Annotated in this window: 101 protein-coding genes, 2 pseudogenes and 1 riboswitch (2 of these 104 running past the window's edge); of the genes and pseudogenes, 69 read left to right on the top strand and 34 right to left on the bottom strand. The window is 72.1% G+C overall.

The window, feature by feature from the left end; genetic code table 11:
* Together HUT19_RS11840 and thiD are read left to right on the top strand one after the other, a co-directional pair.
* On the top strand, positions 1–621 hold the 3' portion of the coding sequence (locus HUT19_RS11840; RefSeq protein WP_176180437.1) for a thiamine-phosphate kinase. The gene continues 348 nt to the left of window position 1, outside the view; 621 of the gene's 969 nt are visible here — the last part of the coding sequence; its start codon lies off the left edge, out of view; the stop codon is at positions 619–621.
* A gap of 10 nt (positions 622–631) precedes the next feature.
* Positions 632–1,483 (top strand): bifunctional hydroxymethylpyrimidine kinase/phosphomethylpyrimidine kinase, encoded by an 852-nt coding sequence (gene thiD / locus HUT19_RS11835; protein WP_176180436.1) that lies wholly within the window; start codon positions 632–634, stop codon positions 1,481–1,483.
* A 157-nt stretch (positions 1,484–1,640) separates the two neighbouring features.
* Here thiD and rpmB read toward each other — a convergent pair whose 3' ends face one another.
* Positions 1,641–1,826, bottom strand: coding sequence for a 50S ribosomal protein L28 (rpmB, locus tag HUT19_RS11830; RefSeq protein WP_009714771.1), 186 nt, complete (start codon positions 1,824–1,826; stop codon positions 1,641–1,643).
* A gap of 221 nt (positions 1,827–2,047) precedes the next feature.
* On the opposite strand from rpmB, the gene HUT19_RS11825 reads away from it, so the two are divergent.
* The 9 genes from HUT19_RS11825 to mutM all read left to right on the top strand — a co-directional run bounded on the left by HUT19_RS11825 (position 2,048) and on the right by mutM (position 11,525).
* Positions 2,048–3,886, top strand: a complete 1,839-nt coding sequence (locus HUT19_RS11825) for a DAK2 domain-containing protein (protein ID WP_176180435.1) — start codon at positions 2,048–2,050, stop codon at positions 3,884–3,886.
* 40 nt (positions 3,887–3,926) lie between these two features.
* Positions 3,927–6,140 carry an ATP-dependent DNA helicase RecG gene (recG, locus tag HUT19_RS11820; RefSeq protein WP_176180434.1) on the top strand — a complete coding sequence of 738 codons (2,214 nt, stop codon included), beginning with the start codon at positions 3,927–3,929 and terminating at the stop codon, positions 6,138–6,140.
* Positions 6,141–6,277: 137 nt separating this feature from the next.
* The gene (gene rsmD, locus HUT19_RS11815) at positions 6,278–6,865 is read left to right on the top strand and encodes a 16S rRNA (guanine(966)-N(2))-methyltransferase RsmD (protein WP_176180433.1); all 588 of its coding nucleotides are present in this window, start codon (positions 6,278–6,280) and stop codon (positions 6,863–6,865) included.
* Complete coding sequence (coaD, locus tag HUT19_RS11810) at positions 6,862–7,371, top strand: pantetheine-phosphate adenylyltransferase (protein WP_176180432.1); 510 nt, start codon at positions 6,862–6,864, stop codon at positions 7,369–7,371. The genes rsmD and coaD overlap by 4 nt, the downstream gene beginning before the upstream one ends.
* A gap of 101 nt (positions 7,372–7,472) precedes the next feature.
* The gene (locus HUT19_RS11805; protein ID WP_176180431.1) at positions 7,473–8,654 is read left to right on the top strand and encodes a cell division initiation protein; all 1,182 of its coding nucleotides are present in this window, start codon (positions 7,473–7,475) and stop codon (positions 8,652–8,654) included.
* A gap of 173 nt (positions 8,655–8,827) precedes the next feature.
* Positions 8,828–9,418 (top strand): DUF177 domain-containing protein, encoded by a 591-nt coding sequence (locus HUT19_RS11800; protein WP_176180430.1) that lies wholly within the window; start codon positions 8,828–8,830, stop codon positions 9,416–9,418.
* 2 nt (positions 9,419–9,420) lie between these two features.
* Positions 9,421–9,594 carry a 50S ribosomal protein L32 gene (rpmF, locus tag HUT19_RS11795; protein WP_009714764.1) on the top strand — a complete coding sequence of 58 codons (174 nt, stop codon included), beginning with the start codon at positions 9,421–9,423 and terminating at the stop codon, positions 9,592–9,594.
* 19 nt (positions 9,595–9,613) lie between these two features.
* Positions 9,614–10,501 (top strand): ribonuclease III, encoded by an 888-nt coding sequence (gene rnc / locus HUT19_RS11790; protein WP_176180429.1) that lies wholly within the window; start codon positions 9,614–9,616, stop codon positions 10,499–10,501.
* Positions 10,502–10,610: 109 nt separating this feature from the next.
* On the top strand, positions 10,611–11,525 hold the full coding sequence (gene mutM / locus HUT19_RS11785; RefSeq protein WP_176180428.1) for a bifunctional DNA-formamidopyrimidine glycosylase/DNA-(apurinic or apyrimidinic site) lyase: 915 nt from the start codon (positions 10,611–10,613) through the stop codon (positions 11,523–11,525).
* Here the strand turns inward: mutM and HUT19_RS11780 are convergent.
* A complete protein-coding gene (locus HUT19_RS11780; RefSeq protein ID WP_176180427.1) occupies positions 11,459–11,914 on the bottom strand; it encodes a helix-turn-helix domain-containing protein in 456 nt (151 codons plus the stop codon). The genes mutM and HUT19_RS11780 overlap by 67 nt on opposite strands.
* 111 nt (positions 11,915–12,025) lie before the next feature.
* Here HUT19_RS11780 and HUT19_RS11775 point away from each other — a divergent pair, with 111 nt between their 5' ends.
* A complete protein-coding gene (locus HUT19_RS11775) occupies positions 12,026–12,613 on the top strand; it encodes a flavodoxin family protein (RefSeq protein WP_176180426.1) in 588 nt (195 codons plus the stop codon).
* A 110-nt stretch (positions 12,614–12,723) separates the two neighbouring features.
* Here the strand turns inward: HUT19_RS11775 and HUT19_RS11770 are convergent, their stop codons facing one another.
* Entirely contained in the window at positions 12,724–13,671 is a 948-nt protein-coding gene (locus HUT19_RS11770) for a CAP domain-containing protein (protein ID WP_176180425.1), read from the bottom strand.
* 155 nt (positions 13,672–13,826) lie between these two features.
* Between HUT19_RS11770 and HUT19_RS11765 the strand changes: the two genes are divergently transcribed.
* The 4 genes from HUT19_RS11765 to HUT19_RS11750 all read left to right on the top strand — a co-directional run bounded on the left by HUT19_RS11765 (position 13,827) and on the right by HUT19_RS11750 (position 20,675).
* Positions 13,827–14,108, top strand: a complete 282-nt coding sequence (locus tag HUT19_RS11765) for an acylphosphatase (RefSeq protein WP_176180424.1) — start codon at positions 13,827–13,829, stop codon at positions 14,106–14,108.
* A 369-nt stretch (positions 14,109–14,477) separates the two neighbouring features.
* Complete coding sequence (locus tag HUT19_RS11760; protein WP_176180423.1) at positions 14,478–14,684, top strand: hypothetical protein; 207 nt, start codon at positions 14,478–14,480, stop codon at positions 14,682–14,684.
* Between the two features lie 240 nt (positions 14,685–14,924).
* Complete coding sequence (locus HUT19_RS11755) at positions 14,925–19,037, top strand: AAA family ATPase (protein WP_176180422.1); 4,113 nt, start codon at positions 14,925–14,927, stop codon at positions 19,035–19,037.
* Positions 19,038–19,253: 216 nt separating this feature from the next.
* The gene (locus tag HUT19_RS11750; protein WP_176180421.1) at positions 19,254–20,675 is read left to right on the top strand and encodes a sugar porter family MFS transporter; all 1,422 of its coding nucleotides are present in this window, start codon (positions 19,254–19,256) and stop codon (positions 20,673–20,675) included.
* A 42-nt stretch (positions 20,676–20,717) separates the two neighbouring features.
* Here HUT19_RS11750 and HUT19_RS11745 read toward each other — a convergent pair whose 3' ends face one another.
* Positions 20,718–21,704, bottom strand: coding sequence for an LLM class flavin-dependent oxidoreductase (locus HUT19_RS11745; RefSeq protein WP_176180420.1), 987 nt, complete (start codon positions 21,702–21,704; stop codon positions 20,718–20,720).
* 232 nt (positions 21,705–21,936) lie between these two features.
* Between HUT19_RS11745 and HUT19_RS11740 the strand changes: the two genes are divergently transcribed.
* The 5 genes from HUT19_RS11740 (at position 21,937) to ftsY (ending at position 26,928) form a co-directional block, all read left to right on the top strand.
* Positions 21,937–22,362: a hypothetical protein gene (locus HUT19_RS11740; protein WP_176180419.1), complete on the top strand. Its 426-nt coding sequence runs from the start codon at positions 21,937–21,939 to the stop codon at positions 22,360–22,362.
* Between the two features lie 141 nt (positions 22,363–22,503).
* Positions 22,504–22,791, top strand: a complete 288-nt coding sequence (locus HUT19_RS11735; protein ID WP_176180418.1) for a hypothetical protein — start codon at positions 22,504–22,506, stop codon at positions 22,789–22,791.
* A 1-nt stretch (position 22,792) separates the two neighbouring features.
* Positions 22,793–25,003, top strand: a complete 2,211-nt coding sequence (locus tag HUT19_RS11730; protein WP_176180417.1) for a sensor histidine kinase — start codon at positions 22,793–22,795, stop codon at positions 25,001–25,003.
* Entirely contained in the window at positions 25,000–25,668 is a 669-nt protein-coding gene (locus tag HUT19_RS11725; RefSeq protein ID WP_254885538.1) for a response regulator transcription factor, read from the top strand. Before HUT19_RS11730 ends, HUT19_RS11725 begins: the two co-directional genes overlap by 4 nt.
* 33 nt (positions 25,669–25,701) lie before the next feature.
* On the top strand, positions 25,702–26,928 hold the full coding sequence (ftsY, locus tag HUT19_RS11720; RefSeq protein ID WP_176180416.1) for a signal recognition particle-docking protein FtsY: 1,227 nt from the start codon (positions 25,702–25,704) through the stop codon (positions 26,926–26,928).
* Positions 26,929–27,047: 119 nt separating this feature from the next.
* Here the strand turns inward: ftsY and HUT19_RS11715 are convergent, their stop codons facing one another.
* Positions 27,048–27,719: a bifunctional DNA primase/polymerase gene (locus HUT19_RS11715; protein ID WP_176180415.1), complete on the bottom strand. Its 672-nt coding sequence runs from the start codon at positions 27,717–27,719 to the stop codon at positions 27,048–27,050.
* A 446-nt stretch (positions 27,720–28,165) separates the two neighbouring features.
* Here HUT19_RS11715 and HUT19_RS11710 point away from each other — a divergent pair, with 446 nt between their 5' ends.
* From HUT19_RS11710 to ffh, 5 genes are all read left to right on the top strand, one after another.
* Positions 28,166–29,692 (top strand): hypothetical protein, encoded by a 1,527-nt coding sequence (locus HUT19_RS11710; RefSeq protein WP_176186772.1) that lies wholly within the window; start codon positions 28,166–28,168, stop codon positions 29,690–29,692.
* 208 nt (positions 29,693–29,900) lie between these two features.
* The gene (locus HUT19_RS11705) at positions 29,901–31,205 is read left to right on the top strand and encodes an ammonium transporter (protein WP_176180414.1); all 1,305 of its coding nucleotides are present in this window, start codon (positions 29,901–29,903) and stop codon (positions 31,203–31,205) included.
* On the top strand, positions 31,202–31,540 hold the full coding sequence (locus HUT19_RS11700) for a P-II family nitrogen regulator (RefSeq protein WP_176180413.1): 339 nt from the start codon (positions 31,202–31,204) through the stop codon (positions 31,538–31,540). Before HUT19_RS11705 ends, HUT19_RS11700 begins: the two co-directional genes overlap by 4 nt.
* Before the next feature lie 142 nt (positions 31,541–31,682).
* Positions 31,683–34,217, top strand: a complete 2,535-nt coding sequence (locus tag HUT19_RS11695; protein ID WP_254886152.1) for a [protein-PII] uridylyltransferase — start codon at positions 31,683–31,685, stop codon at positions 34,215–34,217.
* Between the two features lie 117 nt (positions 34,218–34,334).
* Positions 34,335–35,891, top strand: a complete 1,557-nt coding sequence (ffh, locus tag HUT19_RS11690; RefSeq protein WP_176180411.1) for a signal recognition particle protein — start codon at positions 34,335–34,337, stop codon at positions 35,889–35,891.
* Between the two features lie 102 nt (positions 35,892–35,993).
* Here ffh and HUT19_RS11685 read toward each other — a convergent pair whose 3' ends face one another.
* Positions 35,994–36,890, bottom strand: coding sequence for an SAM-dependent methyltransferase (locus HUT19_RS11685; RefSeq protein WP_176180410.1), 897 nt, complete (start codon positions 36,888–36,890; stop codon positions 35,994–35,996).
* A 301-nt stretch (positions 36,891–37,191) separates the two neighbouring features.
* On the opposite strand from HUT19_RS11685, the gene proS reads away from it, so the two are divergent.
* The 18 genes and pseudogenes from proS to HUT19_RS11595 all read left to right on the top strand — a co-directional run bounded on the left by proS (position 37,192) and on the right by HUT19_RS11595 (position 51,912).
* Positions 37,192–38,607 (top strand): proline--tRNA ligase, encoded by a 1,416-nt coding sequence (gene proS / locus HUT19_RS11680; protein WP_176180409.1) that lies wholly within the window; start codon positions 37,192–37,194, stop codon positions 38,605–38,607.
* A 177-nt stretch (positions 38,608–38,784) separates the two neighbouring features.
* On the top strand, positions 38,785–39,378 hold the full coding sequence (locus tag HUT19_RS11675; protein WP_176180408.1) for a hypothetical protein: 594 nt from the start codon (positions 38,785–38,787) through the stop codon (positions 39,376–39,378).
* Between the two features lie 154 nt (positions 39,379–39,532).
* Positions 39,533–39,976: a 30S ribosomal protein S16 gene (gene rpsP, locus HUT19_RS11670; RefSeq protein WP_176180407.1), complete on the top strand. Its 444-nt coding sequence runs from the start codon at positions 39,533–39,535 to the stop codon at positions 39,974–39,976.
* 2 nt (positions 39,977–39,978) lie between these two features.
* Entirely contained in the window at positions 39,979–40,218 is a 240-nt protein-coding gene (locus HUT19_RS11665; protein ID WP_176180406.1) for an RNA-binding protein, read from the top strand.
* Positions 40,219–40,300: 82 nt separating this feature from the next.
* Entirely contained in the window at positions 40,301–40,879 is a 579-nt protein-coding gene (rimM, locus tag HUT19_RS11660; protein ID WP_176180405.1) for a ribosome maturation factor RimM, read from the top strand.
* Positions 40,876–41,697, top strand: coding sequence for a tRNA (guanosine(37)-N1)-methyltransferase TrmD (gene trmD / locus HUT19_RS11655; RefSeq protein ID WP_176180404.1), 822 nt, complete (start codon positions 40,876–40,878; stop codon positions 41,695–41,697). Before rimM ends, trmD begins: the two co-directional genes overlap by 4 nt.
* Positions 41,698–41,830: 133 nt before the next feature.
* The gene (gene rplS / locus HUT19_RS11650; protein WP_176180403.1) at positions 41,831–42,181 is read left to right on the top strand and encodes a 50S ribosomal protein L19; all 351 of its coding nucleotides are present in this window, start codon (positions 41,831–41,833) and stop codon (positions 42,179–42,181) included.
* A 62-nt stretch (positions 42,182–42,243) separates the two neighbouring features.
* On the top strand, positions 42,244–43,080 hold the full coding sequence (gene lepB / locus HUT19_RS11645) for a signal peptidase I (protein WP_176180402.1): 837 nt from the start codon (positions 42,244–42,246) through the stop codon (positions 43,078–43,080).
* Positions 43,073–44,092 (top strand): annotated as a pseudogene (lepB, locus tag HUT19_RS11640) (signal peptidase I); the annotation flags it as partial. The gene lepB (HUT19_RS11645) and the pseudogene lepB (HUT19_RS11640), both read left to right, overlap by 8 nt.
* Entirely contained in the window at positions 44,046–45,134 is a 1,089-nt protein-coding gene (gene lepB / locus HUT19_RS42955) for a signal peptidase I (protein ID WP_254885537.1), read from the top strand. The pseudogene lepB (HUT19_RS11640) and the gene lepB (HUT19_RS42955), both read left to right, overlap by 47 nt.
* A gap of 147 nt (positions 45,135–45,281) precedes the next feature.
* Positions 45,282–46,037: a signal peptidase I gene (gene lepB, locus HUT19_RS11630; RefSeq protein WP_176180400.1), complete on the top strand. Its 756-nt coding sequence runs from the start codon at positions 45,282–45,284 to the stop codon at positions 46,035–46,037.
* On the top strand, positions 46,030–46,563 hold the full coding sequence (locus tag HUT19_RS11625) for an NUDIX hydrolase (RefSeq protein WP_176180399.1): 534 nt from the start codon (positions 46,030–46,032) through the stop codon (positions 46,561–46,563). The genes lepB (HUT19_RS11630) and HUT19_RS11625 overlap by 8 nt, the downstream gene beginning before the upstream one ends.
* A gap of 39 nt (positions 46,564–46,602) precedes the next feature.
* Positions 46,603–46,911, top strand: coding sequence for a DUF2469 domain-containing protein (locus HUT19_RS11620; RefSeq protein WP_176180398.1), 309 nt, complete (start codon positions 46,603–46,605; stop codon positions 46,909–46,911).
* Positions 46,912–47,003: 92 nt separating this feature from the next.
* On the top strand, positions 47,004–47,363 hold the full coding sequence (locus HUT19_RS11615; RefSeq protein WP_176180397.1) for a YraN family protein: 360 nt from the start codon (positions 47,004–47,006) through the stop codon (positions 47,361–47,363).
* Positions 47,363–48,988 (top strand): YifB family Mg chelatase-like AAA ATPase, encoded by a 1,626-nt coding sequence (locus HUT19_RS11610; RefSeq protein WP_176180396.1) that lies wholly within the window; start codon positions 47,363–47,365, stop codon positions 48,986–48,988. The genes HUT19_RS11615 and HUT19_RS11610 overlap by 1 nt, the downstream gene beginning before the upstream one ends.
* Entirely contained in the window at positions 48,988–50,313 is a 1,326-nt protein-coding gene (gene dprA / locus HUT19_RS11605; protein ID WP_176180395.1) for a DNA-processing protein DprA, read from the top strand. Before HUT19_RS11610 ends, dprA begins: the two co-directional genes overlap by 1 nt.
* A gap of 129 nt (positions 50,314–50,442) precedes the next feature.
* Entirely contained in the window at positions 50,443–51,276 is an 834-nt protein-coding gene (whiG, locus tag HUT19_RS11600; RefSeq protein WP_176180394.1) for an RNA polymerase sigma factor WhiG, read from the top strand.
* 93 nt (positions 51,277–51,369) lie between these two features.
* Positions 51,370–51,912, top strand: a complete 543-nt coding sequence (locus HUT19_RS11595) for a TetR/AcrR family transcriptional regulator (protein WP_176186770.1) — start codon at positions 51,370–51,372, stop codon at positions 51,910–51,912.
* 499 nt (positions 51,913–52,411) lie between these two features.
* On the opposite strand, the pseudogene HUT19_RS42950 reads toward HUT19_RS11595, so the two are convergent.
* Positions 52,412–53,053, bottom strand: a pseudogene (locus HUT19_RS42950) (murein hydrolase activator EnvC); the annotation flags it as partial.
* A gap of 610 nt (positions 53,054–53,663) precedes the next feature.
* Here HUT19_RS42950 and rpsB point away from each other — a divergent pair.
* From rpsB to HUT19_RS11565, 5 genes are all read left to right on the top strand, one after another.
* Positions 53,664–54,578 (top strand): 30S ribosomal protein S2, encoded by a 915-nt coding sequence (gene rpsB, locus HUT19_RS11585; protein WP_176180393.1) that lies wholly within the window; start codon positions 53,664–53,666, stop codon positions 54,576–54,578.
* 99 nt (positions 54,579–54,677) lie between these two features.
* Complete coding sequence (gene tsf, locus HUT19_RS11580; RefSeq protein WP_176180392.1) at positions 54,678–55,514, top strand: translation elongation factor Ts; 837 nt, start codon at positions 54,678–54,680, stop codon at positions 55,512–55,514.
* 155 nt (positions 55,515–55,669) lie between these two features.
* A complete protein-coding gene (gene pyrH / locus HUT19_RS11575) occupies positions 55,670–56,452 on the top strand; it encodes a UMP kinase (protein WP_217712255.1) in 783 nt (260 codons plus the stop codon).
* A gap of 104 nt (positions 56,453–56,556) precedes the next feature.
* Positions 56,557–57,114 carry a ribosome recycling factor gene (frr, locus tag HUT19_RS11570; RefSeq protein WP_176180391.1) on the top strand — a complete coding sequence of 186 codons (558 nt, stop codon included), beginning with the start codon at positions 56,557–56,559 and terminating at the stop codon, positions 57,112–57,114.
* A complete protein-coding gene (locus tag HUT19_RS11565) occupies positions 57,114–58,292 on the top strand; it encodes a phosphatidate cytidylyltransferase (protein WP_176180390.1) in 1,179 nt (392 codons plus the stop codon). The genes frr and HUT19_RS11565 overlap by 1 nt, the downstream gene beginning before the upstream one ends.
* Positions 58,293–58,451: 159 nt before the next feature.
* On the opposite strand, the gene HUT19_RS11560 is transcribed toward HUT19_RS11565, so the two are convergent.
* From HUT19_RS11560 to HUT19_RS11490, 14 genes are all read right to left on the bottom strand, one after another.
* Positions 58,452–59,714: a site-specific integrase gene (locus HUT19_RS11560; protein WP_176180389.1), complete on the bottom strand. Its 1,263-nt coding sequence runs from the start codon at positions 59,712–59,714 to the stop codon at positions 58,452–58,454.
* A gap of 94 nt (positions 59,715–59,808) precedes the next feature.
* Positions 59,809–60,063 carry a helix-turn-helix domain-containing protein gene (locus HUT19_RS11555; protein ID WP_176180388.1) on the bottom strand — a complete coding sequence of 85 codons (255 nt, stop codon included), beginning with the start codon at positions 60,061–60,063 and terminating at the stop codon, positions 59,809–59,811.
* 219 nt (positions 60,064–60,282) lie between these two features.
* Positions 60,283–62,088, bottom strand: a complete 1,806-nt coding sequence (locus tag HUT19_RS11550; RefSeq protein WP_176180387.1) for a DnaB-like helicase N-terminal domain-containing protein — start codon at positions 62,086–62,088, stop codon at positions 60,283–60,285.
* Positions 62,089–62,176: 88 nt separating this feature from the next.
* Entirely contained in the window at positions 62,177–62,539 is a 363-nt protein-coding gene (locus tag HUT19_RS11545; RefSeq protein ID WP_176180386.1) for a hypothetical protein, read from the bottom strand.
* 21 nt (positions 62,540–62,560) lie between these two features.
* On the bottom strand, positions 62,561–62,818 hold the full coding sequence (locus HUT19_RS11540; RefSeq protein ID WP_176180385.1) for a hypothetical protein: 258 nt from the start codon (positions 62,816–62,818) through the stop codon (positions 62,561–62,563).
* The gene (locus HUT19_RS11535) at positions 62,815–63,015 is read right to left on the bottom strand and encodes a hypothetical protein (protein ID WP_044572822.1); all 201 of its coding nucleotides are present in this window, start codon (positions 63,013–63,015) and stop codon (positions 62,815–62,817) included. Before HUT19_RS11535 ends, HUT19_RS11540 begins: the two co-directional genes overlap by 4 nt.
* 20 nt (positions 63,016–63,035) lie before the next feature.
* Positions 63,036–63,230, bottom strand: a complete 195-nt coding sequence (locus HUT19_RS11530) for a hypothetical protein (RefSeq protein WP_176180384.1) — start codon at positions 63,228–63,230, stop codon at positions 63,036–63,038.
* A gap of 27 nt (positions 63,231–63,257) precedes the next feature.
* Positions 63,258–63,509 (bottom strand): hypothetical protein, encoded by a 252-nt coding sequence (locus HUT19_RS11525; protein WP_176180383.1) that lies wholly within the window; start codon positions 63,507–63,509, stop codon positions 63,258–63,260.
* 141 nt (positions 63,510–63,650) lie between these two features.
* Positions 63,651–65,897, bottom strand: coding sequence for a cell division protein FtsK (locus tag HUT19_RS11520; protein ID WP_176180382.1), 2,247 nt, complete (start codon positions 65,895–65,897; stop codon positions 63,651–63,653).
* A gap of 97 nt (positions 65,898–65,994) precedes the next feature.
* A complete protein-coding gene (locus HUT19_RS11515) occupies positions 65,995–66,285 on the bottom strand; it encodes a hypothetical protein (protein WP_176180381.1) in 291 nt (96 codons plus the stop codon).
* Positions 66,282–67,337: a DUF2637 domain-containing protein gene (locus tag HUT19_RS11510; protein WP_176180380.1), complete on the bottom strand. Its 1,056-nt coding sequence runs from the start codon at positions 67,335–67,337 to the stop codon at positions 66,282–66,284. The genes HUT19_RS11515 and HUT19_RS11510 overlap by 4 nt, the downstream gene beginning before the upstream one ends.
* A complete protein-coding gene (locus HUT19_RS11500) occupies positions 67,337–68,236 on the bottom strand; it encodes a GGDEF domain-containing protein (protein WP_217712254.1) in 900 nt (299 codons plus the stop codon). The genes HUT19_RS11510 and HUT19_RS11500 overlap by 1 nt, the downstream gene beginning before the upstream one ends.
* Entirely contained in the window at positions 68,233–68,979 is a 747-nt protein-coding gene (locus HUT19_RS11495) for a DUF2786 domain-containing protein (RefSeq protein ID WP_176180379.1), read from the bottom strand. The genes HUT19_RS11500 and HUT19_RS11495 overlap by 4 nt, the downstream gene beginning before the upstream one ends.
* Positions 68,976–69,293: a hypothetical protein gene (locus HUT19_RS11490; RefSeq protein WP_176180378.1), complete on the bottom strand. Its 318-nt coding sequence runs from the start codon at positions 69,291–69,293 to the stop codon at positions 68,976–68,978. Before HUT19_RS11490 ends, HUT19_RS11495 begins: the two co-directional genes overlap by 4 nt.
* Positions 69,294–70,193: 900 nt before the next feature.
* Between HUT19_RS11490 and HUT19_RS11485 the strand changes: the two genes are divergently transcribed.
* The 6 genes from HUT19_RS11485 to HUT19_RS11460 all read left to right on the top strand — a co-directional run bounded on the left by HUT19_RS11485 (position 70,194) and on the right by HUT19_RS11460 (position 77,151).
* On the top strand, positions 70,194–70,547 hold the full coding sequence (locus tag HUT19_RS11485; protein ID WP_254885536.1) for a winged helix-turn-helix domain-containing protein: 354 nt from the start codon (positions 70,194–70,196) through the stop codon (positions 70,545–70,547).
* Positions 70,548–70,705: 158 nt separating this feature from the next.
* Positions 70,706–71,953, top strand: a complete 1,248-nt coding sequence (locus HUT19_RS11480) for an XRE family transcriptional regulator (protein WP_176180377.1) — start codon at positions 70,706–70,708, stop codon at positions 71,951–71,953.
* A 127-nt stretch (positions 71,954–72,080) separates the two neighbouring features.
* Positions 72,081–73,187: a 23S rRNA (adenine(2503)-C(2))-methyltransferase RlmN gene (gene rlmN / locus HUT19_RS11475; protein WP_176180376.1), complete on the top strand. Its 1,107-nt coding sequence runs from the start codon at positions 72,081–72,083 to the stop codon at positions 73,185–73,187.
* A gap of 49 nt (positions 73,188–73,236) precedes the next feature.
* Positions 73,237–73,341: riboswitch (TPP riboswitch) on the top strand.
* The gene (locus HUT19_RS11470) at positions 73,337–74,407 is read left to right on the top strand and encodes a thiamine ABC transporter substrate binding subunit (RefSeq protein WP_176180375.1); all 1,071 of its coding nucleotides are present in this window, start codon (positions 73,337–73,339) and stop codon (positions 74,405–74,407) included. It overlaps the preceding riboswitch by 5 nt.
* Positions 74,408–74,499: 92 nt before the next feature.
* Positions 74,500–76,113: an iron ABC transporter permease gene (locus HUT19_RS11465; RefSeq protein WP_176186760.1), complete on the top strand. Its 1,614-nt coding sequence runs from the start codon at positions 74,500–74,502 to the stop codon at positions 76,111–76,113.
* Positions 76,114–77,151 (top strand): ABC transporter ATP-binding protein, encoded by a 1,038-nt coding sequence (locus tag HUT19_RS11460; protein WP_176180374.1) that lies wholly within the window; start codon positions 76,114–76,116, stop codon positions 77,149–77,151. It begins immediately after the preceding gene.
* Between the two features lie 38 nt (positions 77,152–77,189).
* Here HUT19_RS11460 and HUT19_RS11455 read toward each other — a convergent pair whose 3' ends face one another.
* The 5 genes from HUT19_RS11455 to HUT19_RS11435 form a co-directional block, all read right to left on the bottom strand.
* The gene (locus HUT19_RS11455) at positions 77,190–78,308 is read right to left on the bottom strand and encodes an LOG family protein (RefSeq protein ID WP_176180373.1); all 1,119 of its coding nucleotides are present in this window, start codon (positions 78,306–78,308) and stop codon (positions 77,190–77,192) included.
* A 97-nt stretch (positions 78,309–78,405) separates the two neighbouring features.
* Positions 78,406–79,641: a hypothetical protein gene (locus HUT19_RS11450; RefSeq protein ID WP_176180372.1), complete on the bottom strand. Its 1,236-nt coding sequence runs from the start codon at positions 79,639–79,641 to the stop codon at positions 78,406–78,408.
* A complete protein-coding gene (locus HUT19_RS11445) occupies positions 79,623–80,354 on the bottom strand; it encodes an ABC transporter ATP-binding protein (RefSeq protein ID WP_176180371.1) in 732 nt (243 codons plus the stop codon). Before HUT19_RS11445 ends, HUT19_RS11450 begins: the two co-directional genes overlap by 19 nt.
* Positions 80,355–80,497: 143 nt before the next feature.
* Complete coding sequence (locus HUT19_RS11440; RefSeq protein WP_176180370.1) at positions 80,498–82,153, bottom strand: thiamine pyrophosphate-binding protein; 1,656 nt, start codon at positions 82,151–82,153, stop codon at positions 80,498–80,500.
* A gap of 87 nt (positions 82,154–82,240) precedes the next feature.
* Positions 82,241–83,722: a sodium:solute symporter gene (locus HUT19_RS11435; protein WP_176180369.1), complete on the bottom strand. Its 1,482-nt coding sequence runs from the start codon at positions 83,720–83,722 to the stop codon at positions 82,241–82,243.
* A 213-nt stretch (positions 83,723–83,935) separates the two neighbouring features.
* On the opposite strand from HUT19_RS11435, the gene HUT19_RS11430 reads away from it, so the two are divergent.
* Positions 83,936–85,483, top strand: a complete 1,548-nt coding sequence (locus HUT19_RS11430; RefSeq protein WP_176180368.1) for a PucR family transcriptional regulator — start codon at positions 83,936–83,938, stop codon at positions 85,481–85,483.
* Between the two features lie 39 nt (positions 85,484–85,522).
* Here HUT19_RS11430 and HUT19_RS11425 read toward each other — a convergent pair whose 3' ends face one another.
* Both HUT19_RS11425 and HUT19_RS11420 read right to left on the bottom strand, forming a co-directional pair.
* Entirely contained in the window at positions 85,523–86,884 is a 1,362-nt protein-coding gene (locus HUT19_RS11425) for an aspartate aminotransferase family protein (protein WP_176180367.1), read from the bottom strand.
* 2 nt (positions 86,885–86,886) lie between these two features.
* Complete coding sequence (locus HUT19_RS11420; RefSeq protein WP_176180366.1) at positions 86,887–87,360, bottom strand: Lrp/AsnC family transcriptional regulator; 474 nt, start codon at positions 87,358–87,360, stop codon at positions 86,887–86,889.
* 179 nt (positions 87,361–87,539) lie between these two features.
* Between HUT19_RS11420 and HUT19_RS11415 the strand changes: the two genes are divergently transcribed.
* The gene (locus HUT19_RS11415) at positions 87,540–88,994 is read left to right on the top strand and encodes a gamma-aminobutyraldehyde dehydrogenase (RefSeq protein WP_176180365.1); all 1,455 of its coding nucleotides are present in this window, start codon (positions 87,540–87,542) and stop codon (positions 88,992–88,994) included.
* A 149-nt stretch (positions 88,995–89,143) separates the two neighbouring features.
* Positions 89,144–90,421 (top strand): hypothetical protein, encoded by a 1,278-nt coding sequence (locus HUT19_RS11410; protein WP_176180364.1) that lies wholly within the window; start codon positions 89,144–89,146, stop codon positions 90,419–90,421.
* Positions 90,422–90,434: 13 nt separating this feature from the next.
* Here HUT19_RS11410 and HUT19_RS11405 read toward each other — a convergent pair whose 3' ends face one another.
* Positions 90,435–91,142 (bottom strand): glycerophosphodiester phosphodiesterase, encoded by a 708-nt coding sequence (locus HUT19_RS11405; RefSeq protein WP_176180363.1) that lies wholly within the window; start codon positions 91,140–91,142, stop codon positions 90,435–90,437.
* Complete coding sequence (locus tag HUT19_RS11400; RefSeq protein ID WP_176180362.1) at positions 91,139–92,161, bottom strand: adenosine deaminase; 1,023 nt, start codon at positions 92,159–92,161, stop codon at positions 91,139–91,141. Before HUT19_RS11400 ends, HUT19_RS11405 begins: the two co-directional genes overlap by 4 nt.
* 111 nt (positions 92,162–92,272) lie before the next feature.
* Between HUT19_RS11400 and HUT19_RS11395 the strand changes: the two genes are divergently transcribed.
* The gene (locus HUT19_RS11395) at positions 92,273–93,088 is read left to right on the top strand and encodes a DUF4190 domain-containing protein (protein WP_254885535.1); all 816 of its coding nucleotides are present in this window, start codon (positions 92,273–92,275) and stop codon (positions 93,086–93,088) included.
* Here HUT19_RS11395 and HUT19_RS11390 read toward each other — a convergent pair.
* A complete protein-coding gene (locus HUT19_RS11390) occupies positions 93,013–93,660 on the bottom strand; it encodes an NADAR family protein (RefSeq protein WP_176180361.1) in 648 nt (215 codons plus the stop codon). The genes HUT19_RS11395 and HUT19_RS11390 overlap by 76 nt on opposite strands.
* 108 nt (positions 93,661–93,768) lie before the next feature.
* Here HUT19_RS11390 and HUT19_RS11385 point away from each other — a divergent pair, with 108 nt between their 5' ends.
* The 7 genes from HUT19_RS11385 (at position 93,769) to HUT19_RS11355 (ending at position 101,581) form a co-directional block, all read left to right on the top strand.
* Positions 93,769–94,206 carry a DUF4190 domain-containing protein gene (locus HUT19_RS11385; RefSeq protein ID WP_176180360.1) on the top strand — a complete coding sequence of 146 codons (438 nt, stop codon included), beginning with the start codon at positions 93,769–93,771 and terminating at the stop codon, positions 94,204–94,206.
* A gap of 168 nt (positions 94,207–94,374) precedes the next feature.
* Complete coding sequence (locus tag HUT19_RS11380) at positions 94,375–95,895, top strand: gamma-aminobutyraldehyde dehydrogenase (protein WP_176180359.1); 1,521 nt, start codon at positions 94,375–94,377, stop codon at positions 95,893–95,895.
* 69 nt (positions 95,896–95,964) lie between these two features.
* Complete coding sequence (locus HUT19_RS11375) at positions 95,965–97,215, top strand: spermidine/putrescine ABC transporter substrate-binding protein (protein ID WP_176180358.1); 1,251 nt, start codon at positions 95,965–95,967, stop codon at positions 97,213–97,215.
* Between the two features lie 19 nt (positions 97,216–97,234).
* Positions 97,235–98,398: an ABC transporter ATP-binding protein gene (locus HUT19_RS11370; RefSeq protein ID WP_176180357.1), complete on the top strand. Its 1,164-nt coding sequence runs from the start codon at positions 97,235–97,237 to the stop codon at positions 98,396–98,398.
* Positions 98,395–99,336 (top strand): ABC transporter permease, encoded by a 942-nt coding sequence (locus HUT19_RS11365; RefSeq protein WP_176180356.1) that lies wholly within the window; start codon positions 98,395–98,397, stop codon positions 99,334–99,336. The genes HUT19_RS11370 and HUT19_RS11365 overlap by 4 nt, the downstream gene beginning before the upstream one ends.
* Positions 99,336–100,130 (top strand): ABC transporter permease, encoded by a 795-nt coding sequence (locus tag HUT19_RS11360; protein ID WP_176180355.1) that lies wholly within the window; start codon positions 99,336–99,338, stop codon positions 100,128–100,130. Before HUT19_RS11365 ends, HUT19_RS11360 begins: the two co-directional genes overlap by 1 nt.
* 20 nt (positions 100,131–100,150) lie before the next feature.
* Complete coding sequence (locus HUT19_RS11355) at positions 100,151–101,581, top strand: FAD-binding oxidoreductase (protein ID WP_176186756.1); 1,431 nt, start codon at positions 100,151–100,153, stop codon at positions 101,579–101,581.
* 115 nt (positions 101,582–101,696) lie between these two features.
* Here the strand turns inward: HUT19_RS11355 and HUT19_RS44240 are convergent, their stop codons facing one another.
* On the bottom strand, positions 101,697–102,203 hold the full coding sequence (locus HUT19_RS44240) for a phosphatase PAP2 family protein (protein ID WP_368661688.1): 507 nt from the start codon (positions 102,201–102,203) through the stop codon (positions 101,697–101,699).
* Between the two features lie 576 nt (positions 102,204–102,779).
* On the bottom strand, positions 102,780–104,129 hold the full coding sequence (gene gabT, locus HUT19_RS11345) for a 4-aminobutyrate--2-oxoglutarate transaminase (RefSeq protein WP_176180353.1): 1,350 nt from the start codon (positions 104,127–104,129) through the stop codon (positions 102,780–102,782).
* A gap of 404 nt (positions 104,130–104,533) precedes the next feature.
* Here gabT and HUT19_RS11340 point away from each other — a divergent pair, with 404 nt between their 5' ends.
* From HUT19_RS11340 to HUT19_RS11330, 3 genes are all read left to right on the top strand, one after another.
* Positions 104,534–106,801 carry an ATP-binding protein gene (locus HUT19_RS11340; RefSeq protein ID WP_176180352.1) on the top strand — a complete coding sequence of 756 codons (2,268 nt, stop codon included), beginning with the start codon at positions 104,534–104,536 and terminating at the stop codon, positions 106,799–106,801.
* Between the two features lie 243 nt (positions 106,802–107,044).
* Positions 107,045–108,841 carry a PucR family transcriptional regulator gene (locus HUT19_RS11335; protein ID WP_176180351.1) on the top strand — a complete coding sequence of 599 codons (1,797 nt, stop codon included), beginning with the start codon at positions 107,045–107,047 and terminating at the stop codon, positions 108,839–108,841.
* Positions 108,842–109,028: 187 nt separating this feature from the next.
* A complete protein-coding gene (locus HUT19_RS11330; protein WP_176180350.1) occupies positions 109,029–110,489 on the top strand; it encodes an aldehyde dehydrogenase family protein in 1,461 nt (486 codons plus the stop codon).
* Between the two features lie 81 nt (positions 110,490–110,570).
* Here the strand turns inward: HUT19_RS11330 and HUT19_RS43940 are convergent, their stop codons facing one another.
* Positions 110,571–113,925: the 3' portion of a CHAT domain-containing protein gene (locus HUT19_RS43940; protein WP_176180349.1), read on the bottom strand. 1,034 nt of this gene lie beyond the right edge of the window; 3,355 of the gene's 4,389 nt are visible here — the last part of the coding sequence; the start codon falls outside the window, past its right edge; it ends in the stop codon at positions 110,571–110,573.

The following is a 113,925-nucleotide window of genomic DNA, read 5'->3' as shown; positions in this document are numbered from 1 at the left end:
CAGGTGGCGGGTGCGGCGGTGGCCGGTGGTGATGTGGTGCGCGGTGACACCATCACCGTCGCGATCACCGCCCTGGGGGATCTGCGCAACCACGAGCCGGTCACCCGATCCGGTGCCCAGCCGGGCGATGTTGTCGCGGTCACCGGCTGGCTGGGCTGGTCCGCGGCCGGACACGCGGTGCTCTCGCGCGGCTTCCGCTCGCCGCGCGCCTTCGTCGAGGCGCATCGGCGCCCGGAGCCGCCGTACCACGCGGGCCCCGCGGCCGCCGGGCTCGGCGCGACCGCCATGACCGATGTGAGCGACGGCCTGGTCGCCGACCTCGGCCACATCGCCGAGGCCAGCGGGGTCCGGATCGATCTGCACTCGGGGGACATCGACATCCCCTCGCAGATGTCGGACATCGGACAGGCGGTGGGCGTCGATCCGTTGCAGTGGGTGCTCAGCGGGGGAGAGGACCACGCGATCGTGGCCACCTTCCCGCCGGATGTGAAGCTGCCCGCCCGCTGGAAGGTGATCGGCGAGGTGCTCAACCCCTCGGCGCTGCCCCAGGTGACGGTGGACGGCGCCCCGTGGCTGCACGCGGGGTGGGACCACTTCGGGGACGACACGGGCGCCGAGTAGATTCGGCCGTATGTCGCTCTCCTCTCGTCCCCAGCGTCCTCAGCGCGTACCCCGCACCGCCGCGGCGCCCGCCCGTGTGCTCACCGTCGCCGGCTCGGACTCCGGCGGCGGTGCGGGCATTCAGGCCGATCTGAAGACGATGCTGGCCCTGGGCGCCCACGGGATGAGTGTGATCACCGCGGTGACCGCGCAGAACTCGCTGGGCGTGCAGGGCGCCTGGGAACTGCCCGCCGACGCCGTCCGGACCCAGTTCCGCAGCGTCGTCGACGACATCGGCGTCCAGGCGGTCAAGACCGGCATGCTGGCCACGGCCGGGCTGGTCGAGACCGTTGCCGCCCTGCTGGCGGAGCTCACCGTTCCGGTGGTGGTCGACCCGGTCGGGGTCTCCAAGCACGGTGACGCGCTGCTGGCGACCGACGCGCTCGACGCGGTGCGCACCACGCTGCTGCCGACCGCCACGGTGGCCACGCCCAACCTGGACGAGGTCGCCCAGCTCACCGGCGTATCCGTGGAGTCGGAGGACGATCTGCGGCGCGCGGCCGGGGCGGTGCTGGCCCTCGGCCCCCGCTGGGCGCTGATCAAGGGCGGTCATCTGACGGGCGACGCGGTGGATCTGCTCACCGACGGCACCGAGGAGCACTGGCTGCAGGCGCCGCGGTACGACAACCGCCATACGCACGGCACGGGCTGCACCCTCGCCTCGGCCGTCGCCACCTATCTGGCGGGCGGGTACGACGTCCCGCGGGCCGCCACGGCCGCCAAGCAGTACGTCACCGGCGCCATCGCGGAGGGCTTCCCGCTCGGCGGGGGCATCGGCCCGGTCGACCACGGCTGGCTGTCCGCGCCCGCCTCAGGTCACTAGGGCGTGTCCTGGGACCGTTCCGGCCGGGGGCACCTCCCGGCCGGGGCGCGCAGCGGGGCGCGGCAGGGCATGCGAGCAGGGCATGCGAAAAGGCCGGTCCACATCGGTGGACCGGCCCTGAGCACCGGATCCCGCGTGAGCGGGGAGGGCCGTGCGCCTAGCGCGAGACCTTGCCGGCCTTGATGCACGAGGTGCAGACGTTGAGCCGCTTCGGGGTACGACCGACCACAGCGCGCACCGTCTGGATGTTGGGGTTCCAACGACGGCGGGTGCGGCGGTGCGAGTGCGAGATGTTGTTGCCGAAGCCCGGCCCCTTGCCGCAGACGTCGCAGTTGGCAGCCACGGGTTACTCCAAAGACGGGTCAGCCTCGCTTCTCGCGAGGAGACAGACACTTACGGGAACCCCGGACGTTGCCAAGATCCTGGAAGACCGGCGGCGCCTGGGGGAATGGCCCGATTCTCATCGGGCAACCGGAGCAGCATACAACGGCCACTCCCGTACAACGAAACTATCATGGCTGCCCCGGCACCCGCCGAGGGCGGCGACTACCCTGCGATGACCTGATGACCGACCCCGCCCCAGCCCTCCCGAGGAGGACGTACGTGCCGCACACGCTCGACGCCGATGCGGTACGGACCTGGTGCGGGCTGGCGCTGGACGCGCTGGGCCGGGCCCGCGAGGAGATCGACGCGATCAACGTCTACCCGGTCGCGGACGGGGACACCGGCACCAATCTGTACCTCACCGTCGAATCCGCCGCCCGGGCCGTCGACGCCGCCTTCAACGGCCACGCCGCCTCGGCCGCCGTCTCCCGCCCCACCCTGGCCGATGTGGTGCGCGCCATGGCCCACGGCGCCCTGATCGGCGCACGGGGCAACTCCGGCACCATCCTGGCGCAGCTGCTGCGCGGGATGGCCGACGTCCTGGCCGACGGCGGCCCGGGCCGCCCGGGGGGCGCCACGGGCCCGGCAGCTCCGCACGACGAGGCCGATAAGGCCGATAAGGCCGATAAGGCCGACGAGGCCGACGAGGCCGACGGGCTGCGGCGGGCCCTGCGGCGCGCGGTCGACCTGGCCTACCTGGCCGTCGCGCACCCGGTCGAGGGCACCGTCCTGACCGTCGCCGTCGCGGCCGCCGAAGGCGCGGAGCGGACCACCGGCGATATCGGCACGGTGGCGCGGGCGGCGTACGAGGGGGCGCGCGCGGCGCTCCAGGCCACCACCGGACAACTCGACGCGCTCGCCCGCGCGGGCGTCGTCGACGCGGGCGGCTACGGTCTGGTGACCGTTCTCGGCGGACTGGCCGAGGCCCTGTCGGGCGAGGCCCCGGCGGCCCCCGCTTCCCCGGGACGTCCCCGCGTGGGCGTCACCGCGCCCGCCGCGGTCCCGGAGCCCCCGGCCTCCGGGGACTGCGCCGCCGGGCCGGACCCGTCCGGCGGGCCCGGCTACGAGGTGATCTATCTGCTGGAGGCGGACGACAGCGCCGTGGCCCGGCTGCGCGAGCGGCTGGACACGCTCGGTGACTCCCTCGTGGTCGTCGGCGGCGATGGGCTGTGGAACGTCCACGTCCATGTGGACGACGCGGGCGCGGCCGTGGAGGCGGGCATCCAGGCCGGACGGCCGTACCGGATCCGCATCACCCACTTCGCCGCCGCCGGACACCCGGACCACCCGGTTCCGGACACCGGCGGGCGGCGGCCGGAAGAGCCCGGCGGCCACGAGCCGTCCGGCGCCCCCCTCGCACCCCGCGCCGTGGTGGCCGTCGTCCCCGGCGACGGGCTGGCCACCCTGTGCGCCGCGGCCGGTGCCACCGTGGTCACCACCCGGCCCGGGGAGCCGCCCGCCAGCGGTGAGCTGGCCGAGGCCGTCCGGCGGGCCCACGCCCACGAGGTCGTGCTGCTGCCCAACGACGCCGAGCTGCGCCACCCCGCGGCGGCCGCCGCCGCACAGGCCCGCGCCGAGGGCGTACGGGTCGCCGTCATCCCCACCCGCTCCGCGGTCCAGGGCATCGCCGCGCTCGCCGTCCACGAGCCCGGCCGCAGCTTCGACGAGGACGTCGTCGCCATGACCTCCGCCGCGGGCGCCACCCGCTACGCCGAACTGGCCGTCGCCGAGCGCCGGTCCTGGACCATGGCCGGGGTGTGCCAGGCCGGGGACGTCCTGGGGCTGATCGACGGTGATGTGGCGGTGATCGGCTCCGAGCTGGCGGCCATCGCCGAGACCGTGCTGGACCGGATGCTGGCCGCGGGCGGCGAGATGGTCACCCTGGTACTGGGCGAGGACCTGCCCGAGGACCTCGCCGAACGGCTGGAACGGCATGTGCGGGAAGGGCACTTCGCCGTCGACACGGTCGTCTACCGCGGCGGCCAGCCCTCCGTGCCGCTGATCATAGGCATCGAATGACCCCGCCGCCTGATCCCGTCTGTCGGTGCCGTGGTGTGCAATGGACTGCGTGCCCGTGCTCGAAGAACCCCTGAAGAAGGTCCTCGGCGGCAACACCGCGAAGGTGATGGCCGACCACCTCGGCCTGCACACCGTCGGCGATCTGCTCCACCACTACCCGCGGCGGTACGCCGAGCGCGGCGAGCTGACCCGGCTGTCCGATCTGCCCCTGGACGAGCATGTGACCGTCGTCGCGCAGGTCGCGGACGCCCGGGTGCTGAAGTTCAACGGAGGGCGCGGACAGCGCCTCGAGGTCACCATCACCGACGGCAGCGGCCGCCTCCAGCTCGTCTTCTTCGGCAAGGGCGTCCACAAACCCCGCACCCAGCTGGTCCCCGGGACCCGCGCCATGTTCGCGGGCAAGGTCACGGTCTTCAACCACAAGCGCCAGCTGGCCCATCCGGAGTTCAAGACCCTGGGTGCGAACAGCGGCGCGGACGCCGTCGAGGCGTTCGCCAACCAGCTGCTGCCGCTGTATCCGGCGTGCAAGCAGATGGAGTCCTGGCAGATCCAGCAGGCCGTGGACACCGTCCTGGGGCCCGCGGGCGCCGAGGACGCCGTCCTGGCCGATCTGGTGGACCCGCTGCCCGAGGCCCTGCGGGCGGGCCGGGGCCTGGCCACGCTGCCCGAGGCGCTGCGCGGCATCCACCGGCCGCGCACCAAGGCGGACATCGCCGCGGCCAGGGACCGCCTCAAGTGGGACGAGGCGTTCGTCCTCCAGGTCGCCCTCGCCCGCCGCCGCCGGGCCGACGCCCAACTGCCCGCCGCCCCGCGCCGCCCCGTCCAGGACGGCCTGCTCGACGCCTTCGACGCCCGGCTGCCGTTCACCCTCACCGACGGCCAGCGCCGGGTCAGCGAGCAGATCTTCGCCGACCTGGCCACCGAACACCCCATGCACCGGCTGCTCCAGGGCGAGGTCGGCTCCGGAAAGACCATGGTCGCGCTGCGGGCGATGCTCGGTGTCGTCGACGCCGGGGGCCAGGCGGCCATGCTCGCGCCGACCGAGGTGCTCGCCCAGCAGCACCATCGCTCGATCACCGAGATGATGGGCGAGCTGGCCGAGGGCGGCATGCTGGGCGGCGCCGAGCAGGGGACCAAGGTGGTGCTGCTCACCGGTTCCATGGGCGCCGCTGCCCGCCGTCAGGCCTTGCTGGACCTGGTCACCGGCGAGGCCGGGATCGTGATCGGTACCCATGCGCTGATCGAGGACAAGGTCCAATTCCACGATCTGGGGCTGGTGGTCGTCGACGAGCAGCACCGCTTCGGCGTCGAGCAGCGGGACGCCCTGCGCTCCAAGGGCAAGCAGCCCCCGCATCTGCTGGTGATGACGGCCACCCCCATCCCGCGCACCGTGGCCATGACCGTCTTCGGCGACCTGGAGACCTCGGTCCTGGACCAGCTGCCCGCCGGGCGTTCCCCGATCGCCTCCCATGTGGTGCCCGCCAAGGACAAGCCGCACTTCCTGGCCCGCGCCTGGGAGCGGGTGCGCGAGGAGGTGGCGGGCGGACACCAGGCGTATGTGGTCTGCCCGCGCATCGGGGACGAGGAGGACCAGGCCAAGGCGGCGAAGGAGAAGACCGCCGAGGACGAGGCGGAGAAGCGCCCGCCGCTCGCGGTCCTCGATGTCGCCGAGCAGCTCGCCAAGGGCCCGCTGCGCGATCTGCGGGTGGAGGTGCTGCACGGCCGGATGCAGCCGGAGGCCAAGGACGAGGTGATGCGCCGCTTCGCCGCGGGTGCGGTCGACGTCCTGGTCGCCACCACCGTCATCGAGGTCGGCGTCAACGTCCCCAACGCCACCGCCATGGTGATCATGGACGCCGACCGGTTCGGCGTCTCCCAGCTGCACCAGCTGCGCGGCCGGGTCGGCCGTGGCTCCGCCCCCGGGCTGTGTCTGCTGGTCACCGAGATGCCCGAGGCCGCCCCCGCGCGGACGCGGCTGGGCGCGGTCGCCGCCACCCTGGACGGCTTCGAGCTGTCCCGGATCGACCTGGAGCAGCGCCGCGAGGGCGATGTGCTCGGCCAGGCCCAGTCCGGGGTCCGCTCCTCGCTGCGGGTGCTCGCGGTCATCGACGACGAGGAGGTGATCGCCGCGGCCCGGGAGGAGGCCACCGCCGTCGTCGCGGCCGATCCGGAGCTGAACGGCTATCCGGAGTTGCGCACCGCGCTGGACGCCCTGCTGGACGAGGAGCGCGAGGAATTCCTCGACAAGGGCTGATACGGACCGGAGCGCGGCGGACACCGGCGGCGCCGGACGCCATATCGTGGAGGGGCGGCGGCATATCGTGGAGGGGCGGCGGCCCGTGACCGCACGGTCCGCCGCTGCCCCGACCACCGCGAAGGACTGCCTCACCCATGACCCGCGTGATCGCCGGAGCGGCCGGCGGCCGAAGGCTGGCCGTGCCCCCCGGAAACGGCACCCGACCCACCTCGGACCGGGCGCGCGAGGGCCTGTTCTCCACCTGGGAGTCGCTGCTCGGCTCCCTCGACGGCGCCCGGGTCCTGGATCTCTACGGCGGTTCGGGCGCGGTCGGCCTGGAGGCGCTGTCCCGGGGCGCGGCCCATGTGCTGCTGGTGGAGTCCGACCCGCGCGCGGCCCGCACCATCCGGGAGAACATCCGCGCACTCGCCCTGCCCGGGGCCGAGCTGCGCACCGCGAGGGCCGAACAGGCGCTGGCCGGACCGGCGCCCGCCACCGGCCCCTACGACGTGGTCTTCCTGGACCCGCCGTACGCCGTGACCGACGACGATCTCCGCGAGATCCTGCTCACACTCCTCCGCAAGGGCTGGCTCGCGCCCGACGCGCTGGCCACCGTGGAGCGGAGCACACGAGGCGGGGAGTTCGGGTGGCCGGACGGTTTCGAGGGGCTGCGGGCCCGTCGTTACGGCGAGGGCACGCTTTGGTACGGTCGCGCCGCCTCGACGTGCGACAACGCGTCATGACCGGACCCGAGAGCGAGGAACCACTGTTGCGCCGCGCAGTCTGTCCGGGGTCCTTCGACCCCGTCACCAACGGTCACCTCGACATCATCGGCCGTGCCTCGAGGCTCTACGACGAGGTGTACGTCGCCGTGATGATCAACAAGTCCAAGCAGGGTCTGTTCACGGTGGAGGAGCGCATGGACCTCCTCCGCCAGACCACGGCCGAGTACGGAAACGTCTCGGTGGAGGCGTTCCACGGGCTGCTGGTCGACTTCTGCAAGCAGCGTGAGATCCCCGCGATCGTCAAGGGGCTGCGAGCCGTCAGCGACTTCGACTACGAGTTGCAGATGGCGCAGATGAACAACGGCCTGTCCGGGGTGGAGACGCTGTTCGTCCCCACCAACCCCACCTACAGCTTCCTCTCCTCCAGCCTGGTCAAGGAGGTCGCGGCCTGGGGCGGCGACGTCTCCCACCTGGTGCCCCCGCTGGTCCTGGAGGCACTCGCCGACCGGCTCGGACGGAAGTAGCCGCTGACGGTGCGTCAGTGGGTGTCCGGCAGGGGCCCGCTGGCCGTACAGTCGTCCCCGTTCGTGCCCATCCGCATCCGATCAGTCTGCGAGCACTCACAGTGGACGTGCAGAAGAAGCTCGACGAGATCGTCGAAGCCGTCGGCAGCGCCCGTTCCATGCCCATGTCGGCCTCGTGCGTGGTCAACCGCGCCGAGTTGCTCGCCATGCTCGACGAGGTGCGGGCGGCGCTCCCGGACTCCCTCGCCCACGCGCAGCAGCTGATCGGCGGCCGCGACCAGATGGTCGAGGAGGCCCGCCGGGAGGCCGAGCAGATCATCGAGGCCGCGCACGCCCAGCGCACCTCGCTGATCTCCGGCACCGAGGTGGCCCGGCAGTCCCAGGAGGAGGCCGACCGGATCCTGGAGGAGGCCCGCCGGGAGGCCGAGGAGATCCGCGCCGAGGCCGACGACTACGTCGACAGCAAGCTGGCCAACTTCGAGGTCGTGCTCACCAAGACGATCGGTTCGGTGGACCGCGGCCGGGAGAAGCTGCTCGGCCGCGCCCCCGCGGACCCCTACGGCGACGGTATGACCGACGCCATGGGGCAGCCGGAGGAGGGGCCCGAGCGCAGCGCCGACCCGCACACCCTGCGGCAGCGCGCCGACGCATACGTGGACACCAAGCTGGGCGCCGTCTCGGCCGTGCTCGGCAAGACGCTGGAGGCGGTCGGCCGCGGCCGTCAGAAGCTGCTGGGGGCCCGGCCGGCCGATGAGCTGGGCGCCCATATGGCGGCCCAGGACGCGGCCGCCGCCGGTCCGCACACCAGCGACGACGACTACCTCGCGGATCTGGCCCAGTCCCAGACGGGACTGGCCCCGGCCGCCCCGGCCGCCCCGTCCGTGCTGGCCGAGGTACCCGTCGCACGGCCCGAGCACGCCGCGGCCGACGCCGGGTACTACGCCGCCACCGCGGGCTATCCGCAGCAGACGCCGGCGGACGCGTACGGCTACCAGCAGCAGTACGTCCCGCCCATGCCCCAGCAGGACCCCTACGCCGCGGCCGCGCAGACCGGCTATCCGCACGCGGATGCCTACGGCTGGCCGCAGCAGGCCCAGCAGGCGGCTCAGGGCTACGACCCGGGCGCCGGGTACGCCGCCCCGGAGCACCAGCAGCACCAGCAGCACCAGATTCCCCAGCAGCATCCGCAGGCACAGCCGGGCGCCGCGCTCGACGAGACCAGCCTGTTCGACACCAGCATGATCGACCTCGATCAGCTCCGTCAGTACGAGCAGGGGCGCTAGGGCGCCCTCACCGGGCGGATTGGGTCTACGGCGAGCCGTCCAGTATCCTGGCTCTTCGGTCGCGCGTACGTCCGCGATCTCGGCTGCCCACCTTGTACCAGCTCCGGGCGGCCCGCCGCAGCCGTAGAAAGCAGGAAGCCCTGAACGCCCGCCTCGACCACCGTGCCCCTCTCGTGTTCGACACACGTGAGCTGGGCCGCCGTCCGGGTGCGCTGAAAAGGATCTCCCGCTCCGTGGCGGCACCCAAGGACCTCGGTATCGAGGTCATCGGGGTGCCGGAGGGCGCGACCGTGGAGCTCGACCTCCGCCTTGAGTCGGTCATGGAAGGGGTGCTTGTCACAGGCACCGCCCGTGCGCCGCTCACGGGGGAGTGCGTAAGGTGTCTGGAGCCGCTGGAGCGTGAGCTCGACGCGGACTTCCAGGAGATGTACTCCTACCCCGACGCCGACGACCGGAGCCGCGACGCGGACACCGGCGACGACGCCGAGGAAGAGGAGACGCTCTTCCTCGAGGCCGATCTGTTCGACCTCGAGCCCGTGCTGCGGGACGCGGTGGTGCTCTCACTGCCGTTGCAGCCGGTGTGCCGGGAGGACTGCCCGGGGCTGTGCGCCGATTGCGGTGCGCGGCTCGCGGACGACCCGGACCACCATCACGACGCCGTCGACATCCGTTGGGCGGCACTGCAGGGACTCGCCGATTCCATTCAGGACGGCGAGAAGGACAACGCACCCCGCGAGCGCGGGGATGACCCACAGGAGAAGTAGCCGTGGCTGTTCCGAAGCGGAAGATGTCGCGCAGCAACACGCGCCACCGCCGGTCGCAGTGGAAGGCTGCGGTCCCCACCCTGGTGGCGTGCGAGCGCTGCCACGAGCCGAAGCAGCAGCACATCGCGTGCCCGAGCTGCGGCACCTACAACCGCCGCCAGGTCCTCGAGGTCTGATCGGCGGGTGACAGGCTCTATGTCGGACGCCACTACGCCTCCCCGCAAGCGCGCGGGCGAACCTCGCGGAGGTCATCCGCGCGGCGGTGAAGCGGTCCAGGCGGACACGGCCTCGTCCCACACGATCCTGGAAGGGCGGCTCGGGTACCAGCTCGAGTCCGCCCTTCTGGTGCGTGCGCTCACCCACCGCTCCTTCGCCTACGAGAACGGCGGGCTGCCCACCAACGAGCGGCTGGAGTTCCTCGGGGACTCCGTGCTCGGCCTGGTGGTCACCGACACGCTGTACCGCATCCACCCGGACCTGCCCGAAGGCCAACTGGCCAAGCTGCGGGCCGCGGTGGTCAACTCGCGTGCGCTGGCCGAGGTGGGCCGTGGCCTGGACCTCGGCGCCTTCATCCGGCTCGGCCGGGGCGAAGAGGGCACCGGGGGCAGGGACAAGGCATCCATCCTCGCCGACACCCTCGAAGCGGTGATCGGCGCTGTCTATCTCGACCAGGGGCTCGACGCCGCCGCCGAACTGGTGCACCGGCTCTTCGACCCGCTGATCGAGAAGTCCTCGAATCTCGGTGCCGGCCTGGACTGGAAGACCAGCCTCCAGGAGCTGACCGCCACCGAGGGTCTCGGGGTTCCCGAGTACCTGGTCTCCGAGACCGGGCCCGACCACGAGAAGACCTTCACGGCTGCCGCCCGCGTCGGTGGTGTCGCGTACGGCACCGGCACCGGCCGCAGCAAGAAGGAAGCCGAGCAGCAGGCGGCCGAGGCCGCCTGGCGCGCCATTCGCGCCGCTGCCGACGAGGCCCAGGCGAAGGCCGAAGCCACGGCCGAGGCCGAGGCCGAGGCGGACGCCGCAGCCGCTGCCGCGGCGGACGGCGGAGCCGCCGCCGACGCGGCCTCCACGGCACGCTGATCTCCTTCCGCACTGTCCGTAACTGTCTGAACGGTTTTCTCCCGCCCCGCGGTGGACGGCCCCGGCCGTTCCCCGCGGGGCGGGAGGGTTCCCGGCCAAGGAGGCCCCCTTGCCCGAGCTGCCCGAGGTCGAGGTGGTCCGGCGCGGGCTGGAGCGCTGGATCAGCGGCCGTACGGTCGCAGAGGTCCAGGTGCTGCACCCCCGTGCGGTCCGCCGTCACCTCGGCGGCGCGGAGGACTTCGCGGCCCGGCTGACCGGCCGCACCACCGGTGTGGCCCGCCGCCGCGGCAAGTACCTGTGGCTGCCGTTCGACGATGACGCCGCCGCCGAATCGGTCCTCGCCCACCTCGGGATGAGCGGCCAGCTGCTGGTCCAGCCGCACGATGCCCCGGACGAGAAGCATCTGCGCATCCGGGTCCGGTTCGCCGACGCGGCGGGCACCGAGCTGCGCTTCGTCGACCAGCGCACCTTCGGCGGCCTCTCGCTGCACGACACCGTGCCCGGCGCCCCGGACGGGCTGCCCGACGCCATCGCGCACATCGCCCTCGACCCGCTGGACCCCGCCTTCGACGAGGCGGCCTTCCACACCGCGCTGCGCCGCCGCCGGACCACCGTCAAACGCGCCCTGCTCGACCAGTCGCTGATCAGCGGCGTCGGCAACATCTACGCCGACGAGGCGCTGTGGCGTTCCCGGCTGCACTACGACCGGCCGACCGCGACCCTCACCCGCCCGCGCAGCACCGAACTCCTCGGCCATGTGCGCGAGGTGATGGGCGCGGCGCTGGCGGTCGGCGGCACCAGCTTCGACAGCCTCTACGTCAATGTGAACGGTGAGTCCGGGTACTTCGAGCGCTCCCTGGACGCCTACGGCCGGGAGAACGAGCCGTGCCGCCGCTGCGGCACCGCGATGCGCCGCCGTCCCTGGATGAACCGCTCCAGCTACTTCTGCCCGCGCTGTCAGCGCCCGCCGCGCCCGCCGCGCCCGGCCGCCGTGCCGCCGCTGTCCGTGCGCGTCCCGTCGTAGACCGCCTGGGCCTCCATCACCTCCGGCATCCGCTCCTCGACCAGGTTGATCAGGGCGAGCAGCCGGGTCGCGATCTCACTGCCCAGCGGGGTGAGCCGGTAGTCCACACGCGGCGGGTTGGTCGGCTGCGCGGCACGGTGCACCAGTCCGTCGCGCTCCAGCGCGTGCAGCGTCTGGGACAGCATCTTCTCGCTGACACCGTCGATCCGGCGGCGCAGTTCGTTGAAGCGCAGCGTGCTCTCGTACAGCGCGCCCAGGGTGAGACTGCCCCACTTCCCGGTGACGTGCTCCAGCGTGCCGCGTGACGGGCAGGCGCGGGCGAACACATCGAAGGCCAGGTCCTCGGTCCCCGGAGCGGAACATGCCGTACCGGTGCGTTCACTGTCCATGCACTCACCATACTCGTGTGCAGCGCTAACTCATGGGTTGCGCTTTCTAAAAGTTAGTGCTTCTCTTGTCGTGTCAGCCACCGTGTTACGACGCCTGAGGAGCGCATCACCGTGACCACCCCCGTTGTCTCCATCGCCTATCACTCCGGCTTCGGCCACACCGCCGTGCTGGCCGAGGCCGTTCGTGAGGGCGCGGCCGCCGCCGGGGCCACCGTCCATCTGATCAAGGTCGACACCATCACCGACCAGGAGTGGGAACTGCTGGACGGCTCGGACGCGATCGTCTTCGGTTCGCCCACCTACATGGGCACCGCGTCCGGCGCCTTCCATGTCTTCGCCGAGTCGACCTCGCAGCGCTTCTTCAGCAAGGCGTGGCAGGGCAAGCTCGCCGCGGGATTCACCAACTCCGCCTCCAAGGGCGGGGACAAGCTGCACACCCTTCAGTTCTTCACCGTGCTCGCGGCCCAGCTGGGCATGCACTGGGTGAACCTGGGGCTGGAGCCCGGCTGGAACGCCACCACCGCGTCCGAGAACGACCTCAACCGGCTCGGCTTCTTCCTCGGCGCCGCCGCCCAGTCCAACGCCGACCAGGGCGCGGAAGGCGTGCACAAGGCGGATGTCGAGACCGCCGCACACCTGGGGCGCCGGGTCGCCGAGACCGCGCGCACCTTCGCGGCGGGCCGGTCCGCCGTGGCCTGAGCCGCGGACGGGGCAGGGCATACGGCGGCCCGGGGCGCAGTGGACGCGCCCCGGGCCGCCGGGTCGTGAGGCCGGACCCCGGTGAAGGTCCGCGGCTGAGGTCTACGGCCTCAGTAGCCGAAGTCCTGGGTCCACCAGGGGCCGTCACCGTCGAAGTGCGCGCCGACGCCCATGGTCGTGTACCTGCAGTTGAGGATGTTGGCCCGGTGGCTGGAGCTGTCCATCCACGTGTCCATCACCTCCTCCGCGGTCGACTGGCCGCGGGCGATGTTCTCGCCGCCCAGGTCGAGGATGCCCGCCCGCTCGGCGCGGTCCCAGGGGCTCTCTCCGTCGGGGTTGATGTGGTCGAAGAAGCCGCGCAGCGCCATGTCGTCGCTGAAGTCGTCGGCCAGCTGGGAGAGTTTCGGATCGGCGGTCACCGGTGAGCAGCCGACCTTCGCGCGCTCCTTGTTGACGCGCGCGAGGACCTGCTTCTCGGCCGCCGCCTCTCGGCCGCCGCGCTCGTCCGGAACGCCGGTGTCCACCGGCGGATCGGCGGGCTTGCTGGGAGGCCGGGTGTCCCGGTCCCGGTCGCGGTCCGAGGAGCCCTTGCCGCCGCCGTTGCCGCGGTCACTGTCCCCGCGGTGGTCCGAGGAACCGGGCGAGCCCGGCCGGTGCGACGGAGATGTGGACGGTGTGGAGGGCTTGGACGGCTTGGACGGCTTGGAGGGTTTCGAGGGGGTGGTGGACGGTGCCTGGGGGTGGCCGCCACCCTGGCCCGCCGGGACCTGACCGGGCAGCGAGGGGGACGGCGACTGGGTGCCCTGGGGTCCCAGACCGGAGTCGGTCGGGCCTCCCGCCTGCACCTGACCGGCCGGGTCATTGCCCCCGCCGATCTGATGACCGCCTCCGGGAAGCAGCCCGGAGGCCATTGCCACCGCGCCCACCGCGACGGCGGCGGACATGCCCAGCAGCCCGGTCCGCACCGGCGCGAAGGCGCTGCGGTGCGGTCCCCGGTGGCGGCCGGCGCGCGGGGGAACTGCCGCGGGGCCGGGGGCAGATCGTCGATGGCGGCCCATCTCCTGCCTTCCTTATGTGCTCGGCTGTCATTGTGTCACTCGTGTGGGCGACTCATGAACCACTCGTGTGGGTGAGTGTTGTTGACGCCGGACTGTACGCCATGAGGCCCCTATCTGGCGTGCTGACCGGCTAATTGGCCCGTTAGCGTGCACCCATGAACGAAAGAGTCCGTCTCACCGTGTGGGTCCGCGGCCAGGTCCAGGGAGTGGGGTTCCGCTGGTACACCCGGGCCAACGCGCTGCGCATCGGGGGCCTCGTCGGCTTCGCCTCCAACCTCTCCGACGGGCGGGTGCAGATCGTCGCGGAGGGCCCGCGGCCGGAGTGCGAACAGTTGCTCGACTGGCTGCGGGATGGCGACACGCCCGGCCGGGTCGACGGTGTGACCGAGATCTGGGACACACCGCGAGGCGGCTACGACACCTTCGAGATCCGCTGACGGACCCACCGGAATGATCCTCTCGGGGGCCCGTCGACCGCACCTTCCACGCCAGCTGTGAGCAGAAATCGGCTGATGGTTGCCAACGGCGCCGCTCCGTGGAAGGCTGCGGAGACACGGAAGATCTTCGTCACCGCGGGGCCCTTCTGGAGAGGGCGGCATTCTGAGCCGTCGGTGAGCTCTCGTCCCCCGCGGCTTGGGCAGCGTGTGATCGTGTTGACCCTCAAACCAATTGGTGAGACGCTGGAAGTCCCCGCGCACCTTAACTTGTCCGCCAGGCAGCACGGTAGTACGGGCAGACATCGCGGGTGCGATCCCTCACGACCCACACCGCTTCGGTCGGTCACTCATTGTGGAGGACCATCCATCATGGCAAAGGCGCTTCTCGGTTACGTCGGCGGCTCCGACCCCCGAGTCCTCGCCGAGATGCGACGGCTTCAGCAGCGCGTTCAGGATCTTGAATCCGAGCTCATTCGGATCCAGGCCGAAAACGATGCGCTGTCCGCCGCCGCTCATCAGAGCGACTCGCTGCTCGAAGGCATCGACGTACCCCAGGCGGAGCCTGCGCTCGCCTGACCCAGCCCCAGGGCCGGTCGGGCTGCATCGTCAGCCGCTTGAGAATCTTCAAGGGACGCCCTCGGCGTCCCTTCGTCGTGTCCCCGCGCTTCTTCCGGGTTTTCCTTACCGACTGATGTGCCCCTCCCTCTCGTCGGTGAAACCGATCTTTCCTGAAACCCGGAAAAAGCCCGGACGCGTCCGCGCCGCCCCGTGCCGGGGACGATGCCGGGCGTCAGGCGGCAGGTAGAGTCCAACGGCGTGCACCTGAAGAGCCTGACCCTCCGAGGCTTCAAATCGTTCGCCTCCGCCACGACGCTCCGCTTCGAGCCGGGTATCACCTGCGTCGTCGGCCCCAACGGCTCGGGTAAGTCCAATGTCGTGGACGCCCTTTCCTGGGTCATGGGTGAACAGGGTGCCAAGTCGCTGCGCGGCGGGAAGATGGAGGACGTCATCTTCGCCGGGACCACCGGCCGCCCGCCGCTGGGCCGCGCCGAGGTCTCCCTCACCATCGACAACGCCGACGGCGCGCTCCCCATCGACTACGCCGAAGTGACGATCACGCGGATCATGTTCCGCAACGGCGGCAGCGAATACCAGATCAACGGCGACACCTGCCGACTGCTGGACATCCAGGAGCTGCTGTCCGACTCCGGCATCGGCCGCGAGATGCACGTCATCGTCGGGCAGGGCCAGCTCGACGGCGTCCTGCACGCCGACCCCACCGGCCGCCGCGCCTTCATCGAGGAGGCCGCGGGCGTCCTCAAGCACCGCAAGCGCAAGGAGAAGGCGCTGCGGAAGCTGGACGCGATGCAGGCCAACCTCGCCCGTGTCCAGGACCTCACCGACGAGCTGCGGCGCCAGCTCAAACCGCTCGGCCGGCAGGCCGCCGTCGCCCGGCGGGCCGCCGTGATCCAGGCCGATCTGCGCGACGCCCGGCTGCGGCTGCTCGCCGACGACCTGGTGACCCTGCGCGAGGCGCTGAGCGCCGAGGTCGCCGACGAGGCCGCCCTCAAACAGCGCAAGGAGGCCGCCGAGGCGGAGCTGCGGGCCGCGCAGGCGCGCGAGGCGGCGCTCGAGGAGCAGGTCCGGCAGCTCGCGCCCCGGCTGCGGGACGCGCAGGCGACCTGGTACGAGCTCTCCCAGCTCGCCGAGCGGGTGCGCGGCACGATCAGCCTCGCGGACGCCCGTGTCACCAGCGCGACCTCCGCCCCGGCCGAGGAGCGGCGCGGCCGCGACCCGGAGGACATGGAGCGGGAGGCGGCCCGCATCCGGGAGCAGGAGGCGGAGCTCGAAGCCGCGCTGGAGGCGGCGAGCCGGGCCCTGGAGGACACCGTCGCCCACCGGGCCGAACTGGAGCGCGCCCTGTCCCAGGAGGAGCGCCGGCTCAAGGACGTGGCCCGCGCCATCGCCGACCGCCGCGAAGGGCTCGCCCGGCTCCAGGGCCAGGTGAACGCGGCCCGCGGCCGGGCCGGTTCCGCCCGGGCCGAGATCGAACGGCTGGCCGCCTCCCGGGACGAGGCCCAGGCCCGGGCCGTCGCCGCGCAGGAGGAGTACGAGCAGCTCCGGGCCGAGGTGGACGGACTCGACGCGGGCGACGCGGAACTGGCGGAGCGCCACGAGGCGGCGAAGCGGGAGCTGGCCGAGGCGGAGACGGTCCTGAGCACGGCCCGCGAGGCCGCCACGGCCGCCGAGCGAGAGCGCGCGGCGACCTCGGCCCGGCATGACGCGCTGGCGCTCGGACTGCGCAGGAAGGACGGCACCGGCGCGCTGCTCGCCGCCTCCGACCGGCTCACCGGCCTGCTCGGCCCCGCCGCCGAACTGCTCACGGTCGCCCCGGGCTTCGAGATCCCGGTCGCCGCGGCCCTGGGCGCCGCCGCCGACGCGCTCGCCGTCACCGACCCCGCCGCCGCGGCGGACGCGCTGCGGCTGCTGCGCACCCAGGACGCGGGGCGCGCGGCCCTCCTCCTGGGCGCCGCCGCGCCCCCGGCCGACCGGGCGACACTCGCCGCCGCCCGCGACACCCCCACCGCGTCCGCCTCCCCGGCCCAGGATCCTGCCCCCGCCCGGGACGGCTTCCGCCCCGGGCCCACCACACCTGCCGCCGACCCCGCCGGCGGCCCCCGCGAACACGGGCCGTCCACCGCGGACCCCACCCTTCCCGGCGCCGGTCCGGCGGCCCCGGGTGCGGCGTTCTCCCCTTCGGCCGGCCCTGGCCACCCGACGGTCCCGGGCCCGCAAGGGCACTGCGCACCGGGTTCCGCGGCGCCCGGCCGGGGAGCGGATGCCCCCGGCGACGGCCGCGACGCCCCCGGCGACGGCCGCGACGCCCCCGGCGACGGACCGGCCGCGCCGGGCGGGGCGAGCATCCCTCCGGCGGTTCCGGCCCCGCAGGGGCCGTCCGCGCCGGGGTGGGCCGGGTCCGGCGGGCCCGTTGTGCCCGGGACGCGGTCCGGGGCGGACGGGGCACAGGACGAGGTCGTACGGGTGCCGCAGCCCGCGGAGCACGGCGGCGGTTCCGGTGCCGAGGTCAGCGTGCCCGGGGCACGGACCGGGCCGGGGGATGCCGACGGTCCGCCGCGGGTGGTGGATCTGGTGGGCGGGCCCGAGGCGCTGCTGCCCGCCCTGCGGCGGCTGCTGGACGGCATGGTCGTGGTGCCCACCCTGGAGGACGCCGAGGAACTGGTCGGGCGGAAGCCCGAGTTGACGGCGGTGACCGCCGAGGGCGATCTGCTCGGGGCGCACTTCGCGCAGGGCGGGGCCGCCGGGGCACCGAGTCTGCTGGAGGTGCAGGCGTCCGTCGACGAGGCCGCGGCGGAGCTGGAGGAACTGGCCGTACGGTGCGAGGAGCTGGCCGGGGCGCAGCGCGCGGCGGGGGAGCGGCGCACCGCATGCGTGGCCCTGGTCGAGGAGCTGGCGGCGCGGCGCAGCGCGGCCGACCGGGAGAAGTCGCAGGTCGCGCAGTCCCTCGGACGGCTGGGCGGACAGGCGCGCGGGGCTGCCGGGGAGGCCGAGCGGATGACCGCGGCCGCCGCCCGGGCCGAAGAGGCGCTGGAGCGGGCGGTCGAGGAGGCCGAGGAGCTCGCCGAGCGGCTGGCGGTGGCCGAGGAGGAGCCGGGCGAGGAGGAGCCGGACACCTCGGTGCGGGACCGTCTCGCGGCGGACGGGGCCAACGCCCGGCAGACCGAGATGGAGGCGCGGCTCCAGGTCCGTACCCATGAGGAGCGCGTCAAGGGGCTTGCGGGGCGGGCGGACGCGCTCGACCGGGGCGCGCGCGCCGAGCGCGAGGCACGGGCGCGCGCCGAGCAGCGGCGTGCCCGGCTGCGCCATGAGGCGGAGGTGGCCTCGGCCGTGGCGGCCGGTGCCCGTCAGCTGCTGGCGCATGTCGAGGTGTCGCTGGTGCGGGCCGGGGAGGAGCGGGACGCGGCGGAGCGTGCCAAGGCGGAACGCGAACGTGAGCTGGTCGCCGAGCGCAACCAGGGCCGCGATCTGAAGAGCGAGCTGGACAAGCTGACCGACTCGGTGCACCGGGGCGAGGTGCTGGGTGCGGAGAAGCGGCTGCGGATCGAGCAGCTGGAGTCCAGGGCGCTGGAGGAACTGGGCGTCGAACCGGCCGGACTGATCGCCGAGTACGGCCCGGACCAGCTGGTGCCGCCGTCCCCGCCCGCCGAGGGCGAGGAGCTGCCGGAGGCCCCCGAACACCCCCGCAACCAGCCGGTGCGGTACGTCCGGGCGCAGCAGGAGAAGCGGCTCAAGGCCGCCGAGCGCGCGTACCAGCAGCTGGGCAAGGTCAATCCGCTGGCGCTGGAGGAGTTCGCGGCGCTGGAGGAGCGGCACCAGTTCCTCAGCGAGCAGCTGGAGGACCTGAAGAAGACCCGGGCCGATCTGTTGCAGGTGGTGAAGGAGGTCGACGAGCGGGTCGAGCAGGTCTTCACCGAGGCGTACCGGGACACCGCCCGCGAGTTCGAGGGCGTCTTCTCCCGGCTGTTCCCGGGCGGGGACGGGCGGCTGATCCTCACCGACCCCGAGAACATGCTGACCACGGGTGTGGACGTGGAGGCCAGACCGCCGGGCAAGAAGGTCAAGCGGCTGTCCCTGCTGTCCGGCGGTGAGCGGTCGCTGACCGCCGTGGCGCTGCTGGTGTCGATCTTCAAGGCGCGGCCGAGCCCGTTCTATGTGATGGACGAGGTGGAGGCGGCGCTCGACGACACCAACCTCCAGCGGCTGATCCGGATCATGGAGGAACTCCAGGAGTCCTCCCAGCTGATCGTGATCACGCACCAGAAGCGGACGATGGAGGTCGCCGACGCCCTTTACGGCGTTTCGATGCAGGGCGACGGTGTGTCGAAGGTCATCAGCCAGCGCCTGCGGTGACCGCTTCAATACTTGAAGTCAAGTGCTCAGAGGGTGTGTCGCCGCGCGGGTTGGTTTTCTTTGTCTCACCCTATTGACTTCGAAACTTGAAGGCATAGTCTCTGCAACGTTGCTTTTACCTTCAAGTGGTGGCCGACCTCTCGGCTCGCCTCCGCTGGAAGGGCCAGCCAGCCCCAACGTCCGGCAGTGTTGCCGGGCGGGCCACAGGAGTTCACGTTGACCACCACCGTGCAGGCACAGCAGAGGTCCGAGGGCCGCAAGGCCCATCCGGATCACCTCGGCCACGTCATCTTCATCACCGCCGCCGCCGCGATGGGCGGCTTTCTCTTCGGCTACGACAGCTCGGTGATCAACGGAGCTGTCGAAGCCATCCGCGGCAAGTACGACATCGGTTCCGCGGCCCTCGCCCAGGTCGTCGCCATCGCCCTGATCGGCTCGGCGATCGGCGCGGCCACCGCCGGCCGGATAGCCGACCGCATCGGCCGGATCCGCGTCATGCAGATCGCCGCCGTCCTGTTCACCGTCAGCGCTGTCGGCTCGGCGCTGCCGTTCTCGCTGTGGGACCTCGCCATGTGGCGGGTGCTCGGCGGTATCGGCATCGGCATGGCCTCCGTGATCGGCCCGGCCTACATCGCCGAGGTCGCCCCGCCCGCGTACCGCGGCCGGCTCGCCTCGTTCCAGCAGGCGGCGATCGTCGTCGGCATCGCCCTGTCCCAGCTCGTCAACTGGGGCATCCTCAACCTCGCCGACGGTGACCAGCGCGGCACCATCGCCGGCCTCGAGGCGTGGCAGTGGATGCTCGGCGTCATGGTCATCCCGGCCGTCCTCTACGGGCTGCTGTCCTTCGCCATCCCCGAGTCGCCCCGCTTCCTGATCTCCGTCGGCCGCAACGACCGCGCCAAGGAGGTCCTGCGGGAGGTCGAGGGCAAGACGGTCGACCTGGACGTGCGGGTCGACGAGATCGAGCAGGCGATGCGCAGCGAGCACAAGTCGACCTTCAAGGACCTGCTGGGCGGCCGCTTCGGTCTGCTCCCGGTGGTCTGGATCGGTGTCGGGCTGTCGGTGTTCCAGCAGCTCGTCGGCATCAACGTGGCGTTCTACTACTCCTCGACGCTGTGGCAGTCCGTCGGCGTCGACCCGAGCAGCTCGTTCTTCTACTCCTTCACCACGTCGATCATCAACATCCTCGGCACCGTGATCGCGATGATCTTCGTCGACCGGATCGGCCGCAAGCCGCTCGCGCTCATCGGTTCGGTCGGTATGGCGGTCTCGCTGGGCCTGGTCGCCTGGGCCTTCTCCGCCAGCCTCGTGGACGGCAAGCTGCCGCACGCCCAGGGTGTGGTGGCCCTGATCGCCGCCCACGCGTTCGTGCTCTTCTTCGCCCTCTCGTGGGGTGTGGTGGTGTGGGTCCTGCTCGGCGAGATGTTCCCGAACAAGATCCGCGCCGCGGCGCTCGGTGTCGCCGCCTCCGCCCAGTGGATCGCCAACTGGGCCATCACCGCCAGCTTCCCGAGCCTGTCGGACTGGAACCTCTCCGGGACGTACATGATGTACACGGCCTTCGCCCTGCTCTCGATCCCGTTCATCCTCAAGTGGGTGCCGGAGACCAAGGGCAAGGCGTTGGAGGAGATGGGCTAACCCCCCCGCCGCCCGCTCCTCGCACAGGAGAGCTGCCCCGCCTCATTCCCCGAGGCGGGGCAGTACTCGTTCCGCGAACAGCCGCAGCGAACGGCGGCCCACCGCCACCGGCATCCCGCCGCACAGCGGATGCAGCACCAGACTCGCCCGGCCGCCGTCCTCCGCCGCGTACGCCACGCACTCCTCGGGCGTGAGGACGCGGTAGACGCCTTCCGCGCGCAGCGCCGCGGTGTCCCGGGCCCGGGAGCGCACCGCCGAGCGCATCCCGTCCGGCTGCCAGGACGCGTAGGTTCTCGCCTCGTGCAGCAGATGGTGGCCGTACTCCGCCCAGACCCGGTCCGGATCCTCCGCCACGTGCAGCAGCGGTGTGCGCTCCGGCGGCATCAGACACCAGCCCTCGGTGCCGTACTCCGCCCGCCGGGCGTGGTAGTACGCCTCCAGCTCCGGCAGATGGGCGCTGGGGAAGAACGGCAGACCCAGCCGGGCCGCCCGGCGCGCCGCGGCCCGGGAGCTGCCGCCCACCAGCAGCGGCGGATGCGGCCGGGTGGACGGGCGCGGGGTCACCCGCACCGTACGGCCGCGGTGGGTGAAAGGCTCGCCCGTCCACGCCGCGAGCAGCGTCTCCAGCGCCTCGTCCTGGAGCGCACCGCGCCCCGCCCAGTCCCGGCCGTGTGCCGCGTACTCCTCGGGGCGGTAGCCGATCCCCGCCACCGTCACCAGCCGCCCGCCGCTCACCAGGTCCAGCACGGCGATGTCCTCGGCCAGCCGCAGCGGGTCGTACAGCGGGGTGATCAGCGCGGAGACCGTCACCGTGATCCGCCGGGTCGCGCCCAGCACGGCGCCCGCGAACACCAGGGGCGCGGGCAGCCAGCCGTCCGCGGACCCGTGGTGCTCCTCGGTCTGGACGGTGGTGACGCCCCGTTCATCGGCGTAGGCCGCCATCTCCACGGCGGCGCGGTAACGGCCGGACAGGGAACCGGGGGTGGCGGCGGGATCGACGAGATTGAGCCGTACGACCGTGACGGGCATGGCGGATCTCCCCTTCGTCCTGGGCGGTCCCCCGGGGAGTGCGACCGTAGCTGACGATCCGTCAAATAGCCATCGGTGTGCGGCGGCCGGGCGAGCCACCTGCGCCCGCCCCCCGCACGCGGGCAGACCGGGGCGGATGACTCATGCGCCTGGGACGCGGGGCGGCCCATCGTGGGACTCGGCCCGCTCCGCGGGCCGAGTCCCACACACCCAGGAACCCAAGGAGCGGCGCGTGAAGATCAGCACGGGGGAACCACATCTCATCACCGGATCCGACATCGACGATCTGGTCGTCCGGGTCCGGCTCAACGGCAGCGGAACCCCGGAGGGCGACGCGGCACTCGAGACCGAACTCGAAGCGGCCCGGGCGTTCCTCTGCTCCCCCGGGGAGCCCGACCCCGCCGTCGCCCGGCTGGTCCGGCAGCGGCTGGTGGTGATCGCCCTGCGCCACGGCGGCGCACTGCTGGCCAAACTGCTCACCCGGCTCAGCTCCCGGGAGACGGCGATGGTCCGCCGGTACGCCCACCGGCTCGCGGGCTTCCTCGACTCGCTGGAGATCTGGACGGCCCAGCCGATCAGGCTCGCGCTGATGCGGATCGGCCTGTGCTACGCGGAGGCGGAGGACATCGCCGCCGCCGTCCTGGTGTTCGTGCGGTGAGCCCCGCTCGTCCCCAACTCCCGCCGCCCCGAACGGAACGCGGGTGCTAGGAGGTCACCGGTTCGGGTGGGCCGGGGTTTCCCCGCACTTCAGCGCCGTGGCGGCGGGTAGTGCTCGGGGGCGAGAACAAGGAGACTGACCATGCGCCCTTCCCCGACCCGCGCGACCATCGCGCTCGGCCTGTTCGCAGGAGCCCTCCTGTGGAACGCCGCCGCCTCCCCGGCCACCGCGTCCGGGAGCGCCTCCTGGCGCGAGGCGGGGCACTTCGACACCGGCGGGGCCTGCCAGCGCGCGGGCAGGGAGGGGATCCGCAGACACAAGTGGGACGAGTACAAGTGCCGCCCCGGCCGCGGCGACGCGTACGTCACGCTGTGGGTCAGGGGCGGCCGGTCCCGCGCGGGTGCGCCGCACCCAGCGCTCGCCCGCTGACATGAGGCGGGCCGCACTGCCCAAGGACCGGGCCGTCCAGGCCGCGGGCGGGGTGTCGGCGCTGTTCGTGGTGGTGCTGGCGGGCTGGCTCGCCGGGCTGCTGCGCGTCAACGACCAATGGCTCGCCCTGACCTACCCGCGCCCGCGCGGTGCCGCCGTACTGACCCGGGTCGCCGTCGGCATCCCCGTCCTCGGCGTCGGGGTGCTGCTGCTCGCCGAGCGGTCCGCCCGGCGCTACGGCAGTGTGCTGCTGGTGGCCGGGGCCCTGTGGCTGCTGCCCTCCGCCGTGGCCCAGCTGCTGGGCATCGCCGACCTCGGCACCACCGGAGCCGTGCTGTCGCTGCTGCTGGCCGCGGCCAAGATGGCCTGCCGCCCGCTGACCGTCCTGCTGCTGCCGCTGTGGCTGTTCCCGCGCGGGGCCCGGCGGCGATGGCGGTGGTGGGCCATGAGCGGGGGCGCCTCCGCCTACTGGCTGGGCTACGCGGTGCTGTGGCTCATCAGCGAACCCCTGGTGGGCGCCGTCCCCAACCCCGCCTTCGGCACCGTCTGCGGACAGTGGGCCTTCGACCACCTGGGCACCTACGCCGAGGCCGAACCCTGGGTGCTGCGCACCGTGGCCGTCGCCGTGACCGCCGCCCTGTGCTGGCGCGCCGCCGGCTCCCGCGGCGCCGAACGCCGCGACTGGGCCCTGCTGGCCGCCGCCTACCCCGCCTGTGTCTCGCTCCTGCTCACCGAGTGGGGCGAGGGCATGCCCACCATCGTCGCCCGCACCGTGGGCAGCGCGGTCTGGGCCGCCGCCATCTGCCTCGGCGTCGCCCGCACCGGCATATGGCGGCTGGACCGCTCCACCAGCCACCGCCTCGCCCGCGCCTTCGTCCTCACCTCCCTGGCCGCCGTGGTCGTCTGCGCCGTCGTCGCCGTCCAGGCCGGCATCCCCTCCGTCCGCGGCGGCGCCACCACCCTCACCGCGGGCTGCGCCCTGGTACTGGGCTGGGCCCTGCGGCCCAGCGCCCGTTGGCTCACCCTCCGCGTCGAGCGCGCCTTCTACGGTCCGCGTGCCCGCCCGCACGAAGCCGTCAGCGCCCTGGCCGTACGCCTCCAACAGGCTCCGCACCCGGGCGAGGTGCCCCAGCAGATCTGCCGCAGCGCGGTGGAGGACCTCGGCGTCTCCGGCGCCGCCGTCAGCGTCGACACCCGCGCCGGGCCACGGCGGCTGGCCGCCGCCGGAGCGCCGCTCACCGGCCCGGTCCAGACGTTCGTGCTGCGCCACCACGGCCGCCCCGTCGGCCGCCTCGAAGTCTCCCGCGACGCCTCGGGCACCCCCGCCGAACGCGACAGCGGGCTGCTCTCCCTCCTCGCCGACCAGGCCGCCCCCGCGCTCGCCGCGCTGCGCCTGGCCGAGGAGGCCCAGGCGGCCCGGGAACGGCTGGTGCTCGCCCGCGAACAGGAGCGCCGACGGCTGCGCCGTGAGATCCACGACGGCCTCGGCCCCCAACTGGCCGCCGTACGGCTGCGCCTGGACATCGCCCATACCTCCTGCGCCCCCGGCCACCCCGCCCGCGCCCAGCTGTGCGAGGCCGCCGAGACGCTCGCCGAGGCCCTGGTCGAGGTACGCCGGATCACCTCCGGACTGGCCCCCGCCGCGCTGGCCGACCGCGGACTGGCCGGTGCGGTACGGGACCTGGGCCACCGGCTGGGCATCGACGGACTGCGGGTCAGCGTGGCCAGCCGCCCGCTCGCCCTGCCGCCGCTGGCGCCCGGCGTCGAGACCGCCGCCTACCGCATCGCCGCGGAATCGCTCACCAACGCGGTACGGCACGCGCGGGCGCGCCAGGTGCACATCGAACTGACCGCGGGCCCGGACACCCTCCAGGTCAAGGTCACCGACGACGGCAGCGGTCTGCGCGAGACCGCGGTCCCCGGCGTCGGGCTCGCCTCGGTGGCCGAACGAGCCGAGGAGATCGGCGGCTCCTGCACGGTCACCGGCTCGGCCACGGGCACGGTGGTGCACGCGGTGCTCCCGCTGGCCGGTCCGGGGGAACACGGCAACCCCGAGGCCCACCGCAAGAAGACGACGGGCCACGAAACCTGCGGCAGCCCGGCCACGCCCCCGCCCAAGCCACCCGCTCCGCCCGGAGCGGCACCACCGGGGCGGGGGCCCGGGGCGGCCCATGAGTCCGTACCACGCGGAGAGAGGACGCCGGGACGGTGACACCTGATGCGGAGCGGGCGCAGTGGCGGGTTCTGCTGGTGGATGATCATCCGCTGTTCCGGGAGGGGCTGGCCGCGGCCGTGAATCTCGACCACGCGTTCAGCGTCGTCGGGCAGGCGGACTGCGCCGACGAGGCCGTCGCCGAGGCGGTGCGGACCGGGCCCGATCTGGTGGTCATGGATCTCGGGCTGCCCGGGCGGTCCGGGTTGGAGGCGACGCGGCGGATCCTGTGCGGCCGTCCCGAGATGCGGGTCATGGTCATGACGATGTCCGAGGACGACGACAGCCTGCTGGCCGCTGTGCGCGCCGGGGCGCGGGGGTATCTCCTCAAGGGCGCGGGGCGTGACGAGATCCTCAGGGCGCTGCATATCGTCGCGCGCGGCGGCGCGGTGTTCAGCCCGCGGATGGCAGAGCGGCTCGGGGTGCTGCTCGGCGCCTCCGCCTCGGCGTCCGCGAAGGAGGCGTTCCCCACCCTCACCGCCCGCGAGCGCGAGGTCCTGGATCTGCTGGCGCGCGGCCTCGGCTACCGCCAGATCGCCCAGCGGCTGGTGGTCACGGACAAGACCGTGCGCAATCACGTCGGGTCCATTTTCGCCAAGCTCCAGGTGCGTGATCGCGCGCAGGCGATCGTACGCGCCCGGGAAGCCGGGCTCGGCGGCGAATGACTTCTCGGGCTCGTGGCTGATACTGGGTGCGTTATGGAATTCGTCATCCTTGCCGTAGTCATCGCTGTGGTCGCGGTCGTCGCGATCAGCGGGTTCGTGGTCACCAGCCGCAAGAAGAAGCGGCTGCCCACGGCCCCGCCGAGCAGCCCGTCCGTCACCGCGCCGCCCGCCGAACCACATGTCGGCGAGGAGGCCGAAACCCCGCGCGAGGAACCGCGCAGGACCATCGAGGAGGTGGACCTGCCGGGGTCCGGCGCCCCGGCCGCGACGGCGGAGGCGCCCGCGCCCGCCGTGCCCGAGGTCCCGCCGGTCGAGGTTCCGGAGCCGACCGCCGGACGGCTGGTCCGGCTGCGCGCCCGGCTGTCCCGCTCCCAGAACACGCTGGGCAAGGGGCTGCTGACGCTGCTGTCCCGGGAGCACCTCGACGACGAGACCTGGGAGGAGATCGAGGACACCCTGCTGACCGCCGACGTCGGTGTCGCCCCGACGCAGGAGCTGGTCGAGCGGCTGCGTGAGCGCGTCAAGGTGCTCGGCACCCGTACCCCCGAGGAGCTGCGCGGTCTGCTGCGCGAGGAGCTGCTCCACCTCATCGGAACCGAGGCCGACCGCAGTGTGCACACCGAGAGCGGTGTGGGGGCGAACGGCGAGGAGAAGCCGGGCGTCGTCATGGTCGTCGGCGTCAACGGCACCGGCAAGACCACCACCACCGGCAAGCTGGCGCGGGTGCTGGTCGCCGACGGCAAGTCGGTCGTGCTGGGCGCCGCCGACACCTTCCGCGCGGCCGCCGCCGATCAGCTCCAGACCTGGGGCGAGCGGGTCGGCGCCCGGACCGTCCGGGGGCCCGAGGCCGGCGACCCGGCGTCGGTCGCCTTCGACGCCGTGAAGGAAGGCATCGCCGAGACCGCGGACGTCGTCCTGATCGACACCGCGGGCCGGCTGCACACCAAGACCGGTCTCATGGACGAGCTGGGCAAGGTCAAGCGGGTCGTGGAGAAGCACGGCGCGGTGGACGAGGTGCTGCTCGTGCTCGACGCCACCACCGGGCAGAACGGCCTGGTGCAGGCGCGGGTGTTCGCTGAGGTCGTGGACATCACCGGCATCGTGCTGACCAAGCTGGACGGCACCGCCAAGGGCGGCATCGTGGTCGCGGTCCAGCGCGAGCTGGGCGTACCGGTCAAGCTGGTGGGCCTGGGCGAGGGCGCGGACGATCTCGCGCCGTTCGAGCCGGAGGCGTTCGTCGACGCGCTGATCGGCGACTGAGCGGTGGGCCGACGGCCGGGTGACACCGCCGAGAGGTTCCCCTGAGCGCGGGGCGGACCGGAGAGATCCGGCCCGCCCCGCGCTCATGGGGCCCGGGTGCCGGAGCCGGGAGGGACGGCTCAGGCACCCGCGCGATGGCTCAGATAGGCGAGCGTGCCCAGCACCAGCCGGGCGTGCGGCGGGCAGCCCGCGGTGTCCAGGGCCGGCGGCCGCAGCCAGCGGACCGGCCCGAGGCCGCCGAAGTCGGAGGGGGGTGCGGTGATGTGGTCGCCCGGCCCCAGACAGCGCAGATCCAGATCGGCGTCGTCCCAGCCCATCCGGTAGAGCAGCTCGGGGAGTTCACCGGCGGCGCCGGGGGCCACGAAGAACTGGGCGCGGCCGTGCGGGGTGACGGCCACCGGGCCCAGCGGCAGCCCCATCCGCTCCAGCCGCACCAGGGCGTGGCGCCCCGCGTACTCCGACACCTCCAGCACGTCGAACGCGCGGCCCACCGGCAGCAGTACGGCGGCCCCGGGAACCTCCTCCCACGCCGCCGCGGCGGCGTCGAGCGGCGCGCCCGCCGGGACGGGGGAGGCGAAGGAGAGCGGATGGGTGCCGGGGGAGGCACAGTCGTCCGCCCCGCATGAACATTCGTTTCTGCTGCCACTCGTACCCCGCGCCGCGCGTGCGCCCGGCACCACGTCCCAGCCCCACAGGCCGGTGTACTCCGCCACCGTCGTGGACTCGGACGTACGGCCGCGGCGCCGTGAGCCGGACCGCATGTCCCGGATGCCGCCGATCGTGAAGCCCATGCCCCCTCCAACGGGTCGCGCTCTCGATGGTTACGAGCCGGAGCGCGGTGATGACGCTCCGTCGCCGACAGTGGCGCGACGACAGTGCGCTCCGATGTGACGGGGGTGGTGTGGTGCGACTCATGCGCCCCGGTGCACACCCCTTCACCGTCTCCGGCCGTCCCGGTGTCAAGTGAATCGTGCGAATCGGCAAAGGGGTTCATTCGAAGGGGTGGCGAATGGTGGCGTTTTCGGGAACCGCCTCGCCGGAGGCGTGATCGTAGGATTACTTTGAGTGCATGAACCCTGGGCCCCGGTGCTCGGTGGAGCACCGCCCGAGCATGGGCTGAGTGCGGATCGGTACATGCCAGAGGCATGAAGCGTTTTGCGTCCCCGACGGTTGATGCGCCGTATCGAGGGGACAACTGACCGTGACAGAAGGCATTCTGGTGGCGGTTCGGGAAGACATGTGGGATGGGGGCCTTCCAGTGGGCGACAGCGGCGGCGGTGCTGAGAAGCGCTCCAACGCGCAGTTGGGGTCGTGGTTCGTACGCAGCGGCTGGTCGAAGGGGGAGCTGGCGCGCCAAGTCAACCGCAGAGCACGCCAGTTAGGTGCTCATCACATCAGCACCGACACCTCGCGGGTGCGCCGCTGGCTCGACGGCGAGCAGCCGCGCGAGCCGATTCCGCAGATCCTCTCCGAGTTGTTCTCCGAGCGCTTCGGCTGTGTCGTGGGCATCGAGGACCTCGGTCTGCGCGCCGCCCACCGGTCACCGTCCGTGTCCGGGGTGGACCTTCCCTGGGCCGGGCCCGAGACGGTCGCGCTGATCGGTGAGTTCTCCCGCAGCGATCTGATGCTCGCCCGGCGCGGTTTCCTCGGCACCTCGCTCGCGCTCTCGGCGGGCCCCTCCCTCATCGAGCCGATGCAGCGCTGGCTGGTGCCCTCGCCCGCCGGATCGGCCGGTGGGGCGCACCTGGCGGACAAGGGGCGCTCACGGCGCGTCTCCCGGCTCTCCGAGCCGGAGCTCGAGCTGCTGGAGGCCACGATCAAGATGTTCCGTGCCTGGGACGCCCAGTGCGGTGGCGGGCTGCGGCGCAAGGCGGTGGTCGGCCAGCTGCACGAGGTCACTGATCTGTTGCAGGAGTCGCATCCGGAAGCGGTGTCCAAGCGGCTGTTCAAGGTCGCCGGGGAGCTGGCCGAGCTGGCCGGGTGGATGAGCTACGACATCGGGCTCCAGCCCACCGCCCAGAAGTACTTCGTGCTCGCGCTGCACGCCGCCAAGGAGTCCGGGGACCGCCCGCTCGGCTCGTACATCCTCTCCAGCATGAGCCGCCAGATGATCCACGTCGGACGGCCCGACGACGCCCTGGAGCTGATCCACCTCGCGCAGTACGGCAGCCGGGAGAGCGCCACCCCGCGCACCCAGGCCATGCTGTATGCGATGGAGGCCCGCGCGTACGCCAATATGGGCCAGCCCAGCAAATGCCACCGCGCCGTGAAGATGGCCGAGGACACCTTCGCCGACAGCGCCTCGGGCGACGGCGACCCGGACTGGATCGGCTTCTTCTCCGAGGCCGAGCTCAACGCGGAGAACGCCCACTCCTACCGCGATCTCGCCTATGTGGCCGGGCGCAGCCCCACCTACGCACAGCTCGCCGACCCGGTGATGCGCAAGGCCGTACAGCTCTTCGGCCAGGAGACCGACCACGGCGAGGGCGGCGGTCACCAGCGTTCGTATGCGCTCAATCTGATCGGTATGGCCACCGTCCACCTCCTCCAGAAGGAGCCCGAGGCATGCGCGGCGATCGCCGACAAGGCGCTGCCGCTGGCCAAGCGGGTCCGCTCGGAGCGGGTGAACAACCGGTTGCGCAAGACCGTGGACACCGCGGTGCGCCAGTTCGGCGAGGTGCCGGAGATCGCCGCGCTCAGTGACCGGCTGGTGACCCTGCTGCCGGACACCCCCGAGGGAGCGGGCGCCACCCAGGCCGTCTGAGCCGCCCACCGGGGCGGCCGGACGGTAACGGAGCGATCGGACCCGACGACGGCAGTTCACCGGTGCGTAACACGCCCGCGCCGTTCGTCACTGCCGTGAAACATCGAGTGGCATCGACTGAAACGGTGCTGCGCCAATCTCGTGGCGCATAACCGGCCCACTCAGATGTTCTGCCCGCACGGGCCGTAGCTTCGAGGAGACGTCCACATTGAATGGCGCAAATACCGCATTCGTATTGATCAGCGCCGCGCTCGTGATGCTGATGACCCCTGGCCTGGCCTTTTTCTACGGTGGCATGGTGCGGGTGAAAAGCACCCTCAACATGCTCATGATGTCCTTCATCGCGTTGGGCGTCGTCTCCCTGCTGTGGGTGCTGTTCGGCTACTCGCTCACGTTCGGCGATGACATCGGCGGCGGCCTGCTGGGCAATCTCGACCACATCGGATTCAAGGGCATCGACCCGACGTCGCTGTGGGGCGAGAAGCCCGACGCGGTGCCGGTCCTGGCCTTCGCGCTCTTCCAGCTGATGTTCGCGGTGATCACCCCCGCGCTGATCAGCGGCGCCGTGGCCGACCGGGTCAAGTTCGGCGCCTGGACGCTGTTCATCACCGTGTGGGTCACCGTGGTCTACTTCCCGGTCGCCCACTGGGTGTGGCAGGCCGACGGCTGGCTGTTCAAGAAGGAGGTCATCGACTTCGCGGGCGGCACGGCGGTCCACATCAACGCGGGCGCCGCCGGACTCGCCCTCGCCCTGGTGCTCGGCAAGCGCATCGGCTTCAAGAAGGACCCGATGCGTCCGCACAGCCTGCCCCTGGTGATGCTGGGTTCCGGTCTGCTGTGGTTCGGCTGGTTCGGCTTCAACGCCGGTTCGGCCCTCGCCGCCAACGGGACCGCCGCCAACATGGCCTTCAACACCCAGATCGCCACCGGCGTCGCGATGCTCGGCTGGCTCGCCTACGAGCGCATCCGGCACGGCGCGTTCACCACGCTGGGCGCCGCCTCCGGAGCCGTCGCGGGCCTCGTCGCCATCACCCCCTCGGGTGCGGCGGTCGACCCCTGGGGCGCGATCGTGATCGGCCTCGTCGCGGGTGTCGTCTGCTCCTGGGCCGTCAGCCTCAAGTACAAGCTGGGCTTCGACGACTCGCTGGACGTGGTGGGCGTCCACCTGGTCGGCGGCCTGGTCGGCACCCTCCTGGTCGGCGTCCTCGCCACCGACGGCGTCGGCGGGATGGAGCAGCTGGGCAAGCAGGCCCTGGGTGCCTTCACCGTGCTCGGCTACTCGTTCGTCGCCTCGTACATCATCGCCAAGCTCATCCACGCGACCATGGGATTCCGGGCTGACGAGGACGACGAGGTCAGCGGCATCGACCAGGCGTTCCACGCCGAGACCGCCTACGACTTCAGCGGAGTCGGCGGCTCGCCCCGCAGTACGGTGCCCGCCGCCAGCCACTCCACAACCGGCGCCGGCACGGCGCAGGACACGAAGCCGCAGGACAAGAAGGTGGACGCGTGAAGCTCATCACCGCAGTGGTCAAGCCGCACCGGCTCGACGAGATCAAGGAAGCGCTCCAGGCGTTCGGCGTCCAGGGCCTGACCGTCACCGAGGCCAGCGGCTACGGACGCCAGCGCGGCCACACCGAGGTCTACCGGGGCGCGGAGTACACCGTCGACCTGGTGCCCAAGGTCCGCATCGAGGTGCTGGCCGAGGACGAGGACGCCGACGACCTCATCGAGGTCGTGGTCAAGGCCGCCCGCACCGGAAAGATCGGGGACGGAAAGGTGTGGAGCGTCCCCGTCGAGACCGCGATCCGGGTCCGCACCGGAGAACGCGGCCCGGACGCCCTCTGAGGGCCCCGGACCCTCTCAGGGCCCACACCGACCGGACGCCAGCGCACAGGGAGCCGAGTTGACGGACAGCGTCGAGACCACGACGGACCGGGCCGGGAACACCACCGGCACCGTCGAGAACACGACCGGGACGGGCGGCTCGGTGCCAGGCGGCTACGCGGCGGCCCGGCTGCGACTCCTCCAGGAGGAGTCGCGGTCCGGGCCGCCGCGCCGTAGCGCCCTGGCCGAACTCACCGACCAGTGGCTGGCCGCGCTGCTCACCTCGGGAGCCCGGACCGCCGGGGTCGGAGCGGGCGTCTCACTGGTCGCCGTCGGCGGCTACGGACGCGGTGAACTGTCCCCGCGCAGCGATCTCGATGTGCTGCTGCTCCACGACGGCTCCGCGGACCGCGGCGCCCTCGCCGCCCTCGCCGACCAGGTCTGGTACCCGGTCTGGGACATGGGGCTGGCCCTCGACCACTCCGTCCGCACCCCCGACGAGGCCCGGCGGACCTCCGGCGAGGACCTCAAGGTCCAGCTCGGACTGCTCGACGCCCGGCACATCGCGGGCGACCCGGCACTCACCTCGGGACTGCGTACCGCCGTCCTGGCCGACTGGCGGGCCCAGGCCCCGAAGCGGCTGCCCGAACTGCACGAGCTGTGCCAGGAGCGCGCCCAGCGCCACGGCGAGCTGCAATTCCTGCTCGAGCCCGATCTGAAGGAGGCGCGCGGCGGACTGCGCGACGCCACCGCGCTGCGCGCCATCGCCGCCTCCTGGCTCGCCGACGCCCCCCGGGAGGGCCTCGCCGACGCCCGGCGGCGGCTGCTGGACGCTCGTGACGCCCTCCATCTGTCCACCGGCCGTGCCACCGACCGGCTCGCCCTCCAGGAACAGGACCAGGTCGCGGCCGCCCTCGGACTGCTCGACGCCGACACGCTGCTGCGCCAGGTCTACGAGTCGGCACGGACCGTCTCCTACGCCGGTGATGTCACCTGGCGCGAGGTCGAGCGGGTGCTGCGCGCCCGGTCCGCGCCCCGGCCCCGGCTGCGCGGACTCCTCGGCGGACGCGGCGGCCGGGCCGCCGGTACGGCCGCGGACACGGGGGAGCGCAGCCCGCTCGCCGAAGGCGTCGTCGAACAGGACGGCGAGGTAGTGCTCGCCCTCACCGCGCGCCCCGAGCGCGACCCCGTGCTCCCCCTGCGGGCCGCCGCGGCCGCCGCCCAGGCCGGGCTGCCGCTCTCGCTGCACGCCGTACGGCGGCTGGCCGCCGCCGCGCGTCCGCTGCCGGTGCCGTGGCCGCCCGAGGCCCGGGAGCAGCTGGTCACACTGCTGGGCGCGGGCGAGTCCACGGTCGCGGTCTGGGAGGCGCTGGAGGCCGAGGGCCTGATCACCCGGCTGCTGCCGGACTGGGAGCGGGTGCGCTGCCGCCCGCAGCGCAACCCCGTGCACCGCTGGACCGTCGACCGTCATCTCGTCGAGACGGCCGTCCGGGCCAGCGCGCTCAGCCGCCGGGTCGGCCGCCCCGATCTGCTGCTGGTCGCCGCGCTGCTGCACGACATCGGCAAGGGCTGGCCCGGCGACCACTCGGTGGCCGGGGAGACCATCGCGCGGGACGTGGCCGCCCGCATCGGCTTCGACCGCGCCGATGTCATCGTCCTGGCCACCCTGGTCCGCCACCATCTGCTGCTCGTCGAGACCGCCACCCGCCGTGACCTGGACGACCCGGCCACGGTGCGTTCGGTCGCCGACGCCGTCGGCGGCCCCGTCACCCTGGAGCTGCTGCACGCCCTGACCGAGGCGGACGCGCTGGCCACCGGCCCCGCGGCGTGGAGCGCCTGGCGCGGCTCGCTCGTCGCCGACCTGGTCAAACGGGTCGCGGCGGTCCTCGCGGGTGAGCCGGCGGCGGACCAGTCCGCACCGCAGGAGACCACGGCCGAGCAGGAGCGGCTGGCGATCGAGGCATGGCGCACCGGAGGCCCGGTGCTCGCCCTGCACGCCCGGTCCGAGGCACTGCCGCCGGACGGGGCGGGCGCCGCGGAGCCGGCCGACACCGCCGGCGCGGGTGATCAGCCGGAACCGGAGCCGATCGGTGTCGAGCTGCTGATCGCCGTACCTGACCAGCCCGGGGTGCTGGCCACGGCGGCCGGGGTGCTGGCCCTGCACCGGCTCACCGTGCGTGCGGCGGATCTGCGGGCCGTGGAGCTGCCGCCGGAGCTGGACGGCACGGGCGGGCCCGTGGCGGACGGCCCGCACCGGGGCGGTGACGTGCTGCTGCTGAGCTGGCGGGTGGCGGCCGAGTACGGTTCGCTGCCACAGGCCGCCCGGCTGCGCAACGACCTGATGCGGGCCCTGGACGGTTCGCTGGACATCGTCGCCCGGCTCGCCGAGCGCGAGGCCGCGTACCGCAAGTACCCACGCCGCCGCGGTGTGCACGCCCCGCCACCGCGCGTGACGATCGCGCCCGGCAGCTCCCAGCTCGCCACGGTGATCGAGGTCCGCGCCCAGGACGCGCCCGGCCTGCTGCACCGGATCGGCCGCGCCCTGGAGGCGGCCGGGGTGACGGTGCGCAGTGCCCATGTCAGCACGCTGGGTGCCAATGCGGTGGACGCGTTCTACGTCACCGATACGGCCGGAGCGCCGTTGCAGCCCATGCGCGCGGCGGAGGTGGCCCGGGAGGTCCAGCGGGCGCTGGCGTAGCGGTCCCGAGGGCGCCGCTGACGGCCACGGCCCGGGGGCAGACCGTTCGCGCGCCGGGCGGATACCCTTGGAGGCCGACCGCCGACCCGACAGCCGACCGAAGGATTCGCGACCACCGTGTTCGATACCCTCTCCGATCGCCTCGCAGCGACTTTCAAGAACCTCCGGGGCAAGGGCCGCCTCTCCGAGGCGGACATCGACGCCACGGCGCGCGAGATCCGTATCGCCCTGCTCGAGGCGGACGTCGCGCTTCCCGTTGTCCGGGCCTTCATCAAGCAGATCAAGGAAAGGGCGCTGGGCGCCGAGGTCTCCCAGGCGCTGAACCCCGCCCAGCAGGTCATCAAGATCGTCAACGAGGAGCTGATCGGCATCCTCGGTGGCGAGACCCGCCGCCTCCGCTTCGCCAAGCAGCCGCCGACCGTGATCATGCTGGCGGGTCTCCAGGGCGCCGGTAAGACCACGCTCGCCGGCAAGCTCGGCCGCTGGCTGAAGGGGCAGGGCCACGCCCCGCTGCTGGTCGCCTGTGACCTCCAGCGCCCCAACGCCGTCAACCAGCTCGCGGTCGTCGCCGAGCGTGCCGAGGTCGCGGTCTTCGCCCCGGAACCGGGCAACGGTGTGGGTGACCCGGTCAAGGTGGCCAAGGACTCGGTCGAGTTCGCGCGCACCAAGCAGCACGACGTCGTGATCGTCGACACCGCCGGCCGTCTCGGTATCGACCAGGAGCTGATGCAGCAGGCGGCGGACATCCGCGACGCGGTCCGCCCGGACGAGGTCCTGTTCGTCGTCGACGCGATGATCGGTCAGGACGCGGTCAACACCGCCGAGGCGTTCCGCGACGGCGTCGGCTTCGACGGTGTCGTCCTCTCCAAGCTGGACGGCGACGCGCGCGGCGGTGCCGCGCTGTCCATCGCGCATGTCACCGGCCGCCAGATCATGTTCGCCTCCAACGGCGAGAAGCTGGACGACTTCGACGCGTTCCACCCGGACCGTATGGCGTCCCGCATCCTCGGCATGGGCGACATGCTCAGCCTGATCGAGAAGGCCGAGCAGACCTTCAGCCAGCAAGAGGCCGAGAAGATGGCGGCCAAGCTGGCGAAGGGGCCGAAGGAGTTCACGCTCGACGACTTCCTGGCCCAGATGGAGCAGGTCCGCAAGATGGGCTCCATCTCCAAGCTGCTCGGGATGCTGCCGGGCATGGGCCAGATGAAGGAGCAGATCAACAACCTGGACGAGCGGGACGTGGACCGCACCGCGGCCATCATCAAGTCGATGACGCCCGGCGAGCGCCAGGACCCGAACATCATCAACGGCTCGCGCCGCGCCCGTATCGCGCGCGGTTCGGGTGTTGAGGTGAGCGCGGTGAAGAACCTGGTGGAGCGGTTCTTCGAGGCCCGCAAGATGATGTCCAAGATGGCCCAGGGCGGCATGCCGGGGATGCCCGGGATGCCGGGCATGCCGGGCATGGGCGGCAATCAGAAGCGCAAGGGCAAGCAGCAGAAGAAGGCCAAGGGGAAGCAGCGCAGCGGCAACCCCATGAAGCGCAAGGCCGATGAGCAGGCGGCCGCGGCGCGCCGCGAACAGGCGGGCCAGCAGGGCGGCGCCTTCGGCATGCCGGGCGGCCAGGGCGGCCAGGACTTCGAACTCCCCGACGAGTTCAAGAAGTTCATGGGCTGAATCCCCCGGGGCGGCGAGCCGCCGCGGCACCGGGCCCCCGCGTGGACATCAGGGGCCCGGCGCACCCCGTCGGCCGGCTGCGCGTGATCAGACGCGAGCGATTCAGACGCGAGCGATCAGATAGCGGAAGACATTCGGCATCCACACCGTGCCGTCCGCCCGCTGATGCGGATGCAGCGCCTCGGCGATCTCCTTGGCGACCTGTGTCGGGTCCGTGGCCCGCTCCGCCGCGTCGAACAGCCCGGTCGACAGCAGCCCGCGCACCGCGCTGTCCATGTCCGCGTATCCGAACGGGCAGGCCACCCGGCCCGAGCCGTCGGGCCGCAGTCCGGCGCGCTCCGCCAGCCGCTCCAGGTCGTCCCGGCCGCACGGCCGCCAGCGGGCCGGGGCGCACATCGGGTCGGCGAGCCGTGCGCCCACCCGTAGTACGGACGAGGTGGCGCACCGCTCCGGCGGGCCCCAGCCGGCCAGCACCACGGCGCCGCCGCGTTCGGTGAGCGCCGTCGCCGCGCGGAGCGCGGACACCGCGGCGGCCATCGCGTCCCCGGCGGCCGTCCCCAGGGCGGGCAGTGGCTCGAAGGCGGTCACGACGGTGAACCCCGCCGTCGCCCGCGCGTCCGGCGCCGCCTCCGCCGCCTCCCGCACCCAGGCGCTCTCCGGGCCGCGGAGTCCCAGCCGTGCCGGGGGCGCGTCCTGGCCGCTCGGTCCGCCCGCGGCTGTCAGCCGCTCCCGGGCCAGGTCCAGCCGGCTCCGGTCGCCGTCGGTCCCGCAGACCGCGGCGCCGCGCGCGGCCGCCATGAGCAGGGCGAGGCCGGAACCGCAGCCCAGGCCCAGCAGCCGGGTCCCGGCGCCGACGTCCAGCCGTGCGTACACGGCCTCGTACAACGGCACCAGCATCCGCTCCTGGATCTCCGCCCAGTCGCGGGTGCGGGTGCCGGGATCCGCGGTGTGCGACGAGGAGGGGTGCGGGCGGTGCCGCCGGACGAGCGTAGATGTCATCGAAAGGGCCCCAATCAGCGAAGAGCACATGCCGTCGTCAGATCCGGTTTCCATCCGCCGTCGTGCGCTGTGGCGTCCCACCCCTGTATGCCAGGTAACTCCCCATCCGTGCCCGCGTCCAGAGGTTTCACGGCCGTGCTTGCGTGCCCCCTTTGTGCGCCCCCGCACCCCTGTGCGTCCGCCCTGCTCCCGGGGCCGCCCCCGGAAACGCCGTTCGCTCCGGCCCGGCCCTTTTTTGCTTGAGCCGGATCCCTCCGGCGCGATTCACGGTTCTGTGCGCCGCCGCCGTACGATCGGCGCCATGGCGAAAGCTCCCGTGCTCACCCCGCGGGCGGAGGACTTCCCCCGCTGGTACCAGGACGTGATCAACAAGGCCGAGCTGGCCGACAACGGCCCGGTGCGCGGCACCATGGTCATCCGACCGTACGGGTACGGGCTGTGGGAGCGGATGCAGGCGGACATGGGCGCCCGGATCAAGGCCACCGGCACGCAGAACGCGTACTTCCCGCTCTTCATCCCGCAGTCGTACCTGACGAAGGAAGCCGATCACGTCGAGGGGTTCGCGCCCGAGCTCGCGGTCGTCACCCACGGCGGCGGCAAGGAGCTGGAGGAGCCGGTCGTCGTCCGGCCCACCTCCGAGACGATCGTCAACGAGTACTTCTCCAAGTGGGTGCAGAGCTACCGCGATCTGCCGCTGCTGATCAACCAGTGGGCCAATGTGGTGCGTTGGGAGCTGCGGCCGCGGCTGTTCCTGCGGACGACCGAGTTCCTCTGGCAGGAGGGCCACACCGCCCACGCCACCTACGAGGACGCCCGGGACTTCGCGGCCCGTATCCACCGCCATGTCTACGCCGACTTCATGGAGAACGTGCTCGCCATGGATGTCGTGCTGGGCCGGAAGACCGCCGCGGAGCGGTTCGCCGGGGCGCTCAACACCCTCACCCTGGAAGGGATGATGGGCGACGGCAAGGCGCTGCAACTGGGCACCAGCCATGAGCTCGGCCAGAACTTCTCCCGCGCCTTCAACACCAGCTATCTGTCCCGGGACGGCGAGCAGGAGCTGGTGTGGCAGACCTCCTGGGGCAGCACCACCCGCATGATCGGCGCGCTGGTGATGATGCACGGCGACGACCACGGACTGCGGATCCCGCCCCGGCTGGCCCCGGTGCAGGCCGTCGTGATGGCCGTCAAGGGCGATGACACGGTGGTCGCCCGGGTCCGGGAGATCGGCGACCGGCTGACGGCGGCCGGGGTGCGGGTACGGGTCGACGACCGCACGGACACCCCGTTCGGCCGCCGCGCGGTGGACTGGGAGCTCAAGGGGGTGCCGGTCCGGGTCGAGATCGGCCCGCGGGACCTGGAGAGCGGCACCGCGACGCTCGCGCGCCGGATCCCGGGCGGCAAGGAGCCGGTGCCCGTCGATCGGCTGCCCGAGCTGGTGCCGGGCATGCTCGAGGAGGACCAGGCGCTGCTGCTGCGCCAGGCGCGGGACCGCCGTACGGCACGGACCACGGACGTGGCGACGGTCGCCGAGGCGGCGGAGGCCGCGGTCTCGGGCGGCTGGGCCCGGATCCGGTGGGCCGACCTGGGGCCGGAGGGCGAGGCGGCGCTCGCCGCGCAGGCGGTGTCCGTACGCTGTCTGGTCGCCGGGGACGGGTCGGTGCCGGACGCGGACGACGCGCCGGGTAACGTCGCCTACGTCGCGCGGGCCTACTGAGACCGGGCGGGACCGCTGAACCGGTACGTACCGGGTTGATGCGCGGTGGGCGGCTCCTCCGTACATCGGCGCACCCGCCCTCGTCGCGGCACATCAGTGTGAACTGACTGGTACGTGCAAATTATTTGGGATGCCCCGGAATCGGAACACCGGGCCGCTCCTGCTCGTTAGCACGACGTGAGCACGACACCACCTGTTCTCGCCGCAGAACTGGCGCAGGCGTGGGCCGACATTCAACGGCACCACCCCGAGCTGCCGGATCTCGCCGCGCCCGAATCGCTGATCGGAGAGTCGTCGTCCGCATGTGGCGCCGAGCTCTCCTTCGAACGGCTGCTGCACGAGGCCGTCCATGGCATCGCCGCTGCCCGCGGTGTCCGTGACACCTCGCGCGCCGGCCGCTACCACAACCGCCGGTTCCTGGCGATCGCCGAGGAGCTCGGGCTGGACCATCCCGAGGAGCCGCATCCCAGCAGTGGCTTCTCACTGGTCACCCTCAGCCCCGAGGCGAGAAAGCGCTACCGGACCACCATCGAGAGACTTCAGCGCGCCCTCAAGGCGCACAGCGTCGCGACCACCGCCGACACCTCCCGGACCTTCCGCGGGCCCGCCGCGCGGCACGGCTCCTCCGGCGGCGGCGTCCGGGTCAAGGCCGTCTGCGACTGCGGGCGGAACGTCCGCGTCGTTCCGTCGGTGCTGGCGCAGGCGCCGATCATGTGCGGTGGCTGCGGCAAGCCGTTCCGTATCCCCGAGGCGGTGGCCGCGGTCGGCTGACCGGCGGCGGTGTGGCACAATGGTCCGCTGTACTCGACAGTCGACCAGGAACCCTCTCTCCTCCGGCTGGCGCGTCCATCGGGCACTCGGGTACCACCACCCCACGTGGCACTTCGCGTGCTCAACCACGTCAAGACCAGGAGACACCACTCCCGTGGCAGTCAAGATCAAGCTGAAGCGTCTGGGCAAGATCCGTTCGCCTCACTACCGCATCGTTGTCGCCGACTCCCGTACCCGCCGTGACGGCCGGGCCATCGAGGAGATCGGTCTGTACCACCCGGTGCAGAACCCGTCGCGCATCGAGGTCGACTCGGAGCGTGCGCAGTACTGGCTGAAGGTCGGCGCGCAGCCGACCGAGCCGGTGCTGGCCATCCTGAAGGTCACCGGCGACTGGCAGAAGTTCAAGGGTCTGCCCGCCCCGGCTCCGATGAAGGTCGCCGAGCCGAAGGCCGACAAGCGCGCCCTGTTCGAGGCCGCCGCCAAGGACGCCGGTGACGAGCCGAAGGGTGAGGCCATCACCCAGAAGGCGAAGAAGTCGGAGAAGAAGTCGGACGAGGCGGCCGAGGCCGCTGAGTCCACCGCGTCGACCGAGGCCTGAGGATGCTCGAGGAAGCCCTCGAGCACCTGGTGAAGGGCATCGTCGACAACCCCGACGACGTGCAGGTCGCCTCGCGCAACCTGCGTCGCGGGCGCGTGCTGGAGGTCCGGGTGCACCCCGATGACCTCGGCAAGGTGATCGGCCGCAACGGCCGGACCGCGCGTGCCCTGCGGACCGTCGTGGGCGCCATCGGCGGCCGTGGGATCCGCGTCGACCTCGTCGACGTGGACCAGATCCGCTGAGGCGATCAAAGAGAGCACCGGCACGGGCCGGGGAGGGCCATGGGCCGTCCCCGGCCCGTGTGTGTGAAGGGACATCGGACACGTGCAGTTGGTTGTGGCGAGGATCGGCCGGGCCCATGGCATCAAGGGTGAGGTCACCGTGGAGGTACGGACGGACGAGCCGGAGCTGAGGCTCGCCCCCGGCGCCGTGCTGGCCACCGAACCCGCCTCGGCCGGGCCGCTGACCATCGAGACCGGCCGGGTCCACAGCGGCCGGCTGCTGCTGCGCTTCGAGGGTATCCGGGACCGTACGGGCGCGGAGGGGCTGCGCAACATCCTGCTGATCGCGGAGATCGACCCCGAGGAAGTCCCCGAGGATCCCGAGGAGTTCTACGACCACCAGCTGATCGACCTCGATGTGGTCACCGTGGACGGGACCGAGGTCGGCCGGATCTCCGAGATCTCCCATCTTCCGTACCACGACCTGCTGATCGTCCGGCGCCCGGACGGCGGCGAGGTGATGATCCCGTTCGTCTCCGAGGTGGTGCCGGAGATCGACCTCGAGGCACAGCGCGCGGTGATCGACCCGCCGCGGGGGCTGCTGAACGACGCCGAGGCCGAGGTCGCGAGCAGCCGTGCGGACACCGCGTCGGACGCGCCGGGTGAGGACGCGTCGTCATGAGGCTCGACGTCGTCACGATCTTCCCGGAGTACCTGGAGCCGCTGAACGTCTCGCTGGTCGGCAAGGCCCGCGCCCGGGGGCAGCTCGACGTCCGCGTCCACGATCTGCGCTCCTGGACGCACGACCGGCACAACACGGTGGACGACACCCCCTACGGCGGCGGTCCGGGCATGGTGATGAAGCCCGAGCCATGGGGCGAGGCACTGGACTCCGTCCTCGCGTCGGGGGAGGCCGCCGGGCTTGCCAGGCCCGTGCTGGTGGTGCCGACGCCGAGCGGCCGCCCGTTCACCCAGACGCTGGCCGTGGAGCTGTCCGAACGCCCCTGGCTGATCTTCGCGCCCGCCCGCTACGAGGGCATCGACCGCCGGGTGATCGAGGAGTACGGCGAGCACCTGGAGATCCACGAGGTCTCCATCGGCGACTACGTCCTGGCCGGTGGCGAGGCCGCGGTCCTGGTGATCACCGAAGCGGTCGCCCGGCTGCTGCCCGGAGTGCTGGGCAACGCCGAGTCGCACCGCGACGACTCCTTCGCACCCGGCGCGATGGCCGATCTGCTGGAGGGGCCGGTCTACACCAAGCCCCCCGAGTGGCGCGGCCGCGGTATCCCGGAGGTGCTGGTCAGCGGGCACCACGGCAAGATCGCGCGATGGCGGCGGGACGAGGCGTTCCGCCGCACCAGCGAGAATCGCCCCGATCTGATCGAGCGCTGCGACCCCGCGGCGCTGGACAAGCACGACCGGAAGACCCTGGCCGAGCTGGGCTGGGAGGAACGGCCCGAGGGCGGATTTGGGCGCTCGGACCGGGCCGTGGAAGAATAGGCCGCTGCCGTACGTCCGGGCGCGGCGCCCCTGCCACAGGGGGATCGACGCCCACCCGATGAGGGCGGCACTCCGAATCAACATCCGATATGCCGCTGATGACCTGTGGCATCAGCGAGGAAAGCAGACGATCATGTCTCACCTGCTCGACACCGTCGACACCGCGTCGCTGCGCAGCGACCTCCCCACCTTCCGCCCCGGTGACACGGTCAACGTGCACGTGCGCGTCATCGAGGGCAACCGCTCCCGTGTGCAGCAGTTCAAGGGCGTGGTCATCCGCCGCCAGGGTTCCGGCGTGCGCGAGACCTTCACCGTCCGCAAGGTGAGCTTCAGCGTCGGCGTCGAGCGCACCTTCCCGGTGCACACCCCGATCGTGGAGAAGATCGAGGTCGTCACCCGCGGTGATGTGCGCCGTGCGAAGCTGTACTACCTCCGCGACCTCCGCGGCAAGGCCGCCAAGATCAAGGAAAAGCGCGAGAACTGAGTTTTGCGCGACTACTGAGCTACCGCCGGATCCTCCGGCCGGGGCGGATAGGCTCTGGCCCGATGGACACCCAAGGACAGCTCGCGGAGCGCGACCGCTCCTCCTGCTCCTCGACGGAGCACGAGGAGCGGTCGCGCTCTTCGCATGCGCCGGGCGACGCCGCGGAAGAGACCGCCGCCGCGCCCCGGCCCGGCCGGCGTGCGCTCGGGTGGCTGACCGGAGGCGGGCCATGGCGGCGGGCGGGAGTGGTCACGGCCTTCAGCGCCGTGCTGGTCCTGCTGGTGAGCGGGTGGGTGGTCCAGCCGTTCCTGATCCCCAGCGGCTCGATGGAGAACACCCTGCGGCCCGGGGACCGGGTCCTGGTGAACAAGCTCGCATACCGTTTCGGGGACGATCCGCGCCGCGGCGACGTTGTGGTGTTCGACGGAACGGGTTCCTTTCTCGGCGAGAAGCCCTCGGGGAACCCTGTGACCGGAGTGCTCCGCAAGGCGGCCGCGGCGGCCGGACTGGCCGCCCCGGCCGAGTCCGACTACATCAAGCGTGTGGTGGGCGTCGGCGGTGACCGGGTCACCTGCTGCGACAAGCGGGGGAGGATCGAGGTGAACGGTCAACCGGTGGACGAGCACTATCTGCACCCGGGGGACAGCCCCTCGCGTGCGCCGTTCGACATCGTGGTGCCGGAAGGGCGGCTGTGGGTGATGGGGGATCACCGCTCCGCCTCCCGCGACTCGCGGGACCATCTCGGCGCGCCCGGCGGGGGCACCGTCCCCGTCGGCCAGGTGATCGGCCGTGCCGACTGGATCGCCTGGCCGGTCGGCCGCTGGTCCCGGATGGAGCGGCCGGAGACCTACGCCAGAGTGCCCGAGCCCGGTGCGGACCCCGGCGGCGGCCATGGGTAGCCGCGGACGACCCCGGTACGGAAAGCGCCGCGCGGGCGCGCCGCCGCCGGAGGTGGAGACGTCGCGTCCGGGGGAGCGCCCGCCGGGCGGGCGTGCCGAGCGGCGCAAGATCCAGCGCCGTATCAAGCGCAGGCGCCAGCGCTCCAAGGTCAAGGAGATACCGATCCTGGTGGGCGTGGCGCTGGTGATCGCGCTGGTGCTGAAGACCTTCCTGGTACAGGCGTTTGTCATTCCGTCCGGATCGATGGAACAGACGATCCGCATCGGCGACCGGGTGCTGGTGGACAAGTTCACCCCGTGGTTCGGCTCGAAGCCGGAGCGCGGCGATGTGGTGGTGTTCAAGGACCCCGGTGGCTGGCTCGAGGACGAGCGCAAGCCGCCCAAGGACGATCCGCCGGTCATCAAGCAGGGCAAGGAGTTCCTGACCTTCATCGGTCTGCTGCCGTCGGACAACGAACAGGACCTCATCAAGCGGGTGGTCGGCGTCGGCGGTGACACGGTGGCGTGCTGTGACTCCAACGGCAAGGTCACCGTCAACGGAACGCCGCTGAACGAACCGTATCTGCACCCGGGGAACCAGCCCTCGCAGCGCGAGTTCAAGGTGACCGTCCCCCAAGGGCGGATCTTTGTGATGGGTGATCACCGCTCCAACTCCGCGGACTCCCGCGTCCATCTGGACGAACCGGGGCAGGGCACCGTCTCGGACAAGATGGTGGTCGGCCGCGCCGTGGTGATCGCCTGGCCGTTCGGCCATATGCGGAAGCTGGAGGAGCCCGGAACGTACGCCTCGGTGAAGGACGCGCCGAGTGGGGAGACACGGGCACAGGGCTCGCCGCATAGGCTGTCCCCCATGGATCAGCAAGGAATGGTCCAGCTCCCGACCCCTGCGGAACTCCCGCTCGTTATGGGAGTGGTGGTCCTGCGCCGTTCGTGGAGCAGGCGGCAGTCAGGTGTGAGGAGTGGATGTGGGGGATTTGGCGGTCGGCGCACGATCCGGTCACGAAGAGCCCGAGCGACGACCCGGGACACAGGGAGAGACTCCCGTGACCGGGGACGGCACGGACCCGGCGCCGCGGACCGGTGCGCCCACGGACCGGACCTCCGGCGCCTCGGCCGGGCCCGGCGCCGCGGACCGTGCGACCGCGGCGGATCCCTCGGACCGCGCGGGGTCCGGCGATCCCCAGGACTCGGCGGAGACTGCGGAGCGCGGGGATTCCTCCGGACCGTCCGGCCGTTCCGGCGGCGGGGCCGCGCCGGGGGTGAAGCGGAGCACCGGTAAGCCGAAGAAGGTGCGCTCCTTCTGGAAGGAGCTGCCGATCCTGGTCGGCATCGCGCTGCTGCTCGCCCTGCTGATCAAGACCTTCCTGGTGCAGGCGTTCTCCATCCCGTCCGACTCGATGCAGAACACCTTGCAGCGGGGCGACCGGGTACTGGTGGACAAGCTCACCCCGTGGTTCGGCTCGGAGCCCGAGCGCGGTGAGGTGGTGGTCTTCCACGACCCGGGCGGCTGGCTCGGTGAGACCGAGAAGAAGGACGCCGGGCCGGTCGCCGAGGGCATCCAGAAGGGGCTGAGCTTTATCGGCCTGATGCCCTCGGCCGAGGAGAAGGACCTGATCAAGCGGGTCATCGCGGTCGGCGGGGACACCGTCTCGTGCAAGCGCGGCGGCAAGGTCATGGTGAACGGCAAGCCGCTGGACGAGCCGTATATCTTCCCTGGGAACACGCCCTGCGACGAGAAGCCGTTCGGCCCGATCACGGTGCCCGAGGGGCGGATCTGGGTGATGGGCGACCACCGTCAGGACTCGCTGGACTCGCGCTACCACCAGAACCTGCACAACGGCACGGTCTCGGTCGACGATGTCGTCGGGCGCGCGATCGTCGTCGCCTGGCCTATCGACCGCTGGGGCACCCTGTCGGTGCCCGGCACCTTCGACCAGCCGGGACTGGGCGCGGCGGCCTCGCTGGCGCCGACGGCGGGTGGGTTCGCGGGCGCGCTGCCGATCGTGCTGTGGCGGCGGCGCAGGCTGATCGCCAGGGTGCGGCGGAACGGCTGACCTGGCGCTCTGCCGCTTCTCCACCGTCGCTCCGCCGTATACCGCTGCTGACGCCGGGCATCTACCGCGGGTAAGGTGCGGTCCCGTGCCTTCGGGCACGCGGAACCTGATCTTCTGACGTCGGTGGCGCAAGGCGGGAGCACGGGAATGAGCAGAGCCCGACCGGTGGGGGAGGGCAGGCTCGGCAGCCTGCTTTCCGGTGTGGCGGTGGCCCTCGGCTGTGTGCTGTTCCTGGGCGGATTCGCCTGGGGTGCGGTGGTCTACAAGCCGTACACCGTTCCGACCGACTCCATGGCGCCCACCATCGGCAAGGACGACCGGGTGCTGGCGCAGCGGATCGACGGCGACGAGGTGCGCCGCGGTGACGTGGTGGTCTTCCAGGACGCCGTGTGGGGCGCGATGCCCATGGTGAAGCGGGTCGTCGGCGTCGGCGGCGACAAGGTCGTGTGCTGCGACGAGCAGGGGCGGCTGAGTGTGGACGGCAAGGCGCTCGACGAGCCGTACCTGGAGAAGAAGGACCAGGCGTCGCTGACCGGCTTCTCCACCACGGTGCCCGAGGGGCGGCTGTTCCTGATGGGTGACCACCGCAGCGATTCGCTGGACTCACGGGTGCACCTCACCGACGGCGGCCACGGGGCCGTGCCGCGGAGCGCGGTCAGTGCCCGGGTGGACGCCACCGCCTGGCCGATGAGCAGCTTCGGCATGCTCGAGCGGCCGCGGACGTTCCAGGCGCTGCCGGGCGGAGTCTCACAGCCGGGGCCGCTGCGGCTGATGGTGATCGCGGTGGTCAGCGGCGCCGTGCTCATCCTGGCGGGGGCGGCGTACGGGCCGATCGCCCGCCGCAGGCGCACCGGTGCCGCGCGGCGCGAGGAGGCGCGGGGGACGGTGACGGCCAGTGGCTGAGCGGGCGGCCGGACGGTCTCCGGAGGCCGGCGCGGACGAGCGGCCGCTGCGGCAGGTGGCCCGGGTGGTGCTGCTGGACCCGCGGGACCGGATTCTGCTGCTGCACGGCTATGAACCGGACGATCCGTCGAGGACCTGGTGGTTCACGCCAGGCGGCGGTCTGGAGGGCGAGGAGAGCCGGGAGGAGGCCGCCCGGCGGGAGCTGGCCGAGGAGACCGGGATCACCGAGGTACGGCTCGGCCCGCTGCTGTGGCGGCGGATCTGCTCGTTCCCCTTCGCGGGACAGCGCTGGGACCAGGACGAGTGGTACTTCCTGGGGCGTACCGAGCAGACCGCGACGGTCGCGGGCGGGGGACTGACGGAGCTGGAGCGGCGGAGTGTGGCCGGACTGCGGTGGTGGACCGCGGAGGAGCTGGCGGCGGTCGACGAACCGGTGTACCCGACCCGCCTGCCGGAACTGTTGCGTACGCTGCTCGTCGAGGGACCCCCGAGTGAACCGGTGATCCTGGAGACTGAGCGCGTCTGACGCACAATGGGGGGACGCACGGCTGAAGGGGAACATGCCATGAGCGCCGAGGACCTCGAGAAGTACGAGACCGAGATGGAGCTGAAGCTCTACCGGGAGTACCGCGATGTCGTCGGTCTGTTCAAATACGTGATCGAGACCGAGCGTCGCTTCTATCTCACCAACCAATACGAGATGCAGGTGCACTCGGTCCAGGGTGAGGTCTTCTTCGAGGTGTCGATGGCCGACGCCTGGGTCTGGGACATGTACCGCCCGGCCCGCTTCGTGAAGCAGGTACGTGTCCTGACGTTCAAGGACGTGAATATCGAGGAGCTGAACAAGAGCGACCTCGACCTTCCGAGTGGCTGAGTTGTCCACAGGCGGTCGTCGGTCCACAGAAATCCTCCATGATCCCATAGCGCGTGACCGGGGCGTCACAGTCGGTACCGGAGGTGGTGCCGATGAACGCCCGAGGGGCACTGGGCCGCTACGGCGAGGATGTGGCGGTGCGACGGCTGGCCGAGGCCGGGATGACCGTCCTGGAGCGCAACTGGCGGTGCCGGGACGGCGAGATCGACATCGTCGCGCTCGATGGCGGAGCGCTGGTGGTGTGCGAGGTCAAGACGCGCCGGGCGGGCTCCTATGAGCACCCGATGGCCGCTGTCAGATCGGGCAAGGCCGAGCGGCTGAGGCTGCTGGCGGAGCGCTGGCTGGAGCGGCACGGCGGTCCGCCGCCGGGCGGGGTGCGGATCGATCTGGTCGGTGTCGTGCTGCCGCACCGGGGCGCGCCCGTCGTCGAGCATGTGCGGGGGGTGGCCTGATGGCGTTCGCCCGCACCTGTTCGGTCGCGCTGGTCGGGGTCGAGGGGGTGGTGGTCGAGGTCCAGGCCGATCTGGAGCCCGGGGTGGCCGCGTTCACCCTGGTCGGGCTGCCGGACAAAAGCCTGGTGGAGAGCCGGGACCGGGTCCGGGCGGCCGTGGTGAACTCCGGATCCGCCTGGCCGCAGAAGAAGCTCACGGTGGGGCTGAGCCCGGCGTCCGTCCCCAAGGGCGGCAGCGGCTTCGACCTGGCGGTGGCCTGTGCGGTGCTGGGCGCGGCCGAGCGCATCGACCCGCGGCAGATCGCCGATCTGATGATGATCGGGGAGCTGGGTCTCGACGGCCGGGTCCGCCCGGTGCGCGGGGTGCTCCCCGCGGTGCTCGCGGCTGCCGAGGCGGGCTATCCGCAGGTCGTCGTCCCGGAGCAGACGGCGGCCGAGGCATCGCTCGTCCCCGGGGTCTCCGTGCTCGGGGTGCGGAGTCTGCGCCAGCTGATCGCGGTGCTGACGGATGAGCCGGTGCCCGAGGAGGAACACGAGCCACCGGAGCCGGGGCGGCCCGATCCGCTGCTGGCGGGGCTCACCGTGCCGGGCGCGGGCATGGGCAGCGGGGTGCCCGCGGGGCCCGGGAGCGGGGCGGGAAGCCCCGATCTGGCCGATGTCGCCGGGCAGCGGGCCGCGCGCGGCGCCCTGGAGGTCGCGGCCGCGGGAGGTCACCATCTGTTCCTGATCGGCCCGCCTGGCGCGGGCAAGACCATGCTCGCCGAGCGGCTCCCCGGTCTGCTGCCACCACTCACCCGGCAGGAGGCCCTGGAGGTCACCGCGGTCCACTCGGTGGCCGGGGTACTGCCGCCCGGCCAGCCCCTGGTGGACACACCGCCGTACTGCGCCCCGCACCACTCGGCGACCATGGCCGCCCTCGTCGGCGGAGGCAATGGCCTGCCCCGGCCCGGCGCGGTCTCGCTGGCCCACCGCGGGGTGCTCTTCCTGGACGAGGCCCCGGAGTTCAGCGGGCGGGCGCTGGACGCGCTGCGGCAGCCCCTGGAATCGGGCCATGTGGTAGTGGCCCGCTCCGGAGGCATGATGCGGATGCCCGCTCGCTTCCTGCTGACGCTGGCGGCCAACCCCTGCCCCTGCGGACGCCACGCGCTGATGGGCGAGGGCTGCGAATGCACACCGGTGATGGTCCGCCGCTATCAGGGGCGGTTGTCCGGGCCGCTGCTGGACCGGGTGGACCTTCGGGTCCATGTCGAGGCGGTCACCCGGGCCGAGCTGACCGGGGCGCGCTGCCTGGCCGAGAGCACCGCGACCCTCGCGGCCCGGGTGCGGGAGGCCCGGGAGCGTGCGGCGGCCCGGCTCGCGGACACCCCCTGGCGGCTCAACAGCGAGGTTCCGGGGCATGAGCTCCGCACCCGGTGGCAGCCCTGCTCCGGGGCGCTCCGCGAGGCCGAGCGGGACATGGAGCGCGGACTCCTCACCGCCCGCGGCCTGGACCGGGTGCTGCGGGTCGCCTGGACCGTCGCCGATCTGGCCGGGCACGACCGGCCCCAGGCGCCGGATGTCGCCCGGGCCCTTCAGCTGCGCACCGGCGTCAGCCGCGGGGTGCCGGTCGGGGCGGGGGAGCACTGATGGGCGGGCGCCCGGCCACCGGCCGCCCACCCGGCCCGGGTGCGGGGGACGGACCCGACCCGGGAGCCCTGGACGATCTCGGTTCGGGGGAGGGACATCGCCTTGGGGGGAGGGCCGGGCAGGAGCCGGAGGGCCGCCGGGGGGTGAGCGAGGAAGAGCGGCTGGCGCGCGCGGCGCTCACGCGGCTGGTCGAGCCCGGCGACGAGACGGTGGGGCGCTGGCTGCGCCGGATGGGACCGGTGGCGCTGCGCCGGGCGCTCAGCGGGCAGGGCGCGCCGCCGCCCGGAGCGAGCCGGCAGCGGCTGGCCGGATGCGCGCTGCGGGCCGCCGGTCTGGACCCGGCCGCGGACCTCGCCACGGCCGCCGGGCGCGGCGGACGGTTCCTGTGCCCGGGGGACCCGGAGTGGCCCGGTCAGCTCGATGACCTCGGGGACGCTCGCCCGGTCGGGTTATGGGTGCGCGGCCGGGCGTCCCTGCGGATGTGGGCGCTGCGCTCGGTCGCCGTGGTGGGCGCGCGGGCCTGTAGCGACTACGGCGCCCATGTCGCAGCGATACTCGCCGCCGGGCTCATCGATCGCGGCTGGGTGGTGGTGTCCGGGGCGGCCCACGGGGTGGACGGCGCCGCGCACCGAGGGGCGCTCGCGGCGGGAGGGGCCACCGTCGCCGTGCTGGCCTCCGGGGTGGACGTCCCCTATCCGCGTGGCCACACCGAGTTGATCGAGCGCATCGCGGAACAGGGTCTGGTGGTGGCCGAGTTGCCGCCCGGAGCGCATCCGACCCGCAGCCGCTTTGTGCTCCGCAACCGGGTCATCGCCGCCTTGACCCGCGGCACGGTGGTCGTCGAGGCCCAGTACCGCAGCGGCTCGCTGGTCACCGCGCGCCGGGCCCAGGAGCTCGGCCGCTCCACCATGGGCGTGCCAGGACCGGTCACCAGCGGGCTCTCCGCCGGGGTGCATGAACTGCTGCGTGGCGAGGCCGTGGTGGTCACCGACGCCGATGAAGTGGCGGAGCTGATCGGAAGCATCGGTGAGCTCGCCCCGGAGCGTCGGGGGCCGCTCGTCGAGCGGGACCTGCTCGATCCCGTGACGGCACGGGTGCTGGAAGCGTTGTCGGCACAGGGTGGCAACGACCTGCGGGAGGTGGCCCGGGAATCCGGGGCCGGCTGCGACGAGACCCTGAGCCGGCTCTATGAGCTGCTCGCCCTGGGATTCGTCGAACGCCATGGCGACCGATGGGAGTTGGTCCCTCCGGCGCGCCGGAACGGCGGCGCACGGCGAGGCGGTCCCCCGAATCGGGGCAATCGGGTGAAAGGGTTGAGGCGATGACCGTATCCGCACACCGCCGAGCCGACGCCCTTCGCATACCGCGATGGTCCGATCACGCTACGCTCACAGGGTTTCCGGCGGAAGCGCACGTCCTCACCCATGTCATGGCAGAACGGCTCAAGGCGACGAATGCCCCAGCACATCTCCGGGTCTGACCGCGCGGCGCCGCCCGCTGCCCACGGCGCGGTGCGGCCGGCCGCACCGTCATCGCTCGACGAGCTGTGGCGGTCGTACAAGACCACGGGCGACGGCCGGCTGCGGGAGCAGCTGATCCTGCACTACTCGCCCCTGGTGAAATACGTGGCCGGGCGGGTCAGCGTGGGACTGCCCTCCAATGTCGAGCAGGCGGACTTCGTATCGTCCGGCGTCTTCGGACTCATCGACGCCATCGAGAAGTTCGACCCCGAGCGCGCCATCAAGTTCGAGACCTACGCGATCACCCGGATCCGGGGCGCGATGATCGACGAGCTGAGGGCGCTGGACTGGATCCCGCGCTCGGTCCGCCAGAAGGCCAGGGCCGTCGAGCGGGCCTACGCCACGCTGGAGGCGGCGCTGCGGCGCACTCCCTCGGAGGCCGAGGTGGCCGCCGAGATGAACATCGGCCTGGATGAACTGCACGGGGTCTTCAGCCAGTTGTCCCTGGCCAATGTGGTGGCCCTGGAAGAGCTGCTGCACGTCGGCGGCGAAGGCGGCGACCGGCTCAGCCTCATGGACACCCTCGAGGACACCGCCGCGGACAACCCGGTCGAGGTGGCCGAGGACCGCGAGCTGCGCAGGCTGCTCGCCCGCGCCATCAACACCCTTCCCGAGCGGGAGAAGACCGTGGTCACCCTCTACTACTACGAAGGGCTCACCCTCGCCGAGATCGGCCAGGTCCTCGGGGTCACCGAGAGCCGGGTCAGCCAGATCCACACCAAGTCGGTGCTCCAGCTGCGGGCGAAACTCGCCGACGTCGGACGCTGAATCGTCCCTCCACCATCGCCCGCGAGGCGCCCTCTTTCGTACAGTGGTCGCGTGCCCAGGATTCGAGCGGCCTCAGTGGCCGAGCACCGGACGATGCAGCGCGGCGCCCTGCTGGAGGCCGCCCGCTCCCTGCTGTCCGAGGGCGGTACGGAGGCGCTGACCTTCCCCGCCCTCGCCGAGCGCACGGGCCTCGCGCGGTCCTCCGTCTACGAGTACTTCCGCTCCCGCGCGGCCGTGGTCGAGGAGCTGTGCGCCGTCGACTTCCCGGTCTGGGCCGCTGAGGTCGAAGCCGCCATGGAGCGGGCCGACACACCCGACGCGAAGATCGAGGCGTATGTGCGCCGACAGCTGGCGCTCGTCGGTGACCGCCGCCACCGGGCCGTCGTGGCGATCTCGGCCGGTGAGCTGGACGCGGGGGCCCGGGAGAAGATCCGGGCCGCGCACGGCGGGCTGATCGCCATGGTGGTCGAGGCCCTCAGCACCCTGGGCCATGAGCAGCCCCGGCTGACGGCCGTGCTCCTCCAGGGCGTCGTGGACGCGGCGGTCCGCCGTATCGAGCTCGGTGCGGCCGAGGACCCCGAGCGGATCACCGAGGCCGCGGTGACCATGGCCCTGAACGGCGTCACCCACCGCTGATCTCTGCGAGCCCTGCTGGCTCGCCCCCGGCGGCGCGCACGACTCCGGTCGGTCGTGCCGCCGCTTGTGCGTGCCACGTCTGTCGCGTCCTGGCTCTGCGCGCCGTGCCGGCCGCGCCCGGCCTTGCGTGCCACGGCGGTTGTTCCCGGCCGTCGGCTCGGCGTCTGTTCGTGCCGCCGTGCCGGGCGCGCTCGGGCTCTGTGCGCCGCGACGGTCGCGACCCGGCAGTTGGTTCTGCTTGCGGTTCCGTATGCCGGGCCGGTCGCGGACTGCCGTGGCCCCGGCTGGTCCGGGCGTACCGGTCCTCCTTGAGCGGTGCGCCCGCCCGCGCCTTCCGGAGCCGTCCGGCTGGATCCGACGCGCCTGACCCGCCCCGCCGTACAGCGCCGGATCGCAGACGGGCATGGGCCCAGGCGGAGGCGGCTGCCAGGGCAGCAGCCGGGGCGAGGCCGGTCCATCCGGCAGGGGAGATCGCCGCGGCGGGAGCCGGGCTGTCGGCGACGCCGAACACCGGGAGGAGCCGGGAGGGGCCGCCGCGGAGCATCCAGGGCGGCAGCAGCGAGAGCGGGTCGAGATAGCGGTCCCCGCGCCGCAGCCCCCAGTGCAGACAGCCCGCCGGACAGTGGAAGGGGCCCGGCCGCATCACCCCGACCACCTGCCCGGCCGAGACCCGGTCCCCCTTGTCCACCAGCGCGCGCACCGGCTCGTAGGTCGTGCGCAGCGGAGGGGTACCGGTCCCGGACAGCTCGATGGTGAGCACCTCGCGGCCCGCGACCGGACCGGAGAAGGTCACCCGCCCCGCGGCCGCCGCCCGCACTCGCTGCCCGGCACGTGCCGCAAGGTCGACCCCGCGATGACCGGCGGCCCAGGGTGCGGGAGGCGGCCGCCAGCCCCTCAGCACGGCGGGCCGTGCCGCCCCCGGACCACCGTCCACGGGCCACGACCGCTCGCCCGGCCTCGTCTCACCACCACCGGCCGGGCCGCCGCCCCGGCCCGCTCGGTGGTCCCCCGGTCCCGCACGACCGCCGCCGCCCGGGACCGGCCGAGGGTCCGCGGCCGACACCGGACCACGGTCGGCCCGGCCCACCCTGGAGCCCGTGACCGGCTCCGGCCCGCGGTGCGCCGGAACCGCACCGCGGATGCCCGGAACCGACCCCGGAACAAACCTCCAAACCGATCCCGGACCCGGTCCCCGGGCCGCCGCGGCAGGTGCCGGCCCGTCCCCGGCCCGGCCCGGACCGGACGCCCCCGCGCGCCGCAGCCCCGGCCACGCGCCCGCCCCCGAGGCCGTCGGACCCGGGCCTGACACCGCCCTCGCGGCGGCCGCCACCGACCCCGGCTCCGGGGACCTCCCGGGTCCCGGTCCGACGGGCGCGGCCGTCGGCCATAACGTCAGGGCGCACAGGACAAGCGCCCACCACATCAGAAGCCTTCGCATGGAACCCACCGTGGCCCGGAGCGCCGCATCGGGTGGATCATGGAGCGAATCTGGGTACTACTCGCCGGTTGTGGATATCGCCGTCACCCGGCACCGCACCGGTCCCGTACACTTCTTATGGCGATCCGGGTCACCGGGTCGACTTCGCACGCCCCGCCACCGGTGCCCCGATCTCGCATCGGACAGTACGGCGGCCGCGCCCCTCGGTCCTCGGACGAGCCCCTCAAGGCCCCGTCCGTGGCAGGCGCGCCGGGGCGTCAGGCGCGGCGGCCACCCGGCCACCGCGGAACCGAGTACCTCAAGGAGTACGGCCATGGCCGTCGTCACGATGCGGGAGCTGCTGGAGAGCGGCGTCCACTTCGGGCACCAGACCCGCCGCTGGAACCCGAAGATGAAGCGCTTCATCTTCACCGAGCGCAACGGCATCTACATCATCGACCTGCTCCAGTCGCTGTCGTACATCGACCGCGCCTACGAGTTCGTCAAGGAGACCGTCGCCCACGGCGGCTCCATCATGTTCGTCGGCACGAAGAAGCAGGCGCAGGAGGCCATCGCCGAGCAGGCGACCCGCGTCGGCATGCCCTACGTCAACCAGCGCTGGCTGGGCGGCATGCTCACCAACTTCTCGACCGTCTACAAGCGTCTGCAGCGCCTGAAGGAGCTCGAGCAGATCGACTTCGAGGATGTGGCCGCCTCCGGCCTCACCAAGAAGGAGCTCCTGGTCCTCTCCCGCGAGAAGGCCAAGCTGGAGAAGACCCTCGGCGGTATCCGCGAGATGCAGAAGGTGCCGAGCGCCGTCTGGATCGTGGACACCAAGAAGGAGCACATCGCCGTCGGTGAGGCGCGCAAGCTCCGGATCCCGGTCGTCGCGATCCTCGACACCAACTGCGACCCCGACGAGGTCGACTACAAGATCCCGGGCAACGACGACGCGATCCGCTCCGTCACCCTGCTCACCCGCGTGATCGCCGACGCGGTCGCCGAGGGCCTGATCGCCCGCTCCGGCGTCGCCACCGGTGACGAGAAGGCCGACAAGGCCGCGGGCGAGCCGCTGGCCGAGTGGGAGCGCGACCTGCTCGAGGGCGAGAAGAAGGCCGACGAGCCCGAGGCCGCCAAGCCGGCCGAGGCTGCCGCTGACAAGCCCGCCGAGGCCGCCGCTGACAAGCCGGCCGAGGCCGCTGCCGAGAAGCCCGCCGAGGCCCCGTCCGCGGGCGCCGAGCAGGGCTGACCACTCAGACGGTGTACGACGGCGGGGGACGGTGCGAAAGGCGCCGCCCCCGCCGTTCACCCGTAGAGCTTTCGACTTTCGAGAAGAGATTCACAGATCATGGCGAACTTCACCGCCGCTGACGTCAAGAAGCTCCGTGAGCTCACCGGCGCCGGCATGATGGACTGCAAGAAGGCGCTGGACGAGGCCGAGGGCAACGTCGACAAGGCCGTCGAGATCCTCCGCGTCAAGGGCCAGAAGGGCGTGGCCAAGCGCGAGAGCCGCAGCGCCGAGAACGGTGCCGTCGTCTCCCTGATCGCCGACGACAAGTCCTCCGGCGTGCTGGTCGAGCTGAAGTGCGAGACCGACTTCGTGGCCAAGGGCGACAAGTTCGTCGCCGTCGCCGACGCCATCGCCGCGCACGTCGCCAAGACCGCCCCGGCCGACCTGGAGACGCTGCTCGCCTCCGAGATCGAGTCCGGCAAGACCGTCCAGGCGTTCGTGGACGAAGCCAACGCCACCCTCGGTGAGAAGATCGTCCTGGACCGCTTCGCGCAGTTCTCCGGCGGCTACGTCGCCGCGTACATGCACCGCACCAGCCCGGACCTGCCGCCGCAGGTCGGCGTCCTGGTCGAGCTGGACAAGGAGAACGCCGAGGTAGCCAAGGACGTCGCGCAGCACATCGCCGCGTTCGCGCCGAAGTTCCTCAGCCGCGACGACATCTCGGCCGAGACGGTCGAGAACGAGCGCCGGGTCGCCGAGGCCACCGCGCGCGAGGAGGGCAAGCCCGAGGCCGCCCTGCCGAAGATCGTCGAGGGTCGCGTCACCGGCTTCTTCAAGGAGAACGTGCTGGTGGACCAGCCGTTCGCCAAGGACAACAAGAAGACCGTCCAGAAGGTTCTGGACGAGGCCGGTGTTTCGCTCAAGCGCTTCGCCCGTTTCCGCGTCGGTGTCTGAGCCGAGCAGCGAATGACCGGCGACCCCGATAGGGTCGAAGGCAGCCAACCGTCATCCGGTCGGCCGCAGATGTGACGAGGAGGCCATTGCCGCAGAGGTCGTACCAGGACCCACCCGGCAATGGCCTTCTTCGTATGCGCACGAGGAGATCTCCAATGAATCACGGCGTGGACGCCAAACAGGCCGCCGACGACAAGCACGCGCGCGGCACAGCCCCACACGGCCGGTTCCTGCTGAAGCTGTCCGGCGAGGCGTTCGCCGGAGGCGGGGGCCTCGGTGTCGACCCCGACGTCGTGCACGCCATCGCCCGCGAGGTCGCCGCCGTGGTCCGGGACGGCGCGCAGATCGCCATCGTCATCGGCGGCGGCAACTTCTTCCGCGGGGCGGAGCTCCAGCAGCGCGGAATGGACCGGGCGCGCTCGGACTACATGGGCATGCTCGGCACGGTCATGAACTGCCTGGCGCTCCAGGACTTCCTGGAGAAGGAGGGCATCGACTCCCGCGTCCAGACCGCCATCACCATGGGCCAGGTCGCGGAGCCGTACATTCCGCTGCGTGCGGTGCGCCACCTGGAGAAGGGGCGCGTGGTCATCTTCGGCGCGGGCATGGGCATGCCGTACTTCTCCACGGACACCACCGCCGCCCAGCGCGCCCTGGAGATTGATGCCGAGGCCCTGCTCATGGGTAAGAACGGGGTGGACGGGGTCTACGACTCCGACCCCGCTCGCAATCCGGACGCGGTGAAGTTCGACGCCCTGGAGTACGGCGAGGTGATCACCCGCGACCTCAAGGTCGCCGACGCCACCGCGATCACCCTGTGCCGGGACAACAAGCTGCCGATCCTCGTGTTCGAGCTCCTCGCCGAAGGAAACATCGCGCGTGCGGTGAAGGGTGAGAAGATCGGCACGCTCGTGAGCGACCAGGGCTCCCGGGCCTGACGGCTCGAACGGGGGATGGACAACGGCCTGCCGGTCGGACACCGTGCAGGAGAAGACGCACGCAGGGGCGAGGCTCTGCCTACGGACAACACCAGGAGCAAGTGGTGATCGAAGAGATCCTCCTCGAGGCCGAGGAGAAGATGGAGAAGGCCGTTGTGGTCGCCAAGGAGGACTTCGCCGCGATCCGCACCGGGCGTGCGCACCCGGCGATGTTCAACAAGATCGTGGCGGACTACTACGGTGCGCTGACGCCGATCAACCAGCTGGCGTCGTTCTCGGTGCCGGAGCCGCGGATGGCCGTGGTGACCCCGTTCGACAAGAGTGCGCTGCGCAACATCGAGCAGGCGATCCGCGACTCCGACCTGGGCGTCAACCCCAGCAATGACGGCAACATCATCCGGGTGGTGTTCCCGGAGCTCACCGAGCAGCGCCGCAAGGAGTTCATCAAGGTCGCCAAGGGCAAGGGCGAGGACGCGAAGATCTCGATCCGCAGCGTCCGCCGCAAGGCCAAGGAGTCCATCGACAAGCTGATCAAGGACGGCGAGGTCGGCGAGGACGAGGGGCGGCGCGCCGAGAAGGAGCTCGACGACACCACCGCGAAGTATGTCGCGCAGGTGGATGAGCTGCTCAAGCACAAGGAAGCCGAGCTGCTCGAGGTCTGATGAACGACTCTTCCTGGGGGGCCCCGCCGCGCGCCGGACTCTGGGGACCCGCCGATCAGGGCACCTCCTCCGGATACGGCTGGGAGGTGCCCCCTTCTTCGGCGGGTCCCGCGCACGACGTGGGTGAAGCGGCGCACACTCGCCCCATGCCCACCGTGCCGCACGCAGGCGGCGAACCCGGCGATGCCGCCGACCGTGACCGGGGGGCCGCCGGACTGGGCGGTCCCCTCTTCCGTGACGAGCGGGAGCAGCGGCCCGGGCCCCGGCAGGCGGCCGGGCGCCCTCCGACGTCTCCCGACCCCGCACCCGATCCGGCGCGCTCCGACGGCGCGCGGAGCACCGGCGGCGGGCAGGCGAAGAAGAAGAGCGCGGGCCGGAACCTGCGTGCCGCGATAGGGGTGGGCGTCGGCCTCGGTGTGATCATCGTGGCCTCGCTCTTCATCTACAAGCCGGTGTTCATCGGCGTGATAGCGGTCGCGGTGGTCGTCGGGCTCTGGGAGTTGACCTCGCGGCTGGCCGAGCGCAAGGACATCCGGGTGCCGCTCGCGCCGCTCGCCGTCGGCGGCGTCGCCATGATCGTCGCCGGATATGTGCGCGGCGCCCAGGGCGCCTGGGTGGCGGTGGCGCTCACGGCCCTCGCGGTGCTGGTGTGGCGGATGACCGAACCGCCGGACAACTACCTCAGGGATGTCACGGCCGGTGTTTTCGCCGCCTTCTACGTGCCGTTCCTCGCCACCTTCGTGGCCCTCATGCTCGACACCGAGGACGGCCCGTGGCGGGTGCTCACCTTCCTGCTGCTGACCGTGGTCAGCGACACCGGCGCGTACGCGGTCGGCTGGCGGTTCGGCAAGCATCCGCTCGCGCCGCGGATCAGCCCGGGGAAGACCCGCGAGGGGCTGATGGGCGCGGTGGCGTTCGCCATGGTCGCGGGCGCATTGTGCATGGAGTTCCTCATCGACGGCGGCGCGTGGTGGCAGGGGCTGGTGCTCGGCCTCGCCGTCGCGGTCAGCGCGACCCTCGGTGACCTCGGCGAATCCATGATCAAGCGCGATCTGGGCATCAAGGACATGGGCAAGCTGCTGCCCGGCCACGGCGGGATCATGGACCGGCTGGACTCGCTGCTGCCCACCGCGCCGGTGGTGTGGCTGCTGCTGGTGATCTTCGTCGGCGGAGGCTGATCCGGCCCGCCGACCGGCCCCGCGCCCCGGGCGGCGCGGGGCCCTTCGTACGTCTGCGACACTGGGTGGACCATGCCTAAGCCCGGAGAACTGGAAGTGATCCGGGGGCGAAGGGCCCCCTACCTGCGCGTTTGGCGTCGGTAGGGGGCCCTTCGCGGGTCACTGGGCCGTCTCTGGGCCGTCAGTCTCGCGCGGAGTGGGTTGGAACGCTCGATCGATGGCCTTCCTCGTACGCTCCTGGCTCGACGGCATGAGGTGCGCGTATACCCGCAGCGTCAGCGCGGGGTCGGTGTGCCCCAGATACTGGCTGACGGCCTTGATGCTCTCTCCAGCATCCAGCAGCACGGACGCGTAGAAGTGCCTCAGCGCGTGCATGCCGTGCTCACGCGCGGACTCGTACTTGCCGTCCGCCCCGGCGTCCGGGATGAGGCCAGCGACGGCGAGCGCGGGCTTCCACTCCTGGATGTTGAAGTTACTGCGCCACACGACCCCACTCGCGGTGTTCGTGAACAGGAGACGGGCCGACACCTTCGGGCCGTCCGGCTTCCGCCACGGGAGCGTGATCTCCACCGGCTTGTAGGCGTCCATGTGACCGCGCAGAGCCTCAGCCACCGACGACGGCAGGGGCACGTCCCTCTCCTTGCCGCACTTCGGCGGGGCGAACACGGCCTTCCCCTGGATCAGCTTCACCTGCCGGACCACTCGCAGGATGCCGCCTTCGAAGTCGAGGGCGTCTTCAGCGAGCCCTACGATCTCACCCTGTCGGAGTCCGCACCCCGCACCCGTGTCCACCATGGTCCGGTACCGCCCGGGGAGCGCTGCGCGGACGGCGTGCACTTGGGTGGTCAGCCACGGCGCGACGCGGCGCCGCTCGGCTGTTGGAGGGCGGACAGACTTCGCGGTGCACGGATTCCGAGGCAATGGACCGTCGTCCACGGCCGCGCTCAGGACGGCTCGAACGTCGCCGTAGATGTTGCGCGCGTACCCACCGCTGACAGATGGGTTCGCCTCCAAGGCGCCCACCAGTCCGCGTATGTGCTCGGGGCGGAACGAGTCCAGCGGTCGCGAGCCGATGAGTGGGAACGCGTGCAGGCGAAGCCGCTGTTCGGTCACGATCTGGCTGGACGGATCCGTGGTGTGAGCCTTGAGCCATTTGTCGGCGTAGCCCTTGAAGGTGATCCGGGCGGCGCGCGGATCAATGTACTGACCTCGCGACATGTCAGACGCGGTGTTGTTGAGCCACTTCTCGGCTAGGCGCTTCTGTCCGTCGCGGAATGACTTGGACTTCTCGGTGCCATCGGGGCCGACGTACCGGGCGCGGTAGCGCATGCCCGTGCCGTGACGGTTGGTCTTGACGCGGTGGGGTTTGCCGTTGGGGCCGGGTTCGTTCTTGTACCAGCGGTCTTGGATGTGGCCAGCCATTTGAGGCGTGATCCCTTCTCGGACAGATCAGAGCAGGGGCGGAGCCCAGTGGCTCCGCCCCTGCGGGGTGGTGATGCGCTCAGTTGGTCGTCGTTCAGGCGGCGGTGTCGGCCGCCATACGCTCAGCGGCCCAGCGCTGGACGGCGGTGGGGTCGTAGCGCACGTGCTTGCCGACGCGGAATCCGGGCGGGCCGATGCGCTTCTTGCGCCAGGTGTAGACGGTCTCTCTCGAGACTTCGAACATCTCGGCGATGTCGTCGGGGGTGAGGTAGCGATCCGGGAGTCCGGCCCGCAGCGTGGTGCGGGGGTCGCTAGCGGGCGGCTGAGTCCTGGCCCCATGGGCGGACATGGTCAGTTCCCTTCGTATGTCCGGGCGGGGAGGTAAGGGCGATAAGGGTGATAAGCCGCTTGAGCTGGGCTTTTACGGCGCCGGTAAGGGGGTTGGAAAGGTGGTCGGTAAGTCTTGGCCATTGGCTCTGCGGACTTTCCACCCCGCTTACCGACTCCCTTACCGGATCGCTGTTTTCGCAGGTCAGCAGGCTTATCTACCTTTTCGCCCTTACCGGCCTCAGCCCGTGTAGGCGAGGACAGTGGTCGGACGGCCTGCGGTGGGCTTCTGCGTGCGGCTGTAGCCGGGCAGGTCCAGTAGTGCGGCCGTGAGCCGTTCACGCTCTGCCTTGCCCGTGCTCTTGAACAGCTTCCGAACCTGCTCGCCTGTGAGCCCGTCCGCTCCGGCCGCGCGGACGGCGGTCGCGAGCTTGTCCACCTTGGGGTCACCGGAGACGTTGCCGAGCAGGTGGACGGCGGAGGCGCGGGCGTAGTCGAGGAGGTGCCAGGCGGCGCGCATGTGGTGCTCGGCGATGGTGTCGGTGTGGTCGCACAGGGCGTAGACCATGGCGGTCCGCTGGACGTACGGGGCCGCTCGGGCGGTGAACTGGGCGATCACACCGCCCGCCGCGTCGTCCTCGCTGAGCGCTGGATACACCTCGTCGCAGTACAGAGCCCATGCGTCTGGGCTGAACTTCACCTCATCAACCTGGGCCGCGTCGGCGAGGACGGTCCGCCAACCAGTGGCGAGGTTGGTCACCAGCTCCGGGCTGGCGCCGCGCGAGCCAGGAAGGATCAGGTTGCGGTGGCAGAAGATCGGCAGGAACCGGTTGTAAGTGCCCCCGGCCATCTCGGAGTCCTGCATCTTGGCCCGGAACTCCTCCGGGGTGATGTGGCCCAGGATCGCGATGTGCGGGTCCGTGGCCTTGAGTGAGTCGCGGACCATTGAGCCGAGCGAATCCCCGTCCCATGCCTGCCGCAGCACACCGGGCAGGCTGCTGCCCTCGCGCCGCCCTCTGCTCATGGTCACGGCGTATTCCGACTCCAGGACCCACAGCCGCTTGTCGACGCTGGCCGGGTTGGCGTCCTCGCTGTCGTCGTCCTTGACGTACTCGATCAGCCCTTCCCCGGAGTTCAGGCCGCGCGGGGTGTGCTCGGGGCCGAAGAAGTCGGGCAGGGCCTCGGCGAGCACCCGCCGCACGGTCGAGGTGGCCGAGCCCTTGCGGCCTGAGGAGGTGGGGCCGATGGTCAGGGCCCAGATCAGGCAGGGGTGCCGGTCGTTGCCCACCATGAGGTGCGGGCGGCGGCCGATAACGGCCCCGGCGGCGGACAGGAGGTTGGCGAGCACGGCAACCGGGTCCGCTTCGGTGGTGGGGTCCAGCTCGCGCACGGTCTCGCCGACCCAGCCGCAGAACACATCCGGGTGCGGGGTGGGCCCCGGCCGGTGCGGGCGGCGGATGCTTGAGTGCGGGTCGTAGAGGGGGTTTGGGGGTCCGGCTGGGGTGCCGGCACTGTCGCTCTCCTGCCCGGCCGGGCTCGGGGCGAGCGCGGTGACCTCGGCGAGCATGGTGGCCCGGACCTCTTCGGCATCTGTGCCGGGTTCGGCGGCCAGTTGCGCGAGCCGGTTACCGGCCTCGATCAGGCGGCGGCGATCGGCCTTGTCCCGCACGATCTCGGCGTAGTACTCGGCGTTGGCGGTGGTCGGCACGGTCTGCACGAGGGTGTGCAGGTAGCTCGCGCCGCCGACGCGTGCCAGGTCGCCGCGCTTGTCGAGGTGGTGCGTGAGGGTGATGGGGTCGACGGGCTGGCCCTGGTCGTGCAGCTCGCGAATGGCGCGGTGAATCGTCTCGTGCGCGGGCCGGTAGTGGTCGGCGGGGTCCATCGCTGCGACCACATCGTCGATGGCGGCGGCGGACAGCAGCATGGCGCCTAGAACGGACTGCTCGGCTTCGAGATCCTGCGGGGGCATCCGGTCAATGCCAGGCTCGGCGCCGCCGTGCAGCGTACGCACGTTGTCGTACGGCGACGGGGCGGGCTCGGGTGCCACTATTGAGTCCTCCTGTCTGTCTGCGGATGGATGGGGTAGGGCCGGGGCGGTCGCGGTCTTTGGCGAGAGGGCGACCGCCCCGGTGCAGCTATGCGGCGTAGCTGATGGGGCTCAGTGCGGAGTGCGCGCTGTCGAGGGTTTCGGCGAGGTTCCGGGCGTCGTCCGCAGCCCAGTCGAGGGCGGCCTTGACGGCGGCCACGTCGTCATCGGCGTTCGGGCCCCGGTCGCTGCGCAGGTTCCCGCCCTCGTGCAGATCGGCGAGGAAGGCAAAGATCTGCTCGAAGGTCTGCGGGAGGCGCTGTACGAGGGTCTTGAGGTTGGAGACGGTGCTGTACGCGTCGCCCGGGTACTCCAGACCGTTCCCCGCCGGGCGGGTGAGGTGGTTGAGCTGGCGGATGGCTTCGGCAGCGGCGTCGGAGAGTTCGGCGGCGGTCATGGTCTGCTGCGGCATGGTGGATCGCTCCTGGCCTGTTCAGGCGGCGTTGCGGCGGTTGGTGGGGAAGTCGATGACCTGGGCGAGGCGAGCGGGCGCGGTCTGGGGCTTGCCCTTCATGCGGCCCTTGGGCGGGGGCTCGGGGTCCTCGTCGGGCGGGCCGGGCCGGTAGGCGGCGCATACCGCGGCTTCGATGGCGTCGCGGCGGCGGGCGCGGCGGTGTCCGGCGAGGCACACCGGGCCGAGGATCGCGCCGGGCGCCAGCAGCGCGGCGGCGGTGATCAGTTCGGGAGTCACGGGGTTTCTCCTCGGAGAGCGGCGAGGACGTCGGGGAGGTTGCCGCCGAGGGAGGCGAGGCGGCGTTCGATGGCCTGCCAGGACTCGGGATCGATGCTCATCAGCGCGCCGAGGGTCGCGGGGACGTCGCCGCGTTGGTGGGCGGCGAGGGCGTCGCGGAGTTCGCCAGCGGCCATGAGCGTGATGCGCTCGTTCACGTGGACCGGCCCCGTGGAGGTCAGTTGCCGATGCCGGTGATGGCGTCGGTGATGGAGGTGACGGTCTTGTTCACCGAGGGAGCGGCGTCGGTGTTGGCGAGGTAGAAGCCGAACAGCACGGCGATGACAGCGGCCCCGACGCGCAGATGCCCGCCCTTGAACAGAGCGCCCAGGCCGATGGCGAGCAGCAGCACCAGGGAGACGGTGACGGTCATGGGTGTGAGCCCCTTTCTGGGAGCGGGTCAGCGGGTGCCGTCGCGGTGGATGCGGGCGGCGCGGTTGTAGAGCCAGCGACCGGCGCGTATGCGCTTGCCGGTGGCGTCGCAGCGGCGGCAGTCCTTGCCGCGCTTCATGCGGCCTTTGCGGTCGGTCTTGATGGCGTGGCCCATGCCGTGGCACTTCCGGCAGTCGCCGAACGGCGAGACCGCACACAGAGATGCGTAACCGAGTGTGATGGCGAGCAGGCAGGTGATAGCAAGGGTGATGGGGGTCATGGAGGGCCCTCCCGGGCGGCTTCGAGGGGTTTCCGCAGGTGGGCCGCTATCCGCTAGCGGCCTGATCAGATGCGGTGTGGGGCGCTAGCGGGGCCGCTAACGTTAGCGGGGTATGCCGCTAGCGCTAGCGGCCCCGGACGATCAGCCCGCGTCCCGCTTTCCGTCACGCTCCGCAATCGCGGTGGTGATGTGGGAGCGGTCGATACCGCGCCGGTTGACGACCTTGCCGTCCACCCGGCGGCCCACCTGGATCGTGGAGACACCGAGCGGCTTGAGCGCTGCGGAGAGCGCTTCGGGGTCCCAGCCGTCGTAGACCTCCGGCCGCAGCTCCGCCAGCCGCGCGGCAACCGTCTCCGACCACGCCTTGGACTCCTTGGCGGGGACGACGGCGAGGATGTCGGCGAGCAGGTCATACGCGCTGGTCGTGGGCTCCGGCTCTTCCCCCAGCGCGTGCCCGGAGAGAGTGCCCGCCGCCTCGCGCGCCTTGCGGGCGCGGGCGCCGATGGCTTCGGCGTCGCGTCCGTCGATGTAGATGGCGCGCACGATCCGGGCGTCGGAGCCTTCGCCGACGAAGTAATGGATGCCCTTGTCGGCCCAGGCGAACATGGTCGCGCGCACGCCGCGCTTGTAGGCGGAGGTGCCCAGGACCATGTCGTTCTCCAGCTGGCCCATGACCTTCAGGCACCAGCGGGCCGAGGCGTTCGCGGAGATGCCCGTGGGCAGCGCCTTGGCGTCGGGGCGCTGGGTCGCCAGGAGCAGCACGATGCCGGTGGCCGGACCACGCTTGACCAGGTCCGTGGCGATCTCCTCGAACTCATCCTTGTACTTCGGGTGCTCAAAGAGCACCTGGCACTCATCCACGCCGACCACGATCGGGTGCAGCCCCAGCGACCGCTTGTCGGCGAGAGCGCTGGTCACCTTCGACTCCGGGCAGATGTCCCGGGGCAGGGACCGGATCACCTTGGTGCGGCGGCGCAACTCCTCGCGCAGCGCGCGGAAGTCGGCGATGGCGTACTCGATCGCCTCGTCATCGTCGCCAGCGGCGTGCCGGTGGGAGACGGCGTTGCCGACCGGGTCAAGGTCGCCGGTGCCCTTCATGTCGTAGGTGTGCAGCTCGGCCCGGGGGTCCAGGGCGGCGATGAGGAGCAGGAGACGGAGCAGGAACGTCTTGCCCATGCGGGGGATCGCGCCGATCACGCCCGCGATGTACATCAGCGTGGCCTCGACCCACCGGCCGCGCTGGTCGGTGCCGTAGGCGACCGGCTTGAACAGGTCCACACGGCCGGACTTCAGCAGCGGCCACGTCGGCTGCTTCGCCCGGGACATGTCCTGATCCCCGACCCACAGCACCAGGTGCCCGGTGTGCTCATCCGGCACCGCCTCAGGCCACACGCAGCCCAGCGGACGGCGGAGCCCTGAGGCGAGGCGTTCCCGGCGCTCGATGATGTCGGTGACCGTCACACCGAACGGCAGGTCACCCTCGGCACGCCAGCCGGGGCCGTCGCGGGTGATCGGGGCGGTGAAGGTGAACCCGTCCCGGCCCTTGGCCTGGGCCTGATTGATCGCGGGAATGGCCAGCGACCCCAACGCGCGCAGCACGATGTCACTGGTCAGCTTGGTCGCCTTGGGCAGCTCGACCGCCCGATGGATCACGGGGGCATCGGCCTTCCGGCCAGCGAAGCCGAGAGCCATCACGACCGCGCCCACGGAGACGGCCTGAAGCCAGTCGGGAGCGAGCACGTAGATGGCCAGCGCGGCGCCCAGGCCGACGAACATGGCCAGCACCGTCACGAGGGTGCGCAGCCGGACCCGTCCGTCCCGCTGGCGCGAGAGCTTGAGGTAGTCGGCCGCATCCTCGCGCCGGACAGCGGCGAGGCGGACCGGCTCACCCTCACGGTCGGCCATCCACCGCAGCGTGCCGCCGATGAACCGCGCGGCCCCGGTGGGCGCCTGGAAGGTGAGGCGGGCGGCGTAGACCGGAGACCGAAGGGCGTGGTATCCGGCGGTGTGCGTGTAGTGCCGGGCCACCCACGCGGCGGCCGTCTTCAGCTCCGCCGTCGACCGCAGCCAGACCGGAACGACCGGACGGCGCTTGGCGGCCAGCAGCCGACCCAGGTACCCGGGGCCGTCCGGTCGGGTCGGCTGGTCGACCACCTGGGGTGTGGTCGGGTCGCCCGACTCGCCACCCGACGGGTCTGCCGACCGGGGCGCCGTTGAGTCGGGCGACGCGTCGGCGTCGGGTCGGGTGGTGGGGTTGGCCGACTCGGCACGGGCGGATCGGGCCTTGGTGAAGTCGACTACCTCGCCCCCGGAGTCGGGCGGGTAGTCGGCGGCTATCTCGGCTTCGAGTCGGTCGAAGAATTCGTTGTCGTCGTCGGGGTGGTTCACTGGTGGTTCCTTCCAACTAGGAGGGATGGGCGGGCCCGGCCGACGCTGTGAGAGGTGGGAGGCCGGGCCCGTCGCGGTTGTGCGGTGCTGGTGATCCCTAGAGCGCGGTGAGGGCCTCGGTGGGGATCTCGTAGATGTCGGTGACGAAGTCGACGCCCGTCCAGTGGCCAGAGCCGAAGTGGACGTGGACGACGTGGATTTGGGTGCCGTCGCGGTCGGTCGTCTCGTAGACGTGGACAGCTTCGGCGGTACGGCGGCCCCGGCTGACACACGCCCGTGCGGTGTGGACGGTGAGCCGCTCCGGGCGGCACGTCAGCGTGTGCGGCTTGCCGGTGTAGCGCACCAGGGTGTGTTGGGTGGCGGGGTGATGGCTGGTGGTCTTGGTCATGCTGCTTCTTCCTCGGTGTGATCGGTCTCGTCTTCGGCGGTGGTGGTGTCGGGCTCGGTGGCCACGGGATGCAGCGCAGGGCTGTCGGCGGCGCGTTCGGCCTTCAGCGCATCGCGCAGTGAGCGGGCGTGCTCCGCGCTACAGCGAAGCTCCTTCCGGATCGGCTCGGCCTTCAGCCGCTCCTCCGGCCAGTCGGCCGTGACCTCGCGGGCCTCGGTGAGCAGCTCATCGAAACCGCGGACCTTCCGGGAGGGCTTGGCCGCCCTGCCCGGCCGCCGCCGCGGCTTCGGCTCGGCCTTGGGCTCCTCGGCCTGGCGGTGCTCCTGCTTCGGCTCCGCCGGGGGCGGAGGTGCCGGCATGGGGTCCGGCTCGGCTGCGGTGGCGGGGGCCTGGTCGCCGAGCTTGAGCAGCACGCGTTCCCGGCGCGGGGTCTTCGAGCGCCACCGCCGCCCATGCTGCTCACGCAGCTCGGCGCGGGCCAGCTGCCGCTCGCGCTCGCGGGCGAGGGCGTCGGCGTAGGAGGTGATCTCCCACAGAGTCATGCGGCGCCACAGGGCGAACGTCGACAGCGGAGCGAGCAGCCAGCGCGAGCGCCGGATGCGCTCCATGCGGCTGCCGATCGCGGCGCCGATCCGCACGGCGTAGACGTGCGCGGCCACTTCGGAGAGCACGACCCACAGCAGCGGCATCGTCCCGTGCGCGACCTTGGCCGACAGCGAGTGCCCGGCCGCGACGTTCAGCCAGCAGGTGACCAGCGTCAGCGCCCAGGGCACGAAGCGCACCCATGCGAGCGGCATGTTCATCCGGATCAGCAGCAGGTTGGCCACGGTGAACACCGGCACGGCAGCGTCGATGCCCACCGGCAGCATCCACGGATACCGGAACCCCCAGCGGGCCCCGGCCGCCGACACCGCATCGAACGATGCCGCGAACCCCAGCCCGCCCACGCCGATGCCCGCAGCACCGACCACCACCAGCAGGATCCGTTCCCGACGGGACAGCGGCGGCACCTGCGGAGCGGCGACCTGGTCAGTCTCGGCCACTGTGGTCATCACGAGGCCCCTTCCGCGCCGTCGTCCGGGGCGGGGCCGCACACGCAGTTCTCCGGATCGGCGCCCTGGCCGATCGAGCAGGCGCAGCACAAGCCAAGCGGCTCGATGACCTCACCCGGCGCCATCGAACAGCGGTCACACTGGCCGGCGTCCGGCTGCCACTCCTCCGCGTCCTCGAACTCCTCGTCCTCGAAGTCGGCGTAGTCGTCGGCCTCTTCGAAGAGGTCATAGCCGTCGTAGCGGGTGCTCATGGGGTCCTCATTGCTGGTGCCGTTGCTGGTGCCGTTGCGGCCGTCGCGACGGCCGTTCACGGTGCGGTATGCGGGAGTGGGGTTGTCGGTGATGGCCCAGCCGCCGCCGGACTGCTTGGCGGCGTACATCGCCTCATCCGCCCGGCGGAGCGCGACGGACAGGGCCGGGGCGGGGTGAGGGCCGTGGTAGGCGCCGATCGAGGCGCCCAACGGGATCAGGTGGCCGTCGAACTCCACCGGCTCACACACCATCCGGTGCAGCGTGGACAGCTCCACGGGCAGATCAGACGGGTGCGGCATGCTGACTACGGCAGCGAACTCATCACCGCCCAACCGGCCAACGGCCCCGTTCTGCACGTGCACCCAGACGCCCAGGCGCTCACCGGCCGCGCGGATGGCCGCGTCCCCGGCCGCGTGGCCCATCGTGTCGTTCAGGGCTTTGAAGCCGTCCAAATCGATGAGCAGCACCGCGCACCGCTCCTTGCGCAGCAGCTGCCCGGCACCCTTCTCGAACCCGGCCCGTGTGGGCAGACCGGTCAGAGGATCGCGGCGGGCCCGGTCGAGGCTGCGGCGGAACCACAGCCCGTGGACGGCCCATCCGGTGGCCAGCGGGGCGGCGGCGGACAGGGCGGCGAGTGTGTGACTCATCGGGCACCGCCGATCTGCCGTGCGGCGGAGGCGCCGAGCCGGGTGGTGCCGATGTCGGCCCGCCGTCCGGCTTCCTGGCCTGCTCGGTAGCCGGTTCCGGTAACCGTGACCTTGCGGGAGCGCACGCGCCCGTAGTGCTCCTTGACCATCGCGCCCACGACGGCGGACCGGTCGGCAAGCACCAGCTCCGCACTGCGACCGGTACCAGTCTGTGCGGTGGTGTTACCGGCCTGCCATCGGGCGTGATCCTCGGCCGCTTTGACCCGATGGGCCACGGTTGAAGCGAAGCCGACCATCCAGGAGAATCTGTACCGGCGGGGTGTGTCCCAATACGGGATGTCCAGGTGAGCGGCACCGTTGGCCATCTGGAGCAGCAGAGAGGTGTACAGCACCTCTAGCCGTTCCAGGTCCGAGGCATAGCCGAAGAGGTGGACCCGGTAGCCCGGCGCGTCCCGGCGGGTGGTGTAGATGCCTTCGCAGCGCATCGCCTGTGCCAGGTAGCACAGCAGTGACTTCTTCGGACCGCCCCACGGGTTGTCGACCAGCACTACGCGATCGGTGGGCCTGTCCGTCTCCGGCTGGGCATCGGCCAGCAGCGCCCGCTCGATGCCGTGCTTGGCCATCAGATCGGCCGCTTTCGCGGTGAACGCTTCCGCCTCGGCCTCTGTGGCTCCGGCATCCTCCGCCTTGGCCAGCAAAGCACGGACCTTCGCCAGCAGACCGTCAGAGATGTACTCGCTCATGCCGCCGCCCCCTTCCTCGAGGAACGGCGCGTGCGCGCGGCGGACCGCAACAGCGGGACCGTCTTGGTCAGCTCCTTGGCGTAGAGCGCGTCCCATCCGGCGATCTCATCGCCAGCGGCAGCAGCCTCACGCAGGTCGCGCAGGACCTCCCGCGCCACGGCCAGCCGCGCCTGGCGGTCCTTCGCCGATTCCGGGTGCGGCGGACCGACGAACAACTCACGGTCCAGGCCGACAGGCCCCTCATCGAAGCCGAAAGCCAACTCCTCGAACTCAGAGGCACTGACGGCCTCCTGATCTCCTATGAATGTACGCATCACGGAACTCCTGCTGCCTGGTCAGGCAGGGGGTAGGGCCCGGGGCGGTCGCGGTCTTTGGCGAGAGGACGACCGCACCCGGGCGCTTGAGGTGACAGAGGTCGGCTACCGGGTCCCGCTACCGCCGCACGAGCCGCAGGGCTGGCGGGTCTGGGAACCGTTGCCGGTGATGACCCATTGGCCTCCGCCGGTGCCGTTGCAGGTGGTGCAGCGGATCGGGGCGCCCATCAGCGGGTCCCGCTTCCGCAGCAGGAGCCGCAGGTGCGCCAGGTCTGGCGGGTGACTCCGCCTTCCGAGGTGGTCTCGGTCCGACCGCCGGCGCCCCCGCAGGAGCCGCATGTCATGCTGGTGATCACAGGTTGCCTCTCATTCAGGTGCCTGTACGCGGTCCTCCGGGGGGGCAACCCGGGGGACCGCTCTGGTTTCGACCACTCGGTGTCGAGCGGACGCGGCCTCTCGACACCAGCCGCTGGCGGCCGTTGTCGAGGACCGTGCGCGCTCGAAGCGCATGTAGGGACTTGGGTGCCAACCCATCCGGGCCCTGGATTCCGGTGCGTCATCGTCGCTGCTCTGACGCGAGCAGGGCGGCGCGGCCGGGTGGCACCCTGAGGGGTGTTCTCCAGAGCCAGCACGTGGTGATGCCGCCGACGACGTAACCCGGTCGTCCTCGGGGATGGGGGCTCTCACCCCATCTCGATTCACTGTTCAGTTCTGAAGCAACGAGCGCTTCCTTTGAACCCGTTTCACGGGGCCCTCCGGGCGTGTTTGTGCAGGTCAGTCGTTGGTCACCGGATCGGCTCTCGCGGGCTAACGGAAGCTAGCTTGCACTAGCTCATGCTAGTTCGCAACTGGGTATGCACGGCCCGGTCGGAGTTGGCGCCGCCGGATACCCTCGAAGCCATGAGTGGTGTGGCGAGCGACCCGAGGCCCAAGCCGGTGAAGGTGGCCGACGCGATGCGCGGTCGGATCGAGAGCGGCAGCTACCCGGACGGCAAGCTGCCGACGGTCAAGGAGATGGCGCAGGAGTTCGGATACGCCACGCAGACCGTCCGAGACGGAATGCGCATCCTGATGGACGAAGGGTTGGTTGTCTCTGCGGGGAATCGTGGGTATTTCGTCGCGGGAGGTAAGTCGGAGCTGTCAGAGGGCAGCCGGGGCGTCGGCGAAGAACTCAAGGAATTGCGCCTCCAGATTCAGGTATTGGCGGAGCGCGTGGCGGCACTCGAAGAGCGCGCCAACTCGGGTGGTATGTGATCTGAAATAACCATGACAGGTCGCGCCACTCGAAATAAGTGACAGCGAAGGGGCAGCAGGATCGGACAGGGGACACTTGAGGTGTCACCGTTCTGTCCTCTTGCGTGTCCCCTCGGCCGACGGACCAGACTCGCGGTAGATACCCGGAGGAGGGCGAGATGAGCGACGGCAGGCCCGCATGGGCGCGACGTATCGCAGCGGAGCGGATGGCGCGTGACTGGTCCCAGCTCGACGCGGTCAAGGCGATGAGGGCGCATGCCTCGACGGAGCTGCCAGCCGACGACAGCATGGTGCGCCAGTGGAAGCGCTGGGAGTCCGGGGCCATGCCCGGAGAGTTCTACCGCCCCATCATCGCGGCCACATTCGGGACCGTGACGCACGCGTTGTTTCCTGCGCCGTCACGTCGGAATGGCGATGCGGAAATCCTTGTTGCGAGTGGCATGGAGACGCTCGAAATTGTCAGTCGCCTCAACCGATCCGACGTGGACAATGCCACCTTGGATGCGCTCCGCATGACCACGGATCGCCTTTGCTCGGAGTATCCGCATTTGCCGAGCGAACAGCTCCTCCTGGAGGGGCGCCAATGGCTGAAGCGCGTCGTCGACCTCACCTCGAAGAACCTCACGCTCGCACAGCATCGTGAGGTGCTGGCGCTTTCCGGCTGGCTGGCTCTTCTCGTCGGCTGTGTGGAATACGACTCCGGTGACCGCCACGCCGCGGAGTCCACCCGCCGCGCGGCTCTCTCGTTGGCGACTGAGTCTGATCACGCGGAGGTGGCGGGCTGGGCGCATGAGATGCGCGCGTGGTTCGCGCTGACCACGGGCGACTACCGGGGCGTCATCGCTGCGGCCCAAGCGGGCGCCGAGCGAGCGGGGAACCACAGCGTGGCTGTGCAGCTCGCTGCCCAGGAAGCCAAGGCGTGGGCCCGTCTCGGCGACCGTCGGCAGACAGAGGTTGCTCTCGACCGCGGGCGGCGCCTGCTTGAAGGGATGCCGCACCCTGACAACCTCGATCACCACTTCGTGGTGGATCCGGCGAAGTTCGACTTCTACGCGATGGACTGCTATCGGCTCGTCGGCGAAGACAAGCTCGCCCGCACCTTGGCTGATGAGGTGCTGCGGACTGGTACGGACTTCGATGGCACGGAGCGCAGCCCGATGCGGAACGCCGAAGCGCGGGTCACGCTCGGTGTGACGGCGGCCCGAGAGGGAGACCTCGAACAGGCACTGATCCATGGCGAGCGTGCACTTCAAGGGGAGCGGCAGTCTGTTCCGTCGCTCATCATGACCAGCCGGGAACTGGCGGCCGTGGTCAAGAAACGGTACGCGACCGAGCCAGCAGCACAGGAGTACCTGTCTCACCTGCGAGACCTCGGCCAGGCCAAGCCTGGATTCCTTCCCTCGTAGGGCGACGGCGGGGCCGTCTGGGGGCCGTCCGAGGGCGGCCAACGACGACCAACAACGACCGTCAACGACCACCCTCCGGGGCGACGGCCGCAGGTCACAGGAATCGATCTGCGACACTGGGTGGACCATGCCTAAGCCCGGAGAACTCACTTTCGTCGCGCCGCGCGGGGCCAAGAAGCCCCCGCGGCACCTTGCCGACCTCACCCCCGCCGAGCGCCGAGAGGCCGTCGCGGCGCTGGGGGAGAAGCCCTTTCGGGCCGGTCAGGTGTCGCGCCACTACTTCGCGCGGTACACCGACGATCCGGCCCGGTGGACGGACATCCCCGCCGCCGCGCGCGAGAAGCTGGCGGGCGGGCTGCTTCCGGACCTGATGAGCGTGGTGCGTCACATCAGCTGTGACGACGACACGACCCGCAAGACCCTGTGGCGGCTCTTCGACGGCACGCTGGTGGAGTCCGTGCTGATGCGCTACCCGGACCGGGTCACCATGTGCATCAGCTCCCAGGCGGGCTGCGGGATGAACTGCCCGTTCTGCGCCACCGGCCAGGCGGGTCTGGACCGCAATCTGTCCACCGCCGAGATCGTCCACCAGATCGTCGACGGGATGCGGGCGCTGCGGGACGGCGAGATCCCCGGCGGTCCGGCCCGGCTGTCCAACATCGTCTTCATGGGCATGGGCGAGCCGCTGGCCAATTACAACCGGGTCGTGGGCGCCGTCCGCAGGCTCACCGACCCCGAGCCGGACGGTCTTGGCCTGTCCCAGCGCGGGATCACCGTCTCCACCGTCGGACTGGTTCCGGCGATGCTGCGCTTCGCCGACGAGGGCTTCAAGTGCCGGCTCGCGGTCTCGCTGCACGCCCCCGACGACGAGCTGCGCGACACCCTCGTCCCGGTCAACACGCGCTGGAAGGTCCGTGAGGTCCTGGACGCCGCGTGGGAGTACGCGGAGAAGTCCGGCCGCCGGATCTCCATCGAGTACGCCCTGATCAAGGACATCAACGACCAGGCGTGGCGGGCCGATCTGCTCGGCCGGCTGCTCAAGGGCCACCGGGTGCATGTCAACCTGATCCCGCTCAACCCGACGCCCGGCTCCAAGTGGACGGCCTCCCGCCCCGAGGACGAGAAAGCGTTCGTGGCGGCCCTGGAGGCGCACGGTGTGCCGGTGACCGTCCGGGACACCCGGGGGCAGGAGATCGACGGGGCCTGCGGGCAGCTGGCGGCCACGGAGCGCTGAACGACGGCTGATACCGTGCCTTCGCGACGTCGCACCGTCGTACAAATGAACATTCCGACAGGGGAGCGCTCAGGGCGCTGAGAGTGCGGCACGGCCGCAGACCCTCGGACCTGATCCGGGTCATACCGGCGTAGGGAGTCAGCATCAGCATGAACAGCCACCTCCGGCGTGCCATCGGCACCGCCCTCGCCGGTTCGCTCGGCCTGATGGCCCTCGCGGGCTGCGGGGAGGATTCCCAAAGCTCCGGCGGCGCGGACTCCAAGACCGTGACCCTGGTCTCGCACGACTCCTTCGCGGTCTCCAAGTCCGTGCTCAAGGAGTTCACCGACAAGACCGGATACACGGTGCGCACGCAGACCGGCGGTGACGCGGGCTCGGCCGTCAACCAGGCCATCCTGTCCAAGGACCATCCGCAGGGCGATGTCTTCTTCGGCGTCGACAACACCCTGCTCTCCCGCGCGCTCGACCACGGCCTGTTCACGCCGTACCGGGCCAAGGGCCTGGACAAGGTCCCGGCCGCGCTCCAGCTGGACGCGGACCGGCACCGCGTCACCCCGGTCGACTACGGCGACATCTGCGTCAACTACGACCGGAAGTACTTCGCCGACAAGAGGCTGGCGCCGCCCCGGACGTTCGCGGACCTCACCAAGCCCGCCTACAAGAACCTGCTCGTCACCGAGAACGCGGCCACCTCCTCTCCCGGCCTCGGCTTCCTCCTCGGCACGGCCGCCAGGTACGGCGACGACGGCTGGAAGGGCTACTGGAAGAAGCTGCGGGCCAACGGGGTCGAGGTCGTCGACGGCTGGGAGCAGGCGTACTTCGACCGCTTCTCCGGCGGCGGCAAGGGCGACAAGCCGCTTGTCGTCTCCTACGCCTCCAGCCCGCCCGCCGGGGTGGCGGACGCCAAGACCAAGCCCGCGAAGGCTCCGACCGGGGTGGCGACGGGAACCTGTTTCCGGCAGGTGGAATTCGCCGGGCTGCTGAACGGCGCGTCCAACCCCAAGGGCGGCAAGGCGCTGCTGGACTTCCTGCTGAGCAAGCGGTTCCAGGCGGACGTTCCGCTCAATATGTACGTCAACCCCGCGCGCGAGGACGTCAAGCTGCCCGAGCTCTTCACCCGGTACGGGGTCGAGATCGCCGATCCGGCCATCCTGTCCCCGCAGAAGATCGCCAAGAACCGTGAGCCGTGGGTCAAGGCATGGTCCTCGCTCGTCCTGTAGGGACCGCCGAGACCACCGGGGAGACCGAGGAGAAGCGGGGGCCGGGGCCGCGGCGGCGCGATCCGCGCGGTGCGGCGCTGCGGCTCGCCCTGATGGCCGTGCCCCTCGCGTTCTTCGGGATCTTCTTCGCGTATCCGGTGGCCGCCATCGTCGCCCGGGGCCTGCGCGCCGACGGCCGGTGGCGGATCGGCCGGATCCCGGAGGTGGTGGGCGATCCGGCCGTGGTGGACATCCTGTGGTTCACCGGCTGGCAGGCCGCCGTCTCCACCGCCCTGACCCTGCTGATCGCCCTGCCCGGCGCCTATGCCTTCGCCCGTTTCGCCTTCCCCGGCAAGGGACTGCTGCGGGCGGTGGTCACCGTGCCCTTCGTCCTGCCCACCGTTGTTGTCGGCTCGGCGTTCCTGGCGCTGCTCGGCCGCGGCGGACTGCTGGACGAGCTGTGGGGGGTGCGGCTGGACACCTCGGTCTGGGCGATCCTCCTCGCCCATGTCTTCTTCAACTACGCGGTGGTGGTACGGACCGTGGGCGGGCTGTGGGCCCAGCTCGACCCGCGACAGGAGGAGGCCGCGCGGATGCTCGGCGCGAGCCGCCTGGGCGCCTGGCGACGGGTCACCCTGCCCGCGCTGGCACCCGCCGTGGCCGCCGCGGCCCTGATGGTCTTCCTCTTCACCTTCACCTCCTTCGGGGTGGTGCAGATCCTCGGCGGCCCGCGCTACGCCACCCTGGAGGTGGCGATCTACCGGGAGACCGCGCAGCTGCTCGATCTGCCGACCGCCGCGGTGCTCACCCTCGTCCAGTTCGCGGCGGTCGGGGGTGTGCTGGCCCTGCACGCGTGGACGGTGCGGCGCCGGGAGAGCGCCCTGCGGCTGGTCGACCCCGCCCGCACCGCGCGCCGCCCCCAGGGACCGGCGCAGTGGGCGCTGCTGGGAAGTGTGCTGTCCGTCGCCGCGCTGCTGATCGTGACCCCGCTCGCGGTGCTGGTGGAACGCTCGCTCCACGGGCCCGACGGCTACGGGTTCACCTACTACCGGGCACTCCAGTCGGCGGCCGACAGCGGCGGAACGTTCTTCGTGGCCCCGTTGGAGGCCGTCGGGAACTCCCTGCGGTACGCGGCCGTCTCCACCGTCATCGCCCTGGTCGTGGGCGGTCTCGCGGCCGCCGCCCTCACCCGGCGGGCGGGCAGGCTGGTGCGGGGGTTCGACGCGCTGCTGATGCTGCCGCTGGGCACCTCCGCCGTCACCGTCGGCTTCGGCTTCCTCATCGCCCTGGACGAGCCCCCGCTGGATCTGCGCGCCTCCTGGATCCTGGTGCCGCTGGCCCAGGCCCTGGTGGGCGTGCCGTTCGTGGTACGGACCATGCTGCCGGTGCTGCGGGCGGTGGACCACCGGCTGCGCGAGGCCGCGGCGGTGCTGGGCGCCTCCCCGTTGCGCGTCTGGCGGGAGGTGGACCTGCCGCTGGTGGGGCGGGCCCTGGCGGTGGCCGCGGGCTTCGCGTTCGCCGTGTCGCTGGGCGAGTTCGGGGCGACGGTGTTCATCGCCCGGCCCGACCACCCGACCCTGCCGGTGGCCGTCGCCCGCTTCCTGGGCCGCGCCGGTGAGCTCAGCTACGGGCAGGCGATGGCGCTGAGCACGATCCTGATGCTGGTCTGCGCCGCGTCCCTGGTGGCGCTGGAGCGCATCCGCACCGACCGTTCCGGGGAGTTCTGAATGACGCTGCTGCGCCTTGACGGGGTGTCGGTCAGGTTCGGCCGCCATGACGCGCTGGCCGCCGTGGACCTGGAGGTCGCCGAGCACCGGACGGTGTGTGTGCTGGGGCCGAGCGGCAGCGGCAAGTCCACCCTGCTACGGGTGGTGGCCGGGCTCCAGCGCGCCGACGCGGGCCGGGTCTGGCTCGCGGGCCGCGACCAGACCGGCGTCCCCGCCCACCGGCGCGGAGTGGGCCTGATGTTCCAGGACCACCAGCTCTTCCCGCAGCGGGACGTGGGCGGCAATGTCGCCTTCGGGCTGCGGATGCGCCGGGCGGGGCGTACGGAGACCGAGCGCACCGTCGCCGAACTGCTGGACCTGGTCGGGCTGCCCGGCGCCCAGCGGCGCGCCGTCGACTCGCTGTCCGGCGGTGAGCAGCAGCGGGTGGCGCTGGCCCGGGCCCTCGCCCCGCGGCCCCGGCTGCTGATGCTCGACGAGCCGCTGGGCCAGCTCGACCGCGGGCTGCGGGAGCGGCTGGTGGTCGAACTGCGCGAGCTGTTCGGCCGGTTGGGCACCACGGTGCTGGCGGTCACCCACGACCAGGGGGAGGCGTTCGCGCTCGCGGACCGGGTGGTGGTGATGGACCGCGGCCGGATCGCGCAGAGCGGCACCCCGCTGGAGGTGTGGCAGCGGCCCGCGAGCGAGTTCGTCGCCCGCTTCCTCGGTTTCGACAACGTGGTCGAGGCCACGGTGCGCGGCGCCGTGGCCGACACCTGCTGGGGGAAGCTGCCCGTGCCGCCGGGGACCCGGTCCGGCCCGTGCCGGCTGCTGGTCCGCCCGGCCGGGGTACGGCTGACGGACCCCCGGGACGGGCTGGAGTGCACGGTGGCCGCGCGCACCTTCCGCGGCGACCGGGTGGCGCTCGTCCTCCGGCCGTCCGACTCCGGCGCCCCCCGCCTGGAGGCGTCCTGCGCGCTGCGCGACGCCCCCGGGACGGGGGAGCGGGTCGGGGCGGCCTTCGACGCGGCGGAGGTGGTGGTGCTGGAGCCGGATGCCTGAAGACCGGCCCGGCCATTCCCCGAACGACTGACGCCGTCTCAGCCCCGCAGCGCGGCCAGCGCGTCCGGTGCTTCGTCCACCGAATCCACCAGCGCGATCCGGGACTTCATGGAACGGCCCTCCGCGAGCGCCTCCAGCAGCGGCCAGGTCGGCAGCCGCCGCGTCCAGTGGTCGCGGTCCACGAGCACCATCGGGGTCGGTTCCCCGCGCGACTCGTAGTAGTTCGGCGTCGCGTTGTCGAAGATCTCCTGCACGGTCCCGGCCGCGCCCGGCAGGAAGACCACGCCCGCGGTCGACCGCGCCAGCAGACCGTCCTCACGGGTGGCGTTGGCGAAGTACTTCGCGATGTGCGAGGCGAACGCGTTCGGCGGCTCATGGCCGTAGAACCAGGTCGGGATGCCGACCGAGGTGCCGCCGTCCGGCCAGCGCTCCCGGACCGCGAACGCGACATCGGCCCAGGCGCCGATGGACGGGGTGAACGAGGGCGCCTTGGTGAGCAGCTCCAGCGCCTCGTCCAGCATGGGATCCGCGAACGGCGCCGCGTAGGCCCCCAGGTTCGCCGCTTCCATGGCGCCCGGACCGCCGCCCGTGGCGACCGTCAGCCCCGCCCGCGTGAGGGTCCGGCCGAGCCGGGCGGCGCCCGCGTAGCCGTCGGAGCCGCGCTTCAGCGCGTGTCCGCCCATGACACCCACCACCCGGGTGCCGGTGAGGAGTTCGTCGAGGGCGTCGGAGACCGCGTCGTCGTGGATGGCGCGCAGCATCGAGCCGAAGATGTCGCCGTCCGTCCTGGTCCGCTGGAACCAGGTGTAGGCCAGCGCGTCCGGCGTCCGCTCGTAGCCCTCCGCGGCCAGGCCCTCGAACAGCTCCGCCGGGGAGTAGAGCGTGCCGCGGTATGGGTCGAACGGCAGGTCCGGCAGCGGCGGGAAGACCAGCGCGCCCCCGGCCCGCACCTTCGCCGCGGCCTCGGGGTCCATCGGACAGCCCAGGAAGACGGCCTCCGCGGTGTCGGTGGAGAGCAGCGCGGAGGTGCGGTCCGTCAAGTCGACGGACTGGAGCCGGAATCCGGCCAGGGTGCCGCGGGCCACGACCTGGTCGAACTCCTCGAGGGACTCGATCTCCCGGTCGGGCGCGGTGGAGGAAGCGTCATCGGTCTGCATCGCGACATGCTAATCACACCGCAACGCACCGGTCTGCCCCCGCCGCCGGTCCCCGCCAGCCCCCGTGGCGCCCGTGGCGGCAGGGGCATCTGTGGTCTCAGTGGCTGACCGGCATCGTGGTCAGATGCGCCACCGCCCACGTCAGCGGGGACAGCAGGGCCACCAGGGCCGCCGCGCGCAGAGCGGCGGCCCCCCGCAGCAGACGGGACGGGGCGCCCAGGCGCAGCAGGGCGGCGGTGGTGCGTCGCCGCGCGGCCCGCGCCTCCAGCGCCGCGGTGAGGGTGGTGGCCACGGCGCACACCACGACCAGCGCCGCGCCCAGGACGGTGAGCGGGCCGAGCAGATGGTCCCCGGAGCGGTCGGTGCCGGTGCCGTCCAGCCGCGCCACGGCGTAACCGGCGGAGGCGATGACGCACAGCACCCCGACCGGGCGGCCGATCAGCCCGGCCTCCTGCTGGAGCACACGCCCGGCCAGCAGCCGCAGCGCGCCCGGCCGTCCCACGGACAGCAGCCAGCCGCACCGATGGGTCAGGCCCGGCCCGGCCAGCACCAGCCCGGCCATGGTCAGCGCCCAGCCGCCCGCCACACCGGGCGGCGTCTCGCCGAGCCGTCCGGGCAGATGGAGCAGGGCGTCATGGCGCGGGGCCGCGCCGCTGCCCGCGTACGCCTCCAGGGCGAGCCCGGCCGCGGTCAGGGCGACGCCCCACGGCAGTCCGGAGGCCGTCCGGTCCGGCCGGGGGCCGACCGCGCCCGTGGCGACCGTCGGGGTGGCACCCGGCCGAGCATCGACAGCGGTCCGCCCGTCACCGGTCCGGCGCGGCCACAGCACCGCCGCGCACACCCCGCCCGCGAGCACCGGGACCAGCGCCACCAGGGTGATCGCACCGGCCAGCGGCAGCGGCCGCCCGGCGCCGAGCTCCCGGCCCGCCGCCCCGCTGCCCGCCCACAGCAGCCAGGAGCCGCCGAGCCCGCCGCGCAGATGGAGGAAGGTCAGCAGGGCCAGCGCGGACCCGGCCGCACAGGAGAGCGCAGCCCCGGTGGCCGCGAGCAGCGCCGAGCGGGCCGGGCCCAGCCCCACCGCGGAGAGCCCGGAGGAGGGGCGGGTGCCGGGGTCGGCGCGGGCGACGGCCACGGTCAGATGGACGGTGGCGGCCAGCGGCACCACGCACCACAGCAGCCGCGCCACTCCGCCGCCGGACTCGGTGGGATGGCCCGCCGCGAACCCCAGGGCGTACAGCAGCAGGAAACTCGCGCCCGCGGCGGCGGCGACGACCAGCGCCCTGCGCAGCAGGACGGCCGGACGGGAACCGCGGGCTAGGCGGAGACTGAGCACGCGGCCCTGCCCTCCTCCTCGGAGGCGGGCGCCGAGCCCACCTGGCGGCCGTCCAGCAGCGCGACCGTGCGGTCGGCGAGGGTGGCCACCTCCTCGTCGTGGGTGGCCAACAGGACGGTGATGCCGTGCGAGCGCGCCGCAGAGGTGAGGGTGCGCAGCACCTGGGCGCGGTCGGCGCGGTGCAGCGGCGCGGTGGGTTCGTCGGCGAAGAGCACCCCCGGGGTGGCGGCCAGCGCGCGGGCGATGGCGATCCGCTGCCGCTGCGCCTGCACCAGCCCGGCCGGGCGCACCCGGGCGCATTCGCCGACGTCGAGCCGGTCCAGCCATTCGCAGGCCGTGCTCTTGGCGGTGCGCCGCGCGGTGCCGCGCAGCAGCAGCGGCAGCGCCGCGTTCTCCCAGGCGGTGAGTTCGGGGACGAGTTGGGGCTCGGTGCCGATCCAGCCGAAGCGGTCGCACCGCAGCCGCTCACGGTCCAGGGGGGGAAGGCTGTGCACGGCGACGTCGTCGAACCACACCTCGCCGTGGTCCGGGACGAGCTGGCCCGACAGACACCGCAGCAGGGTGGTCTTCCCGCAGCCACGCGGTCCGGTGACGGCCAGGATCTCCCCCTCCCGCGCGCCGATGGAGACACCGAGGAGGGCGGGCGAACCGCCGTAGGCATACGACAGGGTGCGTGCCCGGAGCACATCATCGTTGTCCGGCGGAGCCACCATCCAGAGCACCTCGCCTTACCTGCGATCGTCTCGTTCCCCCGGTTGGGTGAACGAGCGCGGAGCCAATGGGTCACTGGCACGGTAAGGACTCGGCGGGAGGGCCGCGCCCAGGCTCGGCGCCGGGCGGGGCCCATTTCCTCCGATCAGCCCTGGCCCGCGAGGTGGGTGGGGGCGAACATGCGCAGCACCGCGGGCAGTACCACGACCGACGGTCCCGGGGCGGTCAGCGCCGCGCCCAGGTCCTCGGCCAGCCGCCCGGCTGTGGTACGGACCGCCGGGACACCGAACGACTCGGCGAGCGCCACGAAGTCGGGGCGGGCCAGCTCGGTGCCGGTCGCCTCGCCGAAGGCGTCCGTCATATAGGCGCGCAGGATGCCGTAGCCGCCGTCGTCCACGATCAGCCAGGTGACGGGCAGGTCGTACTGACGGGCGGTGGCCAGTTCGGCGATCGAGTACATCGCCCCGCCGTCGCCCGAGACCGCCAGCACCGGCCGGGTCCGGTCCGCGGCGGCGGCGCCGAGGGCGGCGGGGAAGCCGTAGCCGAGACCGCCCGCGCCCTGCGCCGAGTGCAGGGCGCCCGCACGCGGGTCGAAGGCGGACCAGGCCCAGTAGGCGAGGATCGTCATGTCCCAGAAGCTGGGGGAGTCGTCGGGCAGCGCCTCCCGCACCGCCGCGAGGACCCGCTGCTCCAGCTCCAGGCCCTGTCCGTCGATCCGCTCCCGCACCCGGGCCAGCAGCTCCGCCGCGGCCTTCGCCGCTGTCCCCGAGGCGTACGCCGTCTCCGCGGCGCGGGCGGGGACCGCGTCGGCGAGGGCGGCCAGCGCCGCGCGCGCGTCGGCGTGGATCCCGAGTGCCGGGTGGTTGGACTCCAGTTTGCCGAGGTCGGCCTCGATCTGGACGAGCCGGCCGCATGGCTGGAACGTGTGGTAATTGGAGGAGAGTTCACCGAGTCCGGAGCCGACGACCAGCAGCACATCGGCGTCCTCGAGGAACGCGGTGGTGTGCCGGTCCTCCATCCAGGACTGGAGGGACAGCGGATGGTCCCAGGGGAACGCGCCCTTGCCGCCGAAGGTGGTGGCCACCGGCGCGTCCAGCCGTTCGGCCAGCACCCGCAGCTCCTCGCACGCCCCCGAACGCACCACCCCGCCCCCGGCCAGGATCACCGGCCGCTCGGCGTCCCGCAGCAACTCGGCCGCGTGCGTGATCAGTTCGGGCCGGGGCGGCAGCGGCCGGGGCTCGGCGCGCAGCGCGGTCACCGGGGGGACGGACACCGGCTCGAGCAGTACGTCCTGCGGGATCTCCAGCCACACCGGACCGGCGGGTGCCTCCAGCGCGGACGCCCACGCGGCGGCCAGCGCTGAGGGGATCTGGGAGGCGGCGCGGACGGTGTGCACGGACTTCACCACATCGCGGAACGACGCTTTCTGGTCGGTCAGTTCATGCAGATAGCCCTTGCGTCCGCCGCCGAGCCCGGCGGTCGGCACCTGGCTGCCGATCGCCAGGACGGGCGCGGAGGCCGCGGCCGCCTCCTGGAGCGCGGCGAGCGTCATCAGCGCACCGGGGCCGGTGGAGACCAGCAGCGGCGCGACCGACCCGGTGACCCGGGCGAACGCGTCGGCGGCGAAGCCCGCGTTGTTCTCCACCCGCAGCCCCACGTACGCCAGCCCCGAGCGGCGCAGCGCGTCGAACGCCCCGAGCGCGTGCTGCCCGGGAAGTCCGAAGACGGTGGTCGCGCCGAGTGCGGTGAGGGATTCCACGACGAGATCGCCGCCGTGACGCTCACGCGGTGCGGTGTGCATGGAGGGAGGTGCCTTTCGGGTGGGGACGACGGTGAGAACGAGGGGACGACGGGGGAGAAGGGGACGTACGGAGGAGTACGGGTGCCGCTAGGCGCCCGTCGTGGCCGCGGGCGTGGCCGTGGGCTCGTCGGCGGGGACGGTCTCATCCCCGGCCAGCCGGCGGCGCCAGACGTCGAGCACCGCCGCGTCCGTCGGCTTGGTGGCGAGGCTGACGACCACGTATGCGGCGAGGGAGGCCAGCAGACCGCCGTAGATGGGCTCGTTGGCGAGGATGCCCTTCCACGCCATCAGACCGATCACGGTCACACCGCCGACGCCGACCGAGGCCAGCGCGCCCGCGCCGGTGCCGCGCTTCCACAGCAGCCCGCCCAGGATCGGCATCAGCAACCCGCCGACCAGCACGTTGTAGGCCACCGTCAGCGCCTCGACCACATCGTTGAGCACGATCGAGATGCCGACCACCGCGATGCCCATGATCAGGATGAACAGCCGGTTGCCCGCGACCTCGTCGTGCGGGCCGTCGCCGGTGCGCAGGGTGCGCCCGCGCAGTCGCGCCCAGATGTCGTTGTTGGCGACCGTGGCGCAGGCGATGAGCGCGCCCGAGGAGGTCGACATCACCGCGGACAGCGCCGCGGCCAGCACCAGTCCCTTCACCCCCACCGGGAGGGCGTCCTGGACGATGGTGGCGAACGCGTCGTCGGGCGAGCCGAGTTCGGGGTAGAGCACCTTCGCCGCCGTGCCGATGACGGCGCCCGCGACCGCGTAGACCAGACAGTACGTCCCGGCCGCGGTGCCGCCGCTGCGGGCGACCCGGTCGTCGCGGGCGGTGAACACGCGCTGCCAGATGTCCTGCCCGATGAGCATGCCGAAGGAGTAGATCAGCACATAGGTGAAGACCGTCTGCGCACCGATGCCCATGGGGGAGAAGTAGGCGTCCGGCAGTTCGTCCCGCATGGCGCCGAAGCCGCCCGCCTTGACCACGGCGATCGGCAGCAGCAGAAGCAGCACACCGACCGTCTTGACCACGAACTGCACCATGTCGGTGAGGGTGATGGACCACATCCCGCCGAGCGTCGAGTAACAGATCACGATCGCCCCGCCGAGCACGATCGCGATCATCCGGTCCAGACCGAAGATCACGTCGAAGATGGTGGCGTAGGCGATGGTCGAGGTGACCGCCAGCATCAGGGTGTAGGCCCACATGACGATGCCCGAGATCAGCCCGGAGGAGCCGCCGTAGCGCAGGTCCAGCATCTGGCTGACCGTGTAGACCTTCAGCCGGGCGATGCGCGCGGAGAAGAAGACGGACAGCGCCAGCAGGCCGAGGCCGATGGTGAGCACCATCCAGGCGCCGGACAGCCCGTACTGGTAGCCCAGGCCCACCCCGCCGATGGTGGACGCGCCACCGAGGACGATCGCCGCCATGGTGCCGGAGTACATGGCCGGTCCCAGACGGCGGCCCGCGACCAGGAAGTCGCTGGTCGAGGTGGTGCGGCGCATCCCCCACCAGCCGAGCGCGAGCATGCCCGCGAGATAGATGACGATCACCGTGTAGTCGACAGCGCTCATGGGTGCTCCTCGGTCCGACGCGAGGTCGGGATAGCGGGGGGAGACGGGGTGGGGGCGGTGGAGGGGGATCCGCGGGGGTGGTGCGGATCGCGCTGTGGGGAGTGACCGAGACCCTAGGTGTCGCCGTGGACGGCGTGGAAGTGTACGTTTCATCCATTCCTGGTCATCGGGATGTGAGAACCGTCCATTCGCGCCATCGGTGAGGTCCCACCCGTGAGGAACGACCGCGTACCCCCGACCGCCCCCGTCCCGCTCTCCGCCCTGCTCACCCACCCCGCGCTCGGGCTGCGCCAGGTCGCGGGCCCGCGCGAGCCGGAGACCTGGGTGTACCTGGTGCACACCAGCGAGATGGAAGACCCCGTCCCGTATCTGCTCGGCGGGGAACTGCTGCTCAGCGCCGGTGTGCACACCCCGGACCCGGAGGGCACCGACGACTCCTGGGACCGCTATGTCTCCCGTACGGTCCAGGCGGGCGCCGCCGCGCTCGGCTTCGGGATCGCACCGGTGCACCAGACGGTGCCGCGGGCGCTGGCCGAGGCGTGCGACCGGCACGGGCTGCCGCTGGTCGAGGTGGAGCGCCGGACGACGTTCACGGCCGTCGCCAGCGCGGTGTGGGACGCCATGGCCGAGCGCCGCCACCACGAACTGCGCCGGATCACCGAGGCACAGCAGTCCCTCGCGACGGCCGCGGCCCGCCCCCACCCCGTCCCCGAGGTGCTGCGCCGGCTGAGCCGGCACCTCGGCGGCTGGACGGTCCTGCACGGCCCGGACGGCGCCGAACTGGCCGACGCCGGACCGCGCCCGCCGCAACCGGCCCGTAGCGCACTGGAGGCGCTCGCCGCCCGGCTGCGCCCGGGGCCGTCCTCGGCGGCGGACACCGCGGCGGACGCGGACGGCGCCCCGCTGTACCTCAGCGCCTACGGCCTGGGGCAGTCGGAGCGGCGGCTCGCGCTCGGGGTGTGCGCCCCGCGCCGCGACGCGGCGGACGGGACGAACGGGGCCGACAGGGCCGTCGTCGGGTTGGCCGTCGTCCTGCTCGCGCTGCTCACGGGGCGGCGGACGGTCACCGCGGAGACCGCGCGGACGGCGGCGCTGGTCCGGCTGATGCTCGGCGCGGCCCCGGACGAGGTGGCGGGGCTGGTCCGGCGCTCCCTGACGGGCGCGGGAGCGGAAGAACCCGCCGGGGACGAGGACGGCGGAGCGTGGACGGTCGTGCGCGGACGGCGGCGCGGCCGCGCCGGGGACGCCGGACCGCTGGCCGCCGCCGCGCTCGCGGCCGGGCTCGGGACACCGCTGATCGACCTGGCCGGGGACGAGCTGTGCGCCCTGGTTCCCGGCGAGGGGGAGGTGCGCGCCCAGCCCGGCTGGACCCTGGGGGCCGCGGCGCCCGTACGGGCCGGGGAGCTGGCCCGCGGCGCGGACGACGCCGACCGCGCGCTACGCCGGGCCGTGGCCGGGCGGACGCCCGTGGTGCGGCACGCCCCGGACCGGGCCGGCGGGGTCGCCTCGCTGGTGGACCCGGCCGAGGCGGGGGCGCACGGCCGGGCCCTGCTCGCCCCGTTGGAGGACTCCCCCGCGCTGCTGGAGACGCTGCGGGTGTGGCTGTCGCTGCACGGCAGCTGGGACCGTACCGCGGTGGCGCTCGAGGTCCACCGCAATACGGTCCGGCAGCGGATCGCCCGCGCCGCGGCCCTGTTGGGGGCGGACCTGGCCGACGCGGACGTCCGTATGGAGTTGTGGTTCGCCCTCAAGTGGCGGTGAGGGCCCCGCACCGAGGAGCCCGCACACCGGGGTGACCGCTCAGAGCTTGGCCCACGCCTCCGTCAGCACCCCGCGCAGCACCTGCTCGATCTCGTCGAACACCGACTGGTCGGCGATCAGCGGCGGCGCGAGCTGCACGACCGGGTCTCCGCGGTCGTCGGCCCGGCAGTACAGGCCGTTCTCGAACAGCGCCTTGGAGAGGAAGCCGTAGAGGATCCGCTCGGTCTCCTCCTCGTTGAACGACTCCTTGGTGGCCTTGTCCTTCACCAGCTCGATGCCGTAGAAGAAACCGTTCCCCCGGACATCGCCGACGATCGGCAGATCGTGCAGCCGCTCCAGCGTGGCCCGGAACGCGCCCTCGTTGTCCAGCACATGCTGGTTGAGGCCCTCGCGCTCGAAGATGTCGAGGTTGGCGACGCCCACCGCGGCCGAGACCGGGTGGCCGCCGAAGGTGTAGCCGTGCAGGAAGGTGTTGTCGCCGTGGTAGAAGGGCTCGGCGAGCCGGTCGGAGACGATGCACGCGCCGATCGGGGAGTAGCCCGAGGTCATGCCCTTGGCGCAGGTGATCATGTCCGGGACGTAGCCGAACTTGTCACAGGCGAAGATCGTGCCCAGCCGCCCGAAGGCGCAGATGACCTCGTCCGAGACGAGCAGTACGTCGTACTGGTCGCAGATCTCGCGGACCCGCTGGAAGTACCCGGGCGGCGGCGGGAAGCAGCCGCCCGCGTTCTGCACCGGCTCCAGGAAGACCGCGGCCACCGTCTCCGGGCCCTCGAAGAGGATCTGCTGCTCGATCTGGTCGGCGCACCAGCGGCCGAACGCCTCGGGGTCGTCACCGTGGATCGGCGCCCGGTAGATGTTGGTGTTGGGCACCTTGTGCGCACCGGGGACCAGCGGCTCGAACGGGGCCTTCAGCCCCGGCAGTCCGGTGATGGACAGGGCGCCCTGGGGGGTGCCGTGGTAGGCGACCGCCCGGGATATCACCTTGTACTTGGTGGGCTTGCCGGTGAGCTTGAAGTACTGCTTGGCCAGCTTCCAGGCGGTCTCGACCGCCTCACCGCCGCCGGTGGTGAAGAAGACCTTGTTGAGGTCGCCGGGGGCATGGCCGGCCAGCCGCTCGGCGAGCTCGACGGCCTTGGGGTGGGCGTAGCTCCACACCGGGAAGAAGGCGAGCTCCTGGGCCTGCTTGTACGCGGTCTCCGCGAGCTCGACACGGCCGTGGCCCGCGTTGACCACGAACAGCCCCGCGAGGCCGTCGATGTAGCGCTTGCCCTTGTCGTCGTAGATGTACGTGCCCTCGCCGCGCACGATCGTGGGCACGGGGGAGTTCTCGTACGACGACATGCGGGTGAAGTGCATCCACAGGTGGTCGTACGCCGTCTTGGAGAGGTCGGCGCTCATTGCTATCTCGTTCCCCAGGTATAGGTCTGCTTCCGGAGCTTGAGGTAGACGAAGCTCTCGGTGGAGCGCACGCCGGGCAGCGTGCGGATCCGCTTGTTGATCGTTTCGAGGAGGTGATCGTCGTCCTCGCAGACGATCTCGATGAGGAGATCGAAGGAGCCCGTGGTGACGACCACGTACTCGACCTCGTCCATGTCGGTCAGCGCGTCCGCGACCGGGTCGAGATCGCCATCGACGTTGATGCCCACCATCGCCTGGCGCCGGAACCCCACAGTGAGAGGATCGGTGACGGCGACGATCTGCATCACGCCCTGGTCGAGCAGCTTCTGCACGCGCTGCCGCACGGCCGCCTCGGACAGGCCCACGGCCTTTCCGATGGCGGCGTACGGTCGGCGGCCGTCCTCCTGGAGCTGCTCGATGATCGCCAGGGAAACGGAGTCGATCGACGGCGTGCCGTTCTTGTCAGGTGTGGCCACGCACCTCACTGTGCACGAGGGTCGGCTGTCTCGCAACCCTCAATCGATGAAATTCGTCGTCCAGGGACTCCCAAATCACTGATTCCGTTGTTCCGGTGTGGCGGGTATGTTGAAAGCGTCGTCCAGCAGACTAGGGTGGATGTCTCACCCATCGGACAGCTGACAGGAGGGGTGGCAACGTGACCACCGAACTGCGTCGTCTGCGCAACTACATCGACGGAGAGTTCCGGGACGCCGCGGACGGGCGGACCACGGAGGTGGTCAACCCGGCCACGGGCGAGGCGTACGCCACGGCACCGCTCTCCGGACCGGCGGACGTGGACGCGGCGATGACCGCGGCCCAGGCCGCCTTCCCCGCGTGGCGCGACCTCGTGCCCGGCGAGCGGCAGAAGACGCTGCTGAAGATCGCCGACGCCTTCGAGGCCCGGGCGGAGGAACTGATCGCCGCCGAGTCCCAGAACACCGGCAAGCCGCTCGGTCTCACGCGGGACGAGGAGATCCCGCCGATGATCGACCAGATCCGCTTCTTCGCGGGTGCGGCCCGGCTGCTCGAGGGCCGCTCGGCCGGTGAGTACATGGACGGGCTGACCTCGATCATCCGGCGGGAGCCGATCGGGGTGTGCGCGCAGGTCGCGCCGTGGAACTACCCGATGATGATGGCCGTGTGGAAGTTCGCCCCGGCGCTCGCCGCGGGCAACACGGTCGTCATCAAGCCCTCGGACACCACCCCCGCCTCCACCGTGCTGATCGCCGAGATCATCGGCGGGGTGCTGGCGGAACTGGGTCATCCGCAGGGTGTGTTCAACGTCATCTGCGGTGACCGCGAGACCGGGCGGCTGATGGTCGAGCACTCCGTGCCCGCCATGGCGTCCATCACCGGGTCGGTACGGGCCGGTATGCAGGTCGCCGAGAGCGCGTCCAAGGACCTCAAGCGGGTCCACCTGGAACTCGGCGGCAAGGCGCCCGTCGTGGTCTTCGAGGACAGCGACATCGCCAAGGCCGTCGAGGACATCTCGGTCGCGGGCTTCTTCAACGCCGGTCAGGACTGTACGGCGGCTACCCGGGTGCTGGTCCACGAGTCCATCCACGACGAGTTCGTGAGCGCCCTGGCCAAGGCCGCGTCCGAGACCAGGACCGGTGCCCCGGACGACGAGGACGTGCTCTTCGGACCGCTCAACAACGCCAACCAGCTGGCCCAGGTCAGCGGCTTCATCGACCGGCTGCCCGCGCACGCCAAGGTCGAGGCGGGCGGCCACCGGGTCGGCGACAAGGGCTACTTCTACGCGCCCACCGTGGTCTCCGGGCTCAAGCAGGACGACGAGATCGTCCAGCACGAGGTCTTCGGTCCGGTCATCACCGTCCAGTCCTTCTCGGACGAGGCCCAGGCCGTCTCCTACGCCAACGGCGTGGAGTACGCGCTCGCGTCGTCGGTGTGGACCAAGGACCACTCCCGGGCGATGCGGATGTCCAAGGCCCTGGACTTCGGCTGTGTGTGGATCAACACCCACATCCCGCTGGTCGCCGAGATGCCGCACGGCGGCTTCAAGAAGTCCGGCTACGGCAAGGACCTGTCGGCCTACGGCTTCGAGGACTACACCCGGATCAAGCACGTGATGACGTCGCTGGACGGCTGAGCCCGCGAAACCCCGAGGGGCACGGGCGCGCGCACCGCGTCCGTGCCCCTTTCGCGTGCGGACCGTGCGGACCGTGCGGACCGTGCGGGACCGTGCCGCGGGGCCGGGTGGTGACGGGCCGTCGGCGCGGCCGTGGCAGGATCACTGTCATGACCATGTGGGGGAAGTCCGGAACCATCCGTACAGCGGCGGCCGCCGCGCTGCTGCTGCCCCTCGCCGGATGCGGTGACCAGAAGGCGGCGGACGCCGGGGCGGACGCCTCGGAACTGGGCTTCCGGCACTACCGCGGAGCGGTGCAGTACCCGGGTGTGGACAAGGACGGCGGCGGGCAGAACGGCCTCAACGCGCTGGTTCCGTACGGCGATTGTGTCCTCGGCCTCGGTATGTACAGCAACGGCTACCGCGACGTGGGCGTCAACTGGACCGGGGACAAGGACTGCACCGAGCTCTCGCTCGACCCGGCGCCGGGCACGGGTGGATCCGACGGACCGGAGCTGGCGCCCGGCCAGGAGGCCGGGGGCTGGAACGGGGGCGGGCTGTTCGGCCGGGCGGTGCTGGCCGCCCCGGACGGCTCCGTGTACGCCGCGCAGAGCCGTATCGCGCGCCGTGACGCGTCCGGCCGGATCCACGGCCTGGCCGACCTCGAGGTGCCGGACAGGGCCCCGGACCCGGACGCCGAGCCCGGCGGCCGGGCCAACGACGGTGCGCGGGCCATGGTGCGCAGCGGCGGACGGCTGGTCATCGGCGGCACGGAGGCCGTGCAGAAGCGCTCCGAGGCCGTGGTCTGGATCTCCGAGGACAACGGGAAGACCGTCCGGCGCACCTCGCTCCCGGCAGTCCGCACGGACGGCGGCAGCGCCCCCGCCCGTATCAGCACGGGTGTGGTGACCATGGCGGCGGAGGGCCGCCGGATCGTGGCCGTCGGCGGCGACTCCCTGGGCCAGGGCAGGCCGCGGCTGCCGGTGTGGGTGTCATCGGACGCCGGACGCACCTGGAAGGCCGCGCTCACCCCCCGGCTCCACGGCTACTCCCCGGTGCGGGGCATGCTGTGGCACGACGGGCGGTGGATCGTCTACGGCGCCCGGGGGTACGGCGGTACCGAGGACTACGGCAAGCCCGAGCGGCCCTTCGCGATGACCAGCGCCGACGGTCTGCACTGGACGGTCGAGAACACCTCGGCGCTGGGCGAGGGCTGGATCCAGGGGGCGACGGTCGACGGCGCCGGGAAGCTGGTGCTCCTCGGACGCCGCAGCGGCAGGAACATCTCCTGCGGGATGGTGTGGACGGGCGGCTTCGGTAAGGGCGCCCGGCGGGCCGAGCTGGGCTGTGCGAAGTCGCTGCCCACGGCCCTCACCACCCGCGCCGACGGAAAGGTCGTCATCGCGGGCAGCAACGACCTGTGGGTGGGCGGCAGCGCCGCCGGCTGACGGGCGGCGGCCGTCAGCGGCGGCCGAGCAGCGCGCACAGGGCACCGACGCGATTGGTGGTGATCGCGTCGACGCCCGCGCGCAGCAGCCGGGACATCGAACGGCGGGTGTCGGCGGTCCAGGCCGAGACCAGCAGTCCGTCGGCGTGGTTGCGGGTCACCAACTCCTCGGAGACCAGCCCGAAGCGGTAGTTGAGCCACCGGGGGCGCAGGGCGGTCAGCAGCTCCGGGCGGGGCGGTGCCAGTGTGGTCCAGGTCAGCGCGATCTCGGCGTCCGGGTCGGCGCGGCGCACGGTGTGCAGGGCGGCGAGCGCCCCGCAGTAGTACACCCGCCGGTGCGCCCCGCTCGCGCGCACCTCGTCGACGGCGGCCGGGGCGGCCGCGGCGTCGGGCAGGTCGATGAGCAGCCGGGCCGAGTCGGCCGAGGCCAGGGCGTCGCGCAGGGTCGGCACCGCGCCGCCGGTCAGCTCCCGCACCTGGTCGGCGGTCAGCCCGGAGAGCGGCCGGTCATGGCCCCACAGCCGGTTGAGCGTGGCGTCGTGGAGCAGGACCGGCACCCCGTCGCGGGTGAGCCGTACGTCGATCTCCACGGCGCCCGCCCCGGCGCGCACCGCGGAGCGTACCGACGCCAGGGTGTTCTCGCGGTGGACGTACGGATCGCCGCGGTGGCCGACCGGGACGCAACCCCTGTCCGCCGTGTCCGCCCCGCCCGGTGCGGTCACCGGCCCGCGACCGCCGTGTAGGCGTCGATCTCCGCGCTGAGCCGCGCCTTGCCCTCGGCGTCCAGGAAGGACGCCGCGACCGCGTTCTTGGCGAGGGCCGCGATCCCGGCCGCGTCCAGGCCGAGCAGCCGGGCGGCCACCGCGTACTCGGTGTTGAGGTCGGTGCCGAACATCGGCGGGTCGTCGCTGTTGATCGTGACGATCACCCCGGCCTCGACCATCTGCCGGATCGGGTGCTCGTCGAGCGTGGCGACCGCGCGCGTGGCGATGTTGGAGGTCGGGCACACCTCCAGCGGAATGCGGTGCTCGGCGAGGTGGGTGAGCAGCTTCGGGTCCCGCACGGCGCTGGTGCCGTGGCCGATGCGCTCGGCGCGCAGGTCGGTGAGGGCGTCCCAGATCGTCTGCGGACCGGTGGTCTCGCCCGCGTGCGGCACGCTGTGCAGCCCGGCGGCGATGGCGCGGTCGAAGTACGGCTTGAACCAGGGCCGCGGCACACCTATCTCCGGGCCGCCGAGACCGAAGCTGACCAGCCCCTCGGGGCGCAGCTCGCAGGCGATCCGGGCGGTCTCCTCGGCGGCCGCCAGACCGGCCTCGCCGGGGATGTCGAAGCACCAGCGCAGCACGGTGCCGAAGTCGGCCTCGGCGCTCTTGCGGGCGTCCTCGATGGCCTCGACGAAGGCGGTGTCCGGGATACCGCGGCTGGTGGAGCTGAAGGGGGTCACGGTCAGCTCGGCGTAGCGGATGTGCTGCCGTGCCATGTCCCGGGCGATCTCGTAGGTGAGCAGCCGTACGTCGTCGGCGTCCCGGATCAGGTCCACCACGGAGAGGTAGACCTCGATGAAGTGGGCGAAGTCCCGGAAGACGAAGTAGTCGACCAGCGCCTCGGGGTCGGTGGGCACCTTGGAGTCCGGGTGGCGGGCGGCCAGCTCGGCCACGATGCGCGGGGACGCCGATCCGACGTGGTGGACGTGGAGTTCCGCCTTGGGCAGTCCGGCGATGAAGGTGCTGAGATCGGTCAAGGAAACCTCCGGGAGACGGCTGTCCGTGGCGGACTCCGGTCATCGTAAAGGGGCGCCCCGGGAGGCCCGCCCCAGGCCGTAGCATGGGCGGACATCGCAGGGGGGAGATCCATGTCCGACCAGCACGACCAGCCCAGCCGGCAGGACGGGGCGGGAGGGCAGCCGGAGGCCGGGCGGCCCCGGCGGCCGGAGCCGCGCGACCGCGACCCGTGGGCCCCGCCCGCACAGCGGGTACCGCTGGACAAGCCGTCGCCACGGCCCTCGGCGGCCGATCAGCCGACGGTCACCTCCACTCCCGGGCTGCCGCCGGTGCCGCCGATGCCGCCGCAGGGCCCGCCCGCTCCGCGCTCCGCGCCCCCGCCGGGCGCGGTGCCCCCGCCGCCGCCCGCGCCGACCGGCCCCGGCACCCCCAGCGCGTACCCGGGCGGTCCGTACGGCGCGCCCGGGTACGGCGCCCAGGCGGCCCCGTACCCGGGGACACCGTCCTACGGGCAGCCCGCGCCGTACGGGGTGCCCGGCTACGGCCACCCGGGCACGGGCTACCCGGGCCCGGCCGGTCCGTATGTGCCGGGCCCCGGATACTTCCCGAACAACGGCAACGGCACGGCCGCCCTGGTGCTCGGCATCATCGGCGCGGCCCTGTTCCTCAGCATCGTGTTCAGCGTCATCCTCGGGGTGCTCGCGATCATCTTCGGCGCGCTCGGCCGCTCCAAGGCCGCCACCGGGGAGGCGACCAACGGCGGGATGGCCCTCGCCGGGCTGATCCTCGGGGTGATCGCCGTCGTGGCGAGCGTGGTGATGATCTTCGTGTACATCGCCCAGGACGCGGCGGACGACGATCCCTACGACCCCTACGACGATGTCTCGACGGCGCTGGTGCTGCCGTCCGCCCGGTCCGTGCCGGCCGCGGCCGGTATGAGCCGCTGACGCGCCTCCATCAGCGCGAAGCCCAGCAGGTTCAGCCCGCGCCAGCGCGCCGGGTCCGCCGCGCGCTCGTCGTCCGCCGCGAGCCCGATGCCCCACACCCGGTCCACCGGGCTCGCCTCGACCAGCACCCGCGCCCCGGTGCCCAGCAGATGGTCGCGCAGCGCCGGATGCTGCCCGAACTTGTGCACGCTGCCGTCGACCACGAGCCGGAAGCGATGCTCCCGCCAGACCGCCTCGTCGAATCCGCGCACCGAACGGCCCGCGTCCTTGGCCTGCTTGGGATGGCCCGCCGCCAGCACCCGCCGCTCGGCGTCGGTGTCCCCGAACAGCCGGGCCTTCCCGGCCATCATCCAGTGCTCGGCGGTGGCGTAGGTGACGCCGTCCACGGTGAACGGCGACGGCCACCACTGGCTGAAGCACCCCGGGCCCACGCCGCCGTCCCGCCGGGGCCGGTGGCCCCAGAACCAGACGTACTTCATCCGCTCACCGCGCGCGGTGAGCGCCACCAGCTCCTCGACGGACCGGGGGCCGCCGTCCGCCGGTGACCGCCCCGTCACCCCGTTCGTCTCCATGCCGGGGATTCTCGCACCCGGTGCCGACCCCGCCGCCGCTACTCGGCTGACCGGACGTGCGTCATGCCCATAGCATTGGCCGATATTCACCAGGAGGGGAGACCACCGATGTCCACCAGCACGCCGGGCCCGCAGCAGGGCCCGTACGACCCCAACCAGCCCTACTCCGCGCCCCAGCAGGGGTACCAGCCCCCACCCGCGCCACCGCAGTACCCCGCCGGAGGCGGCGGCTACCCCGCCGCGCCGCCGGTCCACCCGGGGCAGACCGGGATGCCCGTGCAGCAGAGCAACGGCATGGGCACCGCCGCCCTGGTCTGCGGCATCATCGGCCTGGTCTGCGGGATCACCTACTTCCTGTGGGTCTTCGCGGTCATCCTCGGCATCCTCGCGATCATCTTCGGCGCCATCGGCAAGGGCAAGGTCAGCCGGGGCGAGGCGGCCAACGGGGGCTCGGCGACCGCCGGGCTGGTCTGCGGCATCATCGGCATGGTCATCCCGGCCATCTACCTCGCCGCGCTGGACGCCGCCATCGACTCCGTGTTCTAGCCCGGAATCGGTGACCTCCGGCCCTATCCGATCACTGAATCCGTCGCGAAACTAAAAAGCAACAACGGAATCCCTTGTTGAAGAGAAGGTCCTCTGTCAGGATCGGCCTTCGATTCCGGTTGGAGCGACGCCGTGCCCCGCGGGGCGACCGGCGGAGGAGAGCACGCGATGGATCAGCGGTTCGATGTGACGGAGCGGTTCGCCCAGGGCGCGCAGTACATTGCGGGACGGCTGCGCACGGGCGGCTCGGAACGCATACACGCGGTCGTCGACCCGGCCACCGGCGAGCAGGTGTACACCTACCGGCTCGCCGGTCCGGCCGATGTCGACGACGCAGTGGCGGCGGCGGAGGCCGCCTTTCCCGTATGGGCCGGCGCCACCCCCGGTGAGCGGTCGGACGCCATGCACCGGTTCGCCGCCGCGCTCGGGGAGCGGGCGGAGGAACTCGCCCGTGCCGAGTCGTTGCAGTGCGGTAAGCCGATCAAGCTCAGCACCGAGTTCGATGTCCCCGGCAGCATCGACAACACCGCCTTCTTCGCGGGCGCCGCCCGCCATCTGGAGGGCAAGGCCGCCGCCGAGTACAGCGGTGACCACACCTCGTACATCCGCCGCGAGCCGATCGGTGTCGTCGGCTCCATCGCCCCCTGGAACTACCCGCTCCAGATGGCGGCGTGGAAGGTCCTCCCGGCCATCGCCGCGGGCAACACCATCGTCCTCAAGCCCGCCGAACTCACCCCCCTGACCTCGCTGATGTTCGCGCAGGCGGCCACCGAGGCGGGTATTCCGGGCGGTGTGGTCAACATCGTGACCGGTACCGGCCAGGAGGCCGGTGAACATCTGGTCGGCCACCCCGGCGTGGCCATGGCCTCCTTCACCGGATCGACCGCGGTCGGCAAGCGGGTGGCCGAACTGGCCACCGCCACCGTCAAGCGGCTCCACCTCGAACTCGGCGGCAAGGCGCCCTTCGTCGTCTTCGACGACGCGGACGTCGAGGCCGCCGCCCACGGCGCCGTCGCGGGCGCCCTGATCAACACCGGCCAGGACTGCACCGCGGCCACCCGCGCCTATGTCCAGCGTCCGCTGTACGACGCGTTCGTGGCCGCCGTCGCCGATCTGATGGCCTCCGTCCGCCTCGGCGACCCCTTCGACCCGCACACCGACCTCGGCCCGCTCATCTCGCAGACCCAACGCGACCGCGTCGCGGGATTCGTCGAGCGGGCCCGCGGCTACGCCACCGTCGTCACCGGCGGTGAGGCCCCCGGCGGCGATCTCGCCAAGGGCGCCTACTACCGGCCCACCCTCATCACCGGCGCCCCCCAGGACAGCGAGATCGTCCAGTCCGAGATCTTCGGCCCGGTCCTGGTCGTCCTCCCCTTCGACACCGACGACGAGGGCCTGGCCCTGGCCAACGACACCCCCTACGGCCTCGCCGCCTCCGCCTGGAGCCGGGACGTCTACCGGACCAACCGCGCCTCCCGCGAGATCAAGGCCGGATGCGTGTGGATCAACGACCACATCCCGATCCTCAGCGAGATGCCGCACGGCGGGATGCGCGCCTCCGGCTACGGCAAGGACATGTCGGCCTACTCCTTCGAGGAGTACACCCAGGTCAAGCATGTGATGTTCGACAACACGGCGGAGGTCCGCAAGGACTGGCACCGCACGGTCTTCGGGGACCGAGAGATCTGATTCGTGCGGCCACCGCGTGTGGCCATCGGCCGGCCGAGACCTGCCGACACCCTCGAAAGGCACAGCTTCATGGAACCGACGCACGAGCCCGAGAGCCTGTCCCCACCGCAGATCGCCGCGATCCGCCGCAGCATGACCAGCGGCCGGATGGCACTGACCCGCCGCGGCCTGCTGCGCGCGGGCGGCGCCGGAGCGTTCGCCATCGGCGGGCTCGGGGCGCTGAGCGGCTGCGGTATCCCGCCCGCGGGGCGCGCCGAGGCGGACAACCCCTCGGATGACCACTCCGACGAGGAGAAGCGGATCAACTTCTCCAACTGGGCGGAGTACATGGACATCAGCGATGACAAGAAGCACCACCCCACGCTGGAGGAGTTCCGGCGGCGCACCGGCATCGCGGTGAAGTACACCGAGGACATCAACGACAACGTGGAGTTCTTCGGGAAGGTCAAGCCGCAGCTGGCGGCGGGCCAGAGCACCGGCCGTGACCTCATCTGCGTCACCGACTGGCTGGCGGCCCGCATGATCAAGCTGGGCTGGATGCAGAAGCTGGACGCGGCCAACCTGCCGCACGCCTACGCCAATCTGGCAGAGGGCTTCCGCAGCCCCGACTGGGACCCGGGCCGCGCCTACTCCTACACCTGGACGGGTATCCCCGCCGTCATCGCGTACAACAAGAAGGCCACCGGCGGCCGCAAGATCACCTCCATCTCGCAGCTCCTGGAGGACCCGAAGCTCAAGGGCCGGGTCGGCATGCTGACCGAGATGCGCGACACCGTCGGGCTGACCCTGCTCGACATGGGCAAGCGGCCGGAGAACGTCACCGCCGACGACTACGACGCCGCCATCGCCCGGATCCAGAAGGCCGTGGACCGGGGGCAGATCCGCAAGTTCACCGGCGGTGAGTACACCGGCGACCTCGGCAATGGCGACCTGGCGGCATGCGTGGCCTGGGCGGGCGACCTCGTCCAGCTGCAACTGGACAAGCCCCAGGTGGAGTTCACCATCCCGGACGCGGGCTATATGACCTCCACCGACAACCTGCTGGTCCCGAGCAAGGCGCGCCACAAGAAGAACGCCGAGCGGCTCATCGACTACTACTACGAGCCCAAGGTCGCCGCGAAGGTCGCCGCCTACATCAACTACGTCTGCCCGGTCGACGGAGTCCGCGAAGAGCTCGCGAAGATCGACAAGGACCTGGCGGACAACCCCCTGATCATCCCCGACGAGGAGATGACCGCCAAGTCACATGCCTTCCGCTCACTGTCGAGCAAGGAAGAGACAGCCTTCGAGGAAAAGTTCGCCAAGCTCACCGGCGCCTGACAGACGAGGGAAGCCACCCATGACCGACCCCAGTGCCACCCCGGCCGCCGGCGGCGACGTCCGTCTGACCGGGCTCAGCAAGACCTACGGATCCTTCACGGCCGTCCATCCGCTCGACCTGGATATACCCGCCGGTTCCTTCTTCGCCCTGCTCGGCGCCTCCGGATGCGGCAAGACCACCACCCTGCGCATGATCGCGGGCCTGGAGGACCCGACGACCGGCACCGTCCGGCTCGCCGGGAACGACGTCACCGCCCTGCCGCCGCACAAGCGGCCGGTCAACACCGTCTTCCAGAGCTACGCCCTCTTCCCGCACCTCGACATCTACGAGAACGTCGCCTTCGGTCTGCGCAGACGCGGTATCAAATCGGTGAAGAAGCAGGTCGACGAGATGCTGGAACTGGTCCAGCTCGGCGACTTCGCCCGCCGCAAGCCCCAGCAGCTCTCCGGCGGCCAGCAGCAGCGCGTCGCCGTCGCCCGCGCCCTGATCAACCACCCCCGGGTGCTGCTCCTCGACGAGCCCCTGGGCGCCCTCGACCTGAAGCTGCGCCGGCAGATGCAGCTCGAGCTCAAGCGCATCCAGACCGAGGTCGGCATCACCTTCGTACATGTCACCCACGACCAGGAGGAGGCCATGACCATGGCCGACACGGTCGCGGTGATGAACGGCGGCCGCGTCGAGCAGCAGGGTGCCCCCGCCGAGCTCTACGAGGACCCCGGCACCACCTTCGTCGCCAACTTCCTCGGCACCTCCAACCTCATCGAGGCCGAGATCACCGACAAGAGCGGCGGCGACCTGGTGCTGAGCACCGCGGGCGGCAAGCTGGCGCTGCCCGCCGCCCGATGTACCGCACCGGTGCGCACCGGCGGCAAGGTGCTCGTCGGCGTACGCCCGGAGAAGATCTCCCTCACCCACGCCGAGGACGCCGACAGCGTCGCCGACGGACGCAACCGGATCACCGGCCGGATCGCCGACTCCAGCTTCATCGGCGTCTCCACCCAGTACGTCGTGCAGACCCCGGACTGCCCCGAGATCGCCGTCTACGAGCAGAACATCGAACGCGATCCGCGGCTGGTCCCCGGCGCCGAGGTCGTCCTGCACTGGAATCCGGCGCACACCTTCGGCCTCGACGCCGCCCAGGACATCGACGCGGGCACGGAACTGGACGAGGAGGCGGCGTGAGCGCGACCACCGCCCCCGAGACGGCACCACCGGCGCCGCCCCCGGCAGCCCCGGCGGGCGTCCGCAAGGCCGCGCGCCGCAAGAAGCTGGTCCCCTACTGGCTGCTGTTCCCCGGCATCCTGTGGCTGGTGATCTTCTTCGCGGCACCGCTGGTCTACCAGGCGTCCACCTCGGTCCAGACCGGCTCCCTCGAAGAGGGCTTCAAGGTCACCTGGCACTTCCAGACCTACTGGGACGCCCTCACCGAGTACTACCCGCAGTTCCTGCGCTCGGTGATGTACGCGGCGACCGCCACCGTGCTGTGCCTGCTGCTCGGCTACCCGCTCGCGTACCTCATCGCGTTCCGCGCGGGCCGCTGGCGCAACCTGGTGATGATCCTGGTCATCGCGCCGTTCTTCACCAGCTTCCTGATCCGCACGCTGGCCTGGAAGACCATCCTGTCCGACAGCGGCCCGGTGGTCGGCGTCCTGAACTCCCTGCACATCCTGGACGTCACCAGTCAGCTCGGGCTCACCGAGGGCGAACGGGTGCTGGCCACACCGCTGGCCGTGGTCTGCGGTCTGACGTACAACTTCCTGCCCTTCATGATCCTTCCGCTCTACAGCTCGCTGGAGCGCATCGACGGCAGGCTGCACGAGGCGGCAGGCGACCTCTACGCCAAGCCCTTCACCATCTTCCGCAAGGTGACCTTCCCGCTGTCCATGCCGGGCGTCGTCGCGGGCACCCTGCTCACCTTCATCCCGGCCGCGGGCGACTACATCAACGCCGAGCTGCTGGGCTCCACCGACCAGAAGATGGTCGGCAACGTCATCCAGTCGCAGTTCCTGCGGGTACTCGACTACCCGACGGCCGCGGCGCTGTCCTTCATCCTCATGGCGGCGATCCTCGGGATGGTCACCGTCTACATCCGCAAGTCCGGGACGGAGGATCTGGTCTGATGGCTCTGACACGCTGGATACGGCGGAACCTGGTCGTCATCGCGGGGCTCGGCACGCTCGCGTATCTGATCCTGCCCAACGTCGTCGTCCTGATCTTCTCCTTCAACAAGCCCAACGGCCGGTTCAACTACGAATGGCAGCGGTTCTCCACCGACGCCTGGACCGACCCCTGCGGTGTCGCCGACCTGTGCGGCTCGCTCTCGCTGAGCCTGAAGATCGCGGTGTGGGCCACCATCGGCGCCACCGTCCTGGGCACCATGATCGCCTTCGCGCTGGCCCGGTACCGCTTCCGGGCCCGCCCGGCAGTCAACAGCCTGATCTTCCTGCCGATGGCGATGCCCGAGGTCGTCATGGCGGCCTCGCTCGCCACCCTCTTCCTCAACATGGGCGTGGACTTCGGCTTCTGGACGATCCTCATCGCCCACATCATGTTCTGCCTGAGCTTCGTCGTGACGGCCGTCAAGGCGCGGGTGATGAGCATGGACCCCCGGCTGGAACAGGCCGCCCAGGACCTCTACGCCTCCCCGGCGCAGACCTTCCTGCGCGTCACCCTGCCGATCGCCGCCCCCGGTATCGCCGCCGGTGCGCTGCTGTCCTTCGCGCTCTCCTTCGACGACTTCATCATCACCAACTTCAACGCCGGATCGACCGTGACCTTCCCCATGTTCGTGTGGGGATCCGCGCAGCGCGGTACACCCGTGCAGATCAATGTGATCGGAACGGCGATGTTCGCGATCGCGGTGCTGTGCGTCCTCGCCGGTCAACTGGCCGGCACCCGCCGCAAGAGGAGCTGAGAACCATGGCCGCAGACGCCATGACGCGCTCTGCCGGGGGCAGCACCCCCGGACCGTCCGTCCTGGAATCCCTGGCCGACGCCGCGTACACCCCGTACTGGCTGGAGGACCCCGGCCGGCCCCGCGCCCGTCCCGCCCTCGTCGGGGACGAGACGTGCGATCTGCTGGTCATCGGCGGCGGCTACAGCGGACTGTGGACCGCGCTGATCGCCAAGGAGCGCGACCCCGGCCGCGATGTGGTGCTGCTCGAGGGCCAGGAGGTCGGCTGGGCCGCCTCCGGGCGCAACGGCGGCTTCTGCGCCGCCTCCATCACCCACGGCCTCGGCAACGGCCTGGCCCGCTGGCCCGGTGAACAGGCCGAACTCGAACGGCTCGGCCACCGGAACCTCGACGGGATCGAGGCCGCCGTCGCCCGCTACGGCATCGACTGCGACTTCGAGCGCACCGGCGAGATCGACGTGGCCACCGAGCCGCACCAGATCGAGGAACTGCGCGAGACCGCCGAACTGGCCGCCCGGCTCGGTGTCGCGGAGCAGCAGTTCCTCGACCGCGACGCGGTACGCGCCGAGGTCGACTCACCGACGTTCCTCGCCGGGCTGTGGGACCGCAAGGGCGTGGCGATGGTGCACCCCGCCAAGCTGGCCTGGGGGCTGAAGCGCGCCTGCGCCGAACTGGGCGTACGGATCTACGAGCACACCCCGGCCGAGCGGCTGGCGAGCGCCGGGGCGGCCATGGCGGTCCGCACCCCGTACGGCCGGGTGCGCGCCCGCCAGGTGGCGCTCGCCACCAACGCCTTCCCCGCCCTGGTGCGCCGCGTCCGCCCGTACGTCGTGCCCGTCTACGACCACGCGCTGATGACCGAGCCGCTGACCGAGGAGCAGCTCGACGCGATCGGCTGGAAGCGGCGGCAGGGGCTGAGCGACACCAACAACCACTTCCACTACTTCCGGATCACCGCCGACCACCGCATCCTGTGGGGCGGCTACGACATCATCTACCGCTACGGCGGCCGGGTGCGTGCCGAGTACGACCACCGCCCGGCCACCTACCGCACCCTGGCCCGGCACTTCTTCCGCTGCTTCCCGCAGCTGGAGGGCGTGCGCTTCAGCCACGCGTGGGGCGGTGCGATCGACACCTGTTCGCGCTTCTCCGCGTTCTTCGGCAGCGCGCACGGGGGACGGGTGGCCTACGCCCTCGGGTACACAGGGCTCGGTGTCGGGGCGACCCGTTTCGGCGCGGAGGTGATGCTCGATCTGCTCGGCGGCGAGCGGAGTGAGCGCACCCGGCTGGAGATGGTGCGCAGCAAGCCGCTGCCGTTCCCGCCGGAGCCGGTGCGCTGGGCGGGCATCGGGATCACGCAGTGGTCGATGACCCGCGCGGACGAGAACGGCGGCCGCCGGAACGTGTGGCTGAAGGCGATGGACAAGGTGGGGCTGGGCTTCGACAGCTGAGGTCCGGGGCTTCGGCCCTCCTGTACCTGTCCTGTACCTGCTCCCGTACCTGCTTCCTGGGGCCGGGGTCCGGTGGTGTGTCCGCCGGGCTCCGGCCCCGGCCATGTGCCCTTGTTCAGCTCGGTGGGGTCGTCGCGGTGGTTCCGGGGGCCTCGGAGGCGGGGGCCGACCGGCTCGGCCGGCTCAGGTGGCTCGACCGGCTCAGCCGTACCACCGCCCACAGCAGACAGCCGGTCACACACCAACTGGCGACCACATCGAGCGGCCAGTGGTACGCGCACCGCACCAGCCCCACCCCCACGCCGACGTTGAGGAGGGCGACGGCCGCGAGGACCGTGCGCCGTAGCCGCTGCCCCGGGCGCGGGCACAGCAGCAGGGCCGCGGCACCGTAGGCGACCGCGGCCGTCGCGGTGTGCCCGGAGGGGAAGAAGCCGGTCTCGTCCGCCGGCGGTCCGGGCGGCCCCGGGCGGCCGATCAGCGCCTTGAACGGGACGACCAGCGCCGGGACCGCCGCCATCGCCACCGCGGCGGTGAGGGCCGGGAGCCACCAGCGGGCCGCGCCCGTACGCCGGGCACGCCACAGCGCCCAGCCGAGGGCGGCGCCGAGCACCGGGAGCGCCACCGCCGTATGGCCGAGGTCCGCGAGGAACCCGGCGACGGGGGAGGGGACGGCGGATCCGGCGATCGCCCGGCCGAGCCGCTCGTCCAGGGAGCGCAGCGGACCGTGGGAGGCGATCTGCCAGGTGCACAGCGCGAGGAGGGCGAGCAGCGCGGCGGGTGTGAAGAAGACGGAGGAGCGAGAGAAGAAAGAACGGGAAGAACGGGAAGAACGGCAGGAACGGCAGGAACGGCAGGAAGGGGAGGAACGGGAGGAAACGGTCGGCGGCCCCGGAACAGGGGGGGTGGTTCCGGGGCCGCCGTGGCGACCGGTGTGCCGCGCGCCCCGGGGGGTTTGGGGCGGGCGGCCGTCCGATCGGTGAGGAGATCTGGAGCCAGAGGCTCCAGCGGTGTGCGCGAGGGCACAGCCGGGTCGGGGCTGGGGAAGCACCGGCTCGGCGTCGCCCGCAGTCCCCTGCGAGCGGGGTGTTTCTCTCATCTGCAATGACCGTACGGCAGCGGAGCTCCGCCCGACAGGCCGATCACCCTCCTGTCATCGGCCCCGCACATCTTCTTCACGCCACTCATCGATCACGCACGGTCACAGCTTGGCGAAGGCGCTCTCGATGATGTCCAGACCCTCGTTGAGCAGCTCCTCGCCGATCACCAGCGGGGGCAGGAAACGCAGCACATTTCCGTAGGTTCCGCAGGTCAGAACCACCAGCCCGGCGGAGTGGCAGGCCTTGGCCACGGCGGCGGTCGCCTCGGGGTTGGGGTCCTTGGTGCCGGACTTCACCAGTTCGATCGCGATCATCGCGCCGCGGCCGCGGAGGTCGCCGATGATGTCGTACTTCTCCTGCATCGCGGAGAGGCGGCCCTTCATGACCTCCTCGATGCGCCGGGCCCTGGAGTTGAGGTCCAGCTCGCGCATGGTCTCGATCGAGCCGAGGGCGGCGGCGCACGCCACCGGGTTGCCGCCGTAGGTGCCGCCGAGGCCGCCGGAGTGCGCGGCGTCCATGATCTCGGCGCGGCCGGTGACGGCGGCGAGCGGCAGACCGCCCGCGATGCCCTTGGCGGTGGTGATCAGGTCCGGGACGACGCCCTCGTCCTCACAGGCGAACCACTGGCCGGTACGGCAGAAACCGGTCTGGATCTCGTCGGCGACGAAGACGATGCCGTTGGCGCGGGCGAACTCCAGGATCCTGGGCAGGAAGCCCTTGGCGGGCTCGATGAAGCCGCCCTCGCCGGCGATCGGCTCAATGACGATCGCGGCCACGTTCTCCGCCCCGACCTGCTTGCTGATCATGTCGATGGCCTGCGCCGCGGCCTCCTCGGCACAGTTCTCCGCACCGGTCAGCCAGCGGTAGGGGTAGGCGAGCGGAACGCGGTAGACCTCGGGGGCGAAGGGCCCGAAACCGTGCTTGTACGGCATGTTCTTGGCGGTGAGCGCCATGGTGAGGTTGGTGCGGCCGTGATAGCCGTGGTCGAAGACGACGACCGCCTGGCGCTTGGTGTAAGAGCGGGCGATCTTCACCGCGTTCTCCACCGCCTCGGCGCCGGAGTTGAACAGCGCCGACTTCTTGGCGTGGTCACCGGGGGTGAGCGCGGCCAGCTCCTCGCAGACCTCCACATAGCCCTCGTACGGCGTGACCATGAAACAGGTGTGGGTGAAGTCGGCCAGCTGAGCCGAGGCCCGGCGTACGACGGCCTCCGCGCTGGAGCCGACCGAGGTCACGGCGATACCGGAGCCGAAGTCGATGAGCGAGTTCCCGTCCACGTCCTCGATCACCCCGCCGCCCGCGCGCACGGTGAAGACCGGCAGCACATTGCCGACCCCGTCGGCGACCGTCGCGGTCTTGCGGGCGAGCAGCTCCTGGGACTTCGGGCCGGGGATCGCGGTGACGACGCGGCGCTCCTGGGGGAGGGACGGGCCTCCGGACAGTGCGGTCATGAGGTGCTCCAGGGGGGAGGAGGGGCGGGGGTCTGAGATGTCTCGACCATCGGAACTATGGGAGCTATCGGAACTGCTTCACCTGCCCGGAACGAAGGCGGGTCGTCGGTCGAGGCAGATCGGTCGCTTCTTCGCAGGCTAGGCGCGCTGGGGTGGATCAGGCATGTTCCGTTCGGTAGCAGTGCGCGTGTTGCGTTGTCCGCGGCGGCCATAGCGGCGGGCACTCCGCGGGGCGGCGGGGGAGGTGGCCGGGTGGGCGGCTGGGAGGGTGGCCGAGAGGGCGGCCGACGGGCGGCTCGGGAGACCTCGTACCGGCCGGGTCGCTGAACTCCCCGGGCGGGAACACTAGATTGAGCGGTGCGCGTCAGCACAGGCACAGCCGGTCAGGGGGCAAGGGGCAGCACATGGACACCGAGGGCACGTTCGATTCACGCGGCACGCGGCGCGATGCGGTGCCAACCCCCGCGCCCCCGACCCCACCCCCCTACCCCGCGGCCCCCACCACCCCGCCCCAGGGCAGCCGAGCGGTCCCGCCGCCCCCCGGCCAGGCACCGCCGTCGCATCCGCCCACCCCGCCCGTGGACCGGCCCGCGGGCCCGCCGCCGATGCCCTCGACGAGCCCCGGCACGGTCCCGGGCGCCGCCGCACGCCCGTCCTTCCTCACCTGGCTGCGCGCCCCCCGCCCCGGGGCGGGCCCGGGTGTCTGGACGTACGAGTACAAGCCGAAACCACCGGAGGATCCCGACCGGATCCCCGGGCGTCGTCTGCTCGGTGGTGCGTTGATCTCCGCTCTCTGCGGCTGGCTGGTGTGGTCGCTGCTCTGGAACGGATATCTCGGCGGCTATTGGAATTGGCCGCTGTACTTGCTGACTCCAGATTCCTGGTACGAGCGTGGCGGCAACACCGAAGCGGGCTGGTGGGCACAGCGCATCTACATCGGCATTGTCATCGCCATCCTCGCCGCCATCTTCAGCCGCGTCGGCCACTGGGGCGAAGTCTTCCGCCGCTACGTCGCCCCCCTCTTCCGCCGTGCCTGGGACGACCCCGCCGCCGATCCGAACGGCGCCGCCGCCCAGGCCGCCGCTCACCCCGAGACCGATCCGGCCGAGTGGCCGCAGTTGCGGGCCGCCGGGGCGCACAGTGCGGCTGACCGGCTGGCGGCCGAGGCGAGGGCCGGCGCGATGAACGACGTCGACCACGCCCGGATCGAGCGCGCCTGGCAGGCCGTGCGGGCCGGCCGGAACTCGCTCGCGGCCTTCACCGACACCGTGCTGCGCCACGGCGCCGCCGCCCACGGCCACCCCTCGGGCGCCCGCGACCTGCCCGCGCGCACGGCGCACCACGACCTCATCGCCCACCAGGTCCGTATCGGCACCGCGCCCGAGGACCCCCGCAACCCCTACCACCACCGCGGAGTCGGCCTCGCCCTCGATCCCGATGTGCTCGGCACCTCGCTGCTCGCCGTCGGGCCGCCCGGTGCGGGGAAGACCGGGCGGCTGGTGCGGCCGGTCGTGGAGTCGCTGTGCCTCCAGGCACTCGCCGGACGGACCGCCGTCGTCGCGGTCGGTCCCGCGGGGGCGGGGCTCGGGGGCGACGAGGCGTTCGACGTCGTCGTGAAGATCGGCCGCCCCGACTCCGCCTACGACTTCGACCTCTACGGCGGCACCACCGACCCCGACGAGGCCGCGGGCATCCTCGCCGAGGCACTCATCGGCGACATGGCCGCCTCGCTCCCGGGCGGCGACAGCCGCCGGGCCGCCACCGCGCTGGCCCAGCTGCTCGGCCCCTACCGCGCCGCCCACGGTCGCTTCCCCTCCGTGCCCGAGCTGCGCGAGCTGCTCGACGGTTCGAAGACGGCGGTCGGCGCGCTCCGCGAAGCGCTCGACGCCGCCGGGGAGCGCGCCCAGGCGCGTGAGCTGGAGGCGCGGGTGCGTCAGTCGGGGGCGCCCGGGGACGCGGGCGCGCTGCTCGCCGACCGGATCGCGCTGCTCGACCGGCCCGCCTTCGCCGACTTCTTCGACACCACCGGCGACCGCCGCCCGTTCTCGCTGCGCGCCCTCGAACACCCGCTGCGCGTCCGGATCGACCTCCCCGAGCGCGGTCACGCCGAGGCGTCCCGGATGCTCGCACGGCTCGTGCTCGCGCAGTTCACCGAGTGCGCCGTCGGCCGCGCCGACCGTTCGCTCTTCGCCTGTCTCGTCCTCGACGACGCCTCGCACACCATCACCCCCGAGGCGCTGCGCGGCATCCAGCGCCTCCGCTCCGCCCACGCCGGTGCCGTGCTCACCCTCCGCACCCTCGACGACGTCCCCGACGCGCTGCGCAGCGCGCTGCTCGGCGCGGTCGGCTGCCGGATGGCCTACGCCGGGGTGACGACCTGGGACGGGGCGCGGTTCGCCGAGGTGTGGGGCACGGAGTGGGTGGAGACGCGGGACATCACCGACCGGCAGATCATCTCGGACGAGCCGTTCACCAAGGTCCTGCACTTCATCCGCAAGGTGGTCACCGGCAAGGCCGTGACCACCCAGTCGGTGACCGTGCGGAAGGTGGAGCGCGAACGCTGGTCCGCCTCCGAGCTGGCGCACTCCGTCCCCGCCGGGCACGCGGTGCTGTCCGTCACCTCCGTACGGGGCGAGGGCGGGCCTCCCGTCCTGGTGGACCTCCGCGGATGACATGCACGGCCGGCGCACATCGGCCGGCGCACCCGGACCGGGACGCATGGACCGGCATATATGCACCCCCGGCGCGCGGGCCGACCGCCGTACCAGCCCCGCGTACGGCCGCGGCCCGCGGTGCCACCGCCTGCCGCCCGCCGCACTCCGGACGCGGATTCCACCGATTCCTCCATTGAGGCAGAATCGGCAGTAGCCGTTCATACGGGGCGGTGAAGTCATCGCATTCGCTTCGAAGGTGCCATGCCTCCCACGCTCGCCTCTCTCGTTCACCACACCGCGCTCAAGCTGACCGTCCTCGCGGGCGAGGACCGGCTGGAGACACCTGTGCGCTGGGCCCATGTCAGCGAGCTCGCCGACCCCGTGCCCTATATGGACGGCGGCGAACTGCTGCTCATCACCGCGATGCAGCTCCGGGCCGAGGATCCGGAGGAGATGGGCCGCTATGTGCGGCGGCTGGTCGGCGCGGGTGTCGTCGGGCTCGGCTTCGCGATCGGCGTCAAGTACGACGAGGTCCCGGCCGCGCTGGTGGCCGCGGCCAAGGAGGAGCGGCTGCCGCTGCTCGCCGTGCCGCGCCGCACGCCCTTCATCGCCATCAGCAAGGCCGTCTCCGCGGCGATAGCCGCCGACCAGTACCGGGCGGTGACCGCCGGGTTCGAGGCACAGCGCGAGCTGACCCGCGCCGCCATCGGCGCCGAGGGCCCCGCCGCGCTGCTCGCCCGGCTCGCCTCCCATCTCGACGGCTGGGCGGCCCTCTACGACGCCTCCGGCTCCGTGGTCGCCGCCGCGCCCGACTGGGCCGCCCGCCGCGCCGCCCGGCTCACCACCGATGTCGAGCGGCTGCACGCCCGGCCCGCCCCCGCCAGCGTCGTGGTCGGCGGGGACGGCGCGGAGTCCGCGTCGGACGCGGCCGTCTCGGACCGGGTGGAGCTCCAGACGCTGGGCACCGGGCGCCGTACCCGGGGCGTACTCGCCGTCGGCACGGGCGCCCCGCTGGGCACCGCCGAGCGCTACGCCGTGCACTCCGCCGTGGCGCTGCTGACCTTGACCACCGAGCGGTCCCGCGCCCTCCAGGAGGCCGAACAGCGCCTCGGCGCCGCGGTGCTGCGGATGCTGCTCGCGGGCGAGCCCGATCACGCGCGGGCGGTCGCCGGGCGGCTGTACGGAAGTCTGCTGGACGCGCCGTTCCGGATGCTCGTCGCCGAGGCCGCGCCCGGTGCCGGGGCGTCCGGCGCCGCCAAGTCCGGATCCGCCGTGCCCGGCACCGCCGCGTCCGGCCCCGGGGCCGCGCCGACCGTCCCGGCCTCCGCGGCCGCGTCGGACGAGGCCCCGGCCGAGCACCCCGCCGACACCGGATCCGTCCCCGCCGCGAGCGGTGAGGCGGTCGCCGCAGACCCTCTCGCCACCCTCGCCGACGCGATGGAGTCCGCCGCGGCCCGCAGCGGGGAAGCGGTGCTCGTCGTGCCCGACGGCGGACGGCTGATCGTGCTGGCCCCCGACGGCGGCGCCGCCGTCGCCGTGTGCGGGGAGCACGCCGCGGCGATCGAGAACCGCCGCGGCACCGCCGCCCGCCCCCGCGACCGCGCCGCCGGCACCACCCCGGGCGACCACCTGGTCGTCGGGATGTCCGCCCCCGCGGGCCCCATCGCCGCCGCGACCGCCTACCGCCAGGCGGAGCAGGCGCTGTCGGTGGCGCGCCGTCGCGGCCGGGTGCTGGTCGAGCATGAACAGGTGGCCGCGGGCTCGGTGCTGCCGCTGCTCGCCGACGACGCCGTACGGGCCTTCGCCGATGGCATGCTGCGCGCCCTGCACGAACACGACGCCACCGGCCGCGGCGATCTCGTCGCCTCGCTGCGCGCCTGGCTCTCCCGCCATGGCCAGTGGGACGCGGCCGCCGCCGACCTCGGCGTTCACCGGCACACCCTGCGCTACCGCATGCGCCGGGTCGAGGAGATCCTCGGCCGCTCCCTGGACGACCCGGACGTCCGGATGGAGCTGTGGCTCGCCCTGAAGGCGACCTCCCCGGCCACCGCACCCTGACCTCCCCGGCCACCGCACCCCCTCCTGACCACCGCGGACCGCCGTCCCGCCGCCACGCCATAGCGGAGCACTCCCGCCGCCGACTGCTACGCCCCGGACAAACACCCGGCGCGCCGCGCGCGCCTACGGTGGGAGGCAGAGACATCCGCACCATCACCCCACCACTCCAGAAGGGTCGGGATCCGCCGTGCCAGAGACAACCGAAGCTGTCACCCACGCGTTCTGGCTCGCCGGCCGCAAGGCGACGGGCGAGAGCACGCTCGAGGTCACGTCCCCCTGGGACGGCCGTCGCGTCGGCGCGGTGAGCGTTCCCACCGAGGCGCAGATCGAGGAGGCCGTCGCCGCGGCGGACGCCGTCCGGGACGAGTTCGCCGCGACGCCCGCCCATGTCCGGGCCGCCGCGCTCGACCATGTCTCCCGGCGGCTCGCCGAGCGCACCGAGGAGATCGCCCGGCTGATCTCCGACGAGAACGGCAAGCCCATGAAGTGGGCGCGCGGTGAGGTCGGCCGTGCCGTCTCCGTCTTCCGGTTCGCGGCCGAGGAGGCCCGCCGGTTCAACGGCGGGGAGGCCCAGCGGCTGGACACCGACGCCGGTGGCGTCGGCCGTCTCGCGCTGACCCGCCGCTTCCCGCGCGGCACCGTGCTGGGCATCGCGCCGTTCAACTTCCCGTTGAACCTGTGCGCCCACAAGGTCGCCCCGGCCATCGCCGTCGGCGCGCCGATCATCCTCAAGCCCGCGCCCGCGACCCCGCTCTCCGCGATCGTCCTGGGTGAGCTGCTGGCCGAGACCGAGCTCCCGGCGGGTTCCTGGAGCGTGCTGCCGGTGCCCAACGACCGGATGCCCGCGCTGGTCCAGGACGAGCGGCTGCCGGTCATCTCCTTCACCGGTTCGGACAAGGTCGGTTACGCCATCAAGGAGTCGGTGCCGCTCAAGCACTGCACACTGGAGCTCGGCGGCAACGGCGCGGCGGTCGTCCTCGGGGACTTCGCCTCCGAGACCGACCTCGACTGGGCCGCCACTCGCATCGGCACCTTCTCCAACTACCAGGGCGGCCAGTCCTGCATCTCCGTTCAGCGGGTGATCGCGGACGCTTCCGTCTACGAGCGGCTGCTGCCGAAGATCATCGCAGCCGTCGAAGCGCAGGTCACCGGTGACCCGACCGACGACGCCACCGATGTCGGCCCGCTGGTCAGCGAGGAGGCCGCGCAGCGCGTCGAGGCGTGGGTGGACGAGGCCGTCCAGGCCGGTGCCCAGCTGCTGACGGGCGGCAAGCGCGACGGCGCCAGCTACGCCCCGACGGTGCTCGCGGACGTCCCGGCGGACGTCACGATCTCCTGCGAGGAGGTCTTCGGCCCCGTTCTGACCGTCCAGCGGGCCGACGACGAGGCGGCGGCGTACGCGGCCGTCAACGCGTCCAAGTACGGCCTCCAGGCGGGCGTGTTCACCCGCGACGTCCAGACCGCCTTCCGCGCCCACCGCGCGCTGGAGGTCGGCGGAGTGATCATCGGCGATGTGCCCTCCTACCGCGCCGACCAGATGCCGTACGGCGGCGCCAAGCGGTCCGGTGTGGGCCGTGAGGGCGTGCGCTTCGCGATGGAGGACTACACCTACGAGCGGGTCATGGTCCTGACCGGTCTCGGCCTGTAGAGCGGCCTGAAAGCCGGCCTTGTAGGCCGGCCTCTGGATCAGTCCGCAGCTCGGCGGGAACGGCGGCCGCTCGCCGCCGTCTCAGGCGCCCACGTGGACGAACGCGGCCCACCGCATGGGCGCCGCCGGGTACGCGTCGCGCAGGGCCCGCACCGCGCCGTGCAGGGCGCGGGCGGCCCCCGCGGTCCCCGCTGCGGTGAGCTCCGCGCAGCAGGCGTCCGCGATCCGCGCCGCCGCCGTGTCACCGGGGCTCCACAGCGTCCCGATCACATGCGCGTACCCGGCGAGGTGGAACGCCCCGGTCAGATGGACCGGTTCGGCGCCCGGCCCGCGCCCCGTCCGCTCCGTCACGCACCCCGGCAGATACGCCAGCCGGGCGTCGCCGAGCGGGAGACGGGCGAGGTCCGCGGGGGTCAGCGGCCGCTCCCGGTGGTCGTAGAGCAGCACCCGCCCGGCCGACGCCGCGCCGATCCCGCTCACCGCGTGGCAGGCGAAGTGCGCCCAGCGGTGCCGGGGCAGGGTGTCGAGCACCACGTCCCGGCGGGCCCGCTCACCGGTCAGCACCCGGGTGGCGGGCAGGCGGCCGGTCAGTGCGGCGATCCCCTCCCTGGCCCCTGGCGGAGCGGGCGCGTCCGGGGTCGCCGGAACGGCCACCACCAGCGGTTCCTCCGGCCCCGGCGGCTCGTCGCCGGCACGCCGGGCGGCGCGGGCGAGGGCGTGGACGGTCGGGGCGTACGAGGAGACCACCCGGTCCAGTACGCAGTCGGCCGGGCGGCCCGACGCGTCGTGGCGCCCGGCCGCGTGCAGCGGCAGCCCGGTCAGCGGGCCCGTCGGAACCCACCACAGCCGCGGGAGCGCGCCGTCCTTCGCGCCCCGGGGGCGTCGGCCGGTCAGGCCCAGCGCACCGAGCACCGGCTCGGCCACCGCGGTCCACAGCCACTCCAGCGTCTCCCGGACCCGGGCCCGTGCGGCGGCCCGGTCCTCCTCGGCCGCCCCGCCGTCCTCCGCCGTGCGCACCGCGGGAAAGAAGGCGTCGGCGCGCCGGACCGCATCCACCCGGCTCAGCGCGGGCAGCGGAACGGCCCGTATGGAGCGGCCGGTGAGGAGCAGCGCGTCACAGCGCAGCGTGCTCACGTTCACGATCACCACCGGGCCGCGCCCGCCGGTGGCGGCCAGCAGCTCCGGCACCTCCGGTGGCCGCATGAACCCCTCGAAGCCCGGCTGCTGGCGGATTCGCGCCGTCAGCCGCTCCCACTCCTCCGCGAGCGCGTGCCGATCCGCACCGTCCAGGCCGCACGCCCCTGAGCCCGCGCGGCCCGCGACGGTATCGGCGGAGCCGAAGACCGACTCCTCCGGGCGGTCCAGGGCCGCGCGCAGCTCCTCCATGCGGTGGGTCAGACCGGGGTGCTCCGCCCGCAGTTCCGGCGGTACCGCGCCGCTGTCCAGCACCTGGCCGAGCAGCGCCCCGCGGCCCTGTTCCAGCAGCCGCACACCACACTCCGGGTCGCCGAGCCCGATCGCGCAGGCCGCCGCGTCCGACGCCAGCCCGGTGAAACCGTCCGACGGACGCTCACCACTGGGCCGGCCGCCATGGCGCGGTGCGGTACGCGCCAGCAGCTCCACGGCGAGCGCGAACGGCTCCAGCGCACCGGAGAGGTCGCCCGCGGCGAGCGCCGAGTGTGCCCAGCGCCGGGCGGCACGCACCCGTGCGCTCACGGCGGCCGTGGCGTCGTGGGCCAGTTCGCGGTGGACGGCCTCGGCCGCCGCCCGCGCCCCGGCGTCCCGCCCGGCCGCCGCCCGGAGCCCCAGCGCCTGGGCGTACCGGGCGAGCGCCTGGGCGCGCAGCCGGTGGCCCGGCGGTGCCGCGTCGGCCGCCGCGCGAGCGGCCTCGACCAGCTCCTCCAGCCCCTCCGGCGCGCCCGGCCCATCCGCGTTTCGCCGCCGCTCGTGATCACGACGCAGCACCTGCGCCAGCACGCTCAGCCGCTCGGGCCGGTCGGGATGGCCGGCCGGAGTGGCGGCCACCGCGCGCCGGGCGGCGTCCGCCGCGGCACACAGATCCTCCGGGCCGGCGCGGGCGGTGAACCGCTGGTGCAGGGTGACGCCCAGTCGGCACCGGAGGTGCGCGGACAACGGCCGGTCGGCGGGCGTGGCGTCGAGCGCCGCCCGTGCCAGCGCGACCGCCTCGTCCAGCGCCTCGGCCGCCCCCGTGCCCTCCAGCCCGGCCAGTTGCCGCAGCGTCTCGGCGAGCCGGGAGCGGGCGAGGGCGCGGGCCTCGCCGTCGTCGGGGGTGGCGGCCAGCGCCTCGCGGCAGATCCGGACGGCCTCGGCGAGCGCCGAGGGGTCCCGGTGGTGCAGAAAGATCCCCAGCAGCCCTCCGGCGAGTCCGGACAGCCGCTCCGGGCGGCACGGGTCCTCCGGCGCGGTCGCCGCCAGCGCGGCGCGCGACAGCTCGACGGCGGCCGTCAGATCCTCGCCGTCGCCGGTCAGCCGCCAGCGCAGCCGCAGTACCCCGGACAGCCGCGCCCGCACGGCGTTCACCCCCGGATCGTCCGGCGGGCTCATCGCCAGCGCGTCCGCGAACAGATCGACCGCCCGGTCCAGGTCGCGGCGTTCGCCGCCCCGCTCGTGGCGCGACCGCGCGGCGGCGCCCAGCCCGTTCGCCGCCGCGGCGCGCAGCCCGGAGTCGGCGGAGGACCGCAGCACGGACTCGAAGCCCGCCACCGCCGCCTCCAGATCCGGCAGCTCGTGGCTGCGCCCGTACGCGGCGAGCCGGGCGGCCGCCTCCCGCAGCGCGGCGGCGGCCCCGGCGGACGCTCCGCGCCCGGCGGCCCGGGGCCGCTGGATGGTGCCGCGCCCGGTGTGCACCGCCTGCCGGACCCGGGCGCAGGTGTCCAGCGCCTCCTGGGCCCGCTCACGGGCCGGATGACCGGCCGGGAACGCCTCCAGGGCGCGTTCGTAGGCATCGACGGCCTCGTCCAGCGCGGGCAGGTGGACGGTGGCGATCGCGTACTGGAGGAGCGCGGCGCCCAGATTGCTCAGGGCGATCGGATAGCGCGGATGGCCCGGGGGAGTGCCCTGCACCGCCGACCGCCCGGCGAGCACGGCCTCGTCGAGGAGGGCGGGGTCCGGGTCCTGGCAGGCGCGGCGCAGCAGGCAGGTGCCGAAGTCCGTTTGCAGGCCGGCGTGTTCGGGGTGGGAGGGCGGGACCGCCGAAAGACAGGTGCGGTACAGCGCGATGGCCTCGTCGATCACGGCGAGGTCGCCCGACCGCTCGAACACCTCCTGGAGGGAGTCGGCGAGACCGGACAGATGCCGGGCGTACTCCGGGTCCTCCCGGGTGGCGGCGGCGACTGCCGCCCGTCCCGTCTCGACGGCCTCGGCCAGCGCCCCCGGGGAGCGCTCGTGTTCGTCAGCCATGCGCAGCAGCACCCCG

The organism is Streptomyces sp. NA02950 (assembly GCF_013364155.1).
In the GTDB taxonomy this organism is placed as follows: Bacteria; Actinomycetota; Actinomycetes; order Streptomycetales; family Streptomycetaceae; genus Streptomyces.
This window is presented reverse-complemented; position numbering and strand designations above follow the sequence as displayed.

Excerpts from the sequence above, each read along its gene's own strand:
- HUT19_RS11715 (WP_176180415.1), bottom strand. The coding sequence starts at position 27,719 with ATGGGCTTCACGATCGGCGGCATCCGGGACATGCGGTCCGGCTCACGG.
- HUT19_RS11485 (WP_254885536.1), top strand. The coding sequence starts at position 70,194 with ATGAGTGGTGTGGCGAGCGACCCGAGGCCCAAGCCGGTGAAGGTGGCC.
- ftsY (WP_176180416.1), top strand. The coding sequence starts at position 25,702 with ATGGAATTCGTCATCCTTGCCGTAGTCATCGCTGTGGTCGCGGTCGTC.
- HUT19_RS11620 (WP_176180398.1), top strand. The coding sequence starts at position 46,603 with ATGAGCGCCGAGGACCTCGAGAAGTACGAGACCGAGATGGAGCTGAAG.
- HUT19_RS11355 (WP_176186756.1), top strand. The coding sequence starts at position 100,151 with ATGACGCGCTCTGCCGGGGGCAGCACCCCCGGACCGTCCGTCCTGGAA.
- HUT19_RS11490 (WP_176180378.1), bottom strand. The coding sequence starts at position 69,293 with ATGCGTACATTCATAGGAGATCAGGAGGCCGTCAGTGCCTCTGAGTTC.
- HUT19_RS11460 (WP_176180374.1), top strand. The coding sequence starts at position 76,114 with ATGACGCTGCTGCGCCTTGACGGGGTGTCGGTCAGGTTCGGCCGCCAT.
- rplS (WP_176180403.1), top strand. The coding sequence starts at position 41,831 with ATGTCTCACCTGCTCGACACCGTCGACACCGCGTCGCTGCGCAGCGAC.
- HUT19_RS11610 (WP_176180396.1), top strand. The coding sequence starts at position 47,363 with ATGGCGTTCGCCCGCACCTGTTCGGTCGCGCTGGTCGGGGTCGAGGGG.
- HUT19_RS11665 (WP_176180406.1), top strand. The coding sequence starts at position 39,979 with ATGCTCGAGGAAGCCCTCGAGCACCTGGTGAAGGGCATCGTCGACAAC.
- HUT19_RS11710 (WP_176186772.1), top strand. The coding sequence starts at position 28,166 with ATGTGGGATGGGGGCCTTCCAGTGGGCGACAGCGGCGGCGGTGCTGAG.
- rpsB (WP_176180393.1), top strand. The coding sequence starts at position 53,664 with ATGGCCGTCGTCACGATGCGGGAGCTGCTGGAGAGCGGCGTCCACTTC.
- HUT19_RS11340 (WP_176180352.1), top strand. The coding sequence starts at position 104,534 with ATGGACACCGAGGGCACGTTCGATTCACGCGGCACGCGGCGCGATGCG.
- HUT19_RS11410 (WP_176180364.1), top strand. The coding sequence starts at position 89,144 with ATGACCATGTGGGGGAAGTCCGGAACCATCCGTACAGCGGCGGCCGCC.
- HUT19_RS11545 (WP_176180386.1), bottom strand. The coding sequence starts at position 62,539 with ATGCCGCAGCAGACCATGACCGCCGCCGAACTCTCCGACGCCGCTGCC.
- HUT19_RS11530 (WP_176180384.1), bottom strand. The coding sequence starts at position 63,230 with ATGACCGTCACCGTCTCCCTGGTGCTGCTGCTCGCCATCGGCCTGGGC.
- HUT19_RS11395 (WP_254885535.1), top strand. The coding sequence starts at position 92,273 with ATGTCCGACCAGCACGACCAGCCCAGCCGGCAGGACGGGGCGGGAGGG.
- HUT19_RS11825 (WP_176180435.1), top strand. The coding sequence starts at position 2,048 with ATGACCGACCCCGCCCCAGCCCTCCCGAGGAGGACGTACGTGCCGCAC.
- HUT19_RS11510 (WP_176180380.1), bottom strand. The coding sequence starts at position 67,337 with ATGACCACAGTGGCCGAGACTGACCAGGTCGCCGCTCCGCAGGTGCCG.
- HUT19_RS11360 (WP_176180355.1), top strand. The coding sequence starts at position 99,336 with ATGGCTCTGACACGCTGGATACGGCGGAACCTGGTCGTCATCGCGGGG.
- HUT19_RS11470 (WP_176180375.1), top strand. The coding sequence starts at position 73,337 with ATGAACAGCCACCTCCGGCGTGCCATCGGCACCGCCCTCGCCGGTTCG.
- HUT19_RS11465 (WP_176186760.1), top strand. The coding sequence starts at position 74,500 with ATGGCCGTGCCCCTCGCGTTCTTCGGGATCTTCTTCGCGTATCCGGTG.
- lepB (WP_176180402.1), top strand. The coding sequence starts at position 42,244 with ATGGACACCCAAGGACAGCTCGCGGAGCGCGACCGCTCCTCCTGCTCC.
- rnc (WP_176180429.1), top strand. The coding sequence starts at position 9,614 with ATGTCGGACGCCACTACGCCTCCCCGCAAGCGCGCGGGCGAACCTCGC.
- HUT19_RS11440 (WP_176180370.1), bottom strand. The coding sequence starts at position 82,153 with ATGCACACCGCACCGCGTGAGCGTCACGGCGGCGATCTCGTCGTGGAA.
- HUT19_RS11435 (WP_176180369.1), bottom strand. The coding sequence starts at position 83,722 with ATGAGCGCTGTCGACTACACGGTGATCGTCATCTATCTCGCGGGCATG.
- HUT19_RS11390 (WP_176180361.1), bottom strand. The coding sequence starts at position 93,660 with ATGGAGACGAACGGGGTGACGGGGCGGTCACCGGCGGACGGCGGCCCC.
- coaD (WP_176180432.1), top strand. The coding sequence starts at position 6,862 with ATGACCGGACCCGAGAGCGAGGAACCACTGTTGCGCCGCGCAGTCTGT.
- HUT19_RS11480 (WP_176180377.1), top strand. The coding sequence starts at position 70,706 with ATGAGCGACGGCAGGCCCGCATGGGCGCGACGTATCGCAGCGGAGCGG.
- HUT19_RS11335 (WP_176180351.1), top strand. The coding sequence starts at position 107,045 with ATGCCTCCCACGCTCGCCTCTCTCGTTCACCACACCGCGCTCAAGCTG.
- HUT19_RS11555 (WP_176180388.1), bottom strand. The coding sequence starts at position 60,063 with ATGTCCGCCCATGGGGCCAGGACTCAGCCGCCCGCTAGCGACCCCCGC.
- gabT (WP_176180353.1), bottom strand. The coding sequence starts at position 104,129 with ATGACCGCACTGTCCGGAGGCCCGTCCCTCCCCCAGGAGCGCCGCGTC.
- HUT19_RS11735 (WP_176180418.1), top strand. The coding sequence starts at position 22,504 with ATGCGCCCTTCCCCGACCCGCGCGACCATCGCGCTCGGCCTGTTCGCA.
- rsmD (WP_176180433.1), top strand. The coding sequence starts at position 6,278 with ATGACCCGCGTGATCGCCGGAGCGGCCGGCGGCCGAAGGCTGGCCGTG.
- HUT19_RS11685 (WP_176180410.1), bottom strand. The coding sequence starts at position 36,890 with ATGACATCTACGCTCGTCCGGCGGCACCGCCCGCACCCCTCCTCGTCG.
- rlmN (WP_176180376.1), top strand. The coding sequence starts at position 72,081 with ATGCCTAAGCCCGGAGAACTCACTTTCGTCGCGCCGCGCGGGGCCAAG.
- HUT19_RS11760 (WP_176180423.1), top strand. The coding sequence starts at position 14,478 with ATGGCAAAGGCGCTTCTCGGTTACGTCGGCGGCTCCGACCCCCGAGTC.
- HUT19_RS11385 (WP_176180360.1), top strand. The coding sequence starts at position 93,769 with ATGTCCACCAGCACGCCGGGCCCGCAGCAGGGCCCGTACGACCCCAAC.
- recG (WP_176180434.1), top strand. The coding sequence starts at position 3,927 with ATGGACTGCGTGCCCGTGCTCGAAGAACCCCTGAAGAAGGTCCTCGGC.
- whiG (WP_176180394.1), top strand. The coding sequence starts at position 50,443 with ATGCCCCAGCACATCTCCGGGTCTGACCGCGCGGCGCCGCCCGCTGCC.
- HUT19_RS11370 (WP_176180357.1), top strand. The coding sequence starts at position 97,235 with ATGACCGACCCCAGTGCCACCCCGGCCGCCGGCGGCGACGTCCGTCTG.
- HUT19_RS11595 (WP_176186770.1), top strand. The coding sequence starts at position 51,370 with ATGCAGCGCGGCGCCCTGCTGGAGGCCGCCCGCTCCCTGCTGTCCGAG.
- HUT19_RS11425 (WP_176180367.1), bottom strand. The coding sequence starts at position 86,884 with ATGAGCGCCGACCTCTCCAAGACGGCGTACGACCACCTGTGGATGCAC.
- HUT19_RS11745 (WP_176180420.1), bottom strand. The coding sequence starts at position 21,704 with ATGCCCGTCACGGTCGTACGGCTCAATCTCGTCGATCCCGCCGCCACC.
- HUT19_RS11765 (WP_176180424.1), top strand. The coding sequence starts at position 13,827 with ATGAACGAAAGAGTCCGTCTCACCGTGTGGGTCCGCGGCCAGGTCCAG.
- HUT19_RS11380 (WP_176180359.1), top strand. The coding sequence starts at position 94,375 with ATGGATCAGCGGTTCGATGTGACGGAGCGGTTCGCCCAGGGCGCGCAG.
- HUT19_RS11560 (WP_176180389.1), bottom strand. The coding sequence starts at position 59,714 with ATGGCTGGCCACATCCAAGACCGCTGGTACAAGAACGAACCCGGCCCC.
- HUT19_RS11455 (WP_176180373.1), bottom strand. The coding sequence starts at position 78,308 with ATGCAGACCGATGACGCTTCCTCCACCGCGCCCGACCGGGAGATCGAG.
- HUT19_RS11615 (WP_176180397.1), top strand. The coding sequence starts at position 47,004 with ATGAACGCCCGAGGGGCACTGGGCCGCTACGGCGAGGATGTGGCGGTG.
- HUT19_RS11375 (WP_176180358.1), top strand. The coding sequence starts at position 95,965 with ATGGAACCGACGCACGAGCCCGAGAGCCTGTCCCCACCGCAGATCGCC.
- HUT19_RS11780 (WP_176180427.1), bottom strand. The coding sequence starts at position 11,914 with ATGGACAGTGAACGCACCGGTACGGCATGTTCCGCTCCGGGGACCGAG.
- lepB (WP_176180400.1), top strand. The coding sequence starts at position 45,282 with ATGAGCAGAGCCCGACCGGTGGGGGAGGGCAGGCTCGGCAGCCTGCTT.
- proS (WP_176180409.1), top strand. The coding sequence starts at position 37,192 with ATGGCGAAAGCTCCCGTGCTCACCCCGCGGGCGGAGGACTTCCCCCGC.
- HUT19_RS11730 (WP_176180417.1), top strand. The coding sequence starts at position 22,793 with ATGAGGCGGGCCGCACTGCCCAAGGACCGGGCCGTCCAGGCCGCGGGC.
- HUT19_RS11500 (WP_217712254.1), bottom strand. The coding sequence starts at position 68,236 with ATGAGTCACACACTCGCCGCCCTGTCCGCCGCCGCCCCGCTGGCCACC.
- pyrH (WP_217712255.1), top strand. The coding sequence starts at position 55,670 with ATGAATCACGGCGTGGACGCCAAACAGGCCGCCGACGACAAGCACGCG.
- HUT19_RS11445 (WP_176180371.1), bottom strand. The coding sequence starts at position 80,354 with ATGGTGGCTCCGCCGGACAACGATGATGTGCTCCGGGCACGCACCCTG.
- tsf (WP_176180392.1), top strand. The coding sequence starts at position 54,678 with ATGGCGAACTTCACCGCCGCTGACGTCAAGAAGCTCCGTGAGCTCACC.
- trmD (WP_176180404.1), top strand. The coding sequence starts at position 40,876 with ATGAGGCTCGACGTCGTCACGATCTTCCCGGAGTACCTGGAGCCGCTG.
- HUT19_RS11525 (WP_176180383.1), bottom strand. The coding sequence starts at position 63,509 with ATGACCCCCATCACCCTTGCTATCACCTGCCTGCTCGCCATCACACTC.
- HUT19_RS11515 (WP_176180381.1), bottom strand. The coding sequence starts at position 66,285 with ATGACCAAGACCACCAGCCATCACCCCGCCACCCAACACACCCTGGTG.
- thiD (WP_176180436.1), top strand. The coding sequence starts at position 632 with ATGTCGCTCTCCTCTCGTCCCCAGCGTCCTCAGCGCGTACCCCGCACC.
- dprA (WP_176180395.1), top strand. The coding sequence starts at position 48,988 with ATGGGCGGGCGCCCGGCCACCGGCCGCCCACCCGGCCCGGGTGCGGGG.
- HUT19_RS11770 (WP_176180425.1), bottom strand. The coding sequence starts at position 13,671 with ATGGGCCGCCATCGACGATCTGCCCCCGGCCCCGCGGCAGTTCCCCCG.
- HUT19_RS11565 (WP_176180390.1), top strand. The coding sequence starts at position 57,114 with ATGAACGACTCTTCCTGGGGGGCCCCGCCGCGCGCCGGACTCTGGGGA.
- HUT19_RS11495 (WP_176180379.1), bottom strand. The coding sequence starts at position 68,979 with ATGAGCGAGTACATCTCTGACGGTCTGCTGGCGAAGGTCCGTGCTTTG.